Source organism: Cognatilysobacter terrigena, assembly GCF_004361065.1.
GTDB classification, from domain to species: Bacteria; Pseudomonadota; Gammaproteobacteria; order Xanthomonadales; family Xanthomonadaceae; genus Cognatilysobacter; species Cognatilysobacter terrigena.
In genome coordinates this window covers 1-104,852 of sequence record NZ_SELT01000010.1, presented here as the reverse complement: position 1 = coordinate 104,852, position 104,852 = coordinate 1, and the positions used below count along the sequence as shown (strand labels likewise).

The 104,852-nt window shown below is 67.9% G+C and carries 86 protein-coding genes, 1 tRNA gene, 1 pseudogene and 1 riboswitch; of the genes and pseudogenes, 28 read left to right on the top strand and 60 right to left on the bottom strand.

Translation table 11 applies throughout. From position 1 onward, the window contains the following. The 5 genes and pseudogenes from EVS83_RS16055 to pilG all read right to left on the bottom strand — a co-directional run. Positions 1–4,877 (bottom strand): annotated as a pseudogene (locus tag EVS83_RS16055) (Hpt domain-containing protein); the annotation flags it as partial. 114 nt (positions 4,878–4,991) lie between these two features. After that, positions 4,992–7,013, bottom strand: a complete 2,022-nt coding sequence (locus tag EVS83_RS08100; RefSeq protein WP_133500536.1) for a methyl-accepting chemotaxis protein — start codon at positions 7,011–7,013, stop codon at positions 4,992–4,994. Between the two features lie 30 nt (positions 7,014–7,043). Continuing rightward, positions 7,044–7,592, bottom strand: a complete 549-nt coding sequence (locus tag EVS83_RS08095) for a chemotaxis protein CheW (RefSeq protein ID WP_133500535.1) — start codon at positions 7,590–7,592, stop codon at positions 7,044–7,046. Between the two features lies 1 nt (position 7,593). Then, the gene (locus EVS83_RS08090; RefSeq protein WP_133500534.1) at positions 7,594–7,959 is read right to left on the bottom strand and encodes a response regulator; all 366 of its coding nucleotides are present in this window, start codon (positions 7,957–7,959) and stop codon (positions 7,594–7,596) included. Between the two features lie 18 nt (positions 7,960–7,977). Then, a complete protein-coding gene (pilG, locus tag EVS83_RS08085) occupies positions 7,978–8,376 on the bottom strand; it encodes a twitching motility response regulator PilG (RefSeq protein ID WP_115644740.1) in 399 nt (132 codons plus the stop codon). Between the two features lie 172 nt (positions 8,377–8,548). Between pilG and gshB the strand changes: the two genes are divergently transcribed. Together gshB and EVS83_RS08075 are read left to right on the top strand one after the other, a co-directional pair. After that, the gene (gene gshB, locus EVS83_RS08080) at positions 8,549–9,496 is read left to right on the top strand and encodes a glutathione synthase (RefSeq protein ID WP_133500533.1); all 948 of its coding nucleotides are present in this window, start codon (positions 8,549–8,551) and stop codon (positions 9,494–9,496) included. 4 nt (positions 9,497–9,500) lie between these two features. Beyond that, positions 9,501–10,379: an energy transducer TonB gene (locus EVS83_RS08075; RefSeq protein ID WP_133500532.1), complete on the top strand. Its 879-nt coding sequence runs from the start codon at positions 9,501–9,503 to the stop codon at positions 10,377–10,379. A gap of 39 nt (positions 10,380–10,418) precedes the next feature. Here EVS83_RS08075 and tsaB read toward each other — a convergent pair whose 3' ends face one another. Genes tsaB through mrcB form a run of 4 tightly spaced genes read right to left on the bottom strand, consistent with a single transcriptional unit; the run spans position 10,419 to position 16,166 of the window. Further along, a complete protein-coding gene (gene tsaB / locus EVS83_RS08070) occupies positions 10,419–11,123 on the bottom strand; it encodes a tRNA (adenosine(37)-N6)-threonylcarbamoyltransferase complex dimerization subunit type 1 TsaB (protein WP_133500531.1) in 705 nt (234 codons plus the stop codon). Between the two features lie 18 nt (positions 11,124–11,141). Next, complete coding sequence (gene yoaA / locus EVS83_RS08065; protein ID WP_133500530.1) at positions 11,142–13,181, bottom strand: DNA repair helicase YoaA; 2,040 nt, start codon at positions 13,179–13,181, stop codon at positions 11,142–11,144. 1 nt (position 13,182) lies between these two features. Continuing rightward, positions 13,183–13,704: a hypothetical protein gene (locus EVS83_RS08060; protein WP_133500529.1), complete on the bottom strand. Its 522-nt coding sequence runs from the start codon at positions 13,702–13,704 to the stop codon at positions 13,183–13,185. Next, positions 13,701–16,166, bottom strand: a complete 2,466-nt coding sequence (mrcB, locus tag EVS83_RS08055; RefSeq protein ID WP_133500528.1) for a penicillin-binding protein 1B — start codon at positions 16,164–16,166, stop codon at positions 13,701–13,703. Before mrcB ends, EVS83_RS08060 begins: the two co-directional genes overlap by 4 nt. Before the next feature lie 132 nt (positions 16,167–16,298). Here mrcB and EVS83_RS08050 point away from each other — a divergent pair, with 132 nt between their 5' ends. Continuing rightward, positions 16,299–18,389, top strand: a complete 2,091-nt coding sequence (locus EVS83_RS08050) for a glycosyltransferase (RefSeq protein ID WP_133500527.1) — start codon at positions 16,299–16,301, stop codon at positions 18,387–18,389. Here EVS83_RS08050 and EVS83_RS08045 read toward each other — a convergent pair whose 3' ends face one another. After that, on the bottom strand, positions 18,390–20,555 hold the full coding sequence (locus EVS83_RS08045) for a RelA/SpoT family protein (RefSeq protein ID WP_133500526.1): 2,166 nt from the start codon (positions 20,553–20,555) through the stop codon (positions 18,390–18,392). It lies immediately after the preceding gene. A gap of 73 nt (positions 20,556–20,628) precedes the next feature. Between EVS83_RS08045 and EVS83_RS08040 the strand changes: the two genes are divergently transcribed. After that, positions 20,629–21,105: a hypothetical protein gene (locus tag EVS83_RS08040; RefSeq protein ID WP_246022819.1), complete on the top strand. Its 477-nt coding sequence runs from the start codon at positions 20,629–20,631 to the stop codon at positions 21,103–21,105. Between the two features lie 8 nt (positions 21,106–21,113). Next, complete coding sequence (locus tag EVS83_RS08035; RefSeq protein ID WP_133500524.1) at positions 21,114–21,572, top strand: hypothetical protein; 459 nt, start codon at positions 21,114–21,116, stop codon at positions 21,570–21,572. Here EVS83_RS08035 and hrpA read toward each other — a convergent pair. Further along, the gene (hrpA, locus tag EVS83_RS08030; protein ID WP_281275108.1) at positions 21,569–25,729 is read right to left on the bottom strand and encodes an ATP-dependent RNA helicase HrpA; all 4,161 of its coding nucleotides are present in this window, start codon (positions 25,727–25,729) and stop codon (positions 21,569–21,571) included. The genes EVS83_RS08035 and hrpA overlap by 4 nt on opposite strands. A gap of 100 nt (positions 25,730–25,829) precedes the next feature. Between hrpA and EVS83_RS08025 the strand changes: the two genes are divergently transcribed. Beyond that, positions 25,830–26,363, top strand: a complete 534-nt coding sequence (locus tag EVS83_RS08025) for a ferritin-like domain-containing protein (RefSeq protein ID WP_133500523.1) — start codon at positions 25,830–25,832, stop codon at positions 26,361–26,363. A 296-nt stretch (positions 26,364–26,659) separates the two neighbouring features. Beyond that, positions 26,660–28,471, top strand: coding sequence for a DNA helicase RecQ (gene recQ, locus EVS83_RS08020; RefSeq protein WP_133500522.1), 1,812 nt, complete (start codon positions 26,660–26,662; stop codon positions 28,469–28,471). 8 nt (positions 28,472–28,479) lie between these two features. On the opposite strand, the gene EVS83_RS08015 is transcribed toward recQ, so the two are convergent. The 4 genes from EVS83_RS08015 to EVS83_RS08000 form a co-directional block, all read right to left on the bottom strand. Next, the gene (locus tag EVS83_RS08015; RefSeq protein WP_133500521.1) at positions 28,480–28,722 is read right to left on the bottom strand and encodes a hypothetical protein; all 243 of its coding nucleotides are present in this window, start codon (positions 28,720–28,722) and stop codon (positions 28,480–28,482) included. Positions 28,723–28,897: 175 nt separating this feature from the next. Then, a complete protein-coding gene (locus EVS83_RS08010) occupies positions 28,898–30,178 on the bottom strand; it encodes a sialidase family protein (protein ID WP_133500520.1) in 1,281 nt (426 codons plus the stop codon). Beyond that, positions 30,168–32,459 carry a TonB-dependent receptor gene (locus EVS83_RS08005; protein WP_133500519.1) on the bottom strand — a complete coding sequence of 764 codons (2,292 nt, stop codon included), beginning with the start codon at positions 32,457–32,459 and terminating at the stop codon, positions 30,168–30,170. The genes EVS83_RS08010 and EVS83_RS08005 overlap by 11 nt, the downstream gene beginning before the upstream one ends. 83 nt (positions 32,460–32,542) lie before the next feature. Continuing rightward, on the bottom strand, positions 32,543–32,995 hold the full coding sequence (locus EVS83_RS08000) for a DUF2946 family protein (protein ID WP_166636837.1): 453 nt from the start codon (positions 32,993–32,995) through the stop codon (positions 32,543–32,545). Between the two features lie 91 nt (positions 32,996–33,086). Here EVS83_RS08000 and EVS83_RS07995 point away from each other — a divergent pair, with 91 nt between their 5' ends. After that, entirely contained in the window at positions 33,087–33,683 is a 597-nt protein-coding gene (locus EVS83_RS07995) for an NADPH-dependent FMN reductase (protein ID WP_133500517.1), read from the top strand. A 6-nt stretch (positions 33,684–33,689) separates the two neighbouring features. On the opposite strand, the gene EVS83_RS07990 is transcribed toward EVS83_RS07995, so the two are convergent. Beyond that, on the bottom strand, positions 33,690–35,546 hold the full coding sequence (locus tag EVS83_RS07990) for a M56 family metallopeptidase (protein ID WP_166636836.1): 1,857 nt from the start codon (positions 35,544–35,546) through the stop codon (positions 33,690–33,692). Next, positions 35,539–35,937 carry a BlaI/MecI/CopY family transcriptional regulator gene (locus tag EVS83_RS07985; protein ID WP_133500515.1) on the bottom strand — a complete coding sequence of 133 codons (399 nt, stop codon included), beginning with the start codon at positions 35,935–35,937 and terminating at the stop codon, positions 35,539–35,541. The genes EVS83_RS07990 and EVS83_RS07985 overlap by 8 nt, the downstream gene beginning before the upstream one ends. A 297-nt stretch (positions 35,938–36,234) precedes the next feature. Here EVS83_RS07985 and rnk point away from each other — a divergent pair, with 297 nt between their 5' ends. From rnk to EVS83_RS07970, 3 genes are all read left to right on the top strand, one after another. Continuing rightward, positions 36,235–36,636 carry a nucleoside diphosphate kinase regulator gene (rnk, locus tag EVS83_RS07980; RefSeq protein WP_133500514.1) on the top strand — a complete coding sequence of 134 codons (402 nt, stop codon included), beginning with the start codon at positions 36,235–36,237 and terminating at the stop codon, positions 36,634–36,636. 9 nt (positions 36,637–36,645) lie between these two features. Beyond that, positions 36,646–36,954: a hypothetical protein gene (locus EVS83_RS07975; RefSeq protein WP_133500513.1), complete on the top strand. Its 309-nt coding sequence runs from the start codon at positions 36,646–36,648 to the stop codon at positions 36,952–36,954. A 344-nt stretch (positions 36,955–37,298) separates the two neighbouring features. Beyond that, positions 37,299–39,131 carry a putative bifunctional diguanylate cyclase/phosphodiesterase gene (locus tag EVS83_RS07970; RefSeq protein WP_133500512.1) on the top strand — a complete coding sequence of 611 codons (1,833 nt, stop codon included), beginning with the start codon at positions 37,299–37,301 and terminating at the stop codon, positions 39,129–39,131. A gap of 391 nt (positions 39,132–39,522) precedes the next feature. Here the strand turns inward: EVS83_RS07970 and EVS83_RS07965 are convergent, their stop codons facing one another. The 3 genes from EVS83_RS07965 to EVS83_RS07955 all read right to left on the bottom strand — a co-directional run bounded on the left by EVS83_RS07965 (position 39,523) and on the right by EVS83_RS07955 (position 41,640). Then, positions 39,523–40,089, bottom strand: a complete 567-nt coding sequence (locus EVS83_RS07965) for a VOC family protein (RefSeq protein ID WP_133500511.1) — start codon at positions 40,087–40,089, stop codon at positions 39,523–39,525. Positions 40,090–40,104: 15 nt separating this feature from the next. After that, positions 40,105–40,425, bottom strand: coding sequence for an ArsR/SmtB family transcription factor (locus EVS83_RS07960; protein WP_133500510.1), 321 nt, complete (start codon positions 40,423–40,425; stop codon positions 40,105–40,107). Positions 40,426–40,791: 366 nt separating this feature from the next. Further along, complete coding sequence (locus tag EVS83_RS07955) at positions 40,792–41,640, bottom strand: trypsin-like serine protease (protein ID WP_133500509.1); 849 nt, start codon at positions 41,638–41,640, stop codon at positions 40,792–40,794. Between the two features lie 295 nt (positions 41,641–41,935). Here EVS83_RS07955 and EVS83_RS07950 point away from each other — a divergent pair, with 295 nt between their 5' ends. Beyond that, entirely contained in the window at positions 41,936–42,418 is a 483-nt protein-coding gene (locus EVS83_RS07950; protein WP_133500508.1) for a DUF421 domain-containing protein, read from the top strand. Between the two features lie 246 nt (positions 42,419–42,664). Here EVS83_RS07950 and EVS83_RS07945 read toward each other — a convergent pair whose 3' ends face one another. The 6 genes from EVS83_RS07945 to EVS83_RS07920 all read right to left on the bottom strand — a co-directional run bounded on the left by EVS83_RS07945 (position 42,665) and on the right by EVS83_RS07920 (position 46,971). Further along, entirely contained in the window at positions 42,665–43,987 is a 1,323-nt protein-coding gene (locus tag EVS83_RS07945) for a PAS domain-containing protein (protein WP_133500507.1), read from the bottom strand. 347 nt (positions 43,988–44,334) lie between these two features. Beyond that, positions 44,335–44,706: a PRC-barrel domain-containing protein gene (locus EVS83_RS07940; protein ID WP_208108719.1), complete on the bottom strand. Its 372-nt coding sequence runs from the start codon at positions 44,704–44,706 to the stop codon at positions 44,335–44,337. Positions 44,707–44,905: 199 nt separating this feature from the next. Beyond that, positions 44,906–45,439, bottom strand: coding sequence for a DsbA family protein (locus EVS83_RS07935; RefSeq protein ID WP_133500505.1), 534 nt, complete (start codon positions 45,437–45,439; stop codon positions 44,906–44,908). Positions 45,440–45,441: 2 nt separating this feature from the next. Then, complete coding sequence (locus EVS83_RS07930) at positions 45,442–45,918, bottom strand: redoxin domain-containing protein (RefSeq protein ID WP_133500504.1); 477 nt, start codon at positions 45,916–45,918, stop codon at positions 45,442–45,444. A 9-nt stretch (positions 45,919–45,927) separates the two neighbouring features. Further along, positions 45,928–46,560 carry an HdeD family acid-resistance protein gene (locus EVS83_RS07925; RefSeq protein ID WP_133500503.1) on the bottom strand — a complete coding sequence of 211 codons (633 nt, stop codon included), beginning with the start codon at positions 46,558–46,560 and terminating at the stop codon, positions 45,928–45,930. A 183-nt stretch (positions 46,561–46,743) separates the two neighbouring features. Next, positions 46,744–46,971, bottom strand: a complete 228-nt coding sequence (locus EVS83_RS07920; RefSeq protein WP_208108718.1) for a cation:proton antiporter domain-containing protein — start codon at positions 46,969–46,971, stop codon at positions 46,744–46,746. Between the two features lie 364 nt (positions 46,972–47,335). Here EVS83_RS07920 and EVS83_RS07915 point away from each other — a divergent pair, with 364 nt between their 5' ends. The 4 genes from EVS83_RS07915 to EVS83_RS07900 all read left to right on the top strand — a co-directional run bounded on the left by EVS83_RS07915 (position 47,336) and on the right by EVS83_RS07900 (position 52,509). Continuing rightward, positions 47,336–48,964, top strand: a complete 1,629-nt coding sequence (locus tag EVS83_RS07915) for an ABC-F family ATP-binding cassette domain-containing protein (RefSeq protein ID WP_133500502.1) — start codon at positions 47,336–47,338, stop codon at positions 48,962–48,964. A 574-nt stretch (positions 48,965–49,538) separates the two neighbouring features. Next, positions 49,539–50,432 (top strand): LysR family transcriptional regulator, encoded by an 894-nt coding sequence (locus EVS83_RS07910; protein WP_133500501.1) that lies wholly within the window; start codon positions 49,539–49,541, stop codon positions 50,430–50,432. Positions 50,433–50,708: 276 nt separating this feature from the next. Continuing rightward, positions 50,709–51,113, top strand: a complete 405-nt coding sequence (locus EVS83_RS07905; RefSeq protein ID WP_133500500.1) for a hypothetical protein — start codon at positions 50,709–50,711, stop codon at positions 51,111–51,113. A gap of 136 nt (positions 51,114–51,249) precedes the next feature. Continuing rightward, positions 51,250–52,509, top strand: coding sequence for a class-III pyridoxal-phosphate-dependent aminotransferase (locus tag EVS83_RS07900; RefSeq protein WP_208108717.1), 1,260 nt, complete (start codon positions 51,250–51,252; stop codon positions 52,507–52,509). Positions 52,510–53,113: 604 nt separating this feature from the next. Here EVS83_RS07900 and EVS83_RS07895 read toward each other — a convergent pair. The 22 genes from EVS83_RS07895 to EVS83_RS07790 form a co-directional block, all read right to left on the bottom strand. Then, positions 53,114–53,189 (bottom strand) — tRNA-Lys (locus EVS83_RS07895). 51 nt (positions 53,190–53,240) lie between these two features. Next, the gene (gene queC / locus EVS83_RS07890; RefSeq protein ID WP_281275107.1) at positions 53,241–53,945 is read right to left on the bottom strand and encodes a 7-cyano-7-deazaguanine synthase QueC; all 705 of its coding nucleotides are present in this window, start codon (positions 53,943–53,945) and stop codon (positions 53,241–53,243) included. Positions 53,946–54,056: 111 nt separating this feature from the next. Next, positions 54,057–54,731 carry a 7-carboxy-7-deazaguanine synthase QueE gene (gene queE / locus EVS83_RS07885; RefSeq protein ID WP_133500498.1) on the bottom strand — a complete coding sequence of 225 codons (675 nt, stop codon included), beginning with the start codon at positions 54,729–54,731 and terminating at the stop codon, positions 54,057–54,059. A 61-nt stretch (positions 54,732–54,792) separates the two neighbouring features. Continuing rightward, positions 54,793–55,617, bottom strand: coding sequence for a tol-pal system protein YbgF (gene ybgF, locus EVS83_RS07880; RefSeq protein WP_425456081.1), 825 nt, complete (start codon positions 55,615–55,617; stop codon positions 54,793–54,795). Positions 55,618–55,758: 141 nt separating this feature from the next. Further along, positions 55,759–56,244: a peptidoglycan-associated lipoprotein Pal gene (gene pal, locus EVS83_RS07875; RefSeq protein WP_425456080.1), complete on the bottom strand. Its 486-nt coding sequence runs from the start codon at positions 56,242–56,244 to the stop codon at positions 55,759–55,761. A gap of 88 nt (positions 56,245–56,332) precedes the next feature. Further along, positions 56,333–57,640, bottom strand: a complete 1,308-nt coding sequence (gene tolB, locus EVS83_RS07870; RefSeq protein WP_133500496.1) for a Tol-Pal system beta propeller repeat protein TolB — start codon at positions 57,638–57,640, stop codon at positions 56,333–56,335. Positions 57,641–57,749: 109 nt separating this feature from the next. After that, a complete protein-coding gene (locus tag EVS83_RS07865) occupies positions 57,750–58,634 on the bottom strand; it encodes a TonB C-terminal domain-containing protein (RefSeq protein WP_246022818.1) in 885 nt (294 codons plus the stop codon). A 2-nt stretch (positions 58,635–58,636) separates the two neighbouring features. Further along, positions 58,637–59,074, bottom strand: a complete 438-nt coding sequence (gene tolR, locus EVS83_RS07860) for a protein TolR (RefSeq protein ID WP_133500495.1) — start codon at positions 59,072–59,074, stop codon at positions 58,637–58,639. 3 nt (positions 59,075–59,077) lie between these two features. Continuing rightward, positions 59,078–59,878, bottom strand: coding sequence for a protein TolQ (tolQ, locus tag EVS83_RS07855; RefSeq protein WP_133500494.1), 801 nt, complete (start codon positions 59,876–59,878; stop codon positions 59,078–59,080). Between the two features lie 75 nt (positions 59,879–59,953). Continuing rightward, positions 59,954–60,358, bottom strand: a complete 405-nt coding sequence (ybgC, locus tag EVS83_RS07850; protein WP_133500493.1) for a tol-pal system-associated acyl-CoA thioesterase — start codon at positions 60,356–60,358, stop codon at positions 59,954–59,956. 142 nt (positions 60,359–60,500) lie between these two features. Further along, complete coding sequence (gene ruvB / locus EVS83_RS07845) at positions 60,501–61,535, bottom strand: Holliday junction branch migration DNA helicase RuvB (RefSeq protein ID WP_133500492.1); 1,035 nt, start codon at positions 61,533–61,535, stop codon at positions 60,501–60,503. Between the two features lie 41 nt (positions 61,536–61,576). After that, positions 61,577–63,514 carry a potassium transporter Kup gene (locus EVS83_RS07840; RefSeq protein WP_133500491.1) on the bottom strand — a complete coding sequence of 646 codons (1,938 nt, stop codon included), beginning with the start codon at positions 63,512–63,514 and terminating at the stop codon, positions 61,577–61,579. 25 nt (positions 63,515–63,539) lie between these two features. Continuing rightward, positions 63,540–64,136, bottom strand: a complete 597-nt coding sequence (gene ruvA, locus EVS83_RS07835; RefSeq protein WP_133500490.1) for a Holliday junction branch migration protein RuvA — start codon at positions 64,134–64,136, stop codon at positions 63,540–63,542. 139 nt (positions 64,137–64,275) lie between these two features. Then, positions 64,276–64,803, bottom strand: coding sequence for a crossover junction endodeoxyribonuclease RuvC (gene ruvC, locus EVS83_RS07830; RefSeq protein ID WP_133500489.1), 528 nt, complete (start codon positions 64,801–64,803; stop codon positions 64,276–64,278). A 16-nt stretch (positions 64,804–64,819) separates the two neighbouring features. Further along, a complete protein-coding gene (locus EVS83_RS07825; RefSeq protein ID WP_133500488.1) occupies positions 64,820–65,551 on the bottom strand; it encodes a YebC/PmpR family DNA-binding transcriptional regulator in 732 nt (243 codons plus the stop codon). 80 nt (positions 65,552–65,631) lie between these two features. Next, positions 65,632–66,246: an esterase/lipase family protein gene (locus EVS83_RS07820; protein WP_133500487.1), complete on the bottom strand. Its 615-nt coding sequence runs from the start codon at positions 66,244–66,246 to the stop codon at positions 65,632–65,634. Positions 66,247–66,324: 78 nt separating this feature from the next. Next, the gene (locus EVS83_RS07815; protein ID WP_208108716.1) at positions 66,325–66,885 is read right to left on the bottom strand and encodes a GNAT family N-acetyltransferase; all 561 of its coding nucleotides are present in this window, start codon (positions 66,883–66,885) and stop codon (positions 66,325–66,327) included. After that, positions 66,843–68,237, bottom strand: a complete 1,395-nt coding sequence (locus EVS83_RS07810; protein WP_133500485.1) for a hypothetical protein — start codon at positions 68,235–68,237, stop codon at positions 66,843–66,845. The genes EVS83_RS07815 and EVS83_RS07810 overlap by 43 nt, the downstream gene beginning before the upstream one ends. Then, positions 68,237–70,009, bottom strand: a complete 1,773-nt coding sequence (gene aspS, locus EVS83_RS07805; protein ID WP_133500484.1) for an aspartate--tRNA ligase — start codon at positions 70,007–70,009, stop codon at positions 68,237–68,239. The genes EVS83_RS07810 and aspS overlap by 1 nt, the downstream gene beginning before the upstream one ends. Positions 70,010–70,119: 110 nt before the next feature. Next, entirely contained in the window at positions 70,120–70,476 is a 357-nt protein-coding gene (locus tag EVS83_RS07800; protein ID WP_133500483.1) for an FmdB family zinc ribbon protein, read from the bottom strand. A gap of 64 nt (positions 70,477–70,540) precedes the next feature. Continuing rightward, positions 70,541–72,631: a hypothetical protein gene (locus tag EVS83_RS07795; protein ID WP_133500482.1), complete on the bottom strand. Its 2,091-nt coding sequence runs from the start codon at positions 72,629–72,631 to the stop codon at positions 70,541–70,543. 67 nt (positions 72,632–72,698) lie between these two features. Continuing rightward, entirely contained in the window at positions 72,699–74,546 is a 1,848-nt protein-coding gene (locus EVS83_RS07790; RefSeq protein ID WP_133500481.1) for an ABC-F family ATP-binding cassette domain-containing protein, read from the bottom strand. 111 nt (positions 74,547–74,657) lie between these two features. Between EVS83_RS07790 and EVS83_RS07785 the strand changes: the two genes are divergently transcribed. Both EVS83_RS07785 and EVS83_RS07780 read left to right on the top strand, forming a co-directional pair. Then, complete coding sequence (locus EVS83_RS07785) at positions 74,658–76,322, top strand: monovalent cation:proton antiporter-2 (CPA2) family protein (RefSeq protein WP_133500480.1); 1,665 nt, start codon at positions 74,658–74,660, stop codon at positions 76,320–76,322. Positions 76,323–76,327: 5 nt separating this feature from the next. Further along, positions 76,328–77,053, top strand: a complete 726-nt coding sequence (locus EVS83_RS07780; protein WP_133500479.1) for an SIR2 family NAD-dependent protein deacylase — start codon at positions 76,328–76,330, stop codon at positions 77,051–77,053. A 52-nt stretch (positions 77,054–77,105) separates the two neighbouring features. Here EVS83_RS07780 and clpB read toward each other — a convergent pair whose 3' ends face one another. Further along, positions 77,106–79,691 carry an ATP-dependent chaperone ClpB gene (gene clpB / locus EVS83_RS07775; RefSeq protein ID WP_133500478.1) on the bottom strand — a complete coding sequence of 862 codons (2,586 nt, stop codon included), beginning with the start codon at positions 79,689–79,691 and terminating at the stop codon, positions 77,106–77,108. 154 nt (positions 79,692–79,845) lie between these two features. Between clpB and otsB the strand changes: the two genes are divergently transcribed. From otsB to otsA, 3 genes are all read left to right on the top strand, one after another. Then, the gene (gene otsB, locus EVS83_RS07770) at positions 79,846–80,613 is read left to right on the top strand and encodes a trehalose-phosphatase (RefSeq protein WP_133500477.1); all 768 of its coding nucleotides are present in this window, start codon (positions 79,846–79,848) and stop codon (positions 80,611–80,613) included. Beyond that, positions 80,610–82,382, top strand: coding sequence for a glycoside hydrolase family 15 protein (locus EVS83_RS07765; protein WP_133500476.1), 1,773 nt, complete (start codon positions 80,610–80,612; stop codon positions 82,380–82,382). The genes otsB and EVS83_RS07765 overlap by 4 nt, the downstream gene beginning before the upstream one ends. Positions 82,383–82,484: 102 nt before the next feature. Beyond that, positions 82,485–83,939, top strand: a complete 1,455-nt coding sequence (gene otsA / locus EVS83_RS07760) for an alpha,alpha-trehalose-phosphate synthase (UDP-forming) (protein WP_133500475.1) — start codon at positions 82,485–82,487, stop codon at positions 83,937–83,939. Positions 83,940–83,948: 9 nt separating this feature from the next. Here otsA and EVS83_RS07755 read toward each other — a convergent pair whose 3' ends face one another. Then, positions 83,949–85,721 (bottom strand): AI-2E family transporter, encoded by a 1,773-nt coding sequence (locus EVS83_RS07755; RefSeq protein ID WP_208108715.1) that lies wholly within the window; start codon positions 85,719–85,721, stop codon positions 83,949–83,951. Between the two features lie 102 nt (positions 85,722–85,823). Between EVS83_RS07755 and EVS83_RS07750 the strand changes: the two genes are divergently transcribed. Further along, entirely contained in the window at positions 85,824–86,948 is a 1,125-nt protein-coding gene (locus EVS83_RS07750) for a saccharopine dehydrogenase family protein (RefSeq protein WP_133500474.1), read from the top strand. Here EVS83_RS07750 and EVS83_RS07745 read toward each other — a convergent pair. Genes EVS83_RS07745 through rluD form a run of 4 tightly spaced genes read right to left on the bottom strand, consistent with a single transcriptional unit; the run spans position 86,938 to position 89,588 of the window. Beyond that, complete coding sequence (locus tag EVS83_RS07745) at positions 86,938–87,345, bottom strand: thiol-disulfide oxidoreductase DCC family protein (RefSeq protein ID WP_133500473.1); 408 nt, start codon at positions 87,343–87,345, stop codon at positions 86,938–86,940. The two genes, EVS83_RS07750 and EVS83_RS07745, sit on opposite strands and share 11 nt — an antisense overlap. Beyond that, positions 87,335–87,874, bottom strand: a complete 540-nt coding sequence (locus tag EVS83_RS07740; RefSeq protein WP_166636834.1) for a DUF4166 domain-containing protein — start codon at positions 87,872–87,874, stop codon at positions 87,335–87,337. The genes EVS83_RS07745 and EVS83_RS07740 overlap by 11 nt, the downstream gene beginning before the upstream one ends. Further along, positions 87,859–88,620: a peptidoglycan editing factor PgeF gene (gene pgeF / locus EVS83_RS07735; RefSeq protein WP_133500471.1), complete on the bottom strand. Its 762-nt coding sequence runs from the start codon at positions 88,618–88,620 to the stop codon at positions 87,859–87,861. Before pgeF ends, EVS83_RS07740 begins: the two co-directional genes overlap by 16 nt. After that, the gene (gene rluD / locus EVS83_RS07730; protein WP_133500470.1) at positions 88,617–89,588 is read right to left on the bottom strand and encodes a 23S rRNA pseudouridine(1911/1915/1917) synthase RluD; all 972 of its coding nucleotides are present in this window, start codon (positions 89,586–89,588) and stop codon (positions 88,617–88,619) included. Before rluD ends, pgeF begins: the two co-directional genes overlap by 4 nt. A gap of 99 nt (positions 89,589–89,687) precedes the next feature. On the opposite strand from rluD, the gene EVS83_RS07725 reads away from it, so the two are divergent. Both EVS83_RS07725 and EVS83_RS07720 read left to right on the top strand, forming a co-directional pair. Beyond that, positions 89,688–90,560 (top strand): outer membrane protein assembly factor BamD, encoded by an 873-nt coding sequence (locus EVS83_RS07725; RefSeq protein ID WP_425456078.1) that lies wholly within the window; start codon positions 89,688–89,690, stop codon positions 90,558–90,560. Between the two features lie 125 nt (positions 90,561–90,685). Then, positions 90,686–90,958 (top strand): DUF4242 domain-containing protein, encoded by a 273-nt coding sequence (locus EVS83_RS07720; RefSeq protein ID WP_133500469.1) that lies wholly within the window; start codon positions 90,686–90,688, stop codon positions 90,956–90,958. A 9-nt stretch (positions 90,959–90,967) separates the two neighbouring features. Here EVS83_RS07720 and EVS83_RS07715 read toward each other — a convergent pair whose 3' ends face one another. From EVS83_RS07715 to sucC, 6 genes are all read right to left on the bottom strand, one after another. After that, positions 90,968–92,590 (bottom strand): NAD+ synthase, encoded by a 1,623-nt coding sequence (locus tag EVS83_RS07715; RefSeq protein WP_133500468.1) that lies wholly within the window; start codon positions 92,588–92,590, stop codon positions 90,968–90,970. A gap of 27 nt (positions 92,591–92,617) precedes the next feature. Continuing rightward, the gene (locus EVS83_RS07710) at positions 92,618–93,028 is read right to left on the bottom strand and encodes an acyl-CoA thioesterase (RefSeq protein WP_133500467.1); all 411 of its coding nucleotides are present in this window, start codon (positions 93,026–93,028) and stop codon (positions 92,618–92,620) included. Beyond that, on the bottom strand, positions 93,015–94,022 hold the full coding sequence (locus EVS83_RS07705) for a ribonucleotide-diphosphate reductase subunit beta (RefSeq protein ID WP_133500466.1): 1,008 nt from the start codon (positions 94,020–94,022) through the stop codon (positions 93,015–93,017). Before EVS83_RS07705 ends, EVS83_RS07710 begins: the two co-directional genes overlap by 14 nt. A gap of 188 nt (positions 94,023–94,210) precedes the next feature. Next, positions 94,211–96,610, bottom strand: a complete 2,400-nt coding sequence (locus EVS83_RS07700; RefSeq protein WP_425456077.1) for a ribonucleoside-diphosphate reductase subunit alpha — start codon at positions 96,608–96,610, stop codon at positions 94,211–94,213. Between the two features lie 169 nt (positions 96,611–96,779). After that, a riboswitch (cobalamin riboswitch) is annotated at positions 96,780–96,987 on the bottom strand. A 119-nt stretch (positions 96,988–97,106) separates the two neighbouring features. Then, complete coding sequence (gene sucD, locus EVS83_RS07695; RefSeq protein WP_133500465.1) at positions 97,107–97,982, bottom strand: succinate--CoA ligase subunit alpha; 876 nt, start codon at positions 97,980–97,982, stop codon at positions 97,107–97,109. 55 nt (positions 97,983–98,037) lie between these two features. Beyond that, on the bottom strand, positions 98,038–99,207 hold the full coding sequence (sucC, locus tag EVS83_RS07690) for an ADP-forming succinate--CoA ligase subunit beta (protein WP_133500464.1): 1,170 nt from the start codon (positions 99,205–99,207) through the stop codon (positions 98,038–98,040). 171 nt (positions 99,208–99,378) lie between these two features. Here sucC and EVS83_RS07685 point away from each other — a divergent pair, with 171 nt between their 5' ends. From EVS83_RS07685 to EVS83_RS07670, 4 genes are all read left to right on the top strand, one after another. Next, on the top strand, positions 99,379–100,974 hold the full coding sequence (locus EVS83_RS07685; RefSeq protein ID WP_246022817.1) for a sensor histidine kinase: 1,596 nt from the start codon (positions 99,379–99,381) through the stop codon (positions 100,972–100,974). Between the two features lie 80 nt (positions 100,975–101,054). Continuing rightward, positions 101,055–102,488, top strand: a complete 1,434-nt coding sequence (locus EVS83_RS07680; RefSeq protein ID WP_133500463.1) for a sigma-54-dependent transcriptional regulator — start codon at positions 101,055–101,057, stop codon at positions 102,486–102,488. Then, a complete protein-coding gene (locus EVS83_RS07675; RefSeq protein WP_133500462.1) occupies positions 102,485–104,332 on the top strand; it encodes a glycosyltransferase family 39 protein in 1,848 nt (615 codons plus the stop codon). Before EVS83_RS07680 ends, EVS83_RS07675 begins: the two co-directional genes overlap by 4 nt. Positions 104,333–104,530: 198 nt before the next feature. After that, a partial coding sequence (locus EVS83_RS07670) for a pilin (RefSeq protein WP_133500461.1) occupies positions 104,531–104,852 on the top strand: 322 nt, incomplete at its 3' end.

Sequence of the window (104,852 nt, the reverse complement as noted above, 5' to 3'; positions counted from 1 at the left end):
TGCGCGTGCGCATGAGGCCTTCCTGCAGTTCGGACGACACGCGCGACTGCTGCAGCAGCAGCGTTTCGTACTGACGCGTCAGATCGTCGAACGTCGCCTGCAGCGAGGTCTGGTCGGCCGCGGACTCGGAGAGCGCGCGGGTCAGCTGCTGCAGCGTGGAGAAGCGGTCGAGCTCCAGCGGGTCGAACGAGGCTTCGACGTCCTCGCGCTGGTAGCGCGCGACGATCTGCGCTTCCGTCTCGATTTCGAGACGACGCAGCTGGTCGCGCATACGCGTGTTCGTCGCTTCCATTTCGCCGATGGCGGAACGGAACGCACCGAGCTGCTGTTCGAGGCGGGCGCGATAGATCGCGACCTCACCGGCGTAATTGACGAGGCGATCGAGCAGGTCGGCGCGGATGCGCACCTGCTCCTGCGGCGCGCGGACGGCGATGTCGTCGTCGTCCGTGAGTGCAGGCTGCTCGCCGATCGGCGCCGACAGCGGCTTGAGGTCGGTGACCGGCTGCGGGGCGACCGGCGTAGGCGCCGCAGGCTGCTGCGCGACGGATGCCGGCATCGCGATGCGTTCGCCGCGCGCACGCGCTTCGAACTGCGCGATGAGCGCGAACGGCATGCCGATCGCGCGGCGTTCGCCGACGCGCGTGACCATCGCATGCAGGCGATCGAAACCCTGCTCCAGCAGCGGAATGCCGTCGCGACCGAGTTCGCCGCGGTGTTCGACGACCGATTCGAGCAGCGATTCCATGACGTGGCCGAGTTCGCCCACCGCCATGATGCCGGCCATGCGTGCACCGCCCTTGAGCGTGTGCAGGTCGCGCTGCAGGCCGACCAGCGTTTCGCGCTCGTCCGGCTGCTGGCGTAGCTGCGCGAGCAGGCCGTCGGAATGGTCGAGAAGATCCGCGCCTTCCTCGACGAAGATGTCGACGAGTTCCGGATCCAGACCGGTGAGGTCGAGCGACGCGTCCGGGTCGGCTTCGTCGGTGACGCTGTCCGGCATCGCCGCGCCGGACTGCGCTGCGGCGGCCGCGGCGGCGATCGCCGCACGCACCTGCTCCGCCATGCGGTGTTCGGCCGCCACGCGTTCGAGACGCTCGGCCTCGGCACGCTGCGCTTCCTGACGCGCGGCCTCGCGCTCCGCGGCTTCGGCACGTTCGCGTTCGACGCGCTCGGCTTCCGCACGCTCGGCTTCGACGCGTTCGCGCTCCGCGCGCTCCGCGGCGAGACGTTCCTCTTCGACGCGGCGCGCTTCGGCCTGTTCGGCTGCGACACGCTCGGCTTCCGCACGCGCGGCTTCTTCCGCGGCGAGGCGTTCGGCTTCCGCCTGCTCGGCGGCATGACGCTCGGCCTCGGCCTGCTCGGCCGCGATGCGTTCCTGTTCGAGGCGTTTGGCTTCCGCCTGCTCCGCCGCGATGCGCTCCTGCTCGACACGCTCGGCTTCCGCCTGTTCGGCGGCAAGACGTTCGGCCTCAGCCTGCTCCGCGGCGATGCGCTCCTGTTCGAGACGTTCGGCTTCCGCCTGTTCGGCGGCCAGGCGCTCCTGCTCGGCGCGCTCGGCTTCCGCCGCGGCGCGTTGGGCATCGGTCTGCAGCGCCGCGAGGCGCTCGGCTTCCGCACGCGCGGCTTCGTCGGCGATGCGCTGCGCTTCGGCAGCCTCGGCGGCTAGACGCTCGATCTCGGCCTGCTCGGCCGCGATGCGCTCCTGCTCCAGACGCTCGGCTTCGGCCTGCTCCGCAGCAAGACGCTCGGCTTCGGCCCGCGCCGCTTCTTCGGCGGCGCGCTGTGCTTCGGCTTCTTCCGCGGCAAGGCGCTCGGCTTCGGCGCGCTCGGCGGCAAGGCGCTCCTGTTCGGCACGCTCGGCTTCTTCGGCCGCGACGCGCTCGGCGTCGACGCGCGCGATTTCTTCTGCGACGCGCTGGCGTTCGGCTTCTTCCGCGGCGAGACGTTCGGCTTCGACCTGCGCGGCTTCGAGCTGCGCGAAGTCGTCCGCAGCGGACGCCTCGACCGGATCGATCGGCGCGGCGTGGCGTGCGTCCGGCAGGCTGTCGCGCAGCGCGGCGACACGCTCGGCAAGCCCTTCGAAACGCGGCACGTGCGGGCGGTCGGCCTGCAGGCGTGCGAGCGTCACGCGGATCGCATCGGCGACCTCCGCGATCGCCTCGACACCTTCGTGCGTCGCCGGCACACCGGCAGCAAGCAGACGCTTGATGTAGGCCTCGGTCGGACCGGTGATCGCCGGGATCACCGGCACCTCGGTCATCGCGAACGCGCCGTTGAGCGTGTGGATCGCGCGCTGCAGGCGGTCTTCCGCGCGCTGCGGTTCGCGACGGGCGTTCTCCAGCCAGTCGTCGATGGTGACGAGGTGGCCGTCGACTTCCGTCGCGAGGATCTCGAGCAGCACCGGGTCGACGTACGCGGGCTCGCCCGGATCTTCGACCGGCAGCACGACCGCGATGGGCGCAGCTTCGACTTCCGGTTCCACCACCGGCGCAACGACGGGCGCTGCGGCTTCGCTCGGCGCGTAGAAGACTTCCTCGCCCTTCTCCAGGCGATCGGCGACCGCCTCGATGCCGGCGAGATCCGCGGTCACCGACGCCGTGCCCGCAAGGGCGGTGTGGAACTGCGGCAGCGTTTCGACCGCACGATCGATGATCGCCGCAACCGCCGGGCTCGGCGGACGCGTGCCATCGAGCACGCGGTTGAGCATGTTCTCGATCTTCCAGCTGAACTCGCCGAGCACCTTCGCGCCGACGAGTCGGCCGCTGCCCTTGAGCGTGTGGAAGACGCGGCGGACCGGGCGCAGGCGCTCCAGCTCCTCCGGCATCGCCTTCCATGCGGGAAGCATCGACGCCAGGTTGTCCATCTCCTCCGACAGCTCTTCGAGGAAGACCTCGCGGATGTCGTCGTCGATGTCGGCGTTGGCTTCGAAACCGCCGTAGATCACGCCGACCGGCGCCACCGAGACCGGCTCGATCGCGTCGATCGCCGTGGCGTCGATCGCCACCGGCTCGTGCACGACGGGCGTTTCTTCCTCGCGCGCCTGCAGGTCGCCGACGGCGAACGACTCGGCGATGTGCTCGACGATCGCTTCGTCCTGCGTGGCGGCGACGATCGGCTCGGCCGATGCGTCGATCGATTCGGGGTGCAGCGTCTCGGCGATCGCTTCATCCACCGCGGTCTCGGCCTCGACCGGCGCGGCCACTTCGACCGGCTCCGGCGCGGCCGGCACCGGCCAGTAATGCAGCGATTCGAGGCTCGACTTCGCGATGTCGAGCATGCCGTCGCGATTCGGGCGATGGTCGCGCAGCGCTTCGAGGAAATACTCGAGGCTGGCGAGCGCATCGGCCAGCGCGTCGAGTTCGGCGCTCGTCGGCACGTGGCGGCGATCGATCAGCTCGCGCTGCGAATAGCGCGCGATGGCGTCGAGGTATTCCGCCGGCGCCGACAGCTGGACCATGCGCATCGCGCCGGCGACTTCGTCGAGCAGGCGCGGCACTTCGGCGAGTTCGGCGTGGTCCCAGCCGGTCTCGACGAACGCGACGAACGACTGGCGTGCGTCACCAAAGTTGGCAATGGCTTCGCGCACGACGATGTCGAGCACCTTGCGCGACTCGCGCGCGAGTGCGTTGTCGCCATCGTCCTGGTCTTCGAGGCCGAGGCGCGAGACCTGGTCGTCGAGCGAGGCATCGACATAGAGCAGCGCGCCCGCGATATCGAGCAGTGCATGCTCATCCGCGGTGCGGCGCCCATTGACAACGTCGGCCATCGCATCGCGCTGCTGCATGACGACGCCGCGCGCGGTGGACAGGCCCATCATGCCGAGCGTGTCGCCGACCTGCGTCAGCGCATCGACCTGCGGACGCAGTTCGGCCACGTCGATGCGACCGGTGCGCAGATGGATGTCGAGCGCGTCCTTGACGCGCATCAGGTCTTCCTTGATCGCCGCCGACACGGTGTCGAGCAGCGCGCGGTTGCGACCGCTCAGCGAGCCGCGCGCATGCGCGATCTCGCTTTCGCTCGGCCGCTGCGCGTCGAGATCGAAGGTCTCGCGGATGTCGTCCAGGCGCGGATGCGAGGCACCGCTGTGGGCGACGTGGTACAGCAGCTGGCGCGTGGCGTCCGCGGCGAGTTCGCCGGTCGGCAGCGCCATCGCGTCCTGCGAGGTTTCACGCACGGCGCGCTCGACGCCCGCGAACGCCTGACGCAGGCCGCGGCTGGTCGGCATCGCGCCGTCGGCGATCGCCATCGCGACGCCTTCGGCGACCCACAGCATGCGCTGGTGGGCTTCGTCGCCACCGGCGCGCATGAGCTCGCCGATCGCGCCGACGAGGCTGTGCGCATCGCTCGGCTCGCCCGTTTCCGGCCAGCCCGCGAGCGCGGTCGACAGGCGTTCGGTCGCGGCATGCGCGTCGACACCCGTATCGCCACCGGCGGCGGGCACCGGGCGGTCGATATCCGGCGCGAACAGCACGCTTTCGCTCAGCCCCGCTTCGCCGCGCGCGGCGCGCAGCTCGTTGAGCAGCGGCAGCAGGACGATCGGGATGTCGCGATGGCCGCCCTGCAGGCGCTCGAGGTAGTCCGGCAGCTGGACGACGCCGCGCAGCAGCGCCGCGCAGGCTTCGTCGCGATCCGCGACTTCACCCGACTGCAGTGCGTACGCGAGCTTCTCCATCTCGGTCGCGACCATCGCGGGCGCGTCGAGCTCGATCATGTGCAGCGTGCCGCGCACCTGGTGCAGGTGCGTGGCGCAGGCGCGCGGAATCGGTCGGATCTTCCAGGAACGCTTCGATTTCCTGCCGCGCGAGGCGGAGGGTTTCGTCGAGTTCCGGCTTGATCCAGCCGAGGGTCGTCGTATCGATCACTTCGCGCATCGCGATCATCGTGCACCTCGCGCCTGGGCGTCCGTGCGCGTAGCGCTCCCGGTCGGGAGCGCGGTCGCGCCGCAGCGGCGGTCAGGTGCGTGCCAAGTCATTTCTTCGGATGTCCGTGCGCGGTCAGGCCGGCAGCTTGAAGTCGGCGACCGAACGGCGAAGGTCCGCCGCCAGCTGCGCGAGGTTTCCAATCGACGCCGCCGTCTGGCTCGCACCTTGCGAGGTCTGCGCCGTAATCGACTGAATCGAGGTCATCGTCTGGGTGATGCTCGACGCGGCGTGCGACTGCTGCTGCGCGGCGGTCGAGATGCCCTGAATGAGGTTCGACAGGTCGGTCGAAACCTTTTCGATCTCGCCCAGCGCGGTGCCCGCGTCTTCGGCGAGGCGTGCACCCGCGACAACTTCCGAGGTCGTCTGTTCCATCGACGACACCGCTTCGTTCGTATCGCTCTGAATCGTCTGGACCAGCGTTTCGATTCGCTTCGTCGCGTTCGACGCGCGTTCTGCGAGTCGCTGCACTTCGTCGGCGACGACCGCGAAGCCGCGGCCCGCTTCACCAGCCGAGGCGGCCTGAATTGCCGCGTTCAGCGCGAGGATGTTCGTCTGTTCCGAGATGTCGTTAATCAGTTCAACGATCGAGCCGATTTCCTGCGACGACTCGCCGAGGCGCTTGATTCGCTTCGAGGTTTCCTGGATCTGGTCACGGATCGAGTCCATGCCCTGGATCGTCTGGCGCACGACGCCCGCGCCCTTCGTCGCGATCTGCACCGAGCGCTGCGCCACCTCCGCGGACTCCGCGGAGTTCTTCGAAACCTGGTCGATGCTCGCCGCGATTTCGTTGATGCGTTCCGAGGCCGAGCCGATCTCCTGCGCCTGGTGCTCCGCGGCTTCGGCGAGCTGCATGGCGGTGGCCTGCGTTTCCTGCGCGCTGGCCGCGACCTGCACCGAGGTGTCCGTGATCGTCTGCACGAGGCTGCGCAGCTGTTCGACTGCGAAGTTGATCGAGTCCGCGATCGCGCCGGTCATGTCTTCCGTGACCGTCGCCTTCACCGTCAGGTCGCCTTCTGCGAGCGAACCCATTTCGTCCAGCAGGCGCATGATGGCCTCCTGGTTACGGTCGTTGAGTTCCTTCGTGGTCTGGTAACGACGCTGCTGCTGCTTGTTCAGGGCGAGGAGCAGGCCGGCGATCGAGAGAAGCGTGAGCAGACCGGCGCCGATCGAGATCCAGATGTTGCCGAGCAGGCTGGTGTCCTTGATCGAACCGATCGAGGTGAACGCGCCGAACAGCTTCTGCGAATCGCTGAGCAGGTCGCCCGACTTCGCCGAGATCGACGCGGCCGCGGTCTGCGCACCGACGAGGTTGCGGGACGAGGCGGTGATCGCGTCGAGGTCCTTCTTCATGCCGGACCACTGCTGCTCCACCGCGGCGAGCTGCGACACGGCCGGACCCGCCGTCAGCGGCAGGATGCGGTTCGCGTCGTCGCCCTTGCGGAGGCCGGCGAGCACCGTCGAGAAGAGGTTGGCGTCGCGGCCGAGCGCTTCGCCCGCGGCCTGCGCGCCCGGGCCGCCGCTGCGGATTTCCGCGATGCGGCGGGCCATGGTTCCGGAAACGACGACCTGGCGCAGTGCGATGTAGACCTGCGAGGACGGCGAACCCGAGGCCGACATCGCGCGGACGAGTTCGTCGAGCGTGGCCTGGAAGTTCGGGAGGTTCTTGTTGAACGATTCGGCGTGCGTGGCGACGCCGGTGATCGCGTCTTCCGCCTGGACGACCTGGTCGGCGCCCGGCTTGATCTCGTTCCAGCGCGAGGCCACCTGCTGCACGGCGCTGCCGGCGCGGCTGTCGTCGCCGTAGCTCGTCTGCAGCTTGGCGACGTCGGACTCGATGCGGTCCTTGGTGTCGCGGAAGGCCTTGAACGCTTCGGTGTTACCACCGACCGCCTCGTTGCCGCGCACGGCGAGCTGCTGCGAGAGCACCTGCAGTTCCGACGCCGAGGAGCTCGCGCCACTCAGTCGACCGGCCTTGTACGACGCGTAACCGACGTTCGCGCCGAGCACGACCAGCGAGCCGATCAGCAACGCGACCCAGGTGTTGACTTTGATGTCACGGCCTTTGCCGGCGACGTTATCCATCGTGGTGCTCATGGTTGAACCTCAGGTCTTCGTGCTGGGCCGTCAGGCGGCGGCTTGTCGGAATTCGGGAGTACGGGCGAGGCGGTCGAGGCTGAAGACAGCCCAGTCGTGCTCGCCCAGGTGGTAGGCGCGATCGATGAAGCCGGCATAGCGGCCCTGCGCGAACGGCTGGAGCGCTTCGTCGTCGAGCATCTGCTCCTCGACGAACGAACGCTGGCCGAACAGTTCGTCGACCAGAACGGCGACGTCGCCGCCGGACTGGCGCACGAGCAGCACGCGCAGGCTCTCGTGCAGCACGGTGCGCTCGCCTTCGAGGAACTGCTTCATGTCGACGATCGGCAGCAGCTGGCCGCGGACGTTGGCGACGCCGAGCATCCACGGCTGCGTGCCGGGCACCGGCGTGATCTGCGGAACGGTCAGGATCTCGCGCACCTCGCCGAATTCGGAGGCGAGGCGGCGCGAGCCGATGCGGTAGCCGACGCCGCGCCACAGGCCGGGCGCGTCGAGCTGTTCCGGCAGGCCCGCGACGTGCGCGAGCGAGCGGCGCTCGTAGTCGACGAGCACCTCGAACGGGCTCATCGCGAGGTTCATGTCAGGCGCCCAGCAGTTCGTTGATGCGCGCGATGAGTTCGTCCTCGCGCGGCGGTTTCACGATGTAGTCCTTCGCACCCTGGCGAAGGCCCCAGGCGCGATCGGTGTCCATGCCCTTGGTGCTGACGATCAGCACCGGGATGGTCTTGGTCTCGGCGTCACGCGACAGCGCGCGCGTGGCCTGGAAGCCGTTCATGCCGGGCAGGACGACGTCCATGAGGACGAGGTCCGGACGCTCGCGGCGACAGGTCTCGATGCCGTCTTCGGCGCTGCCCGAGGTCATGACCTGGTGGCCGTTGCGCTCGAGGAGCTGGGTCATGACCGCCGACTCGGTCGGCGAGTCTTCGATCAACAGAATGCGTGCCATTGGTGCCCTTCCCCCCGGTCAGGCGTTGACGTGCTTGCGAATCGCGTCGAGCAGTTCTTCGCGTGTAAAGGGCTTGGTGAGGTACTGCTCCGAGCCGACGATCCGGCCGCGCGCCTTGTCGAACAGGCCGTCCTTCGAGGACAGCATGATCACGGGCGTCGACTTGAAGCTCTGGTTGTTCTTGATGAGCGCGCAGGTCTGGTAACCGTCCAGCCGCGGCATCATCACGTCCACGAAAATGATCTGCGGGTTCTGATCGGCGATCTTCGCCAGCGCCTCGAAGCCGTCCGAGGCCGTCACCACGTCGCAGCCCTCGCGCTTGAGCAGCGTCTCGGCCGTTCGGCGAATGGTCTTCGAGTCGTCGATGACCATGACCTTGAGGCCGCCCAAGCTGCCGTTGCGGGCGTCATCCTGCATTCGTAAATCCCCCGGCGCCACGTCTGGTGGCGCGTAAAGCCTTTATTTCAAGCCCTGCAAGGGCTGTCAAGCAGGCAATTTTCGTCACGACAAAACTGAAGAAACTGGCACTTTTGGTCAGGTGCGACCTGCCCCACTGCTACCATCGGCAGCCCCGACCGCGGCTTGAACCATGCCCCTCGACATCGTCGTCGTGATGGACCCGATCGGCTCCATCAAGATCGCCAAGGATTCGACCTTCGCGATGCTGCTGGAAGCCCAGCGCCGCGGCCACCGGCTGTTGTACGTCATGCCGGGAGGCCTGTCTGTTCGCGATGGTCGCGCGATGGCACGCGTTTCGGTGTTGCAGGTTGCCGACGATCCGCGCGGATGGTTCGAACTGGGAGATGCGTCACAGGTTGAGCTGGGTGCGGGTCACGTCGTCCTCATGCGCAAGGACCCGCCGGTCGACGCCAACTACCTCCACGACACCCAGGTGCTCGGCCTTGCGCAGCGCGCGGGCGCTCTGGTGGTCAACGATCCGCGCGGCCTGCGCGACATGAACGAGAAGCTGACCGCGCTCGAATTCCCGCAGTGCTGCCCGCCGACGCTGGTCAGTCGCGAGGCATCCGCCCTCAAGGCCTTCGTCGCCGAACATGGCGAAGCGGTGCTCAAGACGCTGGACGGCATGGGGGGCCGCTCGATCTTCCGCGCGCGCCACGGCGACCCGAACACCAACGTCATCCTCGAGACGCTGACCGAGAGCGGCCGGCATTTCGCAATGGCGCAGCGCTACATCCCGGAGATCACGCAGGGCGACAAGCGCATCCTGCTCGTCGACGGCGTGCCGGTGGACTACTGCCTCGCGCGCATTCCGCAGGGCGACGAGTTCCGCGGCAACCTCGCGGCGGGTGGTCGTGGCGAAGGTCGTCCGCTCACCGAGCGCGATCGCTGGATCGCGGCGCAGGTCGGCCCGGAGATGAAGGCGCGCGGCATGCTGTTCGTCGGCCTCGACGTGATCGGCGATTACCTCACCGAGGTGAACGTCACCAGCCCGACGTGCATCCGCGAACTCGATGCGCAATTCGGAGTGAACATCGCCGGCCTGCTGTTCGACGTGATCGAGGCGAAGGCGCACTGAGCGCATGACGACTGTCGGGCCCGCGCACGATCCGCCGTTGATCGAGTCGCATCGACTCGGCTGGACGATGGCGATCTCGCTGGGCGTACATCTCTTCGTGATCTTCGCGATCGGTTTCGCGCCCGAAAAAGCCGCGCCGGTCGTGCCGACGCTCGATGTCATCTTCACCGAAACGCAGAGCGCGCTGACGCCGAAGCAGGCGGATTTCCTCGCGCAGGCGAACAACCAGGGCGGCGGCGAACAGGAAAAGACGACGCGCCCGCATGAAGCGCAGACGGGCGCATCGCCGCAGCCAGAACCGGGCGTCGCCCCGCGCGAACTGCGTGCGCAATCCCCCGCGCCTGCCCCGCCGCCGCAGGCGCGCATCGTCAGCAGCACGCGCGGCACGCCGACCGCGCCCCAGGCGCAGACCGCACCAACACCGACGCCGGTGCCCGCGCCCGTCGGTGACGAACGCATCGAGCGCGACGAACGCATGGCGCGCCTCGCCGCGGAAATCCAGCTGCGATCGGTGCGCTACGCCAAGCGCCCGAAGCGCAAGTTCGTGTCGGCGAGTACGCAGGAATATGTGTGGGCGACGTATCTGCGCGACTGGGTGAATCGCGTCGAACGCGTCGGCAACCTCAACTATCCCGACGAAATCCGTCGTCACCATCTGTCGGGCCAGGTCGTCATCACGATCGCGATCCGCCGCAACGGCAGCGTCGAGCGAACCGACATCGTGCAGTCCAGCGGCATTCCCGCGCTCGACCAGGCGGCGACGCGCATCGCGCGACTCGCCGAACCTTACGCGCCGCTACCGCGCACGAAGGAAGATCCCGACATCCTGCACGTCACGCGCACGTGGTGGTTCCGTCCCGAAGGACGGATGGTCGACGACTGATCGCAGTTGAGCTGTCTATGTTATGCGCAGACGGCAGCGCTACTTCCGCGAATCGCGAAGCGCCTGTTGTTCGACCAGGGTCAGCGCGACGTTGTTGCGCAGGTATGCCGGCTCGACGCGCTCGGGCGCGATGGCACCGCCGTTCGCGACGAGATGCAGTGCGATGCGTGCCACGTCGGCGGCGTGTGGAAGCGCGGCGGCGTCGACGCTCGCAAGCTGCAGTGCGAGGCGGGTCGCGAGTGCGCCGTCCTGTGCGGCGAATCCGGTGCCGACACCGTGCCAACCCGTACCCTCGATGTGGACGTTCTCTGCCGTCGTCAGCGCTTCGTCGCCGATCGCTTCGAGCGCCTCGTTAGTCCACCGATAGCGCGCGACGTACAACTCGCTCATGCGCGCATCGATCGCAGCGAGCACCGGCGCACCGGGATTTGCGCGCGCGGCGGGACGCGCGAGTGCCGCGAGCGTCGACACCGGCACGAGCGGACGATCGAGACCCAGCGCGACACCCTGCGCGATCGCGATCGCGAGCCGCACACCGGTGAACGCGCCGGGTCCGCGGCCGACCGCGATGCCGTCGAGCTGCGAGCGCGCGATGCCGGCGTCGGCGAGAACCGCGTCCGCCCACGGCAGTGCGAGCTCGGCATGGCGCCGCGGCGCGATCTCGTAGCGCTCGACGATTTCGCCATCGATGGCGAGCGCGACGGAGCAGGCTTCGGTGGCGGTTTCGAAGGCGAGCAGTTTCATGGCGCGAATGGTCGCACTTCAGGCGGTGCCGAGCAGCGACGGCTGCGGCGTGGTGGCGTCGTCCGTGCCGAAGAACGCCTGCACATGCCCGACGCTGCGGGTCTTCGGAAACGGCGGCAGCGAGTTGAAGAACACGCTGCCGTACTGCTTCGTCACCAGGCGCGGATCGCAGAGCACGAGCACGCCGCGATCGGTCTCGGTGCGGATCAGGCGGCCGACGCCCTGCTTCAGCGCGATCACCGCCTGCGGCAGCTGCTCGTCGCGGAACGGATTGCCGCCGTTGCGACGGATCGCATCGAGCCGCGCTTCGAAGACCGGATCGTCCGGGGCCGCGAACGGCAGCTTGTCGATCACGACGACGCTGAGCGCATCGCCCGCCACGTCGACGCCTTCGCGAAAACTCGCCGCTCCGAGCAGCACGCCGTTGCCCGACGCACGGAAGCGCTCCAGCAACACCGAACGCGGCGCTTCGCCCTGCACGAACAGCGGCCACGGGCCGTCCTTCAGCAGCTCGGCCGCTTCGCGCAACGCGCGGTGCGAGGCAAACAACAGGAACGCGCGACCGCCCGATGCTTCGAGCACCGGCCGCACCGCATCGACGATCGCATTCGTGTAATCACGCGACGCCGGCTCCGGCAGGTTCTTCGGCACGTAGCACAGCGCCTGCGTGTTCCAGTCGAACGGACTCGGCGCCAGCATGGTCTGCGGCTGCCACAGCCCCAGCTTGATCGAGAAGTGCTCGAAGCGGCCGCCGACAGCGAGCGTCGCCGACGTGAATACCCATGCGGCCTGCGTGCGCGCCCGGTGCTGCGCGAGCGGCGCGGCGACGTCGAGCGGCGTGCGCGAGAGACGGAAGCCCCGGGCGGTGAGTTCGTACCAGAGCACGCTGCCGTCGTTGCGACGCTTTTTCGGCTCGCCTTCGTCGTCGGCTTCGACGTCGTCGGTGGTCTCGACATCGACGGTGTCGTGGTCGGCCTCGTTCCGCCAGCGCGACAGGCGCTCGCGGAATTCGTTCGCGCGGGCGAGGCAGCTGTCGAAACCGGGCGAACTGGCCGACAGCGGACGCAACGCGTCCTGCATCGCGGCCAGTGCGTCGTCGAGCGCATCGAATGCGATTTCGACGGCGGGCACCTCGTGGGCGCGTCGGCGCGTACCGCGCACCGGCAGTTCGTCCATCGCACTTCGCAGCTGACGGACGCGATGTTCAAGATCGCTCGCAGGGCCCTGCACCGTCGCCAGCGCGCCCGTCACCTGCCGGCATTCGAGCAGCGCATCGCGCGAGAGTTCGACCAGCGGACGCGCACTCAGCGATTCGCCGAAGAATTGCGCCGCGAGCTCCGGCAGCTGGTGCGCCTCGTCGATCACGAACGCTTCGGCGCCCGGCAGGATCTCGCCGAAGCCTTCCTGTTTGAGCGCGAGGTCCGCGAGCAGCAGATGATGATTCACGACCACCACGTCGGCGGCCTGCGCACGCTGACGCGCCGACACCACGAAGCATTCCGAATAGAACGGGCATTCGGTGCCGAGACAGTTCTCCGCGGTGCTCGTCACCAGCGCATGCAGCGGCGAGTCCTCGGGCAGGTCCGCGAGTTCGGCGAGGTCGCCCATGCGCGTACGGCCCGACCACGCGACGATGCGCTGGAACTGCGCGACCTGCTCGCGACTGCTGAACCGCGGCTCGCCCTGCGCCTGCCGCATGCGGTAGTGGCAGAGGTAGTTCGCACGACCCTTGAGCAGCGCACTCGTATGGCCGACGCCGAGCGCGTTGCGCACGCGCGGAAGGTCCCGGTGATAGAGCTGGTCCTGCAGCGCGCGTGTGCCGGTCGAGATGATCGTCTTCTTGCCCGACAGCAGTGCTGGCACGAGGTACGCGAACGTCTTGCCCGTGCCGGTGCCTGCTTCGGCGAGCAGCGTGCCGCGCGTGTCGAAGGCATCCGCGATCGCCGCGGACAGGTCCTGCTGCGCGGGACGTGCACGGAAGCTTTCGATCTCCGACGCCAGCAGCCCGCCGTCCGCGAGCGCCGCGCGGCTCGCATCGGCCAGGCGGTTCGACGTCATCTCAGTACCGCGGCGGCGGCTTGACCGTGCAGGCGTCGCGCTGCTGCGCGAACGCGGTGGCGCGGGCCGTGGCTGCGGCATCGCCTGCCGTGGCGCGAATGCGCTCGACCTGCACCAGCGTTTCGAGCGCGCGACGGCAGAGCGGACCGACCGCGGGGCCCAGCGAATGCGAACGCTGCGCGAGATCGAACGCGGCGTCGACGCGACGCTCGAGCACCGCGAGTTCCGCACGTTCCTGCAGCAGCGCCGGATCCTGAGGACGCTCGGCGAGCGCGCGATCGAGCGCGGTGGCGGCGTCGGCGATGCGGCCGGCCTGCTCGTCGCGACGCGCCTGCTCGCGCAAGTCGGCGACGAGCGGATCCTGCAGCGGTTGCACCTCCACTTCGGTCGCGACCGCCGCGCCGGCCGCGCGGATCGCCCCGACCACCGCGGCGGCATCGAACGTGGGTGCAGGTGGTGCCGGCGGCGGTGCGGTTGCGCATCCGGAGAGTGCGAGCACGAGCGCGCACAACAGGCGCTTCATCGACCGCCTCCGGGCGGCGGCGGCGCGGGCGCCGTATCGGACGGTGGCGGCACGCGCTTGGCGGGGTCGGGCTCGTTGGAACGATCGCGACCGAACAGCGAATTCCAGAAGCCGCCACCGCTGTCCTGAGGCTGGTCGGCGGGCGCCTCGCTGCCGTCGGACACCGGATTCGGCGAGCCGTACACGCAGGCCGTGCGACCCGGCGCATAGCCCGGCACGAAGGGGAAGCGCGTGGAGCCCGGGCAGCCCGGATCGGTCGTGTTGCTACCGGCGACCCACTCCCAGTCGAGCCCCTCTTCCGGGACCACGAGCGGCGCCGACGGCAGGTGGGCGAAAAGCGACGACCACACGCGCATCGCGCCGGTCGCGCCGTACAGGCCCGTCATCTTGTTCTGGTCGTTGCCGACCCAGACCACTGCGAGGTGATCGCCGGTGTAACCCGCGAACCAGCTGTCGCGGCCGTCGTTCGACGTACCGGTCTTGCCGGCCGGCGACAGATTGCCGCGGCCGTCGGCGATCAGCGGATGCGCGGTGCCGCGGTTCACGACCTGCTGCAGTGCGTAGGTGACGAGATGCGCGGCGACGGCGTCGCCCGGCTGCGCCGGCGCGGACGCCTTGTCGTAGCGGTTGAGCGCGCGGCCGTTCGCATCGAGCACGCCACGCACCGCGCGCAACGGCTGGATCTGCCCACCCGACGCGAGGAACTGGTACAGCTGCGCCATCGCGTACGGGCTTTCATCGACCGCACCGAGGATTAGCGACGGATTGACGTTGCCCTCGATCTCGATGCCCGCCAGCGTGCGGATGAGATCCGCCAGGCGCTGCGGTCCGACCTGCATGCCGACGCGCACCGTCGCCTGGTTCATCGACAGCGCGAGCGCATCGACGACGCGCACCGTGCCGTGACTGCGCCCGTCCGAATTGCCCGGCGACCACGGCTTGCTGCCCGGGATCTTCACCGTGATCGGTGCGTCCTCGACATAGCTCGCGAGCGACCACTTCGACGGATCCGCGAGCGCGAGCAGGTACACGAACGGCTTGAGCAGCGAACCGACGGGACGCTGCGCTTCGACCGCGCGATTGAAACCGTGCTCGGTGAATTCGCGCGCGCCGACCGCTGCGACGACTTCGCCGCGATGCACGTCGGTGACGACGACACCGGCTTCGAGCTGCGGGCGCTTCGGCGTCTGCAACTGCTTCAGCGTCTTCGTCACCGCGCCTTCGGCATACGCCTGTGCGGACGGCGACATCGCCGTCATCACGCTGAGGCCGGCGCCCACCAGTCCTTCGGACGGATAGTCGCGTGCGAGCTGGCGGCGCACGAGGTCGACGTACGCCGGGAAGCGGTTGGGTGCGAGCGTGGTCGGATTCGCCGTCACGCCGAGCGGCGCCTTCTGTGCGCGATCGTGCTCGGCCTGCGTGATCAGCTGCGTCTCGAGCATCTTGTCGAGCACGAAGTTGCGACGCTCGAGCGCGCGGTCGGGATGCTCGCGTGGGTCGTAGTACGACGGGCCGCGCACGATGCCGATCAGCAGCGCGATCTGCTCGGTGTTGAGGTCCTTGAGATCGCGGCCGAACCAGAACTCCGCACCCGCCGCGACCCCGCGGATCGCCTGCGAGCCGTGCTGGCCGAGGTAGACCTGGTTGAAGTAGGCCTCGAGGATCGTGCTCTTTTCGTAGCGCGCGTCGATCAGCAGCGCGTAGATGATTTCCTTGAACTTGCGCGTGAACGTCTGTTCCTGGCCGATGCCGAGCAGGCCCGAACGCGCGAGCTGCTGCGTCAGCGTGCTCGCGCCCTGGCGCTTCTCACCGCTGCGCACGTTGACCAGCACCGCACGCGCGAGACCGGTGAAGTCGATGCCGATGTGATGGTTGAAGTCGCGGTCTTCGACGGCCTGCAGACCGGTCACGAGCAGATCCGGCACTTCGTTGATGCGCACGAGGCGGCGCTCTTCCTGCTTCTGGCCGTACAGCGTCGCGATGCGGGCAGGATCGAGGCGGTGCGCGCGCAGGCCGCGCTTGAGCGCCGGGTCGCGCACGCTCATCACCTTGCCGCCCGACAGGATCACTTCGATGCGACGCGCCGGCACCACGCCGTCGACGTCGGCGAAGCCGCGCGAGGCGATCGTCCAGCGTCCGCCCTGCTGCGAATACGTCCCTTCGCGCACGCCGTCGCCGGGGCGATACGCCGCGGCGTCGAGTTCCGTCTTCAGCGTGGCCGCATCCATCACCACGCCCGGCGCGACCTCGAGCGGACGCGCATACACGCGCGTCGGCAGCTGCCAGCGCAGCTGGCCGAAGCGCTGCCCCACCTCGTGGTTCAGATAGGTGACGTAGGGAATCAGGAAGCCCAGCGCGAGTCCGACCAGCACCAGCGCGAGGGTGAACACTCGGCGGCGCCAACGGGGGCGGCCGCCGGTGTCGGCGGTGTCGTCGTCTTCGTCGTAATCGATTCGGGCCACGGAATGCGAGAATGAAGGGCCTGGCGCCCGCCTGCCGGGAGTCTAGCGCAGGCGCCCCGGCGGCCTGCCCGCCCGCGAAGCCCGGTTCACGGTCAGTTGGAGAGCCATGCGCATGTCGGAAATCGCCCCGGAATGAGCTGGGACGAACTGCGCTATTCACTCGTGCGTGCGGTCGGCCTGGCGCGGCGAGCTGCCACGAGCCTGCGCCAGCGCGGGCTCGCCCCGACGCTGCGTCGCATTGGCGACCACGTCCGGCCGACACCGCGGCCACGCTCGGCGACGCTGTACCACCCGGCGCCCGCGGCCTTCACGCCCTTCACGCTCGCGACCCACGACACGCCGCGCGCCAGCATCGTCATCCCGGTCTACAGCCACGTCGAGCACACGCTCACCTGCCTGCGCGCGCTGGCCGAACACCCGCCCTCGACACCGCACGAGGTCATCGTTGTTGACGATGCATCGAGCGACGACACGTCGGTGCTTCTCCCGCAGATCGCGGGCGTCCGCTATCAGCGGCGCGCATCGAACGGCGGCTTCATCGACACCTGCAACGACGGCGCGTCGATCGCACGCGGTGATGTGCTCGTCTTCCTCAACAACGACACCGTGCCGCAGCCGGGCTGGCTCGACGCACTGTTGTCGACGTTCGATGCGTTTCCCGACACCGGGATCGCCGGCGCCAAGCTCGTCTATCCGGACGGCCGGCTGCAGGAAGCCGGCGGCCTCGTCTTCGGCGACGCGAGCGCGTGGAACTACGGGCGCTTCGACGATCCCGCCGATCCACGCTTCGAGGTCGTGCGCGAGACCGATTACGTCTCGGGCGCGGCACTCGCGATTCCCCGTGCGCTCTTCGATGCCATCGGTGGCTTCGATACGCGCTATCGCCCGGCGTATTACGAAGACACCGACCTCGCGTTCGCCGTCCGGGCCCGTGGACTGCGCGTGCGCGTGCAGCCCGCATCGGTGGTCGTGCATTGCGAAGGCGTCACGGCGGGCACCGACGTGCGACACGGCATGAAGGCCTATCAGGTCGCCAATCGGACGAAGTTCGCCGAGAAATGGCGCGATGCGCTGACGCTGCGACCTACGCCCGGCAGCGATCCGGATGTCGCCGCGTTCGGACGCGCCCGCTCGGTCGTGATCGTCGACGAACACCTTCCGGACCCGCAGCGCGATTCCGGTTCGTTGCGACTGGTCAACCTGATGCGCCTGATGATTGGCGACGGCGTGCACGTTGCGTTCGTGCAGGTCGGGCCCGGTCGCGACGATGCGACGCTCGCAGGCCTGCGCGCACTGGGCGTCGAAGCCTGGGACACGGCCTCGACCGGCGGCATTGCACGGTGGATGCAACGCCATGGCCGACGTTTCGACACGGCCTGGCTATGCCGCTACCCGGTTGCACAATCCGTGCTGCCGATCGTGCGCAAAGCCGCTCCCGGCGCCCGCATCGTGTTCGACACGGTCGACCTGCACTTCCTGCGCGAACGACGCGCGGCGGAACTCGCAAACGATGCAACCGCGTTGCGCGCAGCCGATCGCACGCGCGCCGCGGAACTCGACGTGATCGGTCGCAGCGACGTCACCTTGGTGGTGAGCGATGTCGAGCGCGACCTGTTGCGCAGCGAGGCAGCGGACGCCGCCGTGGAGGTGGTGTCGAACGTGCACGACATCGCGGGTGCAGGGCACGCCTTCACCGATCGGCGTGACTTGGTGTTCGTCGGCGGTTTCCGCCATCCGCCGAACGTCGATGCCGTGCTGTGGTTCGTGCGCGAGGTCTGGCCGAAGATCCGTGCGCAACGAAGCGACATCGCCTTCCACTGCATCGGTGCGCAGCCACCGGTCGAAGTGCAGGCGCTCGCGCAGGTCGACGGCGTGCGCGTCCACGGGCACGTTGCCGACCTCGCGCCCTACATGGATGGCGCGCGTGTTGCGGTCGCGCCACTGCGCTTCGGTGCAGGCGTGAAAGGCAAGGTCAACCTCAGCATGGCGCATGGCCAACCGGTCGTCGCGACGTCCTGCGCCGTCGAGGGCATGCACCTGCACGACGGCGAGGACGTGCTGGTCGCCGACACGCCGCAGGCGTTCGCGGATGCGGTGCTGCGCGTGTACGACGATGCGTCGCTCTGGAATCGCCTCGCCGTCAGCGGACTTGAGAACGTGCGCCGGCATTTCTCCGCCGACGCCGCGCGTGACGCGGTTCGGCGCGCGCTCGAACTCGACTGATCAGGCCCGTCGCGCCTGCTCCACGCCCGGCAAGGCCGCAAGCTTGCCGAGCACCGTCGACAGCTGGCCGTAATCGGCCACGCGCAAGCGCAAGCGGATGATGACGCGCGACCCGCCGCGTTCGTGCTCCGTGTTGAGGCCGCCGACGCCGACGCTGTTCTGCGCGATCGCATTCGTGACTTCCTTGAGCAGCCACTTGCGATCCAGCGCGACGAGCTCGACGTCCACGTCGTAGATGCTGCCGGCGCGTCGCCATTCCACGGGCAGGACGCGTTGCGGCTGTGCGGCGGCGAGGCGCTGGAATGCCGCGCAATCAGGCCGATGCACGCTCACGCCGCGCGCCTTCGTCAGATAGCCGACGATCGCCTCGCCCGGGAGCGGCTGGCAGCACCGCGCGAGCTGCACGAGCAGGTTGCCGACGCCTTCGACCGTGAACTCGCCTTCGCGACTGCGCGCGCGTCCGGTGTCGCGTGACGGCGCAGGCACCGCAGGTGTCGGCGTGGCATCACGCGCCGCACGCTCGTGTTCGAGCAGCGCACGCCCCACCTGGTGCGGGCCGACGTCGCCGAGCGCGACGAGGACATAAAGATCGTCGTCGCTTTCGGCGTGGAACCGTTCGCGAGCAGGCGCGAGGTCGGCATTGAGCAGCGACAGGCGTCGCAGCTCCTTCTCCAGCATGTCGCGACCGGCCTGCTCGTTGCGCTCGCGATCCAGGCGGTTGAACCACGTCCGCACCTTCTCGCGCGATCGCGCGCTCGCGAGGAAGCCGTTCGATGCGACGAGCCAGTCGCGCCGCGGCTCCGACACCTTGCCGGTCAGGATCTCGACGTGATCACCGCTGCGCAGCTTGTGATCGAGCGGGACGATGCGGCCGTCGACCTTCGCGCCGCGGCAGCGATGCCCGACCTCCGTGTGCACGTGATACGCGAAGTCCAGCGGCGTCGCGCCGTTCGGCAGATCGACGACCTCGCCCTTCGGCGTCAGCACGTAGACACGATCTTCGACCAGTTCGCTGTCGAGCTCACTCGCGAGCGTGCCCTCCTCGCCTGCGGCATCGAGCAGGCGACGCATCCACGCGATCTTGCGTTCGAACGCGGCGGCGGCGTTCGCGCTCGATCCGCCCGGCCCGCCGCCTTCCTTGTATTTCCAGTGGGCGGCGACGCCGAGCTCCGCCTGCCGATGCATGTCGTGCGTGCGGATCTGCACCTCGAGCGTCTTGCCCTCCGGGCCGACCACGGCGGTGTGCAGGGAGCGGTAGTCGTTGCGCTTCGGGCGTGCGATGTAGTCGTCGAACTCGCTCGGGATCGGCACCCACGTCGCATGCACGATGCCGAGCGTCGCGTAGCAGGCCGCGACGTCGTCGACGAGCACGCGCACCGCGCGCAGGTCGTAGAGCTCGCTGATCGGCACGTTCTTGCGCTGCATCTTCTTCCAGATGGAATAGATGTGCTTCGGGCGGCCGGCGACGTCGGCCTCAATGCCCTGCGCGTCGAGCGCGTTACGCAACGTCTGCTTGACGTCCTCGATGTAGCGCTCGCGTGCGACGCGCTTCTCGTCGAGCAGGCGTGCGATCTGCTGGTACGTCGCGGGCTCGAGGAAGCGGAACGCGAGATCCTCGAGCTCCCATTTCAGCTGCCAGATGCCGAGACGATTCGCCAGCGGCGCGTGGATGTCGCGGGTGAGCGCGGCGAGCGCGCGACGCTCGTCGTCGGGCAGCGATGCGGCCTGGCGCATGCGCGCGAGCTGGCGCGCGAGCAGGATCGGCACGACGCGCAGGTCGCGCACCATGGCGAGCAGCAGCCTGCGCAGGCCCTCGCTGCCGCGCCCGCCGGGATGCCGCGCATGCAGGTCGGAGACGGGCTCGGCGGCGCGCTGGCTGTCGACCAGCGTCGCGACGCCGGGAAAGCGCGTCGCGAGCGTTGGATTCAGCGCGTCGGCCAGCCCCGGCCAGTCGTGCACCAGCGCGGCCGCGACCATGTCGCCGTCGGCGCCGAGCGTGGCGAGGGACGCGAGCGTCGAATCGACCAGCGTCCACGCCAGGGCGTCGAGCATCGGAACATCCGCGCGCTCGAGCGCCTCACGCACAGGCGCGGCCAGCGCCGACGCTGCGGGATGCGCGAGCGCGTCGGCGAGGCGGTGCGTCGGTGGGGACGACGGCGCGTTCATGCAAAGCCGGCAATCGGAGCGGTCTACACTAGCCCGCAACCGCCCGGAGGAACAGTTCATGGCTCCAGTTCGCATGCGTGCCCTCGTCCTCGCCGTCGCCCTCGCCTGCACGGGCGCGGCCGTCGCCGCCCAGCCGCCGATCCAGCAGCAGATGTCGCCGGAGGAGTTCAAGGCCGCGGGCCTCGACAAGCTTTCGCCGGACGAACTCGCGCGCCTGAATACGTGGCTCGGCCGCACGATCGAAACCGAGACGCAGAAGGCCGCGGCGACGGCAAAGAAGAAGGTCGAAGACGAGAATCGCGGCTTCTTCAACTTCGGTACGGTGGACCCGATCAAGTCGGCGGTGACCGGCGAGTTCCGCGGCTTCGGCATGGGCCGCACGTACACGCTCGACAACGGGCAGGTCTGGCGCCAGGTCGACGAAGCCAGCCTGGCCGGCGTGAAGCTCACGCACCCGAACGTCGTGATCACGCCGAGCGTCGTCGGCAACGCGTGGTACATGAGCGTTCAGGGCTATGCGACCCGCGCCAAAGTCGCGCGCGTGAAGTGAGGCGAGCCATGCACGCACGCATTCGTCTGATCACCGCCATCGCGGTATTCGCCTTCGCGTTTTCGGTGTCCGCGGCGCCGCCGGTCTATGTCCCCATCGAGCAGCGCCTGACACCTGCGCAGATGCACGACACGGGGCTCGACCAACTGTCGCCGACGCAGCTCAGTGCGCTCAACGCAATCCTCTCGTCCGACGTGTCCGCAACGGTCAAGCGCGCTCACGCAGAAGCGGCGCAGGAGAACGGGCGTGCGGTCGTCGAAGGCCGCATCGCAGGTCGTTTCACGGGCTGGGACACCGGAACGGTGTTCACGCTCGACGACGGCTCGCGCTGGCAGGTGACCGGCGGCAGCTTCAACACCCGTGCCGTCGATTCGCCGCGCGTCACTGTGAAGCCGGGCCTGCTCAGCGGCTGGTACATGCACGTCGAAGGCCAGCCGGTCGTGGCGAGCGTACGTCGCGCCCGCTAACGCAACTGCGCGAGGCGCTGCGCAAGCTTCTTCGGCGACACGCCACCGCGTGCGCCGAGTTCCTGTGCGAACAGGGAAACGCGCAGCTCTTCGAGGTCCTGGCGGAAGTCCTGCCATTCCGGCTCGTCGCTGTTCGCGGCATCGAGCGCCTGCGCGAAGGGGCGCAGTTCGAGCATGCGGGCCTGGTCGCGTGCCGGGTCGCGCAGTGCGCGTTCGGCGCGTAGCGACAGCGCCTTGAGGTAGCGTGGGTATTCGCGCAGCAGCGCCGCGGGCGTGTCGCGCAGGAACCCCGGCGGCGTAAGCGATGCGAGATGCGCGCGCATGTCGTCGAGGTTGCCGCTCGCCCAGCCCATCAGGGGTGCTTCCAGCTTGGCGCGAACTTCGGCCACCGCGGCAAGGATCGCTTCCGCCTGACGCAGGCGCTCGGTGGCTTCGGGGAACATGCCCTTCGCGATCTGCTCGCGCCGCGTGTCGAATGCGTCGCTGTCGCGGATCGCACCCAGGCCGTCGGCGGTGAGCGCATCGAATGCGCCTTCGACCAGGTCCAGCCGCAGGCGATCGCCTTCCTTGAGCGACGCGGCCTCGCCCGAGCGCGGCGCGGCGGATTCGATCGCTGCGTAAAGCAGCGCCGTCTTCGGCGACACCGGCAACTGCTTGCGCGCCTGACGCATGCGGTCCGCGAGTGCGAGACGCAACAGACGACGCACGCCTGCAGGATGTTCGCGTTCGGCCTCGCTGCGTTGCGCGAAGACCTGCAGCGACGCGCTGTCGCCGTCGTCGTGCAGCGCGGGAAACGCGGGCACGCCGCCGGCGCCGCGCACGGTCGCGGGAATCGGCGTCGACGGGAATGTCGTCAGGCCTTCAGCCGCGAGTCCGCTCGACGCCTTCTCCGCGAACGCATCGGCAGCCATCGTGCCGAAGCGTTCGCGCAGGTCGTCGAGGTCGCGCGATTCCGCGAGCACGCGGCGGCCGTCACGATCGAGCAGGCGCAGATTGGTGCGCAGATGCAGCTCGATGGATGCCTCGTCGAAATCCGTCGCGGCCACCTGCACACCGGTGAGCTTGGACAGGAAGCGCGCGAGCGTGCCCTTGATGTCATCGGGTTCGACCGGTCGTCCGTTCGACCACGCGCCATGCGCTTCAGCGAACGCCTTCGCGAAATCCGGCGCCGGCACGTAGTTGCGACGCTGTGCCTTCGGCAGCGAACGGATCAGCGCCGCGGCCTTGTCGCCCACGAAACCCGGCGCGAGCCACGAAAGCTGCGGCGCGTCCAGCGCATTGAGCAGGTGCAGCGGGACGGCAATAGTCATGCCGTCGTCCGCCGCACCGGGCTCGAAGCGGTACTTCACGGCGAGCTGCACATCGCCCATGCGCAGGAACGGCGGGAAGCGCGACGCCGTGCTCGCCTCGCCGATCATGAGGTCGTCGAGCGACCACTCGAGCGCGGCCTTCTCGTTCGCCGGCAGCTTGGCGTACCACGCGTCGAGCGCCTGCGTGTTGTGCACGTGCGAAGGAATGCGGTCGAGGTACCACTGCGCCATCCACTCCTCGTCAACGACGAGGCCGGCACGACGCTGCTTGGCTTCCTCGTCCTTGGCCTTCTGGTAGGTCGCGAGGTTCTTCTTCAGGAACACCGAGCGCGTGTTGATCTCGCCGGTGACCAGCGCATCGCGCGCGAAGATGACGCGGCTCTCCTCGGGGAACATCGCGCCGTAGTGGATCGGCCGCTTGGGTGCGAGGACGAGGCCGAACAGCGAGATCTGCTCACTGCCGATGACGCGGCCCTGCGAACGCGCCCAGCGCGGATCGCTCTGCCGGCGCGACAACAGGTGCGACAGTTCGTCGATCGCCCACTGCGGTTCGATCGAGGCGTTCGTCAGCGCCCAGACGCGCTCTGTGTCGAGCAGCGTCGCCGACAGCACCCACGGCGGTGGCTTCTTCGCGAGCGCAGAACCCGGAAACAGCTGGAACTTGCGACCGCGCGGGCCGTCGTAGCCGCGGTCGGTGCGCTGGCCGACCTGCGTCGGTAGGCCAGCGAGGATCGCACGGTGCAGCTTGGTGAAGTGCTGCGTGGCGGCTTTCGCGCCGGGCGATGCGGTATCACCCGCCGCATCCGACGTTCGCGTGTCGCCGCTCGACGCGTCAGTTGCATTCGCCGTGGCGGACGTTGCAGCGACGCTTCGCGCAGCGAGCGGCAAGGCCGCATGTCCACGCGTGGCGCGCTTCGACGGCGTGTCGCGATCCGGTGCCCGCGGTGCGGCCATGGATGCGGCCGGTACGGATGCATCGTCGCGCCCCGTCGCCCAGCCCAGCTCCTGCGCCATCAGCTTGAGTTGGCGATGCAGCTCGCGCCATTCGCGCATGCGCAGGAAGCCGAGGAAGTGCTTCTCGCACCACGCGCGCAGCTTGGATTGCGTCAGATCCGCATGCGCCTGCTCGTAGGCGTCCCACAGCTTGAGGATGCCGACGAACTCCGAGCGCGCATCGGCGAACTGCGCGTGCGCGTTGTCCGCCGCGGCGCGCTGGTCCGACGGACGCTCGCGCGGATCCTGGATGCCGAGGAACGCGGCGATCACCAGCAGCTCGTGCAGCACGCCGTGCGTGTTCGCGGCGACGAGCATGCGCGAGAGCTTCACGTCGACCGGCAGCTTCGCCATGGCGTGACCGATCGGGGTCAGCTTTCGATCGGTGTCGACGGCGCCGAGTTCGGCGAGCTGTTGCCAACCGTCCGCGATTGCACGCGGGTCGGGCGGTTCGAGGAACGGGAAGTCTTCGATACGGCCGAGGCCCAGCGCGAGCATGCGCAGGATCACGCCCGCGAGCGCCGCGCGGCGGATCTCGGGATCGGTGAACTCGGCGCGCGACTGGAAATCCGCTTCCGAATACAGGCGATAGCACGTGCCTTCCGACACGCGCCCGCACCGGCCCATGCGCTGGTTGGCGCTGGCCTGGCTCACCGGTTCGATGTGCAGGCGGTCGAGCTTCGCGCGCGGGCTGTAGCGCTTGACGCGCGCGAGGCCCGGATCGACGACGTAGCGGATGCGCGGCACGGTCAGCGACGTCTCGGCGACGTTGGTCGCAAGCACGATGCGGCGCTGCGGGCCGGGATTGAACACGCGGTCCTGGTCGCGCGCGGAGAGGCGCGCATACAGCGGCAGCACTTCGGTGTGGCGGTATTTGCGACGCTCCAACGCCTGGTGCGCGTCGCGGATCTCGCGTTCGCCCGGCAGGAAGATCAGCACGTCGCCGCGCGCATCTTCCGACGTGATTTCGTCGCAGGCGGCGACGATGGCTTCGTTCACCGTGCGCGCGCCGTCGCGCGAGGCTTCTTCGGCAAGCAGCGCACGACGCGCACCCGACGGGGTGCTCGCATCCGATTCGCCCTCCAACGGCCGGTACCGCACGGACACGGGATAGCCGCGGCCTTCGACACTCACCACCGGCGCGTTCTCGAAGTGCGCGGCGAAGCGCGCGGTATCGATCGTCGCCGAGGTGATGATGACCTTCAGGTCCTTGCGCCGCTGCAGCAGCTGCTTGAGATAGCCGAGCAGGAAATCGATGTTGAGGCTGCGTTCGTGCGCTTCGTCGATGAGCAGCGTGTCGTAGCGCGAGAGCCAGCGGTCGGACTGGATCTCGGCGAGCAGGATGCCGTCGGTCATGAACTTGACCACGGTGTCCTCGCCGACGTTTTCGGTGAAGCGCACCTGGTAGCCGACCGCCCCGCCCATGGGCACCTGCAGCTCCTCGGCCACGCGGCGCGCGACCGCGCGCGCGGCGATCCGGCGCGGCTGCGTGCAGCCGATCACGCCCGCGGCGCCACGCCCGGCGGCGATGCAGAGCTTCGGAATCTGCGTGGTCTTGCCCGAGCCGGTTTCGCCGGCGATCACCACGACCGGGTGTTCACGGATCAGATCGACAATGCGTTCGGCTTCCGCCGCGATCGGCAGCGATTCGTCGACGGTCGCGGTGGGCAGGTTCCGCGCACGGGCTTCGCGCTGGGCGATCGACACCGCGAGCGCCCGCTCGAACGCTTCGCGTCGCGCCGCATCGTCCGGGGACTGGTTCCACCGCGTCCACAGCCCGTGCAGGCGGCCGCGATCGCGCGTCATCGCGTCGTCGAGGCGGCGTCGCGCGGTCTGGAGGTCGCGCGGATCGATAGAGGGCGTGGATCGGTTCAAGACGAAAATTCGATTTCACAACGGCCGGTCGTCCGCCCTATTTTGGCCGGAGTCACGGCAAGACGTCGGGAGAAGGCAGATGCAGAAGGGAACCGAAACGAACGGCAACGGCGGCGTGCAGGTCGCCGGCAGCATGCCCGCAGTCAATATCGGGATCGAGGAGGACGATCGCAAGGCGGTCGCGGAGGGCCTGTCGCGCTTCCTGTCCGACGCATTCACGTTGTACCTGAAGACGCACAACTTCCACTGGAACGTGACGGGCCAGATGTTCAACACCCTGCACGTCATGTTCGAGACCCAGTACACCGAGCAGTGGGGCGCACTAGACGACATCGCCGAGCGCATCCGCGCGCTGGGCTTCAATGCGCCGGGCTCGTACGCCGAGTTCATCCGCCTGAGCTCGTTGCCCGAGGAACCGGGCCTGACGGAGACCATCGATTGGCGCGAGATGGTGCGCCAGCTGGTCACCGGCAATGAGGGCGTGTGCCGTACCGCGCGCAGCGTGCTGAACCGGGCGGACGAGGCGGGCGACGATCCGACCGTCGACCTGATGACGCAGCGCCTGCAGACGCACGAGAAGTACGCGTGGATGCTGCGCTCGCTGCTGCAGTAAGTGGCACCGGGTGAGGAGACGAAAGGCCGGCGCGATGCCGGCCTTTTCGTTTACGGACGAGGGTTACCGTGTCGAGCGGGTGGTGCGACGCCCCAACGGTGGCACAGACAGCCACTCCCGGCCGGTCGCGCACCACAAGGCTGAACAACCGCGACGCCGAAAGCCCCGCCCCACCCGCCGCGTCAGCGCCTGAGACCTGAAGACCGGATAATTCCCACGTCGGCGCGCGCCATGCGCCGGCAGGCGGCTCGATGTCGCGACCCCATATTCCCGACACGACCGATCGCGCCGACCCGATGAGCGACACCGCCCTCGACCTCCTGCACCGCATCTTCGGCCACACGGCCTTCCGCGGCGAGCAGGCGCACATCGTCGACCACGTGACCGGCGGCGGCGATGCGCTGGTGCTGATGCCGACCGGCGGGGGCAAGTCGATCTGCTACCAGATCCCTGCGCTGTTGCGCGACGGCGTGGCCATCGTCGTGTCGCCGCTGATTGCGCTCATGCAGGATCAGGTCGAAGCGCTGCGCCAGGTCGGCGTGCGTGCGGCCTTCCTAAATTCGACGCTCGATGCCGAGGCTGCGGCGGCGATCGAACGCCAGTTGCTGCAGGGCGAGCTGGACCTGCTCTACGTCGCGCCCGAGCGCCTGCTCACCGGCCGCTTCCTGTCGCTGCTCGATCGCGCCAAGCTCGGCCTGTTCGCGATCGACGAAGCGCACTGCGTGTCGCAGTGGGGCCACGACTTCCGCCCCGAATACCGCCAGCTCACGGTGCTGCACGAGCGCTGGCCGGATGTGCCGCGCATCGCACTCACCGCGACCGCCGACGCACCGACGCGTCGCGAGATCGTCGAGCGCCTCGCACTCGAGGACGCGAAGCAGTTCGTCAGTTCGTTCGATCGCCCGAACATCCGCTACACCGTCGTCGCGAAGGACGGCGGCGGCACGCGCCAGTTGCTCGACTTCCTCGCGCGGCATCCGGGCCAGAGCGGCATCGTCTATGCGATGTCGCGCAAGCGCGTGGAAGCCGTCGCCGAGCAGCTCTGCAAGTCGGGCATGAAGGCCCTGCCCTACCACGCCGGCATGGACGCGCAGATCCGCGCCGCCAACCAGCGACGCTTCCTGCAGGAAGACGGCATCGTAATGGTGGCGACGATCGCGTTCGGCATGGGCATCGACAAACCCGACGTGCGCTTCGTCGCGCATGTCGACCTGCCGAAGTCGGTCGAAGGCTACTACCAGGAAACCGGCCGCGCGGGCCGCGACGGCGGCGCGTCGGAAGCGTGGTTGAGCTACGGGCTCGGCGACGTCGTCAGCCTGCGGCAGATGATCGAACAGGGCGAAGCCGGCGAGGAGCGCAAGCGGCTCGAGCTGCGCAAACTCGACGCGCTGCTCGGCTACGCCGAAACCACCGACTGCCGTCGCCAGGCGCTGCTGCGCTGGTTCGGTGAAGAGCACGCCGGTGCCTGCGGCAATTGCGACAACTGCATCTCGCCGCCGGAAAGCTGGGACGGCACCGAAGCCGCACGCAAGGCGTTGTCCGCGATCTATCGCACGGGCCAGCGCTTCGGCGTCGGCCATCTCGTCGACGTGCTGCGCGGCACGCAGACCGACAAGGTGCGGCAGTTCCGCCACGACACGCTGGCGGTGTTCGGTGTGGGCGAAGACCTCGACGACCGCCAGTGGCGCAGCGTGTTCCGCCAGCTCGTCGCGGGCGGTTTCATCGACGTCGACGTCGAGCACTTCGGCGCATTGCGGCTCACGGAAACCGCGCGCCCCGTACTCAAGGGCGAAGCGACGCTGCGCTTTCGCACGGAACCGAAAACGATGCCGCGCACGCGTCGCGACCGTCGCACGTCGGAAGCGGAGGCGTTCGATCTGGATCCCGCATCGCTCGCGCGCTTCCAGGCGCTGCGCGAATGGCGCGCGCAGACCGCGCGCGAGCAGAACGTGCCGGCGTACGTGATCTTCCACGACGCGACGTTGCGCGCGATTGCTGAAGCGGGTCCCGCGGATCTCGACGACCTCGCGCGCATTCCCGGCATCGGCACCAGCAAGCTCGATCGCTACGGCGAGGCGGTGCTGCAGCAGTTGTTCGACGCGGCGTAGGCGCGGCGTTAGGCGGCGGCGGGATCGACCGTCGGGCAGCTGCGCAGCAGCGCTTCGTCCGGGCCGTGCGCCACGGCGTAACCGTTGAGACCGATGTCGAGCACGAGGGCGTCGCCGAGCGTCGCCAGCTCGCGATCCACCGTGCGGATGTAGCGCAGGCCGACCGGTGCCAGCAGCGGCATCTCGGGCGCGAAGCGGGTCGGCACCACGACAAGTGCGCCGTCACTGCGCCGGTAGAGATCGAGTTTCAAATCGGTCCCCTCTGGGCGACGAGAGGACCGTAATCGCATCCCGGCCCGGCAGCCTATCGGGAGAAGCCCCCAGCCGCCTGAACGGTTGCGCCGGGACGGACCGGTGGTGTCCGGTGTCGGACCGGCGGTCCGTGAGCGCGGCCTTCGTCACGCATTCGCAGCACGGGCGACCACGTCATTTTTCCGCGAGGGTCGCACCCCGTAGATGCGGGCGGCCGCCGATGACGTCGGTCCACACGACATGCGCGCCATCGGCGGCAGCGACCATCCGGGGCCAGCCCGTTCCGCGACCGCGACCGCCGACGTTCGCCACGTCGCGAATGGACGATGGTGTCGCTGAGCCTGTGGGCAACCGCGCGACGCGCAGGCGCTGGCCGTCGCCCTGCTCTTCCAGCCAGCTCAGCCAGACGCCGCGCGCGTCGGCCGCGGCGTCGAGTCGGCCGAGCACGCCGGTGCCCGTCGCGAGTTCGTGCGCCGGCGCGAAGTTCGCGCCACCGTCCGCACTCGTCGCGACGCGCACGAGCGGCGTCGACGCCGGCATCGTGTACCAGGCGACCGTCGTCGAACGACCCGAAGCCGTGATCGCCGGCCCATTGACCGGGCACGCGTCGATGCTCCAGTGATCGTCATGCACCGCGTGCGGCGTCGACCAGCCCGTCGCACTACGCCGCAGCAGCGCGATGTCGCGCACGTTGCCGGCGCGGCGCGCACGATAGACCACGGTCGGGCCGTCGAGATCGACGACGTCCGTCTGGCAGCAATCGCAGGTGGACACATCGAGCACGCGTTCGTTGTGGCGCGCGAGGTTCGCGTCGAACGTCGCGCCGCGCAGCATCGTCGCGCCGCGCTCGCCATGATCCATGCCCTGCATCGTATGGCCCTCGGTGGCGCGTCCGTCGAGCCATGCGATGCCGATGCTGTCGCGGCCCTCGGGCCACAGCGCGGCGAACCCGTGCTCGGTCGCGGTGCCGTCGGTATTGACGGCAACGGGCGTCGACCACGTGCGGCCGTCATCGCTCGACCGTGCGAGCACGACATCGCGCGCGCTTCCTCCGCTTCCGCGACGCAACCACGTCGCCCACAGGGCGCCGTCCGGGGTTTCGCGTACGTGCGGCATGTCGGCCGTATTGCCGATGCCCTCACCGTTCGCGATCGACTGCGGCCCCGTCCAATGGCCGTCGCGCCAGCGTGCGAAGCGCAGGTGCTGGGCGTCGCCGTCCTGTTCGATCCACGACAGCAGGACCGACCCGTCGGGCGCGACCGCAAGGTCGGGCTGCTGTGCGGCGTCGACCGGTAGCGACCACGGTGCGACGGTGATCGTGCGCGCGGCTGTCTCGGGAGCCGTTTTGGCCGCTGGCGATGCGGCCGTCGCAGCCGGCGCTGCGGGCTGGCGTGCGCACGCGGCGATACCGGCTGCCAGAAGCAACGCGACCGTGCAGCGAATTTCAGTCGTCATACCGCACCTCCACGTTGAACGTGCGCTGGTTGTAGGGGTGGAAGTTCCAATACGTGCGGTCGCCGAGGTTGTCGACACCGACCGCCCCGCTCCAGTGCGCGTCCGCGCGGTAGTGCACGCGTGCGTCCAACACGAGGAAGGGGCTGGTGCCGAAGTAGGTGTGGCTGTTCACGTCGCTGTTGTCCAGCGTGTTGAACTGACGGCCGCTGTATCGCGCCGCGCCAGTGAAGCTCCAGTGCTCGCCCGGATGGTAGGTCGCGATCAGATTGGCGCGCCAGCGCGGCACGCGTGGCTGCCATTTGCCTTCGCTCGCCGGAAAGTTCGTGTTCTCTTCGATGATGGAGTCGGCGAACGTCGCGCTCGCGTCGACGTCGAGTCCGGCGACGGCGACATCGGAGAGCGACGTCGCGACCTCCATCCCATTCGTGCGGATGAGCCCGACGTTCTGGATCCCGGTGACGTTCGGCACCACCGTGACGTTCGTCTGCGAGTAGAGCGCATCACGTGTCCGTTCGTGGAAATACGTGGTGCGCACGTGGCCCCACTCGACCGAGCGTACGTAGGACAGCTCCGACGTCCACGACCGCTCGGGCGCAAGGTCGGGCTCGTTGATGACGATCGCATTGGTGGCGGTCGTGCCCTGGAAAAGTTCGCTGACCGTCGGATAGCGCACGGCGCGGCCGATCGACGCCTTGATGGACGCATCGTCCGACATGCGGAACTGCACTGCCGCCTTCGGCGACCAGTCCGACGCGCGTCGCGATGCGTAAGGCGTCTCGACCGCACCTGCCGCTGTGTAGCCGTTCCGCGCGGCCCAGCGCTCGTGGCGCAGGCCCAGTGTGGTCGTCCAGCGTGGCGACACGGTCCAGGTGTCCTGCGCGTACGCGCTTCGCAGTTCGGTGGAACCGCCGAACGCGGACACGCGTGCGCCGCGCATCCCCTGCAGCCAGTCGGAGGTGGCGTAGACCGTGGTCGCGAGCTTGAACGTGTCGTCCTGCAGGCCGACCTCGACCGCATGCGCGGTGGCGGGTGACCACGTGAGTGCGCCGGCGAGTGTGGTCCAGCCGGTGCCCGCCGCGTCGGCGATGCGCCCTGCACCGCCGGTCGCGGCGGCCGGCAGCGCGACAGTGGGCGAGCGCACGAGATCGCGCGCGTACATATAGCGACTAGCGGAGACCGAAAAGCCCGCTCCGTCGCCGTCGCGACGCAACGTCAGCCCGTGCATGCGGTGCAGTTGATCGTTGCGCGTCGGCGCGATCGCGGTCGATGCGAGCGCGTAAGGCCGCCCGTCGATCACGACCGGGCCCGCGTACACCGGCACACCGGACGCGTCTTGCAGGTACGTCTCCGCGTCGCGATCCGCGTCGTTGGTCCAGGTGCCGAAGACGTAGCTCAGGCGAAGACCCGGCGCGAGGTCGTAGGCGAGCTTGAGTTTCGCCTCGTCCTGCACCGTGTCGGTCTGCCCGTACGCGCCGACGAGGAAATACGGCTGGTTCTTCGTATTGAGATCGGCAACCGCACCACTCACGGGTGTTGGGGCTGCATTCGGCGATGCGGGCGTCGCGCTGGCGAAGGCGATCGGATGCCCGTGCGCGTCGACCCGATTGAGCGAGAGCCAGGCCGACAGCGCGCCCCAGCGGTCGCCGAACGATGCGCCGAGCGACGTCGCGGGGAACGTCGCGTCGGTTGCATACACGTGGAACCGCTCGACGCTGTAGCCGAGCCGCGCGTGCGCCTCGAATCGATCGGGCATCCGCGTCACGTAGTCGACCACGGCGCCCACCGAATTGCCGGGGTACGCGGCCGAGAACGGGCCGTACAGCACGTCGACCCGTTCGATCTCCTCCGGATTCACCATGCCCCAGCGCGGCGCGAACGTCGCGCCATTGCCGAGCAGGTTCGACAGCAGGATGCCGTCGGCGTAGACGAGTGAACGCGCGCTGTTGTTGGTGCCGGATGCGCGCGTGGCCAATACGGCGTGGTCGTAGTCGCCGATGTAGCGCTTTCGCACCAGCAGGCTGGGCAGGTACTTCAGCGCGTCTTCGGCGTCGGTCGCGTTGACGGTGCGCGTGACTTGTACGCCCGTGATGCCTTCGACGGTGGTCGGCAGGCGGGTGGGCAGTGACGTCGGCTGCAGGCCGCGCACGACGATGCGATCGAGCGCGCGCGGTGAGGCGCCGGACGCGTCGCCGCCCGCGGCGGCCGCCGGCGCGAGCCGCGCGAACGCGGCCAGCGCCAACGCCGTCGCGAGGCGCGACGCATGGGGACGTTTCGGATGCATTGGGACACTCGGACAGGCGCACGCAGCCGCTTCGATGCGGCCGCCGCGGCGATGACGATGGAACGCGGCGAACGCCGCGCGGCTCAGCTCGTCAGAACGCTCGGCGGCCCCTGCCCGCCGAGCGCGGGCACTGGGGCATCGGTCGCGCGCTGGGCGACTGCACGCACCGACCACGGCGCGAGCGCGAGCGGCGCGCTGGGCGACCACGGCAGGGTAGTCGCGCCCACCAGGCCCGACAGCAGCGGGCAATACGGGCAGTCATGACTGTCATGCGCAGGCGTCGGCACGCGAGCCGGTGCGGCATCGCGCGACGCCATCCGCGCCATCATCGCCATGTGCGCGCGGTGCTGCTCGGGCGTCATGCCGGCCATGTGGTGCATGGACATCGACATCGCCGGCATGGCGTGCGACGCGGGCATGCCGCTTTCGCAGGCGACAGTACCGGCACCCAGACGGCCGATCGTCGGCAGCAGCGCCAGCAGCAGCGCCGCCGTAACGGCGAGCAGCGCGAAGCGGCGGCGAAGTGCGGGCGACATCCGCGCATTATCGCGTGTAGGCCGACGCGCCGATCGTGACACCGGTCGGCGCAAGCCGTGGCACCCTTCCGACTCCCCCGGAGCCGCCACCATGCCCAGCCCCCGCGTCCTCGTGTTTCCCGGTTCGAACCGCACCGGCTCGTTCAACCGCATGCTCGAAGCGCTCGTGGTGCGCGAGCTGCGCGCACAGGGCGCCGACGTCGTCGACATCGACCTGCGCGACTACGCGCTTCCGCTGTACGACGGCGACCTCGAAGCCGCGCACGGCGTTCCCGAACCCGCGCAGCGCCTGCATGCGCTGTTCCGCGAAAGCGCCGGCATCTTCATCGTGACGCCGGAATACAACGCAGGCATTCCGCCGCTCACCAAGAACACCATCGACTGGATCTCGCGCGTGCGCGATCACGGCGGCATTCCTGCGGCGTTCGGGGCCCCGCTGTTCGCGCTCGGCGCGGCCTCGCCCGGCGGGCTCGGCGGCTATCGATGTCTGATGGCGATGCGGCAATCGCTCGAGCTTGGTCTCGGCGCGACCGTGCTGCCGACGATGGTGTCGATCAGCCGTGCGACGGACGCATTCGACGCCGCGGGCGAATTCACATCGCCGTCGAATGCGCAGGCCGTCGCACGCGCGGTGGACGGCCTGCTCGCAGCGATCGGCACGCGCAACGCGCCTGCCGTCGCCGGTTAAATCGACTCAGCGTGTTTCGAGCGGCTGCGCGAGGCCGCGCTCGATCGACTCCTCGATGAGCTTCTCGGTCTCGCGCTGCGCGATGCCCGATGTGACACGCATGCGGTCCTCAAGCCCGTGCATCTGCGTCTCGAGTTCGCGCATGGGCTTCGACGCTTCTTCCATGCGGCGCTGATAGTCCGCCATCGGCGCAGCGACGAGCTTCGCCTGCTCCGAGATGATCGCGCTCTGGCGATCCATTTCGCTCTGCAGCGCCTTCATGCGCTGCGCGAGCGCGCTGTCCTGCTCCGCGAGCGCTGCCTGCGCGGCGATGCGGCCGTACTCGTTCGCGGCCTTGTTGAGTCGAAGCTCCGCATCCGCCATCGCCTTGCTGCGCTCGGGGTTGTTGGCGGCGTCATTCATCGCTTGCCCGATGCGATTCATGTTCTCACCGTGCACGTTCATGCGCTTGCCGAGCGCGTTCATCTGCTCGCCGAGCGCGTGCGTATCGCGCCAGGCCGCGTTGACGCGCGCGACCATCGCGCGATCCGTGACGCGGTAGCGCTGGCCGTAGCGCTCGAACGTCATCGCGTCGTCGTCGACGTTGATGGCGCCGTCGCGGAGCGTGGCGCGCGCGACGGTCGCGGCATCGATGGCCGCATCCTGTGCGTCCATTGCCTGTTCGACCGCACGCTCGACGTCGCGTTCTTTCGCAGGACGGGATGCCTGCACGCGCCCGGGCGACGGGTCCCGCGCGATCGAGGCGCTCGCAGCGTCGGCGGCGACCTGCGCTTCCGACGCGGCGGAAAGCACGGCACGGCCCGAGACGACGGGCGTCGGAAGCGGGCGCGCGGCGGTCGTCGTCACGGGCGTTGCGGCCGCCGAGGTCGACGTCGTGGTCGATTGCGGCGCGACGGTCGCCTGTGCGTAGACCGCCAGCCCAAGGCCGACGAGCGCGATGACGGGAACCGCCAGACGACCGCCGGCAGCGGACGTCGCGGGACGGAGCAGATTCTGGATGCGCGGCATGAGTTCACCTCCTCGGGCGGCGATTGCGGTACGCGGCAACGGCGCCGCATTGAGTTCGGACAGTTCGGACAGCGCGACGGCCAAGCGGCGCGGCTCGCCAATCGCATCGGCGGCCAATGCATCGGCGACCAGCTCGCGCTCCGCGCGCACGCGGCGCGACATCCACCACACGACCGGGTGGTAGAACAGCAGCGCTTCGACCAGCGACTGCAGCAAGTTCACGAGGTAGTCGTGGCGACGGATGTGCGCCAGCTCGTGCGCCAGCAGCGCTTCGACCAGCGCGACCGGCATGCGCGTCGCGAGCGCCGCCGGCATCAGCACGACAGGCATCCACCAGCCGGCGGTGACGGGCGATGCGAGATCGTCCACACAGCGCAGCGTCACGCCGCGGGGCAGATGCATGCGCTGCGCGAGCGCGTCGATGCGGTGCTGCCATGCACCATGATCGTCCGGTTGCGCATGTCGACGCAGGCGCTCGACCCAGGCCAGGCCCGCGATCATGCGAACGCCGAACACGGCCGCACCGCCCGCCCAGATCGCGACGAGCCACGGCATCCACGCATCGAATGACGATTTCGCGGACGTGCCCACGAACACGGCATCCTGCAGGCCGACGCGCGTCGTGATCATCCCGCCGATGGGCGCTATGTCCGACAACCGGACCATCGTCGCGATCGGCGCGATCACGCATGCGAGCATCGCGAGGCAACCGACGAGGTAGCGCGCTTGCGGCCGCGAGCGCTGCATCGTCGCGAAGGCGAGCGCGGCGACCGCACCGATCACCACGCCCTGCCACACGAAGTGCACCAGCGCGCGGCCGAGCAGCGGTACGGCGTCGATCAGGACGTCACTCATCACCGCTCTCCCGCAGGTAGCGACGGATTTCATCGCGCTCCTCGCGCGAAACGTGGCCCTTGAGCGCGGCCATCACGAGGTCCTTGCCGGAGCCCGCGAACGCGCGCTGGATGAGGTCGCCGAGCAGGCCGGTGCGCAGCGTGTCCGGCTTCTGCACCGCCGCGTAGACGTGCGAGCGCTGGCTCTCGTCGCGCCGCAGCAGGCCCTTGCCATGCATTACCTGCAGCAGGCGGAGCACGGTCGCATAAGTGACGTCGGGCCGCTCCGCCTGGCGTGCGCGGTGCACGTCCTTCACCGTCGCGGGGCCGAGCGACCAGAGCACGCGCAGCAGTTCGAGTTCGGCCGGCGTCGGCTTCGGGAGTTTGCGGCGGGACTCGGGCACGGTGGGCATCGGTCGGAAGATGCGGCGATCCTGCGCGTTCTAGACCAACGTGTCTAGACTGCTTTGTCTAGGACATTGGTCATGTTCCGACGGACGGCACGACTCGCCTTTGCGGGGTGCGCGGCACGAGTGGCGCCGATTACGGCGCAGCGTTCGCGCCTTCACGCGCCGTGGTGATCGCCGGCCTCGGTCGTCGTCTGAACCACCGCTGTCGTGAAGGCTGCCCATCGATTGACCGTGCTCGAACGTGGCACCTACGTTTCGGCGTCGCGGTCGTCCGCGCGCACCGTCGGAGCCACCATACAGATGCCGCGATTGATCATGTCCGTGCGCGATGCGCGTCGACTCGAGGCGATGCTGGCCTCACCGATGTTCGCGGGCAGCTCGTGCGCGTCGATGCTCGAGGACGAGATCGCGCGCGCGGAACTGCGTGAGCCGGGCGACGTGCCGGCCAATGTCGTCACGATGAATTCGAGCGTGATCGTCGAGGACGAAAACAGTGGCGTCGAGCGCACGGTGCGCGTGGTCTATCCCGACGTCGCGTCGGCCTCCCTGCACTACGTCTCGGTGCTCGCGCCCGTCGGCGCCGCATTGCTCGGCCTCAGCGTGGGCGACGCGATCGACTGGCCGATGCCGGGCGGATACACGTCACGATTGCGGCTGAAGGCCGTGCTCTACCAGCCCGAAGCCGCGGGCTTGCCCGAGTAAGACGCGGTGATGCTCGGCTTCGTGCGGCGCATCGTGCGCCCGTCGAACCTTCATGTGCGCGGCATCGTCGCCGCCGAAGGCGTGTGCGCCGAACGCGCAACGCACGACGACCGCTGGACCGCGCGCGTGCGACTTGCGCCGTGGTCGGCGCCCGGTTGTGCGGAGACGCACGAACCGCTGCATCTGATGCTGACGACCGCGCCATGCGAGTTGCGCGAGCTGCAGCGCGCGTGGTCGCCGGGTTGCGAGGTGCAGGCGGTCGTGCGCATCCGTCGCGGAACGTTGCAGGGCGAGTTGGTGAAGCGCGCGGACGGTTGACGGCGGTTACCTCGCGAGACGCGCATTCCCGCGCCCCCCACGTTGCGCGCAAATGTGAAGGCGCATCTCCCGGCTTATCACGCGTGGTGCCATCGGCAGTCCGGACGGGCTGCTCGTGCGACTTGGGGCGGCACGCATGTGTCATGTCCATCCCGTGCGAGCCGCTGTACGCCGCCGATGACGCCGGCCGGAGCGACGCAGTTCCGGCAGCAGCCGTGCGCCGACGTGCCGCCCAGCGTTTCGAAAGCGACCGCGGCCCGCCATGCCCACCATAAGACAGGCGGCGCGGCAGCCTCCTCCGGCGCGCGTATCGTCGACCCTGTTCAGGCAGCCGCGAGGGTGTCATGTCCCAGTCGGCGCGGACCGACCACCGTCGCACCGCGCGTTTCCGTCGGCAGATGATGGGCCTCGCACGCGCGGCCGCGGAGATCCTGCGGGCCGGCGACAGCGTGCAGCGCGCGTTCGTGACGCTCTCCCCCGCCGCGCTCGATGCGTTCGGCGTCGCAGGTGTCAGCCTGTGGGAGCGCACGTCGCCAGGCACGCTCGAATGTCGTGCGACGTGGCCGCCGAATCCGACCCATCAAGGTCTGGGGCGACGTGAATCGAGCGCGGCCACCGCGACGCGCGCCGAGCGGCACGATCATCTTCTTTCGACGATGCCGGGCTGGCTGGGTGAACTCGCGCAGGCCGGCATCGGTGCGGTGCTCGATGTGCCGGTCGTCGTCGGCGGCGAACTGTGGGGCCGCATGGTGTTCGAGAGCCGGTCGCCGCGCGCCTGGCAGGCTGACGAGGAAATCGCCGCGCTGCATTTCGCCGACGTTTTCGGCGTCGCCATCGAACGCGAGCGGCGACGCGCGGCGGAAGCGCAACTGACGTATCTCGAGATGTACGACGACACCAGCGGCGTCGCGAACCGCTCGTTGTTCGTCACCATCATGCGGCAGCAGATCAAGCGGATGCGACGAAACCCGTCGTGCGGGAGCGCACTGCTGTTCGTCGACGTGGACCGGTTCCATTCGGTCAACGAATTCTTCGGCGAAGCCGGCGGCAATGCGGCACTCGCGATCGTCGCCGATCGCTTGCATGCAGTGACGCCGAACGACGCGTCGATCGGCCGCGTCGAAAGCGACTGCTTTGGGGTGCTGCTGCCGTCTCCGGGCGCGGAGTGGCGCGTCACGCTCATCGCCGAGCGCATCCTCGAAGCCGTCTCCCAGCCCATCGTGCAGGGCGAACGCAGCTGGCAGGCGACGGCGAGCATCGGCATCGCGTTCGGCAGCGCGTCACCCGATTTCAGCGCGGAGGAGTGGCTGCGCGACGCCGACATGGCGAGCAAGGAAGCCAAGCAGGCCGGCCGCAGTCGCGTGCATGTCTACGACCCGGAGCAGCATCAGTCGTTGATGGATCGTCTGAGCATCGAACAGGGCCTGCGCGACGCATTGCGTGAGCATCGCATCGAAGTCGTCTACCAGCCGGAGTTCGACCTCGACACGGGGGAGATCGTCGGCGCGGAAGCGCTGGCCAGGTGGCGTCGTGAGCCCGATACGCTCGTGGCCGCCGGCGACTTCATCGAAGTGGCCGAGGCTACCGGACTGATCGAGCCGATCGGTCGCATCGTGCTCGTGAGCGCCTGCCTGGAAGCACGCGACTGGCCGGCGATGGCCGACGGCTCGCACCGCTCGGTGCGCGTCAACGTGTCGGCGCGGCAGTTCACCAGCGGAACACTCGTCGCGGAGGTCGACGAGGCGATCACGGTGTCCGGCATCGAACCATGGCGCCTGTGTCTCGAAATCACGGAAACCACCGTGATGGCGAAGGCCGATGAATCGATGGATCACCTGCGTGCGCTGAAGGCGTTGGGCGTGTGTCTCGCGATCGACGATTTCGGTACGGGGTATTCGTCCCTGTCCTATCTGAAGCGCTTTCCCGTCGACGCGCTCAAGCTCGACAAGTCCATGGTGGACGGCGTGGAGAGCGACGACACCGTGCAGGCGATCCTGCGCGCCGTGCAGGGACTCGCATCCAGTCTGCAGCTGCACGTCGTCGTCGAAGGCGTCGAGCGCGACGAGCAGATCGAGCCGCTGCGACGCTTGGGCATCCATCGCGTGCAGGGCTTCTACTTCGCACGCCCCGAAGCACCGGAGAGTCTGCGGCAGCGGCTGCGGGATGCGACGGGGTGATGCGAGTGCGCAATGCGCTCGACGCAACGTCGGCATAGTCATCGACCGCGCACGCGGCTTGCGCTGAGACCGCGCGGGCGGTTTCGATCATATGACGCGATGACGCGATCGCATTGGCGACCCGCGCTCACCCGTCACACCAAGGAGAACGCGGTGGCAGGTCCGGCTCGGATTAAAGGGCTCCCGTTCCCTGATGCAGGAACAGAACACCGAAGGGCGCTGGCCATCGAACCGCGTTTGGCGGAATTTTGTTGGCTCAGCGAGCGTCCCCGGGCCATCTCGACCGATCACTGAGGCTTGCTAGCTACGCGCCGGTACGTGCACCAGCACGTCGCCGGCCAGCTCGCGTGTTCGCAGCTCTCGACGCCCGAAGACAACGCGGTGCGTCATCTCAGGCACCGCAGCAGACCACCTCGTCCCGTTGCGGCGTGCACGAGGTCGCACAGCCCGTGTCGCAGGCACTGCGGGTATCGCGCTCACGCAACTGCTCCGGTGTCAGGTGCTCCAGCACAGTGAAGATCTCCCACTCATTGCCGTCGGGATCGGCGAGCCAGAACTTGTCCTGCCGGGCATAACAGCAGCTCACCGCCATCTCGTCGCGCGGTGTCAGGCCTGCAGCGACAGCGCGGTCGCGCAACGCGATGACGTCATCCGTCGAATCCACCTGAAGGCCGAGATGCGACAAGGTCCCTTTCGCGTCGAAACGGGTGCCGGGAATCTGGTTGAGGACAAAGTTGAGCGCCGGCGAATCGAGATTGAACTTGGCGTACCCGGTGCGTGTTTGCCGACTGTCACGCCCGGTGTCGTCCTGCAGTACCGAGTGCACGGTCGTATCGTCGTGGTAGTGCTTGACCGGCAAGGTGCCGAACAAGGCGCTGTAGAACGCGACCGCTGCATCGACGTCACGGACATTGAGGGACAGGTGCGGTTTGCGGACGGCGTGAAGTGCAGTGTTCATGGGCGTCTCCTCGGATTAGGGCCGGCAGCGGCCCGTGGCCGGAGCGCACCGTGCGCCCTGGCAGCAGTTCTCGGTGAGAAAGGCGATCAGGCCGTCCATACGCTCGTAGTCAGCACGCAGGCGGATGACTCGGCCTTCGCGTGTGTCGTCAACCAGGCCGGCGCCGCGCAGAACGTTGAGATGGGCCGTCAGCGTGGCCGGCGGCAGTCCCAGCGATTCGCGCAGTTCGCCGACCGCGAGTCCATCTGGCCCGGCCTGTACGAGAGCACGGAACGCGGCGAGCCGGCTCTCATGGGCAAGGGCGCGCAGCGCAGCCAGAGTCTGTTGGGTATCCATAGCTCCATTATTCTGGAATTATGGAACCTTGCAAGTGCCCGACGGTGGGTCAGGCGGTCTGGGTCATCCGCTGGCCCGGGCGCGTTGCGGGCTGCGCGGACCGTCGCACATCGTGAGTCCAGCGGCGGATATGCTCCGGTCGACGTCCACTCGAAAGGAGGTGATCCGTGAAGCTTCGTAAGATTCTGGTCGGTGTCGCGCTGTTCTCGGCCGCATTCGCCGCCTGGGCCGCCTCCGGTTGCCCGATGGGTTGCTGCTGAGAGACCCCTCAGACGGAAAAGCCCCGCTTCGGCGGGGCTTTTTTTGTTTGCGGCGTCACCGCGCCAATCGCTGACAGCGGGTGTCTGCTTTCGGTCGGAGCGGACGTCAGCCAGAACCTCCCGAACGAAGGATTCGTTCGATCCATCCGGCCAAGTCCGACACACGAACGAACACTTCTTCGACGCCGTAGACGCCCTCTGGCCCGTCACCATTGCGCTGTGCCGAACTTACGCCGACGACCGCCCAGCCATTCGCTGTCCGCATCAGTGCAGGACCGCCACTGTCACCCGGGCCGCTGATGCCTTCGAGCGTCAGCGCCCGCCCTGCTGCGGGATCGTCGAACATCCAATACAGGCGACCGTTCTCTGCTCGATCGACGCGGTTCTCCGCCACGCGGAACAAGCCATCTGATGGGCCCGCACCGGTTTTCCCCGTGCCCGTCCCGCCCCAGCCGGGCATCAGGACAATGCGACCCACTTCATCGCTCATCGCATACGGCGTGATGGGCGTGATGCCCACAGCCGTCGAACCCAGTCGCAGGACCGCTACGTCGGGCTGCGACCCGTCAACGCGAGCTGGCGGCACGATCAGCGCGACAACGGTGTTCGCGTGGCCCGCGATTTCCACCGGGTAGCCGCTTCCGGAATCGATCGCAGCACGAAGTTTCTTGACCTCGGTGCAATGCGCCGCCGTCAAGGCATAGCGTGGCGCGATCAGCGTAGCGAGGCAGTCGGGGTGGCCGGCGCGAGTCCTGTACAGGCTGAAAATCGCCGGGAACTCACTCTCGCGAGCGAGGTACGCCGCATCCGCGACGTCATGTCGTACGACGAGTGCGTCGGCACCACTCGAAACGGCGAGCGCAGCTACGGTGACGGCGAAAAGGCCGAACGTGCGGATCGAGACGAGACTCATCGGACCACTCCCCAACGGTCCCGGCCGTGCGCGAATTTTCACCGTGGCACTTGGTGTTCGCGTGGCGGGACGAGTTGGGCAAGGTGCCTCTCGCCGAGCAAGTTTCGAAGCACTGTACGAACTACGGGGCGCTCATGACACCTGACGAAGGTCACGAGGATTGCTCGATAGCGGCATCCGCGCCACCACGTCCGGTCGCTGCCAGGTAGCCGCCACGGCCTACAGCGAGGCCTATCATCAGGTTGCACTGGCAGTTCAACCGAGCCGACGCGGCTGCGCGGTGCCGGTTATCCCGCGTGTCAGCCACCGCGCCAACGTTCGTTGAGGAGCAACACTCATGTTGAACATGTCAATCCCCTGGTGGGAACTCGTCGCGCGTAGCGGCCTCGTGTACGTCTTCCTGATTGTGATTATCCGAATAAGCGGAAAGCGGCAGATCGGCCAGCTCGCGCCGTTTGATCTCGTTCTTCTGCTCGTGCTGTCCAACGCCGTCCAGAACTCAATGAACGGCGGCGACAACTCTCTTGCCGGCGGGCTGATTTCGGCCACCACCCTGATCGCCCTGAACTACCTGGTGGGGTTCGCGACGTTCAAGAGCAAACGCATCGAAGCCATCGTCGAGGGTCGGCCGCAACTGATCATTCACAACGGAAAGCTCTACAAGGACGTCATGGCGAGAATGCACCTGACGGATCACGAGCTGCAGAGTGCTCTGCGGCAAGCCGGCTGCACCTGCGTCGATGATGTCCACAGCGCAGTTTTGGAAAATAACGGAGTGCTCAGCGTCACAAGGCGAAAGGTGCTGGCAGACGCTGATTAAGGATGCGCACCGCAAATATCAAACGATCACAGCATCCCTAGCGATCACCTACGGACGAAGGCCGATGCGGTTCTCCGCAATGTGATCGAACGATTGGGCAAGCAGATCAGTCATCTGCGAACGGATGTTTGGGCCGCATGCATCATTCGCTGAAGGCATTTGAGGCCGCGCGCGATAGTCGAGTTGCCTCACGCACTTCCAAACGTCCATCGGCATTCTTGGAGTTGCCAGAACGACATGGAGCGACTACGCGCGTTCCAGGCCGGCAGCCGCCGCCACTCGAAGGAGTTCCAGAAGGCTGCGAGCGCCGATGCGCTCCATCAAATGCGCACGGTGCTGCTCGACGGTGCGCGAACTGATGCCCAATGTGCGGGCGATGGTCTTGTTCGAGCCGCCGCCCAGCAGACCGTCGAGCACATCCCGTTCGCGTGTCGAGAGTGCAGCAATGCGCCGCCCAGCGGCTTCGGCGACGCGACTCCGGCTTGCAGCCGCCTGGGTTCTCGCCGTCGCCGACGCGACCGCCTCCCGCAGATCATCGTCTTCGGACTCAGCGCTTAGGAAATCGGTTGCCCCGGCTTTCATGACGTCGACGGCTTCAGCGATGCCATCCCGCTCCCGTCCGATCACGATGATATCGAGACCGCCACACCGCGCCTTCAGCTCTCGCACGGTGGACCGATCGATATCGGCGGAACTTCGGGCGTCGAGCAGCGCACACCCCGGCTGCAGGGCGGTCGCGGACTTCAGCAACGCCCTCGCCGACTCGAAGTGCACGACCGGGTGACCTGCTCGCCCGAGCACCGCAATCAGCCGTGGCGCCGAGTCCGCGTCGACGAGATACACCGGGGACGACGATGCACGCGTGACGTCCCGTGCGATGCCTGCCGCGCCGTGGACCTTTCCCAGTCGGTCGCGGATCGGAAATGCCGTATCGCGGATCCAGCGGGTTGCCCCGTCCGTTCGCATGATCCGGTATTCGAGCGTCTGTCCTTCACCCTCGTAGACGCGGTCGAGCCCGGCGAGGGCCTGAGCCCGGTCGTGGGGATGCATGGTGTCGGACCAATGCTGCACCGTGGGCTCGAATGTGCCGAGCGCCGCGCCCCAGATAAGTTCGTACGCCGGACTCAGGTATTCAAAGGCGGCGCAATCGCTGTCAGCGATCCACAGCAGGTGATCGGTGCTCTCCGCGAACACCTGGAAGCGCTGCTCCTGAGCGCGCAATAACGCTTCGTCGCGCTTGCGCTCAGTGATCTCGATGATCGCTCCGGCGAATGTGGCGGGCTTCCCATCCTCGAAGAGCGTCCGGCCGCATGTCTGGACCCATCGCTCCACACCATCCTCGATGCCGATCACACGGTATTCGAGGGCGTAAATGCCGTCGCCCTCTGGATCGACGCACTGCGCGATAGAAGCTTCCACGTGCGGCCAATCGTCAGGATGGACACCGGCCCTGAAGGTGTCGACGTCAACGGGCGCTCCGGGCGCCAATCCCCACATCGCACGGATGCGATCGTCCCAGTCGAGCGCGTCGGTCTGTGGATCCCACGAATAGGGCGAAACATCGAGCATGCGGGCCGCTACCTGTGTTTCGCTTTTGTTCCAGGACTGACGCGGTCCAACACCACTGCTCCCAGGGCATTGCGCCGCGCGACCGGATGTAATGCGGAGTGCGCGGCGACTGCATGCTCACGCTAGCGGGCAGGCGAAACCGATGCGGCACCGTGCTCAAGGACTGGCCTCTGAGCTGAGCCACTTTTAGCAAGTGTTGGGTGACAGTGGCGCAACGCCGTCATTGCGACCCGCTGCATTGCAGCGCGTCGGCTGAGTCGGGTCGCTCGCGACGGAACAGCGGGCCGCATGGAATGTCGGGCCCGCTGCACGTGTCGGCAAGGCGCGGCGTTCGACGCCGCACCGGGCTACTTCTTCTTGTACTGGAACTCCGGAAGCTTCCTGAGGGCTTCCTTGGTGCCACCCGGCAGGGATGCGCGGGTGCCACCTGCCGTCATGACGAGGCTGTCGAACGGCACGGCGACCAGATGGCCGCCAAGTCCGAGGAATCCCCCGACCTGCAGCACTGCAATGACGCGCACGCCGGGCATGATGATCAGATCATCGATAGTGCCGATCTTCTCGCCTTTCGCGTTACGCACGTCCATGCCGATCAGCTTCGATGCCTGCAGGCCCAAGGCGACCGCCTTCACATCCACGACGACCAATTGGACCGTCTGCGCCTGGATGTTTCCAACGGACGCCAGCGCGAGCGCAGCGGCCAGCAGCAATTGCGACACCAGACGCCGTTTTCCACCCGGTGCTCGAGGCAGGTCGATTCTTTCGTGGTCAGCGCCACGAAGCCTGGTTGTAAGCGTTGTACTTGTCATGGGAACTCCCTAGTCGGCTAGCCAGCCTTGAGCGCTGACAGCGCGATCTTCCCGGCTGCGTGGCGCGGTGGCCTTGATCGTTGTCATTTCCGGGCAGGGCAGGATCAGCTCATGTCGTCGCCGCCATCGCCCAGTCGATGCTTCGAGAGAGGCCGGCAACGGAGTACTCGCCGTCGTGCCGGACACCGTTGACGAAGAACGTGGGTGTGCCGTTCACCCCGCTGCGCACGCCACCCACGAAATCGGCTTGCACCTTGGGGGCGTATCGCCCCGACGCGAGCGCTTCACGCAGTGCGTGCGCAGAGAGCTCGAGCTCGGTCGCCAGCGACTGCAACGTTTCGGGGCTCAGCCGCGGTTGATTGGCGAAGAGCGCATCGTGCATCTCCCAGAACTTCATGTGACTTCCGGCGAACTCGGCAGCTTCCGCCGCCATACCCGCCATCGGATGCACCTCGCTCAACGGGAAATGCCGGAATACCAGCATGACGCTGCCCGCATAGCGCACCAGAATCTGCTTGACCGGCAGCTGGGCGACAGCGCAATGCGGGCATTGATAGTCGCCGTACTCGACGAGCGTGACGGCAGCATGGGTTGAGCCGAAGATGTGGTCGGCTGCCGTTACGGGGATTCTGAGTGTGGCCATCTCTATTCTCCAATCTTCGGCATTGCGTCCAGGGCATCCAGGACTCCGTCGACGCCGGGGTTCACCGCGATCGGTGAGCAGTAGCTCCAGGCGATCGTCCCCTTCTCGTCGATGACGAACAGCGCTCGGTCGCAAACGCCTTCAGACGTTCGGTAGGCGCCGTACGCGCGTGCCACCTCGCCTTTCGGCTCGAAGTCCGCGAGCAGGGGAAAGTGCAAATTTCTCGCCTGTGCGAACGCCTGGTGACACCACGCACCATCCACCGAGATTCCGATGACGTCGGCACCGCGGCTGCGAAATTCCGGCAGCACCTGGTTGTAGAGCGCCATCTGATCGCCGCAGACCGGGCTCCAGTCCGCCGGGTAGAAAGCAATCACGATGCGTTTGCCCAGGAGCTCGTCCAACGAGAGCAACTGGTCCGGCGTAACGTGGAGCTTGAACGCTGGCGCCCGGGCGCCTGCAGCGAGAATCGTCGACATGGTGCGTCCTCAAGTGGGTATCGAAGCGACGGCGGCAGCACGGTCGTAATCGCGCTGCTTCCTGAGCCGAAAAGCCAATGCCAACAGCGCGACACCGAACAGCAGCGAGTACGCACCCAGCCACCACGCGAGCACGACCGCGCCGACCAACGGCGCCACGCAAAACAGCAGGCCGCATGCCACCGACCACACTCCACTCAGCGCCATCAGCCAGCGGCCATGCGCCTTGTTGAGCCTCATCGCAGCTGCAAGCGAAAGCCCGCCCGAGACCAGCGCCCATACGCCGAAAATGAAGACGAAGGCCAACACGGTCAGGCCCGGCCACAGCGCGACGAGAATGGCCACCGCGATGCCCAACAGTCCGTTGGCAACGATCCAGCCCCAGCGCGCACGCGGTTGGTGCGATCCCTTCGCGACGCGGATGCCACGCACGCCCAGCACGATGTTCAAGATGCCGTCGACGAGGCTGTACGCTGCGAAGAGCAATGCGACGGCCAGCATCATTGCCGCGGGCGACCAGAATGCGATCAGGCCGAAGGCCACGGCGGCCAGCCCGCGAATGGCGACAAGCAACCAGTCGCCCGCAAGACCGGCGCTGAGCGACTCGGTCTCGGCCGCGCGCGTTGAAGAATCGCTGAGCATGGGACACCTCCGAGTCCAAGCTAGGGTCGCCATGTGTGCTTCGCCTTGACGATCGTCAATAGCGCGCAAGCAAGTGCGATGTCAGACGCCGACGCATTCGCGCAATTCCGAATCGAGTTCCGCACGGAGCGTCGTGATCACCTGTCCGGCTTCGGCCTGGGACATGCCGCAGAGCAGCAACGCCTAGTCCGCAAGTCCCAGCAATCTCGGCAGAGAAAACTCCAGGCCCACCATCAACATCAGGAACACGAGGCCGAGTTCCGCCAGGAAGCGGGTGTCGTCGCCGGCGACGAAGAGCCCCGACCCATGCGGCCCGATCGCGAGCCCGGCGAGCAGATAACCCATCGCTGCGGGCATGCGCAGGAACTTAAAGACCCCGACCGCCAGGACCAACGCGATGATCGGGATCAAGCTTGGGCCGAGATGCGCGCCGCTCGCGTCATTGGATCGCTAGCAGGCGCCGGCGGACAGCAAACCTGCCGTCAATGCGGCGATAAGTATGGGGCGTTGCATCGAGCGCACCGACGGGTGAGAAGCCGCATCATCGACCACTGGCGGGTGCGGCCGCCAGTCGGTGTCTGCGTTGGGTCGGAAGCGGACGTCACCCGCGCGTCGTTCAGCCGCGCGGCTGGCGCATCTGGGACAATTCACATTCGCCGCAGCCACTGAGCTTCTCCGGACGTGTGATCGACCAGTTCCCCTGAATCGCAATGAGCCGCCCGTCCAACGGGCGCGTCGTCTGCCGATCGCCCTTCAGGGCGACCAGGAGGAACCCATGTCCGATGCACGCATTCGCGTCGCGGGACTTTCGTTTTCGTGGCCGGACGGGACACCCGTCTTCGCCGGCTTGTCATTCAATCTCCGCGCCTCCCGCACCGGTCTCGTCGCGCCCAATGGCGCCGGTAAGAGCACGTTGCTGGCCCTGCTGTCGGGGCGCGTGACACCGCAGTCGGGCTCGATCGAAGTACGAGGAACACTCGGCTACCTGCCGCAACAGTCGACGGTGCAGGCCGGCGGCACGGTTGCGGAGCTCATGGGCGTCGACCATGCGTTGCGTGCGGTCGACGCCGTACTGGCCGGCAGCACGGATCCCGCGACGTTTGAACACGCGGATGGCCATTGGGATCTGCGGGATCGCATCGCAGCACTTCTCGCGCAGTTCGACCTGCACGACGTTCATCCGCAACGATCAACCGAGACACTGAGCGGCGGCGAGGTCGCGGTGATTGCGCTGGCGGGGCGGCTTCTGCGGCGCCCTGACGTGCTGCTATTGGATGAGCCGACCAACCACCTCGATCGCACGCGGCGCCAAGCGCTGCGGGATGTACTGCACGCATTCCGCGGCTGTCTCGTTGTCGCGAGCCACGACCGCGACCTGCTGGACGACATGGAGCAGATCGCCGAATTGCGAACCGGTTCCGTCTGGATGGTCAGCGGAGGCTTCACCACTTACGAGACAGCCGCCCGACTCGAGCGAGCCGCCGCGGAAGGTCGCGAACAACACCTGCGTAAGGAGCTGCGACGCGAACAGAGAGCGCTGCAGAACGCTCGCGAACGAGCCGAACGTCGGGCAGCGTCGGCCGCTCGCGCGCTCCCTGACGCGGGCCTGCCGAGGATCGTTGCCGGCGGGCGGGCCCGTCGTGCGGAGGTGTCCGCGGGTAAGGTTGCGGGAGCGCACAGCTCGCGCATCGAGCAGGCGCGCGACGCCCTGCATCGGGCTCAACACGACGCTCGCACGTCCACCACGCCGAGCTTTGCGCTTCCTGCGCCGCGCGTGGGTCCTACACAGCACGTTCTAACGCTCGAGCGCGCTCGAATCCGTACTCACGAACGCATGCTCTGGGAGGAGCGCGGCGTGACGCTCACGATCCGCGGTCCCGAGCGACTCGCGCTCACCGGCGACAACGGCGCAGGCAAAACCACGTTGCTTCGTGTCATGGCCGGCGATCTGGCGCCGACGTCAGGTGAGCGGCGCATCAGTACTCGCCGCGTGGCGTACCTCAGCCAGCAACTCGACCAGCTGATACCTACCCTGTCCGTTACGGAGAACTTTTCGCGCGCTGCCTCGGCGCTATCCGACCAGGAACGCGCCGACATCCTGGCGCGCTTGGGGTTCCGCGGCGACCGCATGCAATTGCCGGCGGCCGCTCTATCGGGAGGCGAGCGCGTTCGGGCGACTCTGGCGTGCGTGCTGCATGCCGATCTGCCGCCGCAACTCCTGCTGGTGGACGAGCCGACAAACAATCTCGACCTCACATCGATCCGTGAGCTCGAACAGTCCCTGCTGAACTACGAGGGGGCGCTGGTCGTCGTCAGCCACGACTCACGGTTCCTGAAAGCCATTGGTGCAGAACGGATCCTGCACTTGGACAAACAAGGGCTGGGCGAACGGGTGGAAGACTGATGCCCGCTGTCGGCCGTCGCGGACGTTGCACACAGTCCGCGACGGCCGGTGGGAAACATGCTGTGCGAGCTATCAGGCGCTCGCTTTGTCGCGAAGCGGGTCATCGCGAGAGTATTCGCAAGGCGGCACTATGCGGGCTGCAGTCGCCCTGCTCGGGTTCGCAGTGAGCGACCGCCAGCTCACCGCCCGCTTACACCGCCGCTGCGCCCGAAGAAGGGGATAAGCCGAGCTGCACGGGCATAGCCGGCGCATTCAGCCGCCCGTTGCCCCGTCGTGGAAGGTGTCGGGCACACGAACGATCGAATCTTCCGTAGGTCGAAAGTTGAGCGACTAACAGCACGCACCCAGTTACCGTCGCCTGAAGCAGGCTGCAAGCCGGCAGACGTAACGAATCGCCCGCTTAAACCGTTCGACTTCCCCACGCATCCATCCGACGTGATCAGGACGATCGGTCGACTCGAATAGAGAACTTATGGACGACCACGACGCAGGGAAGATCAGACGCGGACACGCGCAGGCAGCGTTTGTGCTGCACGGACGTGCGCCTGCGGCGTCGGGTATTGGGGGCGGCTAGATGCTTCCTCCCGATTCCACGACGTTTACGCATCTCCAGCTGTTCCTCGCGGTGGCTCGGCTTGGGAGCGTCGCGAAGGCCTCGGTCGCGTTGGATGTACCGAAAGTTACGGTGCTGGCCGCGCTGCGCCATCTGGAACGGGAGAGCCAGGTCCCGCTGTTCAAGACTCGTGGCCGAGTCTGCGAGTTGACCGATGAAGGCCTGGCGATCGAGGAGCTCGTAACCGACGTCGTCACCGCGACGGGCAACCTGTCGGCCGCCCTGGGCAAGCAGAATCCGCTGCAATCGGGACGAGTCGTTGTCGCGTCGGCGCTCGACGAAACCGTGTTGCCTCTGGGGGAGTGGTTCGGCGGGCTGACATCGCGCTGCCCGCTGCTCGTCATTGAGATACGGGCTTTGCGACATGGGGCCTCGCCCCCGCGTCGCACCGATGTCTTGTTTACCTGCGAACCATTTTCGCCACGCGGATGGACAAGCCGAAAGCTGATGCAAATCGAGTACGGGTTGTACGGCTCGGTTGCATATTTCGAGCGCCGCCACAGGCTTGAAGACGTTCGCGACCTGGCTGTTCATTCGCTGATTGCCGGACCGAGGTCCAGCGGCTTGGCCACAGGCGATTCCGACGCCGGGGGCGCCTGGGCGACGTACCTCTCGCGCGCACCGCGCCTCCTGACGGACAGCTACGGCGCTGCCCTGGATGCCGTCGCCGCCGGCGGAGGCATCGGCCTTCTGCCGGTATCGCTCGCGGAACGGGCCAAAGGTCATCTACTCGTGCGGGTTCTGCCGGACTGGCGGATACCACCCGACGAAGTGTTCATGTCGTATCGCAATTCATCGCAAGCCTTGCCGCGCGTCGCGGCCGTAATCGCTAACGCGATAGCGAATGCGAGTTGAGGGGCTGCCCTGCTAACGGCGCGCTGGATGCGCAGGACGCGACCGATGAGCCGGTGTCACGCTTCGTCAAAGAATGCGACGCACTTCGGCCGTCGGATTTGCCGATAGCAATCAAACGTCTGCTAATGCTGGTTGCGCAGAGGTTTCGCCGTTACGTCGATCCACTGTCCGAAAGATCGAATTTCCCCTATGTCTTTCGCTGAGTAACGAAACACACGAGGCAGAGCGTTCACTGAGTGCGACGGTATCTCCACCGTGCAGCCGACAGGTGTGGATATGAAAGCAGCGATCGCGACGACCCTGATTTGGGGTGCCCTTCTCGCAACGGCTAACGCGAGCCCACAGGCGCTGGAGGAATTAGCAGCCTCAACCAGCGACTCCAAACCAGTTGCCGCCGCAGACGCGAAACTTCAGTGCGTCCATGAGCAGATGCCCGGCAACTATGGAATGCGGCGCATCTGTCTGCCGCCCGGCATGTGGGCCAAGCTGAGCGTGGCCGATCGCGCACTACTCGTTCGCACCAGGGTCCCGGTGCAGATCGAAGCGACGTACACGGCTTCCACGAACCAGTCCGCGGTCAGCCACATCGAGACCTTGACCGCCTTCCCCTCCGGGAATCGCCTCAGCACGCGGCAGGACCGCGATAACGAAGTCGCGCTCAGCCTTCGCCAAGGCGATTGAGCAGGAGTTGCGTTGTCCGGGTCGCGTCCATGGATGCTGTTGACCGCCGACTCCGCTCGGCTCTGACCGCCTTGCCATTGAGGGTCGCGTCCGCTTTCGGCCAGTAACAGCTGGCTCTGTCCACTGCCGCTGAAGCTTGCCGCGAGCCGCCGCGCCCACGGGTACCTCGGCGTCGCGTTCATTCGCCTCGGAGCACGCTGTCGCGACTGGAGGCCCCATGAATCTCCGCGAGCTCGACAGCAGGTATTTCGGACGTCACGGCGAGGCCAAGGACGTCGTCGTGGGCGATTCGGCCGACAGCCAGCTCATTGACGCTCGCGGCCGCCGGTACATCGACTTCATGATGGGGTGGTGTGTCGGGAACCTCGGCTGGGGCAACACCGAGCTTCGCGCGGCTGCGCGCTCGTTCGACGGCCCCGACTACGTGCATCCCGATTATCTGTATCGCCCTTGGGCGCAACTCGCGGAGATGCTTGCGGGGATCACGCCGGGCAAACTCGCCGTGTCCTATCGCACGACGGGCGGTACGGAATCGGTAGAGGGTGCGCTGCAGATCGCTATGGCGTACACGGGCCGTGGCGCGTTCGTTTCGATCGACGATGCCTACCACGGGAACTCGATCGGCACGATGAGCATCGGTGCATCCGACCACCGTGAGACGTTCAAGAACCTCCTGCGGAATTGCCACAGGATCGCGCCGCCGCTGGACCTGAAGGCGCTAGGCAAGCTCGAGACGCTGTTGAAGAAGCGCAACGTGGCGGCTTTCATTATGGAGCCGATCATCTGCAACCTCGGCGCGCTCGTTCCCGAAACGGATTTCATGCGCGGCGCCCGCGCCCTGTGTTCGCGCTACGGCACCCTGTTCATCGCCGACGAAGTGGCGACCGGCTTCGGCAGGACGGGGAAACTCTTCGCCTGCGAGCACTTCGATCTCGACCCCGATGTCATGTGCATCTCCAAGGCGATCACCGGCGGCTACGGCGGTCTCGGTGCGGTGATCACGACGCCGAAGATCGCGAAGGCGGTGAAGAAGGACGTCAACCTCTATTCCACTTATGGGTGGCACCCGCTTGCAGTCGCCGTCGCACTGGCCAACCTTCGCTACCTGAAGCGTCATCGCACCAGGCTCCTGAAGAACACCACCGCGATGGGCGACTATTTTCTTGGCCGGCTCGGCTCGATGGCGTTCAAGGGTCGCGCCACGGCGCGTGGAAAAGGCGTCGCGATCGGCGTCGAAGTCCAGAGCGAACGCTATGCCACGAAGATCGGCGACGCCTGCCGCAAGCGCGGCCTGCTCGTGTCCGCCGAAGAGAACCTGCTGATGCTTTTCCCGGCACTGAATGTGACCGGCCCGATCGCACAGCGCGGCCTCGACATCTTTGAAGAGTGCCTTTAGCGGTCGAGGTTGCGCGCTTCGGGCATGCGTCGACGCAGCCAATAACGACAGCAGCCGTTGCTCACTTGGCACACATAACCGATGCATGAGGGATCCAACGCCGGCTCGGCCTGACTAGGGAGCCCGCCCCTCAAGCGACGTCGGCAAACGGCCGATCGCGGACATTCAACCAACTCTCCTGCGGGCTACGCTGATGTGAGCCATCTGTCTCGCGGAAGCACAGCTGGCGCCCGGTCGGATGCGACGTCTCTTTTCCGGATGTAACCGGGCTTTTGTCCGACGCGAGACCGCATCGACAATGGTTGCAGGTCACTGGATTGCGCCGCGTCCGCACCCCACGTTTTCCTGGCCTCAGCAACGACCACGAAGCACAGCGTCACCATTCGGTGCGGGGGAACTGCACCCGACATCTGCTGCTTCACGCCGAGCAAGTCGTGAGCGACCGCTGCCTCTCTCGCAGCCGCTCCTCAGCGCCGGTGGAAAGTACGCCGTGACACCGGCAGCGCCCGTGGCGCGACACCTTGCGCGCGTCGCACGGAAGCTACCGACGTGTCGTTCGCCGCCGAGATCGGCGCAGGCGGCGGCTCACGCTGCGCCGTCAAAATGGTGGGTCGTGATGGATTCGAACCATCGACCAGCGGATTAAAAGTCCGATGCTCTACCGACTGAGCTAACGACCCACAGGCCCGGCGTCGCCGGGGGCGCGATCTTACCGCAGACGCCGTCCGCCTTCAGCCCGCGACGTAGCGCGTCGGGTCCGGAACACCGGCCGCTTCGAAGCCCTGCGCGCGCAGGCGGCATGCGTCGCAGACACCGCAGGCGCGGCCGTCCGCGTCGGCCTGGTAGCACGAGACGGTCAGCCCGAAATCGACGCCCAGGCGCACGCCTTCGCGGGCGATGTCGGCCTTGCTCATGAACTGCAGCGGCGCGTGCACGCGCAGCCCCGCGCCTTCGACGCCCACCTTCGTCGCGAGGTTCGCCAGTCGCTCGAACGCAGCGACGAACTCCGGCCGGCAATCTGGATAGCCCGAATAGTCGACCGCATTCACGCCGCAGAAGATGTCATTCGCGCCGAGCACTTCCGCCCAGCCGAGCGCGATCGACAACATGATGGTGTTGCGCGCCGGCACGTACGTCACCGGGATCGCGCTGCCGGTGTCGCCCGAGGTTGGCACGTCGATGCTGGAATCGGTGAGTGCGGAACCGCCGATCGTGCCGAGGTCGACCACCACGGTCTTGTGCGCAGCCGCGCCGAGCGACGTGGCGACGCGCGCGGCGGCATCGAGTTCCGACGTATGGCGCTGGCCATAGCGCACGCTGAGCGCGTACACATCGAAGCCTTGCGCCTTCGCGATCGCGACGACGACGGCGGAATCCATGCCGCCGGACCGAAGGACGACGGCGCGCTTCGCGCCAGTCGGTCGGGAATCGGAAATGGTCACGGACAACCTGCGTCAATCGAGGTGGATCGGAAATGCATTGAGACGTGCGGCGCGACGAATGCTCGACCGACGCGCTGCGCGACATCGCGCAGACGTCGCAAGGGCTCAACGCCCGGGTTCGTCGCCCCAGAGGATCTTGTGGAGCTGCAGCTGGAAGCGCACCGGCAGACGGTCGTCGACGATCCATTGCGCAAGCTCGCGCGGCGCGACCTGCCCGAAGCTCGGCGAGAACAGCACGTCGCAGCGTGCGCTCAACGCATGCTCAGCGACGATGCCGCGCGACCACTCGTAGTCCTCGCGCGAGCAGATGACGAACTTCACTTCGTCGCGCGGCGTCAGCAGCGGGATGTTCTCCCAGCGGTTGCGATGCACCTCGGCCGAGCCCGGCGTCTTGATGTCGACGACGCGGATCACGCGCGGATCGACCCCGCCGATGTCGAGCGCGCCGGACGTCTCCAGCGACACGGTGTAGCCGGCGTCGCACAGGCGCTGCAGCAGGATCAAGCAACGCTTCTGCGCGAGCGGCTCGCCGCCGGTGACGCAGACATGGCGAACGCCGAGGCGCGCGACTTCCGCGAGGATCGCGTCGATCTCCCACCAGTCGCCGCCGTGGAAGGAATACGTGGTGTCGCAGTACTGGCAGCGCAGCGGGCAGCCGGTCAGGCGCACGAACACGGTCGGCCAGCCGACGGAGTTCGACTCGCCCTGCAGGGACAGGAAAATCTCGGTCAGCCGCAGCCGCTCGGGGGCCGCGGCGGCCGCGGTGACGGGGACGCTCATCCGGCGATTTTACCGCCCGCCCTCCTCCGCCGGCACCGCACCGGCGGTGGCGTTCAGCCGCTCAGCGACCCGGGCCCATCGCGCGCAGGCGGTCGGCGGCCGAGCGCGCGGCATCGCTACCCGGATAGCGGGCGACGACGTCGGCGTAGGCGCCGCGCGCGCCGTCTTCATCACGCAGGTTCTGGCGGGTCAGGCCGAGCTTGAGCAGGGCGCCGGGCGCCTTGTCGTGCGTCGGGAAGCGGTCCAGCAGCTGCGTGAACGGGCCGACGGCCTCGGCGTAGTTGTGCGTCGCGTAGTAGCTCTCGCCGAGCCAGTAGAGCGCGTTCGGCGCGTAGACGCCGCCCGGGTACTTGTCGAGGAAGTCCGCGAACAGGCGCGACGCGTCGGCGTAGCGGCCGGCCTTCAGCGCATCGAACGCGGCGTTGTAGGCGGCGAGCTCGGCACCGGTGGGCGCCGCGCTGCCGGCCGAGGCGGCGGGAGCGGCCGGCTTGGGGGGCTTGATCGCCGAAGACGTTGCGGCGGGCTTGGCCGTCGACCCGGGTTTGGGTTTGGCGGGCGTCGGCGCCGTCACCGCGGGTGCCGCGGGCGCCGCGACGGGCTGCGCGGCGCCCTCGAGGCGCTGAAGTCGCCCGTCGACGTCGAGGTACTGCGTCCGCATCGAATTGCGCAGCTGCTCGTTCGCCTGCTGCGCTTCCTCGAGCTGTCCCCGCAGCGACTGGATCTCGGTGCGCAGTTGCGCGATCTGGTTGACGAGGTCGACGTTCTGCGGATTCGCGGCGCGCACTTCCAGTGCGGCGACGCGGTCGGCGAGGCTCGCGCGTTGCGCGGCCGCGGGCAGCGGCGCGACGAGCGCAAGGGCGACGGCGAGCGTGAGCGCGCGAGGCATGGTCATGTCAGGTCCCCGGTTCGATCGTGCGCCCGAGTATGCCGCGGGCGCGTGGCGATTCGACTGTCGCGACGATGAATGCGTCGCCGCGAACGAAAACGGGCCGCGCGTGGCGGCCCGTCTGTCGTGCGGTGCGTGCGATCAGCGCGCGCTGTAGCTGATCTCGACGCGACGGTTCTTCGACCAGCAATCCTCGCCCGACTCGGTGCAGACCGGCTTCTCTTCGCCGAAGCTGTTGACGGTGAGCTGCGACGACTGGCCGCCCGCGGCCTGCATCGCCGACGACACGGCGTTCGCGCGGCGCTCGCCAAGCGCGAGGTTGTAGTCGCGGCTGCCGCGCTCGTCGGCGTGGCCGTCGAGCGTCATGCGCGAGGACGGACGATCGCGCAGGTACTTGGCGTGGCAGTTCACGATCGCCTGGAACTCCGGCTTCAGCGCGTCCTGGTCGAGATCGAAGTAGACGACGCGCTGGCGCAGGCACGAATCCGTGTCGAGGTCGTTCGGGCCATACATGCCCGCGGTGGTCGGACCGTTGTCGACGGCCGGCTGCGTGGTGCCGACGGTGCCGGTGTCGGTCGGCGGCGTTTCCTTGACCTTCTTCGAGCACGCCATCGCGAGGGTGCACATCGCGGCGACGATCAGGAGCTTGCTGGCGGAGTTCACGTTCATGGGTCGTTCCTCGTGGTTGTTCGATCGGGGTTACGGCTCACGACGCTCAACGCGGCGTGCGATAAGGGCCCCACGCGGGCTCGCGCACGTCGCCATCGGCGAGCACGAGGCGCTGGCGGACGCGGGCGTCGGCGGATACGGCGTACAGCACGCCGCGGCCGCCTTCGCGCGCGGCGTAGATGAGCATGCTCGCGTTGGGCGCGAAGCTCGGGGATTCATCGAGATTACCCGGCGACAGCAGGCTCCAGCGTGCGCTGCCGACGGAGGAATCCATCATCGCGATGCGATACGTGTTGCCCGAGCCCTGCGCGGTCGCGATCTTCTTGCCGTCATACGACACGGTGGCGCTCGCGTTGTACGAGCCCTGGAAGGTCACGCGCGTCGCGCTGCCACCGGACGCCGACGCGCTATAGATCTGCGGGCGGCCGCCACGGTCGGACGTGAAATAGATGCGCGAACCGTCCGCGCTCCACGTTGGCTCCGTATCGATCGCGTAGTGGTTGCTGACCTGCGTGAGCGCGCGGCTGCCGAGATCCATCACGTAGACCTCGGGGTTGCCCGAGCGCGACAGCGTCATCGCGAGGCGACGGCCGTCCGGCGAGAACTCCGGCGAGCCGTTGATGCCGCGGAAATGCGCGACGACTTCGCGCGCGCCGCTCGCGATCGTCTGGATGTAGATCGCCGAGTTGCCGCCCTCGAAGCCGACGTATGCGAGGCGCGCACCGTCCGGGCTCCACGACGGCGACATCAGCGGTTCGGTGGAGCGCACGACCGTCTGCGGGTTGTAACCGTCGCTGTCGGCGATGACGAGCGCATAGCGCGCACCGTTGCCCGCGCCGCTCTGCGTGACGTACGCGATGCGCGTGAAGAACGCGCCGCGCACGCCGGTGATCTTTTCGTAGATCGCGTCGGCGATCTGGTGCGCGACGTCGCGCAGCTGGCCACTGCGCGCGGTGAGCGCGAATCCGAGAAGGCGCGTCTGCTTGGCGACGTCGAGCAGTTCGTATTCGACGCGATATGCACCGCCGCCCGCGTCGAGCACGCGGCCGACGACGACGTAGTCCTGGTTGATCGCGCGCCACGCGGGGTAATTCACTTCCTCGCTGCGCGTCGGACGCTCGGGCAGCGCCTCGACGGGCAGCGACTTGAACTGACCGGAGCGATTGAGGTCCGCGGCGACGATGGACGCCTCGTCCGTCGCGCCCGTGCCGTTCTGGAAAGGCACCACCGCGATCGGCAGCGCGGCCGCGTTGCCGCCGACGATGTCGATCTCCAGGCCCTGCTGTTGCGCGCCCGCCGCCAGGGGCAGCAGCGCGAAGATGCACAGGACCAGCCACGACACGAGTCGACTCATCGCGATTCCTCACGTCCGTCAGGGGCGCATACAGGTAGCAGCCCGTTCGTGAATCCTAGCTCACACCTGAATGGTTTAGCGGCTTGACAGGCGCCGTACACCAAGTCCCTCAGGGCGCCCGGAAGTTGAGCGTCAACTCCCGCTTGAAGACCTTTTCGAAGCCTGCGTAGGGAAGCGGTTGCGCCTTCAGCACCGCAGCTTCGATGGAGCGGCGGCCGGCCTCGTCGTAGACGCAGGGCGACGTGACCTGCGCATCCACGACTTCGCCGCCCGGCAGCTGGCGGATCACGAGGCGGCAGCCCGCGCCCGACGGAATGTTGTCCGGGCGCACCCACTTCGCGCGGATCGCCTCCTGCAACGCCGCGGCGTAGCGACCGAGCAGGCCGTCGTCGGCCGCGCCGGTGCCACTGGCCTGCGCATCCGCCTGAGCCGCCTGCTGCGCGGCCGAACCCGCGCGCGGTGCGGTGAGCTGCGCCAGCCTCTCCTCCGCCGCGAGCGCTTCGCGCGAGGCCGCGGCGCGGCGCCTGCGGATCTCGGCGAGCTGCGCTTCCTTCTCGGCCTTCAGCTTCTGCTGCGCCTGTTGTTGCGCGTCGACCGGATTGGTGAGGTCGGCCTGTTGCTGCGTGTGCTTTTCGTCCTGGGGCTTGGTTTCAGTGGCCTTCTGCGGCGTCGGCGTTTCGACCACCGCTTGCTGGTCGACGTCGTCCGGCTGCGTCAGCTGTTGCTGCGGCGCGGTCTGTTGCGGTGGCGGCGTGACTTCGGGTTGCTCATCCGGCACCGGTTCGGGCAGGGGCTCGACCGGTTCGGGACGATGGCGCAACGTGCGCTGCATCGCCGCCGACAGCTGGCCGACGTCGACGACGTCCGCGGCCATGCCACCGGCACTCGCCTGCATGGTGTCGCTCGGCCGCATCGTGAGCCACAGCAGCAGCCCGAGCACGACGTGCAACGCGATCGCCAGCGCGACCGCGGTGGCGTCGTCGGCCGCCCTCACCTTCACTTCGAAGAGCCCTTGGGCGAGCTGATCAGCGACACCTTCTCCACGCCGGCCTTCTTCAGCACGTCGATCGCATCGGTGACGGTCTGGTAGCTCGCCTTCGCGTCGGCACCGATCAGCACCTGTGCGTCATGGTTCTGCGCGACGATCGTCGACAGCCGCGCGGCGAGTTCGGACGCGCTCACCGCTTCGTTGCTGCCCGCCTTCACCGCGAGGAAGTAGTTGCCCTCGGCGTCGACCTGCACGACGACGGGCTCGGTCTTCTGCTGCAGCGATTTCGCGTTCGACTTCGGCAGGTCGACATCCACGCCGAGGTTCAGAAGCGGCGCGGTGATCATGAAGATGACCAGCAGCACGAGCATCACGTCGATGTACGGCACGACGTTGATCTCGGATTTGAGCTTGCGGCGGCGATGCCGCCTGAGCGCGAGCGACATGGCTCAGCCCTCGAGATGCGACTGTCGCTGCAGGATCGACGAGAACTCCTCGGCGAAGGCCTCGTAGCGCGTCGCCAGGCGCTCGACCGCGGTCGCGAAGCGGTTGTACGCCCACACCGCGGGGATCGCGACGAACAGGCCCATCGCGGTCGCGAGCAGCGCTTCGGAAATGCCCGGGGCAACGTCCTTGATGCCGACCTGCTGCGAACTGGCAAGCAGCGAATGCATCGTCACCATGATGCCGAACACGGTGCCGACAAGGCCGATGTACGGCGACGTCGAACCGATGTTCGCCAGCAGTTCGAGGTTGTGCTCCAGCGAATCGAGTTCGCGCGACGCGGTGGCGCGCATGCCGCGCTGTGCCGCTTCGAGCTGCGCATCGGGATCGGCGCCGCGACGCTGGCGCAGGCGGTTGAAATCGCGGAAACCGGCTTCGAAGATGGCTTCCATGCCGCCGACGTTGCGGCCGTGGCCGCTCGCGCCTTCATAGAGCTTGTTGAGTTCTGCGCCCGACCAGAAGCGCTCTTCGAACTGCATCGCTTCGCGCTTCGCGCGGCGCAGCAGCGCGGCTTTGCGGAAGATGATGATCCACGAGCCGATCGAGGCGACGATCAGCAAAAGCATGATCAGCTGCACCGGCAGGCTGGCCGCGGCGACGAGATGCACGAGATCGATCGAGCCGGCCGCGGGTGCCGCGGCGGTCGTCGCCGCCTGCGTCGCATCGGCGAGCGGCTGCACGTTCGCAGGCGCGGCATCCGGCAGCGCGCTCGGGCTGGACTGCAGCATCAGCGACAGCGCGCTCATCGGGCGATCTCCGGCGTCGAAGCGTGCGGACGGTGCGATGCGGTCATGCGGGGTCTCCGGTCCATGCGGCGGACGTCAGTTCTTGGATTCGAGGGCGGCGAGCTGCGCATGCAGCCCGGGCGGGATCGGGGCGGGACGGAACGTCGCCGCGTCGAGCGCAGCGATTCGGACCGTCGACGCGAGCAGGCGTTCCCCGTCGCGCTCGATCGCCTGCCGGAACGACAGGCTGGCGCGCCGGCATTCGGCGAGTTCGCAGGTGACGGTCAGTGCGTCGTCGAGGCGCGCGGGCTTGAGGAAATCGAGCGTCATCGCGCGCACTGCGAAGACCAGGCCTTCGGCCTGCAATGACGCCTGCCCGTGGCCGTTCGCGCGCATCCACTCCGAGCGCGCGCGCTCCAGGAATGCGACGTAGCGCGCGTGGTACACGACGCCGCCGGCGTCGGTGTCTTCCCAGTAGATGCGGACCGGCAGGCTGAACATGCGCTCCGTACGGTGCGGCGGGCGGGCCAGTCTACCCGCCGTGCGACGACGGGATCGACCCGCCGGTTCGCGCGACGTTCAGTCGTTCGCGCTCCGTGCCTAGCTTGCCGCAGCAAAACCGCTGCGACGCGGTACCCGAACGTCAGACCGCCGGCGGCTCGAACAGGTCGTTCGGCTTCGCGCGCGGCGTAAAGCCGAGGTGGCGATAGGCCTTCTGCGTCGCCATGCGCCCGCGCGCGGTGCGGATCACGTAGCCCTGCTGGATCAGGAAGGGCTCGACGACGTCCTCGAGCGTGCCGCGTTCCTCGCTGAGCGCCGCGGCCAGCGATTCCACGCCGACGGGGCCGCCATCGAACGATTCGATGATGGTGGCGAGCAGGCGGCGGTCGAGCTCGTCGAAACCTTCGGGGTCGACCTTCAGCATCGACATCGACTCGAACGCCGTTTGCTTCGTGATCGTGCCGTCGCCGCGCACCTGCGCGAAGTCGCGCACGCGGCGCAGCAGGCGGTTGGCGATACGCGGGGTGCCGCGCGAGCGTCGCGCGATTTCCGCCGCGCCATCCGGATGGCAGGCGATGCCGAGGATCTGCGCCGAGCGCTGCACGATCTTCGTCAGCTCCTCCGCGCTGTAGAACTCCAGGCGCTGCACGATGCCGAAGCGGTCGCGCAGAGGCGCGGTCAGGAGGCCCGCGCGAGTCGTCGCGCCGATGAGCGTGAACGGCGGCAGGTCGATCTTGATCGAACGGGCGGCGGGGCCTTCGCCGATCATGATGTCGAGCTGGAAGTCCTCCATCGCCGGATAGAGCACTTCCTCGACGAGCGGCGACAGACGATGGATCTCGTCGACGAACAGCACGTCGTGCGGCTGCAGGTTGGTCAGCAGCGCGGCGAGGTCGCCGGCCTTCTCGATCACCGGGCCCGACGTCTGCCGCAGGTTGACGCCCAGTTCGTTCGCGATGACTTGGCTCAGCGTGGTCTTGCCGAGGCCGGGCGGCCCGAAGATCAGCACGTGGTCGAGGGCCTCGCCGCGCCCCTTCGCCGCCTCGATGTAGATCTTCATCTGCTCGCGCACCGGCACCTGGCCGAGGTACTCGTCCAGGCGCTTGGGGCGGATGGAGGCTTCGGCGGCGGCGTCCTCGTGGGTCGCGCCGGCTCCGATGAGGCGGGTGTCGGTCATGCCGGGATTATGGCCCGGCGCCGCTCACGCGGTGCGACGCGTCAGATCTCGACCTGCGCGCCCAGCTCGACGAGGCGGTTGCCCGGGATGCGGAAGAACGACGTCGCCGGCGCCGCATTGCGGTGCATGAGCGCGAACAGCTTGTCGCGCCAGAACGGCATGCCGCGATGCTTGCTGGCGACGACCGTCTCGCGGCTCGCGAAATACGTCGTGTCCATGGGGTCGAAATGGATGCCGCCCTTGTCGCAGGACCGCATCAGCGCAAGCGGCACGTCCGGCGTCTCCATGAAGCCGAACTTCAGGGTGATGCGATAGAAGTTCTCGCCGATCGATTCGATCTTGAGGCGCTTGTCCTTCGGCGCGGTCGGCACCGTCATCGGTTCGATGGTGAGGAAGACGTTACGCTCGTGCAGCACCTTGTTGTGCTTGAGGTTGTGCAGGAACGCCTGCGGCACGACGCCGCGATCGGCCGTCAGGAAGACCGCCGTGCCCGGCACGCGCACCGGTGGCGACAGCATCAGCCCGGGCAGGAACACGTCGAGCTGGATGCCTTCCTTGCGGATTTCCTCGTGCAGCAGCGCGCGGCCGCGACGCCAGGTGCGCATCACGGTGAACGAGCCGATGCCGATGATCAGCGGCACCCACGCGCCGATGCCGGTGAACAGCTTGCCGCCGTTGGCGATGAGGAAGGCGATGTCGATGATCAGGAACAGCCCGCACAGGGGCAGCACCCAGCGGCGCGAACGCTCCCAGCGCGTGTAGGCGACGACGGCGAGCAGCAGCGTGTCGATCAGCATCGTGCCGGTGACCGACAGGCCGTACGCGGTCGCGAGATTCGTGGCGCTCTGGAACGACAGCGTCAGCAGGACGACCGCGCCGAGCAGCATCCAGTTGATCGACGGCACGTAGATCTGGCCGATGGTCTGGCGCGAGGTGTGCTTGATCGACAGGCGCGGCAGGTAGCCGAGTTGGATCGCCTGGCGCGTCACCGAATACGCACCGGTGATGACCGCCTGCGATGCGATCGCGGCGGCGACCGTCGCAAGTCCGAGCATCGGGATCTGCGCCCAGTCCGGCATCGACATGTAGAACGGATTCGAACGCGCGGCCGGGTTCTGCAGCAGCGTCGCGCCCTGCCCGAAATAGTTGAGCACCAGCGCCGGCAGCACGAATGCGAACCAGCCCCAGCGAATGGGCTTCTTGCCGAAGTGGCCCATGTCGGCATACAGCGCTTCACCGCCGGTGATCGCCAGCACGACGGCGCCGAGGATGAAGAGCGCATGCCCGCCGTGGGTTGTGAAGAAGTCGAACGCCCAGTACGGATTCAGCGCCGACAGCACCGACGGATAGCGTGCGATGTTGTAGCCGCCGATCACCGCAAGCACGATGAACCACGCGATCATCACCGGCCCGAACGCCTTGCCCACGGTCTCGGTACCGAAGCGCTGGAACGCGAACAGCGCGAACAGGATCAGCAGGCCGACCGGCATCACGAAGTGCGAGAAGGCGGGCGAAATCACGCGCAGGCCGTCGAGCGCACCCAGCACCGTGACCGGCGGCGTGATCATGCCGTCGCCGAAGAAGAGCGACGCACCGAAGATACCCAGGATGCCGACCGTGTAACTGAGCCGCGAACCCGGCTTCAGCGAGCGCTGCGCGAGTGCGGTGAGCGCCATGATGCCGCCCTCGCCTTCGTTGTCGGCGCGCATGATGACGATGACGTACTTCAGCGTGACGACCAGCATCAGCGCCCAGAACGCGAGTGACAGCAGGCCCTTCACCGTGTGCGCATCCGGCGACAACCCGTAGTGCGGCAGGAACATCTCCTGCATCGTGTAGAGCGGGCTGGTACCGATGTCCCCGAACACCACGCCGACCGCGCCCACGACCAGCGACGCGAGGCCGGCATGCCCGTGGTGCGCATGGCCGGTGTCGCCGGCGCCGTTGGAAGGCGAAACCGTGGAAGCGGTAGCGGTCATGGAGCGTTCTCGAACGGTCCTTCGCTCAGCGGAGCGCGGACTGTAGCGCCTTGCGGATGATGGTCGCGGTGTCGTCGCCGGGCTGCGTGGCGTCCTTCGCCATGCGCGCCGCCTCGGCGGGCTTGTAACCGAGCTGTTGCAACGCGACGACCGCTTCGGTCTGCGGATCGGCCGGCAGGCCGGTGTTCACACCCAGTGTCGAACCGAGGCCCGCGAGGTCGGCCGCGCGGTCGCGCAGTTCGACCACGATGCGTTCGGCCGTCTTCTTGCCAATGCCGGGAATGCGCGTGAGTGCCGTGACGTCGCCGGCCTGCACGAGCCGCGCGAACTCGTCGACGCTGACTGCGGACAGGATGGCCAGCGCGATCTTCGCGCCGATGCCGGTCACTTTCTGCACGTCACGGAACAATCTGCGCTCGCCTTCGCGCAGGAAGCCGTACAGGGCGACGCTGTCTTCCTTCTGCGCGTAATGCGTGAAGAGCACGACCTCGCGCCCGGCTTCGGGCAGGTCGTAGAACGTGCTCATCGGCGCTTCGAGTTCGTAGCCGATGCCGCCGCCGACTTCGATGAGCAGCCACGGCGGTTGCTTCTGGACGAGCACTCCACGGAGACGACCGATCACGCGCGCGCTCCCGCGGCCGCGTGGCGCGCGATGCGTTGGATGTCGTGAATCCGTGCGGTCATGCCCGATCCCCCGTGCCGGCTTCGCGGCGGCGCGCATTGTGCGCCCGTTTCGACGTCGACGGTGTCATGGCCGTGTCTCAGGCGCCGCGCCGGCGCAGATGGGCGAGATCGATACCGGTGCGCCCGGCGGTCGCGCTCATGTGCGCGTGGGTCAGCGCGACGGCCAGCGCGTCCGCGGCGTCGGCCTGCAGCTTCTGGTCGGGCAGGTTCAACAGCAGGCGGACCATGTGCTGCACCTGCTGCTTGTCGGCCGCGCCGCGCCCCACCAGCGACTGCTTGATCAGTCGCGGCGCGTATTCGCTGACGCCGAGGCCGCGACGCACCACCGTCGCGATCGCCGCCCCGCGCGCGTGCCCGAGCTTGAGCGCGCTCGTCGCGGACTTGTCCATGAAGACGGTTTCGATGGCGACGTGCTGCGGTTTCCACTCGTCGATGAGCGCGTCCAGGCCTTCGCAGAGCAGGCCGAGGCGCTTCGGGAAATCCTCGGCGTCGAGCAGCTTGAGCGTGTGCGCCGACACGTAGGTGCAGCGGCCCGTCGCGTCGACGTCGACGAAGCCGACGCCGGTGCGCTGCGAGCCCGGATCGATACCGAGGATGCGGATCACGTCGATGCGGCGCCGGTCAGGCGTACGCGTCCTCGCCCAGCTCGGCGTTCGAATAGACGTGCTGCACGTCGTCGAGCTCCTCGAGCCAGGCGAGCAGCTTGGCGACCTGCTTGGCCGTGTCGCCTTCGACCTTGACGTTGTTTTCCGCGCGCATCGTGACCTGCGCCTCGCCGGGCGTGAGGCCCGCCGCTTCGAGCGCGGCCTTCACGTCGGCGAACGATTCGGGCGCGGTGAGCACGTCGATCGAGCCGTCTTCCGGATACACGACGATGTCGTCGGCGCCGGCCTCGATCGCCGCTTCGGTGATGCGGTCTTCGTCCGCGCCCTCGCCGAACCAGATCACGCCGCGCTTGTGGAACATGAAGGCGACCGAGCCGTCGGTGCCGAGGTTGCCGCCGAACTTCGAGAACGCGTGGCGGACGTCGGCGACGGTGCGCACCTTGTTGTCGGTGAGGCAGTCGACGATCACCGCGACGCCGCCGGGCGCATAGCCCTCGTAGCGGATCTCTTCGTAGGTGACGCCTTCGAGTTCGCCCGTCGCTTTCTTGATCGCACGCTCGATGACGTCCTTCGACATGTTGACGTCGAGGCCGCGGTCGATCGCGGCGCGCAGGCGCGGATTGCCGGACGGATCGCCGCCACCCATGCGCGCAGCCACGCCGATCTCGCGGATCACCTTGGTGAAGATCTTGCCGCGAATGGCGTCGACGGCGTTCTTGCGGGCTTCGATCGAGGGACCACGACCCATCGGGCACATCCGGACAACAGGAAACGGGGCGCGGATTTTACCGGATCGGCCGCTCGCCACCGGCCGCGCCGGGCGCCTGTTCAGTGGATGAAACGGCCTTCGCGCAGGAACGCGGTGACCTGCCGGGCGGCGGTCGGCGACAGGACGAGGCCGCTGTGGGTGGCGTGGACGGCGACGTGGTCGGTCAGCCCCTCGAGCCGGGTTTCGGACACGGCGACCGTGCCGTCGTTCGGCCCCTGCAGGCGCCCGACGACCCGCCCGAGCCCGAAGCCCAGGGAGCCGGCGATGGAGCCGACCTGCTGGCGCCCACGCCACGGCCGGCAGCCGTCGCGCAGCAGATGCCGGCTATGGCCCAGCCAGCGCCCGACCACCGGCAGTCGCGCCGTTCTGTTCGCCGCCGCGCTGCCGCACAGCGGCGACCCGAGGCAGACGACGCGCTCGACCGGCAGCCCGGGCTCGGCCTCGAGCGCAGCCAGCGTGACGAGGCCACCGAGGCTGTGGCCGACGACGTGGCAGGGCGTTTCGCCGACGGCGTCAGCGAGCGAGCGCAAGGCCCGCGTCACCCGATCCTTCGAACTCGCGTAACCGACGTAGTCGACCTCGAAGCCATCGCGCGCGAGTCGTCGCGCGAGCAGGCCCATCGACGGGGGTCGCATCCAGAGGCCGTGGATCAGCAGAACGCGGGAAGTCGTCATCACCGCGACATCGGGCCGCGCCTCGCGTGGTGCAAGGGTGACGATCGGCGCATGGACGCGCCGGACGGACCGGTGGGATCAGTCGCGCGCTGGGCGTCGCAGGATGAACTCCAGGTCGCGCACGCGGCCAACCGGGAACTCGTAGGTGCCGACTTTCTCGAAGCCGTACCGCGCATAGAAGCGCTGCGCCCCGAGGTTCTCGCTCCACACGCCGAGCCACAGCGTGCGCGGGCCATCGCGCTCCAACCACGCCATCGCGGTGTCCATCAGACGCCGCCCCGCGCCGCCGTTCTGGAATTCGCGCAGCACGTAGAGACGCTTCAACTCGCGATCACCTTGCGCGACGTCCGGATGCGGCAGGCCGCACGGACCCGCGGCGCAGTGACCGACCGCGCGACCATCCGCCTCGAGGAACCACACCGCGTAATCGGGATGCGACAGGATCACCGCCTGCTTCTCGACGGCGTACGCGTCATCGAGAAACGCCTGCAGATCCTCGGGCGGATACAGATGCCCGAAAGTCTCGACGAACGTGGCGGTCGCGAGCGCGGACAGCGTCGCGGCGTCGTCCACCGTGGCGCGGCGGATAGTCGGAGTCAAAGCATGCCCTCCCGATTTCGGCGGTGCGCGATGAACCATTGGACGACGGCACGCGTCGCGATCGCCGCCGCGATGAATTCAACCATCCGATACGGCACCGCGTAGCGAGGCTCGGCTTGCAGAACCATATGCACGGCTGTTGCGGCAATGAGCGTTGCCGCGACCAATGCTTCACCCAGCGTCACGTTCTCTCGGGTCTGACGCCGGGCGGCGCGAACCACGACCAGTACGACGCCCGCCAGCGCTGCAAGTCCGATCAAGGCGTTCAGCCCGAAACAGATGGACGCTACCACCCTGAAGAACGCATTGCGTTCGTAGGGCGAGTTGTACGTCGGGAACACGTAGAAGCCGCCTTGGCCAACTCGAATATCCCAGCCCCAGAGCGTCGCCGGCTTTTCCAAGAGGTACCAGCGCAGCGATTCACCTGGTGTCTGCATCAGCCGCGAGGTGACGCGCGCTAGGCCCGCTCGGCGCGACTGCGTACCCACCGCAATCTCGGCGTCGATCTCGTTCCAGGCCTCCACGCCCGCCGGCGTCATCGCATTTGCGAGACGAGACCAATGCACGACGTGATACTCGGGATGCGATCCCTGCACGAAGTTCATCCACGCGCGATCGGACGAACCCGGCCCGTCCGAGTGAACGGATACGGCGTCGCGCACCGACCAACCAATCGGCGCCATCAGGAACGTGAGGAGAAATACGAGCGCACAACGCCGCCTGCCACGAATGGCAAGCACGATCGCCGCTAAAACCCAGATGACGGCACTCACCGGATTAGTGAGCCATGCCAAACCCGCAAGCAGGCCCGCACCTGCTGACCTACGCGAGGCGCGCACGGCGTCGAGCGTCGACAGCCACCACAGGGGCACGACGACAAGGGCGCCGTACAGCACCTCTGACAACAGGTAAGCGCTGCTTGCAACGAGATGCGGCCAGAACGCCCCGGGGACGGCGACTGCGATCGCTGCAGGACGCCCCGCGACGCGCTGTGCAAGTAGGGCAGCGAAGGCCACTGTCAGCGCGCCAAGCAACGCTTGCGCGACGAGGATCGGCATGTAGGCCTGGTCCAGCCCGAACGCTGCAAACAGTGCAGCGAGAAATGCCGGGTAGCCCGGTGATCGCCATGCATCGGGCACCAGCGGCAACCCTTCTGCCGTCATCGCGAACGTAGCATGTCGATACAGGTTCAGTGCGTAGGCGACGTACTGGCCGGCATCGCCTCCGGTCGGCGAACGCACCGTGACCTGCGTTACGAAGTACGCGCGAACCGCGAACGACACGAGAAACGCAACTACCGCGAGAGCCGCCGCACCGCGCCACCACTTGTCCGTAGGCTGCGGTCGGACGTCCGGACCGGCCGTATAGCGACCTCCGGACGCCGGGGACATCACTCCGCCTTCGCCTCGCGCGGACGCACTGCGATGTGCACTTCCGCCAGCTGCGCATCCGGGATCGGCGACGGCGCGCCGGTCATGAGGCACTGGGCCGATGTCGTCTTCGGGAACGGAATGACGTCGCGGATCGACTCGGTGCCCGCCATCAGCGCGGCGATGCGGTCGATGCCGAATGCAATGCCGCCGTGCGGCGGCGCGCCGTAGCGCAGCGCTTCCAGCAGGAAGCCGAACTTGAGCTCGGCTTCCTCGCGGCCGATGCCGAGCAGGTCGAACACGGCCGACTGCATCGACGAGCGATGGATGCGGATCGAACCGCCGCCGATCTCGTTGCCGTTGAGCACCATGTCGTAGCCGCGCGACACCGCCGTCGCGGCGTTCGCGCGCAGGTCGGCCTCGTCGTCGACGCTCGGCGCGGTGAACGGGTGGTGCAGCGCTACGTAGCGCTGCTCTTCCTCGTCCCACTCGAACATCGGGAAGTCCGTAACCCACAGCGGCTTCCAGCCGTCCTGCACCAGTCCGAGGTCCTTGCCGAGCTTCAGGCGCAGCGCGCCCATGAAGTCGGATGCGGACTTGTACGTCGCCGCACCGAAGAAAATCGCGTCGCCGGTGTTCGCCTGCGTGGCGCGCAGGATGGCGTCGAGCGTGGCGTCGTCGAGGAACTTTGCGATCGGCGAATTGATGCCCTCGCGGCCCTTCGAGGCGTCCTCGATCTTCATCCACGCGACGCCCTTTGCGCCGTACTTCGCGGCATGCGCGCCGAGCTCGTCGATCTGCTTGCGCGACAGCTGCGCGCCGCCCGGTGCACGCAGCGCGATCACGCGGCCGTCGGCGTGGTTCGCCCAGTCGGTGAACACCTTGAACTCGCAGTTCTTGACCAGCTCCGCGATGTCGGTGAACTCGATCGCGATGCGCAGGTCCGGCTTGTCCGAACCGTAGCGACGCATCGCCTCGGCATAGGTCATGCGCGGGAATTCGGCATCGAGTTCGACGTTGATGACGTCGCGGAACACGCTGCGGATCATGTCCTCGACCGTGTCCTGCACGTCGCGCTCCGACACCCACGCGAACTCCATGTCGAGCTGCGTGAATTCGAGCTGGCGATCGGCGCGCAGCGCTTCGTCGCGGAAGCAGCGCGCGATCTGGTAGTAGCGGTCGAAGCCCGCCATCATCAGGATCTGCTTGAACAGCTGCGGCGACTGCGGCAGCGCGTAGAACTCGCCCGGGTGCATGCGCGCCGGCACCAGGAAGTCGCGCGCGCCTTCGGGCGTGGCCTTGGTGAGGATCGGCGTTTCGATGTCCTGGAAGCCGCGCTCGTCGAGGTAGCGGCGCAGCGCCGCGACCAGCTTGATGCGCGTGCGCATCATCTGCTGCATCTCAGGGCGGCGCATGTCGAGGTAGCGGTACTTGAGGCGGATGTCCTCGCCGGCGTTCTCGTGCGCGTGGAACGGCAGCGGGTCGGCCTTGTTCAGCACGTCGATCGACGTCGGAATGATCTCGACGCGACCGGTGCGGATCTTGTCGTTCGCGGCGTAGCGCGCGCGCACCGTGCCGGTGACGCGCACGGCGTCCTCGTTGCCGAGTTCGGCCGCGGCCTTGAACAGCTCGGGCTGGTCGCTCTCGACGAGCACCTGCACCACGCCTTCGTGGTCGCGCAGGTCGATGAAGGTCTGGTGGCTCTGGACGCGGGCGCTGTTGACCCACCCGCAGAGGGTGACGGTCTGGCCGATCAGGCGCTCGTCGACGAGGCCGCAGAACTGGGTACGCATGGACACTCCGGCGGCGCCCCGGAAGCGGGCGCGGATGAGCCGGCTAGTTTAGCGTCCGCGCGGGCCGCGGACCCGGCCCGACGGGTGTCGACCGCTCGATGCCGACGTATTCAGGATGCCGCGGAGGTGCCGCCCGAGCTGCTGCCCGAGGTCGAGCCGGAGCTGCCTGACGATCCCGCCGCAGGCGCCGCCGGCTTGGCGTCGCCGCCGGACGACGACGCACCGCCGGAGGGCGTGCTGCCGGACGACCCGCCGTCGCCTGCAAGGTTGCGCTTCTTGTCGCCGTCCTTCTTGAAGTCGGTTTCGTACCAGCCGCCGCCGGCGAGGCGGAACTGCGGGGCGGTCAGGCGACGGCGGACCTGCGGCGCGCTGCACTGCGGGCAGTCCGTCGGGTCGGCGTCGCTGAGCTTCTGCAGGCGGTCGAAGTCGTGGCCGCAGGCGGCGCATTCGAAGGCGTAGATGGGCATGCGCGGTACCAGAGGAGATGCTGCACGCCACATGGGGGTGGCGCGCTCGAATTCAACCGCCCGGTCACGGGGCCGTCGCGCAGCTCCCGGCGTCGCACTGGTGGAAGCTTGCCCGCGTCGTCGACGTCACGCTGTAGGTCCCTGAATAGCCGATGGGCTTGAGTTCACTCTGGAGATGGATCTCTTCGATCCCGTATAGGCGGCTGCCTACGCGTCGAAGCGGTCGCAAGTAGCGGACCCGCCACGGCGCGCACTGCGTCGCCCCGGCCGCCTGCGCGCTCGCGCAGTCGCTCACCCAGCGAGTGCTGCCATCGGCCATCTTCGCGCGGGTTCGACGCTCGTAAAGGCGCTCGCCGATGACGGACCACCATTGCGGGATGTGCGAGGTGGACGACAGGATCGTATTCGCCTCTTCACCGGTCCCATCACTGTTTCGCGTCCACACGATGGAGGCGTTGTCGGACGGATACGTCGACGGATAGGCAAGCGTCATTCCGGATCGCCACGTGCCGGCCGCGCGCGCAACGTCGAACGGCACCGTCTCGGCACGGACCGAAATTGCGGTTCCCAACGCAGTTCGGGAAACGCCGCCGGAGGTGCGGGTGGCCGCGTACACGACAGCGTCGACGCCGGGCACGCCATCGACGGACCACAGGGTGGTCGCACCATCCGTGTAGCGCACCTGCAGGCCCCCGTCGGACGTCGTCGACCAGGCGAACGACACGCCGTAGCCGCCCGTCTGCGGTTGCATGCGCGAGTCCACCTTGTAGCCGACGTCTTCGGTCACACCGGCGCCACCGGCGTCGAACCGGTGGAGCGCTGTGTCGCAAACATCCAGCGTGTACACCGGAGCAGCGCCCATACAGTGGACAGGCAAGGTCTGGCGTTGGCTGGCGATGGTCGACCACGCCTGCGTACGAACGAGTGCCGAAAAGTCGGTGCTGCCGATGAGATCAGTCGTCGTGATCTGCACGGGCGCCTGCGCCGGGACATCCGGATAGCTGTCCTGCCAGCGATAAACGATGAGCCAGTAATCCACACGACTACCGTCGTAGAGGCGACGCCATTCAATGGCGTTCAACGTGCGATCGATCGCGACCGGCGTACTGGGGCTGAAGGACGTTGTTTCGAACCGGCGCTGCGCGGACGGCGTGACGGCCGTGAGGCGGAATGTACCGGCGGTGATAACCCCGTCGTATCGGCTGTCCGCGACGGGCGTGGTGTCGAGATAAGTGAAGCGGCCATCGTCACGGCGATCGAGCAGCGCCGCGTAGGTGTTCATCGGCAGCTCGTCCTTCGGTTTACCCGAACGGGCGAGCAGTCGCGCAGGCATCTCGTCGACGCGTGCAATCGGCGCTAGTGCGGGTCGGGCCGCCATGTACATCGTCAGCGCCGCCGGCCACGTGTAGTGGCCGTTCGAGGTCACCGGATCGATCTCGACACCCAGCCGCGACGGATCGCTGACGACATCGAACCCGGTTGCGTACCCGGGCGGAAGCACCCGGGCCCCGCTCGCGTACTGATCGAGCATGTACGCGACCACGCCGAGGTCGTAACCAAGGAACGTGCCGAGCGTGTCCTCAAACTCCGTATCGCTCGACGCATCGCGCCCACCCAGGCTGTTTCGCTCGAGCACTGCGAATGCAGTACTGAAGGGACCGACATGCAATGCCGGCGCATCGGCCGACGAAGCGACCCCGTCGCCTGCCGCAAGCGCCTTCAGGCGCGCCATCGACCCCAGCACGCTGCGATATTTGATGTCGCCGGCCGTGGCCGTGACCACGACCATATCGCCCGGCCTCATGAGCGGCGTCGTCGCAGTGAAGCCAGCTCCACTCACGACCGCGGATACGTGCTGCGTACCGACGACCACGTCGACACCGTCGAGCGCACGACCTGCCGGAAGCCCCAGCACATCGCCGCTCAGCGTCAGCGAGATCGGCACTACCTTCGGTGCTGCACCGTTGCGCGCCGGAAGCTCGCTGGATGCTGCGGCCGTCGCGAGACGAGGTGCAGATACCGCCGGCGCCGCCTTCGTGCGCGCAAGCATGCTAATCACCATGCGCCACATCGATCGATCCGCGCTCATCGACATGGCCGCGGCAGTCGTCGCGGCGACGAGCGCGGCGACCATCAATCCCTTGCGAACGTGCATTCTCCAGCCTCCCCCTCGGCGTGAGCCCGCGAGTCTAGGGGTAGACCGCCGTACGGTCACCTATCGATCAGGCCGCGTCGTAAAGCGCGAGGAACGCGGCTTCGGCTTCGGCCAGTGCCGCCGCGGCGGCCGCGCGGTCGGCGGCGAGCTTGCCGGCTTCGGCGAACTTCGACGGATCCGCAAGTTGCGCGTCGATGGTTTGCAGCTTGGCTTCGAGTTCGGCGACGCGCGCTTCGGCCTGTTGCAGCTTGATCGGGTTCACCTTCTTGCCGGACTTCGCAGGCGCAGCAGGAGTCGGCGTTGCGACCGGCGCCGCCGCCGGCTGTGCGTTCTTCGACGGCTCGTTCTCGCGCGTGCGCAGCCACACCGCGTACTCGTCGAGGTCGCCGTCGAAAGGCTGGGCAACGCCACCGGCGACGCGCCAGAACGTTTCGCAGACCAGGCCGATGAGGTGGCGGTCGTGGGAGACGAGCACGATCGCGCCATCGAAATCGGCGAGCGCTTCGGCAAGCGCTTCGCGCATGTCGAGGTCGAGGTGGTTGGTCGGCTCGTCGAGCAGCAGCACGTTCGGCTTGCGCCACGCGATCATCGCGAGTGCGAGTCGCGCACGCTCGCCGCCGGAGAAGCCGTCGACCGATTCGAATGCGCGATCGCCCGGGAACTGCCACTTGCCGAGGAAGTCGCGCAGCTGCTGCGTCGCCACGCCCGGCGCGAGCTTCTGCAGGTGTTCGATCGGCGTCTCGCCCTTGCGCAGCGATTCCACCGTGTGCTGCGCGAAGTAGCCGATGCGCAGGTCGGGATGGCCGCCCCGCTCGCCTGCGAGCAGTGGGATCTCGTCGACCAGCGACTTCACCAGCGTCGACTTGCCCGCGCCGTTCGGGCCGAGCAGTGCGATGCGATCGCCCGCTTCGAGGCGGAAGGTGATGTCGCGCAGCACACGGATGTCGCCGTAGCCGCAGTCGGCATGCGTGAGGCCGAGCAGCGAATGCGGCAGCTTGTCGGGCACCGGGAAATCGATGTGCAGCGAGCGCTCGGCGCGCACGGCCTCGGTGCCGGCGAGCTTGGCGAGGCGCTTCATGCGGCTCTGCGCCTGCTTGGCCTTCGACGCCTTGGCCTTGAAGCGGTCGATGAACTTCTGCAGGTGCGCGCGCTCGGCCTGTTCCTTCTCGTGCGCGATTTGCTGCTGGCGCAGCTGTTCGGCGCGCTGGCGTTCGAAGTCGGTGTAGTTGCCGGTGTAGAGCTTCGCGGTGCCCGAATGCAGGTGCAGCATGTGGCTGCAGAGGCCGTCGAGGACTTCGCGATCGTGCGAGATCACGAACAGCGTGCCCGGATATTTCAGCAGCCACTGCTCGAGCCAGAGCACGGCGTCGAGATCGAGGTGGTTGGTCGGCTCGTCGAGCAGCAGCAGGTCCGACGGTGTCATCAGCGCACGCGCGAGGTTCAGGCGCACGCGCCAGCCGCCGGAGAACGACTTCACCGCGCGGTCGTGCTTGTCCGACGAGAACCCGAGGCCGTGCAGGAGCTTCGCCGCGCGTGCTTCGGCGTCATAACCGCCCACCTCTTCGAGGACATGGTGCGCCTCGGCAACGGCCTCCCAGTCTTCGCGCGCCGCCGCCTCGCGTTCCGCCGCGATCGCCGCATGCACCTTGGCATCGCCGGAAAGCACGAAGTCGAGCGCCGTGTCGTCGAGCGCCGGCGTTTCCTGCGCGACGCTCGCGATGCGCGCCTTGCCGGGGATGTCGATGTCGCCCTTGTCCGGCTCGACCTCGCCCTGCAGCGCCGCGAACAGCGACGACTTGCCCGTGCCATTGCGGCCGACCACGCCGACGCGCCAGCCGGCATGCAGCGACAGGTCGACGCCGGACAAAAGCAGCCGCTCGCCGCGACGCAGGGCGAAATCACGAAATCCAATCATCCGGCCATTGTACCGGCGGGCCGCTGCGCGCTCTGGCGCCCACATCACGGAGACGCCGTGCGGTTAAGGTGCTGAACGGCCGCCGGGCCTTTCATCACTGCCGACGACCCCATGCACCACACCTCGCTCATCGCCCTGCTCGTCGTGGGCTTCGCGCTCGCCTTCCTCTTCGGCGGGCTCGCCCACCGCCTGCGCCTGTCGCCCCTCGTCGGCTATCTCATTGCCGGCGTACTGATGGGGCCGTTCACGCCGGGCTTCATCGGCGATGCGTCGCTCGCGCCGCAGCTGGCGGAGATCGGCGTCATCCTGCTGATGTTCGGTGTCGGCCTGCACTTCTCGTTGCGCGATCTGCTCGACGTCAAGGGCATCGCGGTGCCGGGCGCCCTCGTGCAGATCGGGTTCGTCACCGCACTGGGCTGGGGACTCGCGCGATTGATCGGCTGGCCGAACGTCACCGGCATCGTGTTCGGCCTCGCACTGTCGGTCGCGAGTACGGTCGTGGTGCTGCGCGGGCTCGAGGAGCGGCGCCTGCTCGACAGCTCGCGCGGGCGCATCGCGGTGGGTTGGCTGATCGTCGAAGACCTCGCGATGGTGCTCGCGCTCGTGCTGCTGCCCGCGCTCGGCGGACGCGAGGGTGGAAACATCGGCGTCGCGATCGTCATGACGATCGCGAAGGTCGGCGGCTTCGTCGTCTTCATGCTCCTGGTCGGCCGACGCGTCATTCCGTGGATCCTCGAACGCGTTGCCGGCACCGGGTCGCGCGAGCTGTTCACGCTGTGCGTGCTGACGATCGCGCTCGGCGTCGCGTTCGGTTCGGCACACCTGTTCGGCGTGTCGTTCGCGCTCGGCGCGTTCTTCGCCGGTGTCATCCTCAGCGAATCCGAATTCAGCCAGCAGGCCGCGAGCGAAACATTGCCGCTGCGCGATGCGTTCGCAGTCCTGTTCTTCGTCTCGGTCGGCATGCTGTTCGACCCGATGATCCTGATCGAAGAACCGATGAACGTGCTGGCGACGTTCCTGGTCGTCGTGCTCGGCAACGGGATCGCCGCATGGGGTGTGGCGCGGCTGCTCGGAAAGCCCGGGAGTACGGCGCGGCTGCTCGCGGTGAGCCTGTCGCAGATCGGCGAGTTCTCCTTCATCCTCGGCAGCCTCGGCGCGTCGCTTGGCATGCTGTCGAAGGACGGGCAGAGCCTGATCCTCGCCGCCGCGATCCTGTCGATCGTCATCAATCCGCTGCTGTTCGCGCTGCACGACCGCATCGAAGCGCGACGCGAGCGAAGCAAGCCCGAAGCCATCGAGGTGATGTCGCCGCCGCTGCCGGATGGCGAGCGCCCGCACGTGATCCTGATCGGCTACGGGCGCGTGGGCAGCGAACTCGGCCCGCTGTTGCAGGCACACGACATCCCGCTCGTCGTGATAGACGACGACCTGCCGCTCGTCGAGCGCGCGCGCGCCGCGGGCATTCCCGCCGTGCGCGGACATGCGGCGAATCCCGTGGTGCTTACCGAAGCGCGACCGGAGCGCGCGCAGATGGCGCTGGTCGCGATTCCGAATGCGTTCGAGTCCGGCGAGATCATCGAGCGACTGCGCGAACTGAATCCGACGATCAGCGTGATCGCTCGCGCGCATTCCGATGCCGGTGTGAAATACCTGCTCGAGCGCGGCGCCGATGGCGCTGTGATGGCCGAGCGCGAGCTGGCGCACAGCCTGGCGGAAATGGTCGGTGCGCTGCCCGCCTTCCGCGGCGAGCGCTCGCTGCCGCCGGCGACGGCCTAGCCGCGATGCGGCTCGTCGTGCTCACCGGCGCCGGCATGTCCGCGGAGAGCGGCGTGCCGACGTTCCGCGACGCGTTGACCGGCCTCTGGGCCCGCTTCGATCCCGAGCGCCTGGCGACGCCCGAGGCATTCCGTCGCGACCCCGACCTCGTCTGGGGCTGGTACCGCTGGCGCGCGGCGCAGGTGCAGCGCGTGCAGCCGAACGCCGGCCATGCCGCGATCGCGGCGATGGAACGCGATGGCATCGAGGTCGACGTCGTGACGCAGAACGTCGACGACCTGCACGAACGCGCCGGCAGCACGCGGGTGCATCACCTGCACGGGCATCTGCTGCAGTCGCGCTGCATCGACTGCGGCGCGACAGCGGAACCCGATCCGATCGTCGCGCCCTACGAAGGTGGCGACGAGGGTCGCCATGAAGCGCCGCCGCGATGCGCGCGCTGCAGCGGCCTGTTCCGTCCCGGGGTCGTGTGGTTCGGCGAAGCACTGCCCGACGACGCGTGGAGTGCGGGCATCAGTGCGCTCGAACGCGCCGACGGAGTGGTCGTCGTCGGCACGTCGGGGCTGGTGCACCCGGCCGCTTCGTTACCGGGCCTTGCGCGCTGGCGCGGGCTGCACGTGCTCGAGATTAACCCGCAAACGAGCGCGCTCACGCACGACGTCGACGAACACTGGGCGATGACCGCGAGTGCAGGCCTCACCCGCCTCGCCGAAGAACTTCGCAGCGCGTAAACGACAACGCCACCGGTGCGACCGGTGGCGTTGTGTCGAACTGTCGCGTCGATCAGACGCGATCGAACTCCAGATGCCCGCCCTCGGTGCGCACGCGCACGGTGTCGCCGCTCGCGAACTCGCCTGACAGGATGCGCTGCGCCAGCGGGTTCTCCAGCTGCTGCTGGATCGCACGCTTGAGCGGCCGCGCGCCGTAGACCGGGTCGAAGCCGATGTTGCCGAGCAGGTTCAACGCCTCGTCGGTGAGTTCCAGCTTGAGGCCGCGCTCGGCCAGACGCTTCTCCAGGCCACGCAGCTGGATCTTCGCGATTTCGCGGATCTGCTTCTTGTCCAGCGGATGGAAGACGACGATGTCGTCGAGGCGGTTGATGAATTCCGGACGAAAGTGCGCCTGCACCACGCCCATCACCGCCGCCTTCATCTGCAGGTAGGCCTCCGGCGAATCGTCGCCCGATAGTTCCTGGATCTGGTGCGAGCCGAGGTTCGACGTCATCACGATGACGGTATTTCGGAAATCGACCGTGCGGCCCTGGCCGTCGGTGAGGCGGCCGTCGTCGAGCACCTGCAGGAGGATGTTGAAGACGTCGGGATGCGCCTTCTCGACCTCGTCGAGCAGGATCACGCTGTACGGGCGACGACGCACCGCCTCGGTGAGGTAGCCGCCTTCCTCGTAGCCCACGTAGCCCGGAGGCGCACCGACGAGACGGCTCACCGCGTGCTTCTCCATGAACTCGCTCATGTCGATGCGCACCATCGCGTCCTGCGAGTCGAACAGGAATTCGGCGAGCGCCTTGCACAGCTCGGTCTTGCCGACACCCGTGGGGCCGAGGAACAGGAACGAGCCGCTCGGGCGGTTCGGATCGGAAAGGCCGGCGCGCGAACGACGCACCGCATCCGACACGACCTTGATCGCCTCCTCCTGGCCGACCACGCGCGTGTGCAGCTGCTCGTCCATCTTCAGGAGCTTCTCGCGCTCGCCTTCGAGCATCTTGCTGACCGGAATGCCGGTCCAGCGCGCGACGACCTCGGCGATTTCCTCCGCGGTCACCTTGTCCTGCAGCAGCCTGAAGCCCTTGGTTTCGGCTTCCTGCGCGGCGGCAAGCTGCTTCTCGAGTTCGGGCAGCAGGCCGTACTGGATCTCCGACATGCGCGCGTAGTCCTGCCTGCGCTGCGCGGCCTCGAGCTCGAGCTTTGCCGCTTCGATCTGCTCCTTGATCTTGGTCGCACCCTGCAGGGTGGCCTTCTCGGCCTTCCAGATCTCCTCGAGGTCGTTGAACTCGCGCTCCAGCGTGGCGATCTCGCTTTCGAGATCCGCCAAGCGCTGCTTCGACGCCTCGTCCTTCTCCTTCTTCAGCGCCTCGCGCTGGATCTTGAGCTGGATGAGTCGACGCTCCTTGCGGTCGAGCTCCTCCGGCTTGGAATCGATCTCCATGCGGATGCGCGACGCGGCCTCGTCCATCAGGTCGATCGCCTTGTCGGGCAGCTGGCGATCGGCGATGTAGCGGTTGGACAGCGTGGCCGCGGCGACGATCGCCGGGTCGGTGATCTCCACGCCGTGGTGCACCGCGTAACGCTCCTTCAGGCCGCGCAGGATCGCGATGGTGTCCTCGACGCTGGGCTCGCCTACGAACACCTTCTGGAAGCGGCGCTCCAACGCGGCGTCCTTCTCGATGTACTTGCGGTACTCGTCGAGCGTGGTCGCGCCGATGCAGTGCAGCTCGCCGCGCGCGAGCGCCGGCTTGAGCATGTTGCCCGCGTCCATCGCGCCCTCGGCCTTGCCCGCGCCGACCATCGTGTGCAGCTCGTCGATGAAGAGGATGATCTGGCCTTCGTTCTTCGCCAGATCGTTGAGCACGGCCTTCAACCGTTCCTCGAACTCGCCGCGGTACTTCGCGCCGGCGATCAGCGCGCCCATGTCCAGCGACAGCACGCGCCTGCCGCGCAGGCCCTCGGGTACCTCGCCGTTGACGATGCGCTGCGCGAGACCTTCCACGATCGCCGTCTTGCCCACGCCGGGCTCGCCGATCAGCACCGGATTGTTCTTGGTGCGACGCTGCAGCACCTGGATCGTGCGGCGGATCTCCTCGTCGCGGCCGACCACGGGGTCGAGCTTGCCGCTCTCGGCGCGCGCGGTGAGGTCGATCGTGTACTTCTCGAGCGCCTGGCGCGCGTCTTCCGCGTTCTCGTCCTGCACCTTCTCGCCTCCGCGCAGCTTGTCGATGGCCGCTTCGAGCTTGTCCTTCGTCGCACCGGTCGCCTTCAATGCACGGCCGAGATCGCCGCCATCGTCCAGCGCGGCCAGCACGAACAATTCGCTCGCGATGAAAGAATCGCCGCGCTGCGTCGCGAGCTTTTCGGTGACGTTGAGCAGACGCGAGAGATCGTTGCTGATCGACACGTTGCCGGCCTGCCCCGTCACCTTCGGCAGCCTGTCGAGCGCCTCGCCGATGCGTTCGCGCAACGCGGCGACGTTCACGCCGGCCTGCGCGAGTAACGGACGCGTGCTGCCGCCCTGCTGATCGAGCAGCGCGGCCATGAGGTGCACGGGCTCGATCACACTGTGGTCGCGCGATACCGCGAGCGACTGCGCGTCGCCGAGCGCCTGCTGGAAGCGGGACGTGAGCTTGTCCATCCGCATTGGAAGATCCTCTGGACGACCGGGGCGGTCATCGACCGTGATGGCCGATAGATGCGGTCTATGCCGGGTGATTCAAGCGTCGCGCCCGACCGTTCAGCAGCACGTCAAGCCGCGTCCACCGATCCCTTACGCGCGGACCACCAGACTCCGTCGGATGAGTGCGACCGCCCCGCTGGCCCTGCCCGCCCCGCCGCCCGTGCAATCGCACTGGGCGCTGTTCCTCGATGTCGACGGCTGCCTGCTCGACTTCGCCGACCATCCCGGTGACGTCCACGTGCCCGACGGCCTCGGCGACGCCTTGATGCGTCTGTCGCGTGCGCTCGATGGCGCGCTGGCGCTGGTGAGCGGACGCCGCATTGCGCAGCTCGACACCTTGTTTCCGGGCCTGCGCGTCCCCGCGGCCGGCCTGCACGGCCTTGAACTGCGCGAGGCCATCGACCATGCGCCTGCGCTCGACGCACCGCCCGAGCTGCAGCACGTGCGTGACGCCGCCGAGCAGATCGCGCTCGCGCATCCCGGCGCGATCGTCGAGGACAAGGGCGTCGCACTCGCACTGCATTGGCGCGGCTCGCCCGCCGCGCGTTCGCCGCTGGAGGCGATCGCCGCTTCGGCGCTCGCGAACCTGCCGGGCTATCGGCTGCAGCACGGCAACTGCGTCGTGGAACTGCGGCCGTCGCACGCGGACAAGGGCGATGCGATGCGTCGACTGATGGGCGTCGACCCATTCGTCGACCGGACCCCGGTGTTTGCCGGCGATGACCTGACCGACGAGGACGGCTTCGCGGCGGCGAACGCGCTCGGCGGCCTGTCGGTACGCGTGGGCGACCGTCAGCCGACGCGCGCGACGCACACCCTGCCCGGCACGGATGCGTTGCGTCGCTGGATCACGGAAGGCGCCGACCGCCTCGGAGCGACCGCATGAGCACGCTGTCCCTTGGCCTGGTCGGCAACGGCAGCATCGGCGCACTCATCGACCCGCAGGGCCGCGTGGTTTGGGGCTGCGTGCCCGCGTTCGACGGCGACCCGACGTTCTGCGCGCTCTTGTCGCCACGTATCGACGGTGGCGATTTCGCGATCGAGCTCGACGGCGGCGTGTCGAGCGAGCAGCACTACGTCGACAACACCGCCGTGCTGCGCACCGTGCTGCGCGACGGACGCGGCGGCGCGGTCGAGATCCTGGATTTTGCGCCGCGATGGAAGCAGTACGACCGCTTCTATCGCCCGGTGATGCTGATCCGCACCGTCCGGCCGCTGTCGGGCGAGCCGCGCATCCGCGTGCGGCTGCGCCCGCTCGCCGACTACGGTGCGCGTGTGCCCGAGCGCACCTGGGGCAGCAACCACGTGCGTTTCGTGCTGTCGGATTTCACGCTGCGCCTCAATACCGATGCGCCGGTTCGAATGGTGCGCGAGGAAATTCCGTTCCTGCTCGATCGCGAGCTCAACTTCATCCTCGGCCCGGACGAGACCTTCACCCGCGCCATCGACGACTTCACGCACGAAGCTTACGAGCGCACCGTCGACTACTGGCGCGAGTGGGTGCGTGCGCTGTCGATTCCGCTGGAATGGCAGGACGCCGTGATCCGCAGTGCGATCACGCTCAAGCTCTGCCAGTACGACGAAACCGGCGCGATCATCGCAGCGATGACGACGTCGATCCCGGAAGCCGCGCATACGCAGCGCAACTGGGACTACCGCTACTGCTGGCTGCGCGACGCCGCGTTCGTCGTGCGCGCGCTCAACCGCCTCGGCGCGACGCGCACGATGGAGGAATACCTGCGCTACGTGTCCAACCTGATCCCTGAGGACGGCCATCTGCAGCCGCTCTACGGCATCGGCCTGGAGCGCGAGCTGCACGAGAGCGAGGTCGAGGCGCTGGCCGGCTACCGCGGCATGGGGCCGGTGCGTCGCGGCAACCTCGCCTGGGTGCAGCCGCAGCACGACGTCTACGGCAGCGTGGTGCTGGCGTCGACGCAGATGTTCCTCGACCGCCGCCTCAACCTGCCGACCGGAAGCGCACACTTCGCGCGCCTCGAACGCCTCGGCGAACGCGCGTTCTCCCTGTTCGACCAGCCCGACGCCGGCCTGTGGGAATTCCGCGGCCGCGTCGAAGTGCACACCTATTCCGCGGTGATGTGCTGGGCGGCATGCGACCGTCTCGCGCGCATCGCGAACGCGTTGCATATCGACGACCGCGCGCGCTTCTGGCGAGAGCGTGCCGACCGCATGCACGCGCGCATCAGCGAGCTGGCGTTCGACCCGCATCGCGGGCATTTCGTCGAAGGCACGCACAGCGGCCGCATGGACGCCGTGCTGCTCCTGCTCGCCGACCTCGGCTTCGTGCGGGCCGACGATCCACGCTTCGCGGCCACGGTGGATGCCGTCGGGCGCGAACTGCGCCAAGGCGACGGCATGCTGCGCTACATCGCACCGGACGATTTCGGCGTGCCGGAAACCAGCTTCACGATCTGCACGTTCTGGTACATCGACGCACTGGCGTCCGTCGGACGCGCGGACGAGGCGCGCGAACTGTTCGAACGCGTGCTCGCGCGCCGCAACCCGCTCGGCCTGCTGTCGGAGGACCTCTCGCTCGAAGGCGGCGAGCTGTGGGGCAACTTCCCGCAGACGTATTCGCATGTCGGCCTGATCAACGCGGCGATGCGCCTGAGCCGCCCGTGGGAGGACGCAACCTAGCGTTCCGCTGGCATCGCGCAGCCATCACGCATCGACGAGCCGCGGGTCGGCATCCTCTGCTGCATCGGCATTCGCCGGCAGGAGCGTCAACGCGGGTATCGCATGGGCCGTCTCGTCGTCGTCAGCAATCGCGTCGCATTGCCCGAGGAGTCGCGCGCCGGCGGCCTCGCGATCGCGCTGCTCGACGCGCTGCGCGAGGACGGCGGCCTGTGGTTCGGGTGGAGCGGCAAGATCGATCCGCACGCCTCGGGCCGCATGCACGAGCAGCAGGACGGCAATATCACGTTCGTCACGATGGACCTATCGGCGCAGGACCACGAGGACTACTACAACGGCTTCGCGAACCGCACGCTGTGGCCGCTGCTGCACTTCCGCATGGACCTGGTCGACTACGACCGCGATACCTATGCGGGCTACCAGGTCGTCAACGCGCTGTTCGCGGGCAAGCTCGCACCCATGCTGCGCGAGGACGACCTCGTCTGGATCCACGACTACCACTTGATCCCGCTCGCCCGTCTGCTGCGCGACCGCGGCGTCAAATGCCGCATCGGCTTCTTCCTGCACGTGCCGATGCCGTCCTCCGACCTGCTCGCGGCGCTGCCGAGCCACCAGCGCCTGTTCGACGGGTTTTCGTCGTGCGATCTCGTCGGCTTCCAGACCGAGCGCGACCTCGAGCGCTTCCAGGATTACGTGCGCCTTTTCGGCGGCGGCCGCGTCATCGAGCGCGGACTGCTCGAAGCACCCAACGGCCGACGCTTTCGCGCCGGCGCGTTCCCGATCAGCATCGACACGCCGCGCATCGCCGAACTCGCGCGTGACGCGGTGGCGAAGCCGGGCGTGAAGCGCCTGACGGCGAGCCTGTCGCGGCGCGAACTCGCGATCGGCGTCGATCGTCTCGACTATTCGAAAGGCCTGCCCGAGCGATTCCGCGGGTTCGCGAACTATCTCAAGCGCTATCCGCAACAACGCGGCAAGCTCACGTTCCTTCAGATCGCGCCGGTGTCGCGAGGTGGCGTCGCGGAATACCGGCATCTTCGCAGCGAGCTCGAACAGCTGTCCGGCAACATCAACGGGCGCTTCGCGGAGCCGGACTGGACGCCGGTGCGTTACGTCAATCGCAACTACCCGCACGCGACGCTGACCGGCTTCTATCGCCTCGCGCGCGTCGGGCTGGTGACACCGTTGCGCGACGGCATGAACCTGGTCGCGAAGGAATACGTAGCGGCACAGGATCCGGAGGATCCCGGCGTTCTGCTGCTCTCGCCGTTCGCCGGCGCAGCGCGCGAGCTCGACGGCGCGCTGGTCGTGAATCCGTACGACCTCGATGGCACCGGCGATGCCATCGCGCGGGCGATGACGATGTCACGCGACGAACGCCGCGAACGTTGGGAGGGCATGTTCCGCTACCTGCAGACGCACGACATCACGTACTGGCGGCGCAGCTACCTGCAGGCGCTGCGCGAGACGGGCGACGTCGAGCCGGCCGCCGATAGCACGGAACGCCCCGCGTACCGGCGACGGAAGACCGATCTTCCGCGCGACATGCGCCACCACTGATCGCGCGGATCAGTGCAGCGCGGTCATCTTCCGCAGTTCGGAGACCGCGGCCCCTAGTGTGGCCGCGAGGCGCGCCACGCCCAGCTCCGCCAGCTCGCGACGCTGGCGAACCTGTGCATCGCCCGCCAGGCCCGGCCGCACGATGAGAAGCGGCACGCCCCCGAGTTCGCTGCCGAGGCGCTTGACGAGATAGCGCACATGCGCGAGCCCGCCCGGTGGCACGGAGACCAGCACGATGGCGTCGACGTTCGCATCGCGGATGTGGCCGACGACATCCGACGCGAGCACCGCCGACGACGCGGCATTCCATTCGATACGCCCCATGTCGACGAGCTTGCCGAGCATCGACACCGCGACTTCATCGACCGCATCGCGCACCGGAATCGCGAGCACGCGCATGCGGTCGCCGCCGACCATGTCGTCCGGGCGGATCAGGCGACGGTGCGCGTCTACGAGTGCGTGCGCTTCGTCGATCACGCGGGCGTGGTCCGGCGCCTGCAGGCGGCCCTGGCGCAGGTCTTCGCGTGCGTGCGCGAGCGTGGGCACGACGATTTCGTCGTACGCGCGGTCGAGGCCGTCGAGCGCGGCGTAGTCATCGAGCAGGTCGGCGGCTTCGGTGTCGTCCTGCGCGAGCAGTCGCTGGTAGAAGCGATGCGCGGGCGCGAGCGGCGGCGTGTCGCCGAGCAGCGTGTCGAGGAACTTCAGGAACGGCACGTAGCGGCCGAGCACCACAAGGCAGACGGTGAGCGGCGACGCGAGCACGAGCCCGATCGGCCCCCACAGCCACGTCCAGAACGCGACGGCGATCAGCAGCGCGGCCTGCGACACGCCCATGCCGCGCCCATAGACCCACGGCTCGACCAGCATGTTCGTGATGAGTTCGAGCGTGCCGAACAGCCCGACCACCAACAGCGCGGTCGTCCACTCGCGGGTGATCAGCAGGCTCAGCGCCACGGGCATGAACGCCGCCAGCCACGAACCGAGGTACGGGATGTAGCGCAGCACGGCGGCGAAGAAGCCCCACAACAGTGCATACGGCACGCCGATCGCCCACAGCCCGATCGCCACCGACAGCCCGTAGCCGCTGTTGACCATCAGCTGCATCAGCAGATACCGGCCGACGCGTTGGCCCGCGTCTTCCAGCGCGCGCGTCGTGCCGGCGAGCTGGTCGACACCGACCAGCGAGATCACGCGATCGCGCAGGTCCTCGCGATGGATCAGCATGAACATCACCAGCACGAGCACCAGGCCGAGGCCCGCAAGCGGCTCCAGCAGCGGGCCGGCGATGGCCCACAGTTGCGACAGCCGCACCGGCTCCTGCTGCACGATGCGCACGGGTTGCGCGCGTGCGACTTCGCGTTCGGCCTGCGTCATCGGGGCCGGGCCGCGACGATCGAGCTGCACCGAAATGCGCTCGGCCACGACCTGCATCTTGTCGAGCAGCCCGGTGCGCCCGCGCGCGCGCAACTGCTCGATCTTCGCGGTGACGTTCGGTTCGTAGCGCGGATACGCGTCGAGCAGGCTGCCGATCTGGCGCGTGACCGCTACGCCCGCACCGATCGCGAGGGCGAGCGCGAGGATCGTCATGAGCGCGCTCGACACCACGCGCGACACCCCGCGGCGCTCCAGGTAGTGCGCGGGCGGCGTGAGCAGGAACGTGAAAAGGATCGCGAGCGCGACCGGAATCACGATGACCTTGGCCCAGTACAGGAAGCCGAGCACAAGCGCAGCGCCGACGAGCACCGGCAGGCTGCGATGGATGGTGGAGGTGTCGGCGGCCAACGCGGTCCCCTGACCGGACGATCCGGCCCGGCCGTTATGCACCGGCCGGCGTCAACAGCGCATGCAGCCGCTTGGTCGCCGCCGGGCCGCTAAGCTGCGCCCATGTCGCGCGGTCGCATCCTCCTCATCGGCGCCTACGGCCAGTTCGGACGGCGCATCGCCGAGGCACTGGCGCGGGACGACGTCGACCTGATGCTCGCCGGGCGGGACGTCGGCAAGGCGGAATCGCTCGCCACGCAGCTACGACCGCAGGCGCGCGCGCCGGTGTCGCCGGTGCAGATCGACGTCGAAGGCGACGATCTCGACGCCCGCATCGCCGCGCTGATGCCGGACACCGTCATCCACACGGCCGGCCCGTTCCAGCAGCGCGACTACCGCGTTGCCGAAGCCGCGATCGCCGCGGGCGCGCATTACATCGACCTCGCCGACGGCCGCGAATTCGTGGCGGGCATCGGGCGGCTCGACGCGCAGGCCAAGGCGCGCGGCGTCCGCGTCGTCAGCGGTGCGAGCAGCGTCCCGGGCCTGTCGGCCGCAGTCGTCGACGCGCATCGATCGCGGTTCGCGACGCTGGAGTCGATCGACACGTGCATCGGTCCGGGCAATCGCACCGAGCGCGGCCTGGCGACGACGCGCGCGATCCTCGGCTACGTCGGTCGTCCGTTTCCTGCGTTGATCGATGGCGACCGTCGTCCGGTGCACGGCTGGCAGTCGCTGCGTCGCATGCGTATCGAGGGCGTGGGCGCACGCTGGTTTGCACGCTGCGACGTGCCGGATCTCGACGTGCTGCCTGCGCGCTATCCCGGGCTCCGACACTGCGACTTCCGCGCCGGACTCGAACTGCGCCGCATGCACTTCGGGCTGTGGCTCGCCTCGTGGTGCGTTCGCGCGGGTCTCGTGCGCAATCTGCCGCGCTATGCGGAGCCGCTGCTGCGATTGAGTGAGCACTGGACCGATGCGGGCAGCGACATCGGCGTGATGACGGTCGATCTGGGCGGCGTCGATCCCGACGGACAGCACCTGCACCTGCGCTGGTCGATCGTCGCGCGCGAGGGCAGCGGGCCGCACATTCCCGCGACCGCCACCGTGGTGCTCGCGCGGCGCTGGCGTCAGACGCCGCCATCACCCGGTGCCGGGCCGTGCATCGATCTCTTCACCCTCGACGACTACTTGCAGGCGCTGTCGCACCTGCCGATCGAGACCTCAACGCAGGCGCTCGTCAGCCGATAAATCGCGCCGCGGCGTTTTCGGGCGGCAGCGCGCATGCCGCGTGCCGACCGAACAACCGATAACGATGTCGCGCGACGAAGCGGTACGCGCGGTCACGCATACCGCGCGGCATGACGCGCAGCAGCGTGGCGGCGATCGTCCACGGCGAACCGAGCGTCGCGAGCACGCGCGCGATCGCGTCGGTGTCGGTCCACGCGGTGCCATTGTCGATGAGCAGGAACGACGACGGATCGTCCGGGTCGAGGCCGTGCCGCGCGAGCAAGGCGCGACCCGCGTCGGTCTGCATCGCGGCGAAACGGAACCGCGCCTCGCGGTCGTGGCGCAGCAGGAAGCGCACCCAGCCGTTGCAGAGCACGCAGACGCCGTCGAACACGATGATCGGGCCGTCAGTCGACATCGAGCCACCCGCGGTAGTGCACGAGCAGGCCGGCGAGGGGCAGGCTCGCACGCACGTCGAAGCGATAGCGCCGGTCGTCCTCGTATTCGCGCGCCGCGACGCCGTCGAACCAGCGGCGCGGCAGGCGGAGGCCGAACACGCGCACGGTGTCGACGATCCAGTGCAGTCCCACTCCGTCGACGGTGAGCCGGAAGTCGAACGTCACCAGGCCGAGCTGCTCGCGCAGCAGTCCGCCGCTCGCGCGCAATCGCGAATGCATGGCATGACCGGCGACGTGCCGCGTCCACGCTTCGCCGTGCCTGTTCGCCACGATGTCGACGTCGATACGTCCGCGGCCTTGCGGCGGCAGGCGCGTCGCTGCGGCGCACAGGCGCGAGAGCAGCGTCGTTCCGCGCACGACATCGACTTCGCCGGCGTAGCGGCGTTCGCCATCGCGCGCATGCAGCGTCGCCACGGTCGTCGGCAGACGGGCGTACGCGTCGCCGAGCACACGCCCGAAGAGCGTCGCGGGAATCAGCGGTCGATCCACACCAGCGACGCCATGCGCCCCGTGCGGCGGTCGCGCCGGTGCGAGAAGAAGCGCGCGGGTTCGGCGATCGTGCTCAATCCTCCGCCGTGGATGGCATCGGGCGACACCCCCGCGGCAACGAGACGGCGCCGCGCAAGCGCATAAAGATCGACACGCCAGTGATGCGGCCGCGTGCTGACGAAGGCCGCGCCGCTCGCCCAGTCACGTGAGACGAACGCGTCGTACACGTCCACGCCGATCTCGTAGTCCGCCGGCCCTGCTGCAGGGCCGAGCCAGGCGCTGACGCGATCGGGCGGCGTCCTCATCGCTGCGACGGTCGCTTCGAGCACGCCGTCGGCGAGTCCGCGCCAGCCCGCGTGCGCGCCGGCGACTTCCGAGCCGTTGCGCGCGGCGAACAGCACGGGCAGGCAGTCGGCGGTGAGGATCGCGAGGACGACGCCAGCATCCGAGGTGACCGCGGCATCGCCCTGCGGTTCGTCGGTGCTCGCCTCGTCCGCGGCGAATCGGACCACGTCGATGCCGTGCACCTGCCGCAGCCAGCGCGGGCGCGACGGCAATGCGAGGCGCTCGACCAGTTCGTCGCGGTTCGCGTCGACGGTGGCCGCGTCGTCGCCATCGGCGGCCGTTCGATTGCCGAGATTGAAGGTGTCGAACGGCGCGTGCGAACGCCCGGCGCCGTGGCGCAGCGTCGTCAGGCCATGCACGCCCGACGGCGCGGGCCAGTCGGCGTGCAGGAAGGGCGTCACCGCTGGCGGTCCTCGTGCTCGCGCTGGTCGGCGCGCAGCGCGTCGATCAACGCGCGGAGATCGTCCGGTACGGGCGCGGTGCAGCGCACCGGCTCGCCGCTGACCGGATGCGCGAACTCGAGCGTCTCCGCATGCAGCGCCTGGCGACGGAATCCGCGCAGCGCCTCGATCGTTTCGGGCGATGCGCCGCGCGGCAGCTTGAGCGGGCCACCGTAGAGCGGATCGCCCACGATCGGATGCTTGAGGTGCGCCATGTGCACGCGGATCTGGTGCGTGCGACCCGTCTCGAGCCGGCATTCAAGCAGCGTGTGTGCGCGGAAGCGTTCGCGCAGGCGGAAGTGCGTCACCGCATCCTTGCCGTCCTCGCGCACCGCCATGCGCAGGCGGTCGCGCGGGTGGCGGTCGATCGGCGCGTTCGCGGTGCCGCCCGACACCAGCGCGCCGACCACGACGGCGAGGTACTGGCGATGCACCTGTCGCGCCGAGAGCTGGTCGACCAGCGCGGTGTGCGCCTGCAGCGTGCGCGCGACGACCATCACGCCCGAGGTGTCCTTGTCCAGGCGATGCACGATGCCCGCGCGCGGAAGCGCCGACAGCGAGGCGTCGCGATGCAGCAGCGCGTTGACCAGCGTGCCGGCCGGATTGCCCGCGCCCGGATGCACGACGAGGCCGGCGGGCTTGTTCAGCACGATGACCTCGGCGTCCTCGTAGAGCACGTCGAGGGCGATGTCCTCGGCGGGGGCGTCGGTCTGGATGCCGATCTCGGCCTCGACCGTCACGTGCTCGCCGCCGCGAACCGGATCGCGCGGGCGCACTTCGCGGCCGTCGAGCCGGGCCTGGCCGGACTTGATCCAGCCCGCGAGGCGCGAGCGCGAATGCTCGGGGAAGAGCTCGGCCAGCACGGCGTCGAAGCGGCGCCCGGCACTGGTGTCGGGGACACGGGCTTCGAGGGTGATGGTGTCGGGCATCGGAGGCCTATTTTCCTGCGGCCCGCCAGCGCGGGTCGGTTAAGACGGGCCTGCTATTATCCGGCCTTCCTGTCTCCCGATCCGGCATCCGTCGATCCCATGAGCTCAAGCTCCGCCTTCCGCCCGTCGCCCGTGTCCCTCTTCCGTGGCATGGCGGTCGCCGTCCTCGCGGTCTCGCTCCTCGCCGGCACCGGCTGCTCCAAGTTCCGAAAGAAGGACGACTCGAACGAGGGCGTCCCGGTCGAAACGCTGTACCAGAAGGGCCACAAGTCGATGACGAATGGCAACTGGTCGTCGGCCCAGGAGACCTACAAGCGCCTCATCGCCCAGTACCCGTACGGGCCGTACACCGAGCAGGCGCTGATCGAGACGGCGTACGCGCAGTACAAGGCCGGCCAGCACGACGACGCGGTCAGCACCATCGACCGCTTCATCCGTACCTATCCGACCAACCGCAACATCGCGTACCTGTACTACCTGCGCGGGCTGGTGAACTCCTCGCGCGACGCCGTGTTCCTGCAGCGCGTGTGGCACCTCGACCCGGCGCGCCGCGACCTCGCGACGCCGATGCAGGCGTACAACGATTTCAGCATCGTCGTGGAGCGCTACGGCAACAGCCGCTACGCCGCCGACGCGCGCGACCGCATGGCCAAGCTGCGCGACATGTTCGCCCGCTACGAGATGGACACCGCGCTGTTCTATCTGAAGCGCGGCGCCGACGTGGCCGCCATCGACCGCGCCAAGTACGTGCTCGAGAACTATCCGCAGTCGAGCTACCAGGCGGACGCGATCGCGACGCTGGCCGCGGCGTACACCGACCTCGGCAATACGACGCTCGCGAACGACGCGCGCGCCGAGCTGCAGAAGGCCTCGCCGAACCACCCGTATCTCGCCGGCAAGTGGCCGGATTACCCGAGCCACCTGCGCCGCCTCAACCCGTTCGGTGGCGATGCGTCGGCCGTCGGCCACTGACGCTTCCCTTCACGCGCCATCGAAACGCCGCCTCCGGGCGGCGTTTTTCGTTACGGACGACGGACGGGCATCCCCCTGCGCCGAGACGGCGCGAGACTGCAGCGCCCCATCCACGGAGAAGGCGCATGCCCCGCTATGTCATCGAGCGCGATATTCCCGGCGCAGGCGATCTCACCCCGCAGCAGTTGAAAGACATCTCGAATACGTCCTGCGGCGTGCTGCAGGCGATGGGGCCGCAGATCCAGTGGGTCGAAAGCTACGTCACCGGCGACCGCGTGTACTGCCTCTACCTGGCGCCGGACGAAGACACGGTGCGCGAACACGCGCGTCGCGGCGGCTTTCCGGCCAACCGCGTATCCCGCGTCCACAACGTGATCGATCCGACCACCGCCGAGTAGCCACGTCGATCAGCGATACCCGTTGCTGATCGAATAACGCCGCTCGCGACCGAACGCGCGCGGCGTCATCTTCGGGCCCGGCGCCGCCTGATGCCGCTTCCACTCGGACGTGCGCACGAGCTTGAGCACACGCTCGACCGTGGCCGCGTCGAAGCCCGCAGCGACGATCTCGTCGCGCGACTGCTCGCCGTCGACGTGCCGCTGCAGGATCGCGTCCAGCACGTCGTAGGGCGGCAGCGAGTCCTGATCCTTCTGGTTCTCGCGCAGCTCGGCCGACGGCGGACGATCGATCACCGCCTGCGGGATCACCGCATCGACGGTGTTCCGCCACCGCGCAAGCGCGAACACGTCGGTCTTGTAGACGTCCTTGATCGGCGCGTAGCCGCCGCACATGTCGCCATAGATCGTCGCGTAGCCGACCGCGTACTCGCTCTTGTTGCCGGTGGTAAGCAGCAGGCCGCCGAACTTGTTGCTCAGCGCCATCAGCATCCCGCCGCGGATGCGCGATTGCAGGTTTTCTTCGGTGGTGTCGACGTCGCGACCTTCGAACGTCGACGCGAGCGTGGCCAGGTACGCCTCGAACGGCTTCTCGATCGGCAGGGTCAAGAGGCGCACACCCTGGCGTTCGCACTGCGCGGCGGCGAGGTCGTTCGATATGTCCGCGGTGTAGCGCGACGGCAGGCGCACGGCGGTGACGTTCTCCGCGCCCAGCGCGTCGACGGCGATCGCGAGCACCAGCGCGGAATCGATGCCGCCGGAGAGCCCGAGCCACACCTTGTCGAAGCCGTTCTTGCGGCAGTAGTCGCGCGTGCCGCGCACGATGCCGCGCCACGCTAGGCCTTCGCGGCTCTCGTCGTCCTCGATCGTCCAGCGAACCGGGGAGAAACGCTTGGTCGCGGCGTCGAAGTCGACCACCAGCCATTGATCGTCGAACGCACCGGCGGCCGGATGCACGCGGCCATCGCCATCGGCCACGACCGATGCGCCGTCGAACACGACGTGATCCTGTCCGCCGACGACGTTGAGGTAGGCGATCGCCGCACCCGATTCGGTCGCTCGCTCCGCGAGCAATGCATCGCGCGTGGCGTGCTTGTCGTGCTCGTAGGGCGATGCGTTCGGCACCACGACGAGTTGCGCGCCGTCGGCGACGGTGGCCGCGAGCGGCTCCGGAAACCAGAGGTCCTCGCAGATCACCACGCCGACCTGCACGCCGTTGACGTCCACCACGCAGGTCTCGCCATCCGGATCGACGGAGAAATAGCGGCGTTCGTCGAATACCTGGTAGTTCGGCAGCTCGCGTTTGCGATAGGTGCGCTCGATGCGGCCATCGCGCAGCACGCTCGCGGCGTTGTAGACGATCGCGCCCGCCGTCTCGGGCCAGCCGACCACCGCGGCGATGCCCCGCGTCGACGCGGCGATGCGCCGGATCGCCTGCTCGCAGTCGGCGAGGAAGCTCGGCCGCAGCAGCAGGTCTTCCGGCGAATAACCGCTCACCGCGAGCTCCGGGAACACCACGAGCTGCGCGCCGTGCGTATCGCGCGCCTCCGCGATGAACGCTTCGATACGGGTGGTGTTGCCGGCGATGTCGCCGACCGGGAAGTCGAACTGCGCGAGGGCGATTCGCAGGGCCATGGCCGCTCCTGTCCAAGGCCGCCGATTTTACGCAGGCGCGTGCGTCGCCCCGTCATCGAGCGGTTCGACCGGCGCCGGCCGGCCGTTGGCGTCGAGCGCGATCATCGTGAAGTGCCCGCGCGTGCACAGATGCCGCGTGCCCGCATGCGGATCCTCGGTATGCAGCTCCACCTCGATGCGCATCGAGCTCCGCCCGACGTCCGCCACGCGCGCGACCAGCTCCACGAGCTGGCCCTGCCGCACGGGCACGTGGAAGTCCACCTGCTCCGAGCGCGCCGTCACCACCGTACGGCGCGCATAGCGCGTCGCGGCGATGAACGCGGCCTTGTCCATCCACGCCAGCGCCTGCCCGCCGAACAGCGTGCCGAGATGATTGGCGTGGTCCGGAAACACGATTTCCCAGAGACGCGCCTCGCGTGGCGCTTCAGAACGCGTCATCGAACGCGACCTGCCCGCTCACGCCGACCTGGTAGGCCGACACGCGGCGTTCGAAGAAGTTGGTCAGTTCCTGCACGTCCTGCAGGTCCATGAAGGCGAACGGGTTGCGGCTGCCGAATTCGGGCGTCATGCCGAGCGCGGCGAGTCGCAGGTCCGCCACGTATTCGAGGTACTGGCGCATCTCGCGCGGTGAAAGCCCATTCACGCCACCGGACAGCACGTCGTGCGCGAAGGCCGCTTCGACGTCGACCGCCTCGCGCAGCATCGCGCGGACGTCACGCTCCATCGCTGCGTCGAACAGATCGGGTTCCTCGTCTCGCGCGGTACGGATGACCTCGAGCGCGAACGCCATGTGCCCGGACTCGTCGCGGAACACCCAGTTGGTGCCGGCCGCGAGCCCCGGCAGCAGCCCGCGCGAACGCAGGAACCAGACGTAGGCGAACGCGGCGAAGAAGAACAGGCCTTCGATGCAGCAGGCGAAGCAGATGAGATTGAGCAGGAAGGTGCGGCGGTCGGCACGACTTTCCAGTCGCTGCAGCCCTTGGATCGAATCGATCCAGCGGAAGCAGAAGTCGGCCTTGGCACGGATCGACGGGATGTTCTCGATGGCGGCGAACGCCGCGGCGCGACGCTCGACGTCCGGCACGTAGGCGTCGAGCAACGTGAGATAGAACTGCACGTGCAGCGCTTCCTCGTACAGCTGCCGCGACAGGTACATGCGCGCTTCGGGCGCGTTGACGTGCTGGTAGAGATTCAGCACGAGGTTGTTGGCGACGATCGAATCGCCCGTCGCGAAGAACGCGACGAGGCGCTCGATGAGATGCCGGTCGGCCGGCGTGAGCTTGTCGCGCAGGTCGTTGACGTCGATGCCGAAGTCGATCTCCTCCACCGTCCACGTGTTGCGCACCGCATCGCGGTACATGTCGTAGAACGCGGGATAGCGCATCGGGCGCAGGGTAAGGGCGAAACCGGGGTCGAGCAGGCGTCCAGTCATGGTGATGTCCGACGGCGACGCATCGCGTCGCATTAAGAAGGTGCAGGGGCGGCGGACGACGTCCTTGCATCGCGTCCAAGCGCGCGATCCATTGCGCCGGCGTTCCCTCGACGGCTCCTGCCGTCTTCCGCGCGCCCCTGCAGAGGGAAGGCGCCGGCGCGCGTCACTGCGGCCGGCGCATGAGTCGTTTACTGGCAGGCCTCGCACGCCTCGGGGTTCTCGAGCGAACAGGCGATCGCGGCTTGCGGCGCGACGGCGCTCACCGTCGCCTTCGCGATACGCGTGGCCGGCCGCGAACGCAGGTAGTACGTCGTCTTCAGACCGGACTTCCACGCATACATGTACATCGACGACAGCCGCCCGATGTTCGGGCTCTCCATGAAGAGATTCAGCGACTGCGACTGGTCGATGTACGCACCGCGCGCGGCGGCGAGGTCGATCAACGCCTTCTGCGGCAGCTCCCAGGCGGTGCGATAGACCTCGCGCAGCGCGGCGGGAATCGCTTCGATCGACTGGATCGAACCTTCGCCGAGCTTGATCGCGTCACGCACGGTCTGCGTCCACAGCCCGAGCTTCTTCAATTCGTCGACGAGATAGCGATTCACCTGCACGAAGTCGCCCGACAGCGTCTCGCGCTTGAACAGGTTCGACACCTGCGGCTCGATGCATTCGTAGCAGCCGGCGATCGATGCGATGGTCGCGGTAGGCGCGATGGCGATGAGCAGCGAATTGCGCAGGCCGTGTTGCGCGATTCGCGCCTTGAGCGCCTCCCACGCGACGGACTGGGTCGGCGCCACGTTCCACAGGTCGAATTGCAGGTCGCCCGCCGCGGCACGCGTCTCCGCGAACGACGGATGCGCGCCGTGCTGTTCGGCGAGGTCGCACGACGCCTCCAGCGCGTGGAGGTAGATGCGCTCGGCGATGCGCGTCGACAGCTCCAGCGCTTCCGCCGAATCGAACGGCATCCGCAGCTTGAAGAACACGTCCTGAAGGCCCATCACGCCGAGCCCGACGGGACGCCAACGCAGGTTCGAGCGACGCGCCGATTCGATCGGATAGAAGTTGAGATCGATCACGCGATCGAGCTGACGCACCGCGACCTGCACGGTCTCCGCCAGCTTGTCGAAGTCGAACCCGTGTTCGCCGACGTGCTGCGCGAGGTTGATCGATCCGAGGTTGCAGACCGCCGTCTCGTCGGCGCTCGTCACCTCGAGGATCTCGGTGCAGAGATTCGATAGATGCACGGTGCGACCCGGGCCGACCTGGTTGCAGGTGCGGTTGGACGCGTCCTTGAACGTCATCCAGCCGTTCCCGGTTTCGCCGAGCACCTTCATCATCCGCGCGTAGAGCTCGCGCGCCTTGACGGTGCGGCTCGCAAGGCCCTGCTGCTCCGCCTGCTCGTAGGCGCGATCGAAGGCATCGCCCCAGAGGTCCGGCAGCTCCGGCACGGCCTTGGGATCGAACAGCGACCAGTCGCCGTCCGCGTCGACGCGACGCATGAAAAGGTCGGGAATCCAGTTCGCCAGATTGAGGTTGTGCGTGCGACGCATCTCGTCGCCGGTGTTGTCGCGCAGCTCGAGGAACTCCTCGATGTCCGCGTGCCACGTCTCAAGGTAGATGCAGGCGGCGCCCTTGCGCTTGCCGCCCTGGTTCACCGCGGCGACGGAGGCGTCGAGCGTCTTCAGCCACGGCACGATGCCGTTGCTGCGGCCGTTGGTCGAGCGAATCAGCGAGCCGCGCGCGCGGATGCGGTGGTAGGCCTGCCCGATGCCGCCGGAGAACTTCGAGAGCTGCGCAACGTCGCCGTAGCGCGCGTAGATGTCGGTGAGCGAATCCTGCGGCGAATCGAGCAGGAAGCAGGACGACAGCTGCTCGTGGCGCGTGCCGGAGTTGAACAAGGTCGGCGAACTCGGCACGTAGTCCAGCGACGACATCAGCCGATACAGCTGCAGGGCGCCGGCCGCGCTGTCGGTCAGCGCGACCGCGATGCGCATGAAGAAGTGCTGCGGCGTCTCGATGACGTGGCGCCTGTGAGGATGCTTGAGCAGGTAGCGGTCGTAGAGCGTGCGCAGGCCGAAGTACTCGAAGCGCTGCGTCTGCGCCGCATCGATCGCGTCGTTGAACTTGCGCGCGTTGGCCTCGACGGCGTCGCGCACGCGGTCGTTGATCAGCCCCAGGTCGTGGCCGAGCACGATCGACTGCGAGAACGAATACACGCCGAGCCCGGCGACTTCCTTGTCGATGTACGCGCTCAGCAAGCGCGCAGCGAGGCGCGAGTACTGCGGCTCTTCCGCGGTGAACGCCGCGGCGGTGTGGATCGACAGCTCGTCGAGTTCGCGCGTGGTCGCGCCGTCGTAGATGCCGCCGATCGTTTTGAGCGCGACACGCATCGGGTCGATGTCGTCCAAGCCCGCGCTGCAGCGCTGCACGGCGCGCACGATCTTGGCGACGTCGACCGGCTCGCGGCGGCCGTCGCGCTTGGTGACGGTCATGGTCGCGGGCGCATGCGGCGGCGTCAGCGCGAAGCCCGGCTGGTCGGTGTCGAGCGCCTCGGGCGGCGTGGCGTGGGTCAGTGTTTCGGTCGTCATTGTTCCTCTCCGGTGGCGATGGAGAGGAAGCGAAAGCGGCGCACGCGTCGACCTGCGCCGGCCCCCGCCCCCTCGGGCGAGCCGGCATCGACATGTGGAGACGGAAGGCGGCGGACGAGGTCCGCGGACCGACCCGTCCCTCCCACGAGGACGCCTGGCCAACGGCAGCACGCGGCCGCCGATCGAGGCAGGTCTTCGGACTCGTGGACTACGGCGACCGGAGTCGCCACCTACTGCGCGTCGCTTCCCAGCCGTAAGGCCAGTGCCAATGACGCGGGTCGTTTCCACTTACCGCTGCGGGGCAGTCCCGGATTCCCACCGGGTTCCCTATTAAGCCGCTCCTGGCAGAGACGGCACCTTCGACGGGCACAACATATGCGGGACGGCAAAATCCGTCAACACAATATTTGGTGCTGACAGCAAGCCACCTCCGCTTGGCGCGCAAAACAAAAGGCCGCCCGGAGGCGGCCTTTTGCTGACAACTCGAAGGGCTGAATCAGCCGGCAAGCTTCTTCGCGATCGCCGCACCGAGGTCGCCCGGCGACTTCACCGTGGTGACGCCCGCCTTCTCCAGCGCCGCGAACTTGCCTTCGGCCGTGCCCGAGCCGCCCGAGGCGATCGCACCGGCGTGGCCCATGCGCTTGCCCTTCGGCGCGGACGCACCGGCGATGAAGCCGACGACCGGCTTGGTCACGTGCTTGGCGATGAACTCCGCCGCTTCTTCTTCAGCGGAACCACCGATCTCGCCGACCATGATGATGCCTTCGGTCTGCGGGTCGTCCTGGAACCACTTCAGCGCGTCGATGAAGTTGGTGCCGTTGATGGGGTCGCCGCCGATGCCGATGCAGGTCGACTGGCCGAGGCCGACGTCCGTCGTCTGCTTCACCGCTTCATAGGTGAGCGTGCCCGAACGCGACACGATGCCGATCTTGCCGGGCTGGTGGATGTGGCCCGGCATGATGCCGATCTTGCACTCGCCCGGCGTGATCACGCCCGGGCAGTTCGGGCCGACGAGCACCGTTTCCGGATGCTGGTTGAGCACGTTCTTCGCGCGCAGCATGTCCAGCACCGGAATGCCTTCGGTGATGCAGACGATGACGCGGATGCCCGCAGCCGCGGCTTCCATGATCGCATCGGCCGCGAACGGCGGCGGCACGTAGATCACGGACGCATCGGCGCCGGTCTTGGCGACGGCTTCGGCGACGGTGTTGAAGACGGGCAGGCCGAGGTGCTCAGTACCGCCCTTGCCCGGGGTGACGCCGCCCACGACCTTGGTGCCGTAGTCGAGCATCTGCTGCGCGTGGAAGGTGCCCTGCGAGCCGGTGAAGCCCTGCACGATCACCTTCGTGTCCTTGTTGATCAGAACGGACATTGGATTCGTATTCCTGTGTCGGTCGCGCGGATCAGTGCCGCGCGACGTGGAAGTCTCAGGCGGCTTGCTTGACGGCCGCGACGGCCTTCTTCGCACCGTCGTTGATGTCGTCGGCCGGGGTGATGGCGAGGCCGGAGTTCTTCAGCAACTCCTTGCCCGCTTCGACGTTCGTACCCTCGAGGCGCACGATCACCGGCACCTTGACGTCGACTTCCTTGACCGCCGCGATGATGCCTTCCGCGATCATGTCGCAGCGGACGATGCCGCCGAAGATGTTCACGAAAATCGCCTTCACCTTGTCGCTCGACAGGATCAGCTTGAACGCCTCGGTGACGCGCTCCTTGGTCGCGCCGCCGCCCACGTCGAGGACGTTCGCCGGCGAACCGCCGTTGAGCGCGATGACGTCCATCGTCGCCATGGCCAGGCCCGCGCCGTTGACCATGCAGCCGATGTCGCCGTCCATCGTGACGTAGTTGAGGTCGTACTTCGACGCGAGCACTTCGGTGTCGTCTTCCTGACGCACGTCGCGCATGGCGACGAGTTCGGGATGACGGAACGACGCGTTGTCGTCCGAATTGATCTTGCCGTCGAGCACGGCGAGGTCGCCATTGGTGAGGATCGCGAGCGGGTTGAGCTCGACCAGCGCGAGGTCCTTGTCCATGAAGAGCTTGAACAGGCCCGTCATGATCTTGGTCAGTTGGCCGACCTGCTTCGCGTTGAGACCCATCGCGAAGCCGACGTCGCGGCACTGGTACGGCTGCAGGCCTTCGACGTAGTTGATGTTGAGCGTGTGGATCGCCTCGGGCTTCTCGTGCGCGACCTGCTCGATGTCCATGCCGCCTTCGGCGGAAGCGATGAAGGTGACGGTCTTCGTCGAACGATCGACGAGCACCGACAGGTACAGCTCCTTCGCGATGTCCGTGCCTTCGGAGATCAGCACCGAATCGATCGGCAGCTCGACACCGGCGGTCTGGTAGGTCGCCATCTTCGTGCCGAGCATCTGCTTGGCGTACTGCGCGACTTCGTCATACGACTTCGCCAGCTTCACGCCGCCGGCCTTGCCGCGGCCGCCCGCGTGGATCTGCGCCTTGACGACCCAGAGGTCGCCCGGGATCTGCTTGGCCGCCGCGACCGCCTCGTCCGGCGAGCGGGCAACGATGCCCTTGGGAACGGCGATGCCGTAGTCGGCAAAGAGCTGCTTCGCCTGGTATTCGTGGAAATTCATGCGTCACCGAAGGATGGACGTGGGGCCTCGCGCGCCTGACGGCGCGGCCGGGCTGGGCGCGAGGGGGCCATATTGTCGCCGATCGGGCCGGGCCGGGCCACCCCGCGGGTCCGGGGAACGCCCGGAGAATCAGCCACCTATACTCGGCCGACCGACTGCTGGACGCGCGCCGTGCCCTTCAAACCTGCGCTGACCCCGCTCGACGCCGACCACGTCCTCTACCGCGAACTGCGGCTTTTCAATCTTTACCGGGTGCTCGAGGCGGCGCTTCTCGTCGCGCTGGTGTTCGGGCCGACGACCGGCCTGCTCGAGCCGCCGCGCTATGCGCTGCTGGCGCGCTCGGTCGTCATCGCCTACCTGTTCGTGTCGATCGTGATGCTCGGCCTGGGTCGACGCATCGACGTGCGCCTGTCCGCGGGCATCGGCGTTGCGGCCGACCTGTTCTTCGGCGTGCTTGCGATGCATGCGCTGCCGTCGGCGGGCAGCGGCATCGCGGTGATGATCCTGTTCAACGTCGGCGCGGCATCGCTTCTGCTGCCGCCACGCTTCGCGTTCGCGTTCGCGACGGTGTCTGTCGCGCTGTTGTTCGCGGAATACGCATGGGGCGTGATCGACAGCGCACCGCGTCGCTCGTTTACCGAGCCGGTGATGTTCGCGATCGGCTACATCGCGCTCGCGACGGTCATGAACGTGCTCGGCAAGCAGATGCGTGAGAGCTACGAGATCGCCGCGCTGCGCACGACGGAAAACGAACATCTCGCGCAGGTCAACGAACTCATCATCCGCCGCCTGCGTACGGGCGTTCTGCTCGTCGACGGCGCGGGCCGCATGCGTCTGGCGAACGAAGCGGCGACCGCGCTCGTGGGCGATGTCGGCGACGAAGTGCACGGCTTCCGCGAACTCGCGGTCGCCGTGCCCGAGCTCGGTCGCCGTCTGCAGACGTGGCGCGAAACCGGGGGCGTCGACGACACACCACTGCGCCTCGCAGTCGACCAGTCCGACGTCATTCCGCGCTTCACGCGCTTGCAGGCCAACAGCGACCAGGCGCTGGTGTTTCTCGACGACACGTCGCTGCTGTCGCAGCGCGCCGAGTCGATCACGCTGGCGACGCTCGGTCGCTTCTCCGCGAGCCTGGCGCACGAGATCCGCAATCCGCTCGCGGCGATGAGCTACGCGGTGCAGCTGCTCGAGGAATCGGATGACATCCGTCCGGCGGATCGTCGACTACTCGAGATCATCCACCAGCACGTGGTGCGCATGAACGGCATCGTCGAGAACGTGCTCGGGCTCGCGCGCCGCGAACCGGCGAAGCCGGTCGTCGTCGAGCTCGTGCACTTCGCGAAGCAGTTCGTCGACGACTATCTCGTGAGCCATCCGATCGAAGGCGACACGCTGATCGCGGCGTCGACGCAAGCGGAACTCAATGCGCTGTTCGATCCTCGACAGCTGCACCAGGCGGTGACGGTGCTGGTCGCGAATGCGCTCAACTACGGCCGCATGCCGGGCGAGCCGGCGCGCGTCACGGTGCGTGCGGCGATCGACGGCGGCCAACCCGTACTCGACGTCATCGACCGCGGCCCCGGCATCCCCGAGCCGATCCGCAATCGCCTCTTCAAACCGTTCTTCACGACGTCGAGCCACGGCACCGGCCTGGGCCTCTACATCGCCCGCGAACTCTGCCGCGCCAATCAGGCGAGCCTCGACTACGTGCCGACCCCGGGCGTCGGTGGCTGCTTCCGCATCCGCATGAGCGCGCTCGGCCGCTGAAACCTGCCCTTCGGCTGACGAAAACGGCCCGAAGTGGCCGCAGGCGGTCACATCAGCTAAGGTGCGCGGCGGAGGACCCGATGGCCGAACCCCGTAGCGCACCCGCCCGCACCGCTCTTGTCGTCGATGACGAGCGCGACATCCGCGAATTGCTGGTCATGACCCTCGGCCGTATGGGCCTGCGCTGCGATACAGCGGCGAACGTCACCGACGCCCGCGCCCTGCTCTCCCGCAACAAGTACGACCTCTGCCTGACCGACATGCGGCTGCCCGACGGCACCGGGCTCGAGATCGTCTCCGAGATCAACCAGAAGCATCCGACCACCCCGGTCGCCATGATCACGGCCTTCGGCAACGTCGAGGCGGCGGTCGAGGCGCTGAAGGCCGGTGCGTTCGACTTCGTCAGCAAGCCGGTGGACCTCGGCGTGCTGCGCGACCTGGTCAAGCAGGCGCTGGAACTGCACGAGCGCCGCCGCGCGGCCAACGAGTCGGGCATCTCCTCGCGCCTGTTCGGCGAATCGCCGGCCATGGCCTCGTTGCGCGCCACGCTGACGAAGGTCGCCCGCAGCCAGGCACCGGTCTACATCTCCGGCGAGTCCGGCGTCGGCAAGGAGCTCGTCGCCCGCACGATCCACGCCGAGGGCGGCCGCGCGACCGGTCCGTTCGTGCCGGTCAACTGCGGCGCGATCCCCGCCGAACTGATGGAAAGCGAGTTCTTCGGTCACAAGAAGGGCTCGTTCACGGGCGCCCATGCCGACAAACCCGGCCTGTTCCAGGCGGCCGACGGCGGCACGCTGTTCCTGGACGAAGTCGCCGAGCTTCCGCTGCCGATGCAGGTGAAGCTGCTCCGCGCAATCCAGGAAAAGTCGATCCGCCCGGTCGGTTCGAACAACGAGGTCAAAGTCGACGTCCGCATCCTGTCGGCGACGCACAAGGATCTGGCAGCGCTGGTCGAGGAAGGCCGCTTCCGGCACGACCTTTACTATCGAATCAACGTCATCGAATTGCGCGTGCCCCCGCTGCGCGAGCGCCCGGAGGACCTTCCCGGTCTGTCCGACGTCATCCTGCGTCGCCTCGCAACGGCGCAGGACCGTCCGATCCCGCACCTGTCGCCGGATGCCGTCGAGGCCCTGCGCGACTACCCGTTCCCGGGCAATGTGCGCGAGCTCGAGAACATCCTCGAGCGCGCACTCGCGCTTGCCGAAGGCGAGGTGATCCGGTCCGATGACCTGAGCCTTCCGAAGGTGACGCCGAAGCCGGCGACGTCGAATGCCGCCGCGCAGCAGGCACCTGCGCCCGCGCCGACTGCGACGCCCGCAGCCGCGGACCCCCGCGCCCTCGACCCGCGCGACACCGCCACCAGCGCCCTGCCCTCGTACATCGAGGAGATCGAACGCGCGGCCATCCAGCACGCGTTGCAGGAGAACCGCTACAACAAGACGCGCACCGCGGCGGCCCTCGGGATTACGTTCCGGGCGTTGCGGTACAAGCTGAAGAAGCTGGGGATCGAGTGAACGACGAAGCCGGCGTTCCTCGGCGCGCCGTAGCATGGGTCCTCGTCGTCACCGCATCGCTGCGGTTGATCCATCTCTATTTTGCGATTCGCAGCCCGCTGACCTATCAGCCCGGGCCTGACGAGGCGTACTACATCGCATTCGGTCGTGACGTTGCGTCTGGCACCGGCGGCATGCAGCCGATGTTCGGCTTCATGGATCCCTTTTACGGCTATCTGGTCGGCGCCGTACTTCGACTGACGGGGTCGCTGTTTCCGATCTATCTGCTGCAGATCGCGCTCGACACCGGGACCGCTTACGGCGTGTATCGCATCGCATCCGCGCTCGGCCGCCATCGCACAGGCGTTGTCGCTGCCAGCCTGTACGCCTGCACCGGCACGGCCATCGCGTACACGGCCGCGATCCTGAAACCGACGTGCGACGTCGCGTTCGTCACGTGGTGGAGTGTTCTCCTGCTGCGGCTGGTCCGCGAACCGACGCCGCGGCAGTGGCTGCTGTTCGGCGCGTACTGCGGCTTCGGCGTCGCGATCCGATCGAATCTTCTCTTGATGACGCCGCTGGCAGTCGCGGTGGTGTTTGCGTGCTCGGCCGACGCACGCCGACGATGGCTGCCGGGTGCTGCTGCGCTCGTCGTTGGTCTTGCCGTCCCCCTTGCGATGCTGGCCGCACGCAATCACGCCATATCTGGGAACTGGTCACCGCTGCCGACCAACGGCGGCGTTGTTCTGCACCAGCTCTACAACGAGGACAACCCCCAGTCGCGCTCGGGCGTTCCGCGCTTCGTCGGCCGCTATGCCGCGCCGTTCGACATCTGGCGCGGCTACGCGCACGAGGCCGAACGTCGGGCCGGCCACGCTCTACGACCCCATGAAGTCAGCGCGTACTGGCAGCACGAGGCGCTGGGCTATCTCGCGGCGCATCCCGCGCAGTCAATGGCGAACGGCATCCGCAAGCTGCGCGAGTTCTCCGCGTATCCGGAAGTGCCCAACACCCGAAGCTACGGCGACGAGCGCCGCTTCTCGCCGGTGCTGAGCGTTCTGCCGCTGCCGTTCGGCTGGCTGTTCGCCTTGGGCTTCCCCGGACTGGCCTTATGGCTACGACGCGACCGACGCGCGCTCGCGCTGTGGGCGCCGGTGGCGATGGGCCTCGCCACTATTGCGGTCTTCTTCGCCGAAGACCGATTCCGCTTCGACTTCATTGGCCCGTTCATACTGGGCAGCGCGTACTGGCTGGTGGCGCTGGTCGACGAGTTCCGTGCCCGACACATCGCGCGCCTCGCCGGCGCTGTCGCGATCAGTGCTGCGCTCGGTGCATGGACCATCGTCCAGGCGCATCAACTGATCCCGCCGTTCCCATCCGACTGGCAGCGCATCACATGGGGCTACATTCGCTCCGGCCGCAACGGCGACGCACAGCGCGAACTCGATCGTGTCGAGCGTGCCACGCCGGACGCGACGGGCGTGCACGAACTGCGCGGCTTCATCGCGCTACGGAATGGACAACCCGAGGTTGCCGCGGCACACCTCGAGCGGGCGCTCGCACAACGCCCCGATGTTGCGACGACGTGGCAGAACTACAGCCTTGCCGCCGAACGACTCGGGGATACGCGCACCGCGCTCGCCGCGGCCCAGCGCGCCGAAGTATTGGATCCAACGGCCGAGGCCGCGGTGCGCGTTGGCGACCTGCAGGCGGCTCTAGGTCGCGTGGACGATGCGCGCGCAAGCTGGCGTGGAGCCTTGGCTCGATCACCATCGCCTGCCACCGTTGCTGACATTCGCCAGCGCCTGACCCCAATGGCCGCTGCGCAAGACGACACTCTGCGTCACCCGACTCCGAGCAACTGACGCACCGCGTCACCTACTGGTTTCCGCTCGTCGGGGCAAGCGTGACACGTTCCTCGAAAGAGCCCTCCCAAACTGGACCATCCGTTTGGCACGGGTTATGCGTATGCTCGCAGTGCACGGGCAGCGAGCATGGCAGACCGAAGGATCTGGCGAGCCGTCCGGCGTTGTCCGTGAAGACCACTCTCCTAGGGGATACACATGAAGAACCAGCAGGGCTTTACCCTCATCGAACTGATGATCGTCGTCGCGATCATCGCCATCCTGGCCGCCATCGCGCTGCCGGCCTACCAGGACTACGTCGCCCGCTCGCAGGTGTCGGAAGGCATGAGCCTGGCGTCGGGTGCGAAGACGGCTGTGGCCGAGTACTACGCGAACTATGGCGCGTGGCCGACCGACAACCCGGCTGCTGGCTTGGCCACTGCCGCGTCGATCAAGGGCAAGTACGTGACGAGCGCGACCGTTGCTACGGGCAAGATCAACCTGGTCTTCAACGAGACGTCGACGAGCTCGAAGATCAAGG

Bases quoted from the DNA above. Each gene is read 5' to 3' on its own strand.
- EVS83_RS08100 (WP_133500536.1), bottom strand. From the start codon at position 7,013: ATGAGCACCACGATGGATAACGTCGCCGGCAAAGGCCGTGACATCAAA.
- EVS83_RS08095 (WP_133500535.1), bottom strand. From the start codon at position 7,592: ATGAACCTCGCGATGAGCCCGTTCGAGGTGCTCGTCGACTACGAGCGC.
- EVS83_RS08090 (WP_133500534.1), bottom strand. From the start codon at position 7,959: ATGGCACGCATTCTGTTGATCGAAGACTCGCCGACCGAGTCGGCGGTC.
- pilG (WP_115644740.1), bottom strand. From the start codon at position 8,376: ATGCAGGATGACGCCCGCAACGGCAGCTTGGGCGGCCTCAAGGTCATG.
- gshB (WP_133500533.1), top strand. From the start codon at position 8,549: ATGCCCCTCGACATCGTCGTCGTGATGGACCCGATCGGCTCCATCAAG.
- EVS83_RS08075 (WP_133500532.1), top strand. From the start codon at position 9,501: ATGACGACTGTCGGGCCCGCGCACGATCCGCCGTTGATCGAGTCGCAT.
- tsaB (WP_133500531.1), bottom strand. From the start codon at position 11,123: ATGAAACTGCTCGCCTTCGAAACCGCCACCGAAGCCTGCTCCGTCGCG.
- yoaA (WP_133500530.1), bottom strand. From the start codon at position 13,181: ATGACGTCGAACCGCCTGGCCGATGCGAGCCGCGCGGCGCTCGCGGAC.
- EVS83_RS08060 (WP_133500529.1), bottom strand. From the start codon at position 13,704: ATGAAGCGCCTGTTGTGCGCGCTCGTGCTCGCACTCTCCGGATGCGCA.
- EVS83_RS08050 (WP_133500527.1), top strand. From the start codon at position 16,299: ATGAGCTGGGACGAACTGCGCTATTCACTCGTGCGTGCGGTCGGCCTG.
- EVS83_RS08045 (WP_133500526.1), bottom strand. From the start codon at position 20,555: ATGAACGCGCCGTCGTCCCCACCGACGCACCGCCTCGCCGACGCGCTC.
- EVS83_RS08040 (WP_246022819.1), top strand. From the start codon at position 20,629: ATGCGTGCCCTCGTCCTCGCCGTCGCCCTCGCCTGCACGGGCGCGGCC.
- EVS83_RS08035 (WP_133500524.1), top strand. From the start codon at position 21,114: ATGCACGCACGCATTCGTCTGATCACCGCCATCGCGGTATTCGCCTTC.
- EVS83_RS08025 (WP_133500523.1), top strand. From the start codon at position 25,830: ATGCAGAAGGGAACCGAAACGAACGGCAACGGCGGCGTGCAGGTCGCC.
- recQ (WP_133500522.1), top strand. From the start codon at position 26,660: ATGAGCGACACCGCCCTCGACCTCCTGCACCGCATCTTCGGCCACACG.
- EVS83_RS08010 (WP_133500520.1), bottom strand. From the start codon at position 30,178: ATGACGACTGAAATTCGCTGCACGGTCGCGTTGCTTCTGGCAGCCGGT.
- EVS83_RS08005 (WP_133500519.1), bottom strand. From the start codon at position 32,459: ATGCATCCGAAACGTCCCCATGCGTCGCGCCTCGCGACGGCGTTGGCG.
- EVS83_RS08000 (WP_166636837.1), bottom strand. From the start codon at position 32,995: ATGTCGCCCGCACTTCGCCGCCGCTTCGCGCTGCTCGCCGTTACGGCG.
- EVS83_RS07995 (WP_133500517.1), top strand. From the start codon at position 33,087: ATGCCCAGCCCCCGCGTCCTCGTGTTTCCCGGTTCGAACCGCACCGGC.
- EVS83_RS07990 (WP_166636836.1), bottom strand. From the start codon at position 35,546: ATGAGTGACGTCCTGATCGACGCCGTACCGCTGCTCGGCCGCGCGCTG.
- EVS83_RS07985 (WP_133500515.1), bottom strand. From the start codon at position 35,937: ATGCCCACCGTGCCCGAGTCCCGCCGCAAACTCCCGAAGCCGACGCCG.
- rnk (WP_133500514.1), top strand. From the start codon at position 36,235: ATGCCGCGATTGATCATGTCCGTGCGCGATGCGCGTCGACTCGAGGCG.
- EVS83_RS07975 (WP_133500513.1), top strand. From the start codon at position 36,646: ATGCTCGGCTTCGTGCGGCGCATCGTGCGCCCGTCGAACCTTCATGTG.
- EVS83_RS07970 (WP_133500512.1), top strand. From the start codon at position 37,299: ATGTCCCAGTCGGCGCGGACCGACCACCGTCGCACCGCGCGTTTCCGT.
- EVS83_RS07965 (WP_133500511.1), bottom strand. From the start codon at position 40,089: ATGAACACTGCACTTCACGCCGTCCGCAAACCGCACCTGTCCCTCAAT.
- EVS83_RS07960 (WP_133500510.1), bottom strand. From the start codon at position 40,425: ATGGATACCCAACAGACTCTGGCTGCGCTGCGCGCCCTTGCCCATGAG.
- EVS83_RS07950 (WP_133500508.1), top strand. From the start codon at position 41,936: ATGTTGAACATGTCAATCCCCTGGTGGGAACTCGTCGCGCGTAGCGGC.
- EVS83_RS07945 (WP_133500507.1), bottom strand. From the start codon at position 43,987: ATGCTCGATGTTTCGCCCTATTCGTGGGATCCACAGACCGACGCGCTC.
- EVS83_RS07935 (WP_133500505.1), bottom strand. From the start codon at position 45,439: ATGGCCACACTCAGAATCCCCGTAACGGCAGCCGACCACATCTTCGGC.
- EVS83_RS07930 (WP_133500504.1), bottom strand. From the start codon at position 45,918: ATGTCGACGATTCTCGCTGCAGGCGCCCGGGCGCCAGCGTTCAAGCTC.
- EVS83_RS07925 (WP_133500503.1), bottom strand. From the start codon at position 46,560: ATGCTCAGCGATTCTTCAACGCGCGCGGCCGAGACCGAGTCGCTCAGC.
- EVS83_RS07915 (WP_133500502.1), top strand. From the start codon at position 47,336: ATGTCCGATGCACGCATTCGCGTCGCGGGACTTTCGTTTTCGTGGCCG.
- EVS83_RS07910 (WP_133500501.1), top strand. From the start codon at position 49,539: ATGCTTCCTCCCGATTCCACGACGTTTACGCATCTCCAGCTGTTCCTC.
- EVS83_RS07905 (WP_133500500.1), top strand. From the start codon at position 50,709: ATGAAAGCAGCGATCGCGACGACCCTGATTTGGGGTGCCCTTCTCGCA.
- queE (WP_133500498.1), bottom strand. From the start codon at position 54,731: ATGAGCGTCCCCGTCACCGCGGCCGCCGCGGCCCCCGAGCGGCTGCGG.
- ybgF (WP_425456081.1), bottom strand. From the start codon at position 55,617: ATGCCTCGCGCGCTCACGCTCGCCGTCGCCCTTGCGCTCGTCGCGCCG.
- pal (WP_425456080.1), bottom strand. From the start codon at position 56,244: ATGTGCACCCTCGCGATGGCGTGCTCGAAGAAGGTCAAGGAAACGCCG.
- tolB (WP_133500496.1), bottom strand. From the start codon at position 57,640: ATGAGTCGACTCGTGTCGTGGCTGGTCCTGTGCATCTTCGCGCTGCTG.
- tolR (WP_133500495.1), bottom strand. From the start codon at position 59,074: ATGTCGCTCGCGCTCAGGCGGCATCGCCGCCGCAAGCTCAAATCCGAG.
- tolQ (WP_133500494.1), bottom strand. From the start codon at position 59,878: ATGAGCGCGCTGTCGCTGATGCTGCAGTCCAGCCCGAGCGCGCTGCCG.
- ybgC (WP_133500493.1), bottom strand. From the start codon at position 60,358: ATGTTCAGCCTGCCGGTCCGCATCTACTGGGAAGACACCGACGCCGGC.
- ruvB (WP_133500492.1), bottom strand. From the start codon at position 61,535: ATGACCGACACCCGCCTCATCGGAGCCGGCGCGACCCACGAGGACGCC.
- EVS83_RS07840 (WP_133500491.1), bottom strand. From the start codon at position 63,514: ATGACCGCTACCGCTTCCACGGTTTCGCCTTCCAACGGCGCCGGCGAC.
- EVS83_RS07825 (WP_133500488.1), bottom strand. From the start codon at position 65,551: ATGGGTCGTGGTCCCTCGATCGAAGCCCGCAAGAACGCCGTCGACGCC.
- EVS83_RS07820 (WP_133500487.1), bottom strand. From the start codon at position 66,246: ATGACGACTTCCCGCGTTCTGCTGATCCACGGCCTCTGGATGCGACCC.
- EVS83_RS07815 (WP_208108716.1), bottom strand. From the start codon at position 66,885: ATGGTTCATCGCGCACCGCCGAAATCGGGAGGGCATGCTTTGACTCCG.
- EVS83_RS07810 (WP_133500485.1), bottom strand. From the start codon at position 68,237: ATGTCCCCGGCGTCCGGAGGTCGCTATACGGCCGGTCCGGACGTCCGA.
- aspS (WP_133500484.1), bottom strand. From the start codon at position 70,009: ATGCGTACCCAGTTCTGCGGCCTCGTCGACGAGCGCCTGATCGGCCAG.
- EVS83_RS07800 (WP_133500483.1), bottom strand. From the start codon at position 70,476: ATGCCCATCTACGCCTTCGAATGCGCCGCCTGCGGCCACGACTTCGAC.
- EVS83_RS07795 (WP_133500482.1), bottom strand. From the start codon at position 72,631: ATGCACGTTCGCAAGGGATTGATGGTCGCCGCGCTCGTCGCCGCGACG.
- EVS83_RS07790 (WP_133500481.1), bottom strand. From the start codon at position 74,546: ATGATTGGATTTCGTGATTTCGCCCTGCGTCGCGGCGAGCGGCTGCTT.
- EVS83_RS07785 (WP_133500480.1), top strand. From the start codon at position 74,658: ATGCACCACACCTCGCTCATCGCCCTGCTCGTCGTGGGCTTCGCGCTC.
- EVS83_RS07780 (WP_133500479.1), top strand. From the start codon at position 76,328: ATGCGGCTCGTCGTGCTCACCGGCGCCGGCATGTCCGCGGAGAGCGGC.
- clpB (WP_133500478.1), bottom strand. From the start codon at position 79,691: ATGCGGATGGACAAGCTCACGTCCCGCTTCCAGCAGGCGCTCGGCGAC.
- otsB (WP_133500477.1), top strand. From the start codon at position 79,846: ATGAGTGCGACCGCCCCGCTGGCCCTGCCCGCCCCGCCGCCCGTGCAA.
- EVS83_RS07765 (WP_133500476.1), top strand. From the start codon at position 80,610: ATGAGCACGCTGTCCCTTGGCCTGGTCGGCAACGGCAGCATCGGCGCA.
- otsA (WP_133500475.1), top strand. From the start codon at position 82,485: ATGGGCCGTCTCGTCGTCGTCAGCAATCGCGTCGCATTGCCCGAGGAG.
- EVS83_RS07750 (WP_133500474.1), top strand. From the start codon at position 85,824: ATGTCGCGCGGTCGCATCCTCCTCATCGGCGCCTACGGCCAGTTCGGA.
- EVS83_RS07745 (WP_133500473.1), bottom strand. From the start codon at position 87,345: ATGTCGACTGACGGCCCGATCATCGTGTTCGACGGCGTCTGCGTGCTC.
- rluD (WP_133500470.1), bottom strand. From the start codon at position 89,588: ATGCCCGACACCATCACCCTCGAAGCCCGTGTCCCCGACACCAGTGCC.
- EVS83_RS07725 (WP_425456078.1), top strand. From the start codon at position 89,688: ATGAGCTCAAGCTCCGCCTTCCGCCCGTCGCCCGTGTCCCTCTTCCGT.
- EVS83_RS07720 (WP_133500469.1), top strand. From the start codon at position 90,686: ATGCCCCGCTATGTCATCGAGCGCGATATTCCCGGCGCAGGCGATCTC.
- EVS83_RS07715 (WP_133500468.1), bottom strand. From the start codon at position 92,590: ATGGCCCTGCGAATCGCCCTCGCGCAGTTCGACTTCCCGGTCGGCGAC.
- EVS83_RS07710 (WP_133500467.1), bottom strand. From the start codon at position 93,028: ATGACGCGTTCTGAAGCGCCACGCGAGGCGCGTCTCTGGGAAATCGTG.
- EVS83_RS07705 (WP_133500466.1), bottom strand. From the start codon at position 94,022: ATGACTGGACGCCTGCTCGACCCCGGTTTCGCCCTTACCCTGCGCCCG.
- EVS83_RS07700 (WP_425456077.1), bottom strand. From the start codon at position 96,610: ATGACGACCGAAACACTGACCCACGCCACGCCGCCCGAGGCGCTCGAC.
- sucD (WP_133500465.1), bottom strand. From the start codon at position 97,982: ATGTCCGTTCTGATCAACAAGGACACGAAGGTGATCGTGCAGGGCTTC.
- sucC (WP_133500464.1), bottom strand. From the start codon at position 99,207: ATGAATTTCCACGAATACCAGGCGAAGCAGCTCTTTGCCGACTACGGC.
- EVS83_RS07680 (WP_133500463.1), top strand. From the start codon at position 101,055: ATGGCCGAACCCCGTAGCGCACCCGCCCGCACCGCTCTTGTCGTCGAT.